General features: G+C 66.5%; 118 protein-coding genes, 3 tRNA genes and 2 other RNA genes (2 of these 123 cut by a window edge). 40 read left to right on the forward strand and 83 right to left on the reverse strand.

The window, feature by feature from the left end; all coding sequences use genetic code 11:
• Together L8G49_RS01505 and L8G49_RS01510 are read left to right on the forward strand one after the other, a co-directional pair.
• Window positions 1–561: the final stretch of an AMP nucleosidase gene (locus L8G49_RS01505; protein WP_242137209.1), read on the forward strand. 897 nt of this gene lie to the left of the window's left edge; 561 of the gene's 1,458 nt are visible here — the last part of the coding sequence; its start codon lies beyond the left edge, outside the window; it ends in the stop codon at window positions 559–561.
• Between the two features lie 60 nt (window positions 562–621).
• Window positions 622–1,074, forward strand: coding sequence for a hypothetical protein (locus tag L8G49_RS01510; protein ID WP_242182021.1), 453 nt, complete (start codon window positions 622–624; stop codon window positions 1,072–1,074).
• 160 nt (window positions 1,075–1,234) lie between these two features.
• Here the strand turns inward: L8G49_RS01510 and L8G49_RS01515 are convergent, their stop codons facing one another.
• From L8G49_RS01515 to L8G49_RS01575, 13 genes are all read right to left on the reverse strand, one after another.
• Window positions 1,235–3,070 carry a M2 family metallopeptidase gene (locus tag L8G49_RS01515; RefSeq protein WP_242182023.1) on the reverse strand — a complete coding sequence of 612 codons (1,836 nt, stop codon included), beginning with the start codon at window positions 3,068–3,070 and terminating at the stop codon, window positions 1,235–1,237.
• A 54-nt stretch (window positions 3,071–3,124) separates the two neighbouring features.
• Window positions 3,125–3,886 (reverse strand): alpha/beta fold hydrolase, encoded by a 762-nt coding sequence (locus tag L8G49_RS01520; RefSeq protein ID WP_242182025.1) that lies wholly within the window; start codon window positions 3,884–3,886, stop codon window positions 3,125–3,127.
• Window positions 3,867–4,313, reverse strand: a complete 447-nt coding sequence (locus L8G49_RS01525) for a GFA family protein (protein WP_242137213.1) — start codon at window positions 4,311–4,313, stop codon at window positions 3,867–3,869. Before L8G49_RS01525 ends, L8G49_RS01520 begins: the two co-directional genes overlap by 20 nt.
• Window positions 4,310–4,720 carry a type II toxin-antitoxin system VapC family toxin gene (locus tag L8G49_RS01530; protein WP_242182027.1) on the reverse strand — a complete coding sequence of 137 codons (411 nt, stop codon included), beginning with the start codon at window positions 4,718–4,720 and terminating at the stop codon, window positions 4,310–4,312. The genes L8G49_RS01525 and L8G49_RS01530 overlap by 4 nt, the downstream gene beginning before the upstream one ends.
• The gene (locus L8G49_RS01535) at window positions 4,717–4,962 is read right to left on the reverse strand and encodes a hypothetical protein (protein ID WP_242137215.1); all 246 of its coding nucleotides are present in this window, start codon (window positions 4,960–4,962) and stop codon (window positions 4,717–4,719) included. Before L8G49_RS01535 ends, L8G49_RS01530 begins: the two co-directional genes overlap by 4 nt.
• A gap of 41 nt (window positions 4,963–5,003) precedes the next feature.
• Window positions 5,004–6,032, reverse strand: coding sequence for an aspartate-semialdehyde dehydrogenase (locus L8G49_RS01540; RefSeq protein ID WP_242182030.1), 1,029 nt, complete (start codon window positions 6,030–6,032; stop codon window positions 5,004–5,006).
• A 61-nt stretch (window positions 6,033–6,093) separates the two neighbouring features.
• Entirely contained in the window at window positions 6,094–6,810 is a 717-nt protein-coding gene (locus L8G49_RS01545; protein WP_242182032.1) for an MgtC/SapB family protein, read from the reverse strand.
• 150 nt (window positions 6,811–6,960) lie between these two features.
• Window positions 6,961–9,195 carry a DPP IV N-terminal domain-containing protein gene (locus tag L8G49_RS01550; RefSeq protein WP_242182034.1) on the reverse strand — a complete coding sequence of 745 codons (2,235 nt, stop codon included), beginning with the start codon at window positions 9,193–9,195 and terminating at the stop codon, window positions 6,961–6,963.
• A 93-nt stretch (window positions 9,196–9,288) separates the two neighbouring features.
• A complete protein-coding gene (locus L8G49_RS01555) occupies window positions 9,289–10,644 on the reverse strand; it encodes a DUF418 domain-containing protein (RefSeq protein ID WP_242182036.1) in 1,356 nt (451 codons plus the stop codon).
• Between the two features lie 166 nt (window positions 10,645–10,810).
• Entirely contained in the window at window positions 10,811–11,203 is a 393-nt protein-coding gene (rplS, locus tag L8G49_RS01560; protein ID WP_010164172.1) for a 50S ribosomal protein L19, read from the reverse strand.
• Window position 11,204: 1 nt separating this feature from the next.
• A complete protein-coding gene (gene trmD / locus L8G49_RS01565) occupies window positions 11,205–11,936 on the reverse strand; it encodes a tRNA (guanosine(37)-N1)-methyltransferase TrmD (RefSeq protein WP_242182038.1) in 732 nt (243 codons plus the stop codon).
• Window positions 11,933–12,307 carry a type II toxin-antitoxin system VapC family toxin gene (locus tag L8G49_RS01570; protein ID WP_242182040.1) on the reverse strand — a complete coding sequence of 125 codons (375 nt, stop codon included), beginning with the start codon at window positions 12,305–12,307 and terminating at the stop codon, window positions 11,933–11,935. The genes trmD and L8G49_RS01570 overlap by 4 nt, the downstream gene beginning before the upstream one ends.
• Window positions 12,304–12,576 (reverse strand): AbrB/MazE/SpoVT family DNA-binding domain-containing protein, encoded by a 273-nt coding sequence (locus tag L8G49_RS01575; RefSeq protein WP_242182042.1) that lies wholly within the window; start codon window positions 12,574–12,576, stop codon window positions 12,304–12,306. Before L8G49_RS01575 ends, L8G49_RS01570 begins: the two co-directional genes overlap by 4 nt.
• A gap of 82 nt (window positions 12,577–12,658) precedes the next feature.
• Between L8G49_RS01575 and L8G49_RS01580 the strand changes: the two genes are divergently transcribed.
• A complete protein-coding gene (locus L8G49_RS01580; protein ID WP_242182044.1) occupies window positions 12,659–13,564 on the forward strand; it encodes an NAD(P)/FAD-dependent oxidoreductase in 906 nt (301 codons plus the stop codon).
• 203 nt (window positions 13,565–13,767) lie between these two features.
• On the opposite strand, the gene rimM is transcribed toward L8G49_RS01580, so the two are convergent.
• The 3 genes from rimM to ffh all read right to left on the reverse strand — a co-directional run bounded on the left by rimM (window position 13,768) and on the right by ffh (window position 16,267).
• Window positions 13,768–14,244, reverse strand: coding sequence for a ribosome maturation factor RimM (rimM, locus tag L8G49_RS01585; RefSeq protein WP_242182046.1), 477 nt, complete (start codon window positions 14,242–14,244; stop codon window positions 13,768–13,770).
• Window positions 14,244–14,711, reverse strand: coding sequence for a 30S ribosomal protein S16 (gene rpsP, locus L8G49_RS01590; RefSeq protein WP_242137224.1), 468 nt, complete (start codon window positions 14,709–14,711; stop codon window positions 14,244–14,246). The genes rimM and rpsP overlap by 1 nt, the downstream gene beginning before the upstream one ends.
• 62 nt (window positions 14,712–14,773) lie before the next feature.
• Window positions 14,774–16,267, reverse strand: coding sequence for a signal recognition particle protein (gene ffh, locus L8G49_RS01595; protein WP_242182048.1), 1,494 nt, complete (start codon window positions 16,265–16,267; stop codon window positions 14,774–14,776).
• Window positions 16,268–16,490: 223 nt separating this feature from the next.
• Between ffh and L8G49_RS01600 the strand changes: the two genes are divergently transcribed.
• Genes L8G49_RS01600 through L8G49_RS01615 form a run of 4 tightly spaced genes read left to right on the forward strand, consistent with a single transcriptional unit; the run spans window position 16,491 to window position 21,141 of the window.
• Window positions 16,491–18,137: a bifunctional diguanylate cyclase/phosphodiesterase gene (locus L8G49_RS01600; protein ID WP_242137226.1), complete on the forward strand. Its 1,647-nt coding sequence runs from the start codon at window positions 16,491–16,493 to the stop codon at window positions 18,135–18,137.
• 57 nt (window positions 18,138–18,194) lie between these two features.
• The gene (gene mtaB / locus L8G49_RS01605) at window positions 18,195–19,592 is read left to right on the forward strand and encodes a tRNA (N(6)-L-threonylcarbamoyladenosine(37)-C(2))-methylthiotransferase MtaB (protein WP_242182050.1); all 1,398 of its coding nucleotides are present in this window, start codon (window positions 18,195–18,197) and stop codon (window positions 19,590–19,592) included.
• A complete protein-coding gene (ftsY, locus tag L8G49_RS01610) occupies window positions 19,589–20,518 on the forward strand; it encodes a signal recognition particle-docking protein FtsY (protein WP_242182052.1) in 930 nt (309 codons plus the stop codon). The genes mtaB and ftsY overlap by 4 nt, the downstream gene beginning before the upstream one ends.
• The gene (locus L8G49_RS01615; RefSeq protein ID WP_242137229.1) at window positions 20,515–21,141 is read left to right on the forward strand and encodes an inner membrane-spanning protein YciB; all 627 of its coding nucleotides are present in this window, start codon (window positions 20,515–20,517) and stop codon (window positions 21,139–21,141) included. Before ftsY ends, L8G49_RS01615 begins: the two co-directional genes overlap by 4 nt.
• A gap of 455 nt (window positions 21,142–21,596) precedes the next feature.
• Here L8G49_RS01615 and L8G49_RS01620 read toward each other — a convergent pair whose 3' ends face one another.
• Together L8G49_RS01620 and pspF are read right to left on the reverse strand one after the other, a co-directional pair.
• Window positions 21,597–22,208 carry a superoxide dismutase gene (locus L8G49_RS01620; protein WP_242182054.1) on the reverse strand — a complete coding sequence of 204 codons (612 nt, stop codon included), beginning with the start codon at window positions 22,206–22,208 and terminating at the stop codon, window positions 21,597–21,599.
• A 73-nt stretch (window positions 22,209–22,281) separates the two neighbouring features.
• A complete protein-coding gene (gene pspF / locus L8G49_RS01625) occupies window positions 22,282–23,346 on the reverse strand; it encodes a phage shock protein operon transcriptional activator (protein WP_242182056.1) in 1,065 nt (354 codons plus the stop codon).
• Between the two features lie 157 nt (window positions 23,347–23,503).
• Between pspF and L8G49_RS01630 the strand changes: the two genes are divergently transcribed.
• The 9 genes from L8G49_RS01630 to L8G49_RS01670 all read left to right on the forward strand — a co-directional run bounded on the left by L8G49_RS01630 (window position 23,504) and on the right by L8G49_RS01670 (window position 26,938).
• Window positions 23,504–23,653 (forward strand): DUF677 domain-containing protein, encoded by a 150-nt coding sequence (locus L8G49_RS01630; protein WP_242137232.1) that lies wholly within the window; start codon window positions 23,504–23,506, stop codon window positions 23,651–23,653.
• 36 nt (window positions 23,654–23,689) lie between these two features.
• Entirely contained in the window at window positions 23,690–24,358 is a 669-nt protein-coding gene (pspA, locus tag L8G49_RS01635) for a phage shock protein PspA (protein ID WP_242182058.1), read from the forward strand.
• Window positions 24,358–24,663 (forward strand): envelope stress response membrane protein PspB, encoded by a 306-nt coding sequence (gene pspB, locus L8G49_RS01640; protein ID WP_242137234.1) that lies wholly within the window; start codon window positions 24,358–24,360, stop codon window positions 24,661–24,663. Before pspA ends, pspB begins: the two co-directional genes overlap by 1 nt.
• Before the next feature lies 1 nt (window position 24,664).
• Window positions 24,665–25,042 carry an envelope stress response membrane protein PspC gene (gene pspC / locus L8G49_RS01645; protein ID WP_242137235.1) on the forward strand — a complete coding sequence of 126 codons (378 nt, stop codon included), beginning with the start codon at window positions 24,665–24,667 and terminating at the stop codon, window positions 25,040–25,042.
• Between the two features lie 60 nt (window positions 25,043–25,102).
• A complete protein-coding gene (locus L8G49_RS01650; protein WP_242137236.1) occupies window positions 25,103–25,399 on the forward strand; it encodes a hypothetical protein in 297 nt (98 codons plus the stop codon).
• Window positions 25,400–25,416: 17 nt separating this feature from the next.
• Complete coding sequence (locus L8G49_RS01655; RefSeq protein ID WP_242137237.1) at window positions 25,417–25,689, forward strand: hypothetical protein; 273 nt, start codon at window positions 25,417–25,419, stop codon at window positions 25,687–25,689.
• A 179-nt stretch (window positions 25,690–25,868) separates the two neighbouring features.
• Window positions 25,869–26,123, forward strand: a complete 255-nt coding sequence (locus L8G49_RS01660; protein ID WP_242137238.1) for a hypothetical protein — start codon at window positions 25,869–25,871, stop codon at window positions 26,121–26,123.
• Between the two features lie 23 nt (window positions 26,124–26,146).
• A complete protein-coding gene (locus tag L8G49_RS01665) occupies window positions 26,147–26,389 on the forward strand; it encodes a hypothetical protein (protein ID WP_242137239.1) in 243 nt (80 codons plus the stop codon).
• A 138-nt stretch (window positions 26,390–26,527) separates the two neighbouring features.
• Entirely contained in the window at window positions 26,528–26,938 is a 411-nt protein-coding gene (locus tag L8G49_RS01670) for a SufE family protein (protein ID WP_242182060.1), read from the forward strand.
• A gap of 38 nt (window positions 26,939–26,976) precedes the next feature.
• Here L8G49_RS01670 and L8G49_RS01675 read toward each other — a convergent pair whose 3' ends face one another.
• A complete protein-coding gene (locus tag L8G49_RS01675; protein ID WP_242137241.1) occupies window positions 26,977–27,747 on the reverse strand; it encodes a hypothetical protein in 771 nt (256 codons plus the stop codon).
• 268 nt (window positions 27,748–28,015) lie between these two features.
• On the opposite strand from L8G49_RS01675, the gene L8G49_RS01680 reads away from it, so the two are divergent.
• Complete coding sequence (locus L8G49_RS01680; RefSeq protein WP_242182062.1) at window positions 28,016–28,336, forward strand: multidrug efflux SMR transporter; 321 nt, start codon at window positions 28,016–28,018, stop codon at window positions 28,334–28,336.
• A gap of 45 nt (window positions 28,337–28,381) precedes the next feature.
• Here the strand turns inward: L8G49_RS01680 and L8G49_RS01685 are convergent, their stop codons facing one another.
• From L8G49_RS01685 to L8G49_RS01740, 12 genes are all read right to left on the reverse strand, one after another.
• Complete coding sequence (locus tag L8G49_RS01685) at window positions 28,382–28,708, reverse strand: hypothetical protein (RefSeq protein WP_242137243.1); 327 nt, start codon at window positions 28,706–28,708, stop codon at window positions 28,382–28,384.
• Complete coding sequence (locus tag L8G49_RS01690; RefSeq protein WP_242137244.1) at window positions 28,705–29,250, reverse strand: J domain-containing protein; 546 nt, start codon at window positions 29,248–29,250, stop codon at window positions 28,705–28,707. Before L8G49_RS01690 ends, L8G49_RS01685 begins: the two co-directional genes overlap by 4 nt.
• Before the next feature lie 84 nt (window positions 29,251–29,334).
• An RNA gene (gene rnpB, locus L8G49_RS01695) (RNase P RNA component class A) lies at window positions 29,335–29,742 on the reverse strand.
• A 39-nt stretch (window positions 29,743–29,781) separates the two neighbouring features.
• Window positions 29,782–30,474 (reverse strand): N-acetylmuramoyl-L-alanine amidase, encoded by a 693-nt coding sequence (locus L8G49_RS01700; protein WP_242137245.1) that lies wholly within the window; start codon window positions 30,472–30,474, stop codon window positions 29,782–29,784.
• 64 nt (window positions 30,475–30,538) lie between these two features.
• Window positions 30,539–31,333 carry a protein-glutamate O-methyltransferase CheR gene (locus L8G49_RS01705; protein WP_242182811.1) on the reverse strand — a complete coding sequence of 265 codons (795 nt, stop codon included), beginning with the start codon at window positions 31,331–31,333 and terminating at the stop codon, window positions 30,539–30,541.
• 65 nt (window positions 31,334–31,398) lie between these two features.
• A complete protein-coding gene (gene cheB, locus L8G49_RS01710) occupies window positions 31,399–32,448 on the reverse strand; it encodes a chemotaxis-specific protein-glutamate methyltransferase CheB (protein ID WP_242182064.1) in 1,050 nt (349 codons plus the stop codon).
• Between the two features lie 119 nt (window positions 32,449–32,567).
• Complete coding sequence (locus L8G49_RS01715; protein ID WP_010164213.1) at window positions 32,568–32,933, reverse strand: response regulator; 366 nt, start codon at window positions 32,931–32,933, stop codon at window positions 32,568–32,570.
• 87 nt (window positions 32,934–33,020) lie between these two features.
• On the reverse strand, window positions 33,021–33,449 hold the full coding sequence (locus L8G49_RS01720; RefSeq protein ID WP_242137247.1) for a chemotaxis protein CheW: 429 nt from the start codon (window positions 33,447–33,449) through the stop codon (window positions 33,021–33,023).
• Complete coding sequence (locus tag L8G49_RS01725) at window positions 33,449–35,740, reverse strand: chemotaxis protein CheA (protein WP_242182066.1); 2,292 nt, start codon at window positions 35,738–35,740, stop codon at window positions 33,449–33,451. The genes L8G49_RS01720 and L8G49_RS01725 overlap by 1 nt, the downstream gene beginning before the upstream one ends.
• A 56-nt stretch (window positions 35,741–35,796) precedes the next feature.
• A complete protein-coding gene (locus L8G49_RS01730) occupies window positions 35,797–36,441 on the reverse strand; it encodes a histidine phosphotransferase family protein (RefSeq protein ID WP_242182068.1) in 645 nt (214 codons plus the stop codon).
• Between the two features lie 100 nt (window positions 36,442–36,541).
• On the reverse strand, window positions 36,542–37,246 hold the full coding sequence (locus tag L8G49_RS01735; RefSeq protein ID WP_242182070.1) for a hypothetical protein: 705 nt from the start codon (window positions 37,244–37,246) through the stop codon (window positions 36,542–36,544).
• Entirely contained in the window at window positions 37,243–37,650 is a 408-nt protein-coding gene (locus L8G49_RS01740) for a M67 family metallopeptidase (protein ID WP_277923005.1), read from the reverse strand. Before L8G49_RS01740 ends, L8G49_RS01735 begins: the two co-directional genes overlap by 4 nt.
• 16 nt (window positions 37,651–37,666) lie before the next feature.
• Between L8G49_RS01740 and L8G49_RS01745 the strand changes: the two genes are divergently transcribed.
• The 3 genes from L8G49_RS01745 (at window position 37,667) to mtgA (ending at window position 40,401) form a co-directional block, all read left to right on the forward strand.
• The gene (locus L8G49_RS01745; RefSeq protein WP_242182074.1) at window positions 37,667–38,614 is read left to right on the forward strand and encodes an RluA family pseudouridine synthase; all 948 of its coding nucleotides are present in this window, start codon (window positions 37,667–37,669) and stop codon (window positions 38,612–38,614) included.
• A gap of 55 nt (window positions 38,615–38,669) precedes the next feature.
• Complete coding sequence (gene rpoH, locus L8G49_RS01750) at window positions 38,670–39,575, forward strand: RNA polymerase sigma factor RpoH (RefSeq protein WP_131529175.1); 906 nt, start codon at window positions 38,670–38,672, stop codon at window positions 39,573–39,575.
• Between the two features lie 157 nt (window positions 39,576–39,732).
• Window positions 39,733–40,401, forward strand: a complete 669-nt coding sequence (gene mtgA, locus L8G49_RS01755; protein WP_347272030.1) for a monofunctional biosynthetic peptidoglycan transglycosylase — start codon at window positions 39,733–39,735, stop codon at window positions 40,399–40,401.
• 53 nt (window positions 40,402–40,454) lie between these two features.
• On the opposite strand, the gene L8G49_RS01760 is transcribed toward mtgA, so the two are convergent.
• The 8 genes from L8G49_RS01760 to L8G49_RS01795 all read right to left on the reverse strand — a co-directional run bounded on the left by L8G49_RS01760 (window position 40,455) and on the right by L8G49_RS01795 (window position 45,744).
• Entirely contained in the window at window positions 40,455–40,694 is a 240-nt protein-coding gene (locus L8G49_RS01760; protein ID WP_242182076.1) for a hypothetical protein, read from the reverse strand.
• 71 nt (window positions 40,695–40,765) lie between these two features.
• The gene (locus tag L8G49_RS01765) at window positions 40,766–41,089 is read right to left on the reverse strand and encodes a YbaB/EbfC family nucleoid-associated protein (protein ID WP_010164225.1); all 324 of its coding nucleotides are present in this window, start codon (window positions 41,087–41,089) and stop codon (window positions 40,766–40,768) included.
• Window positions 41,086–42,753: a DNA polymerase III subunit gamma/tau gene (locus L8G49_RS01770; protein WP_242182078.1), complete on the reverse strand. Its 1,668-nt coding sequence runs from the start codon at window positions 42,751–42,753 to the stop codon at window positions 41,086–41,088. Before L8G49_RS01770 ends, L8G49_RS01765 begins: the two co-directional genes overlap by 4 nt.
• Window positions 42,754–42,829: 76 nt before the next feature.
• Window positions 42,830–42,927: signal recognition particle sRNA small type (gene ffs, locus L8G49_RS01775), an RNA gene on the reverse strand.
• A gap of 38 nt (window positions 42,928–42,965) precedes the next feature.
• Complete coding sequence (locus L8G49_RS01780) at window positions 42,966–43,184, reverse strand: hypothetical protein (protein ID WP_242137256.1); 219 nt, start codon at window positions 43,182–43,184, stop codon at window positions 42,966–42,968.
• Between the two features lie 45 nt (window positions 43,185–43,229).
• On the reverse strand, window positions 43,230–43,562 hold the full coding sequence (locus L8G49_RS01785) for a 2Fe-2S iron-sulfur cluster-binding protein (RefSeq protein WP_242182080.1): 333 nt from the start codon (window positions 43,560–43,562) through the stop codon (window positions 43,230–43,232).
• The gene (locus tag L8G49_RS01790; protein ID WP_242182082.1) at window positions 43,559–44,647 is read right to left on the reverse strand and encodes a cysteine desulfurase family protein; all 1,089 of its coding nucleotides are present in this window, start codon (window positions 44,645–44,647) and stop codon (window positions 43,559–43,561) included. Before L8G49_RS01790 ends, L8G49_RS01785 begins: the two co-directional genes overlap by 4 nt.
• Complete coding sequence (locus L8G49_RS01795) at window positions 44,644–45,744, reverse strand: aminotransferase class V-fold PLP-dependent enzyme (protein WP_242182084.1); 1,101 nt, start codon at window positions 45,742–45,744, stop codon at window positions 44,644–44,646. The genes L8G49_RS01790 and L8G49_RS01795 overlap by 4 nt, the downstream gene beginning before the upstream one ends.
• Window positions 45,745–45,867: 123 nt before the next feature.
• Between L8G49_RS01795 and L8G49_RS01800 the strand changes: the two genes are divergently transcribed.
• A complete protein-coding gene (locus L8G49_RS01800) occupies window positions 45,868–46,524 on the forward strand; it encodes an alpha/beta hydrolase (protein WP_131529191.1) in 657 nt (218 codons plus the stop codon).
• Window positions 46,525–46,778: 254 nt separating this feature from the next.
• Here L8G49_RS01800 and L8G49_RS01805 read toward each other — a convergent pair whose 3' ends face one another.
• The 9 genes from L8G49_RS01805 to smpB form a co-directional block, all read right to left on the reverse strand.
• The gene (locus L8G49_RS01805; protein WP_242137261.1) at window positions 46,779–47,411 is read right to left on the reverse strand and encodes a glutathione S-transferase; all 633 of its coding nucleotides are present in this window, start codon (window positions 47,409–47,411) and stop codon (window positions 46,779–46,781) included.
• 237 nt (window positions 47,412–47,648) lie between these two features.
• On the reverse strand, window positions 47,649–48,749 hold the full coding sequence (recA, locus tag L8G49_RS01810) for a recombinase RecA (protein WP_277923006.1): 1,101 nt from the start codon (window positions 48,747–48,749) through the stop codon (window positions 47,649–47,651).
• 179 nt (window positions 48,750–48,928) lie between these two features.
• Window positions 48,929–49,939: an SDR family oxidoreductase gene (locus tag L8G49_RS01815; RefSeq protein WP_277923007.1), complete on the reverse strand. Its 1,011-nt coding sequence runs from the start codon at window positions 49,937–49,939 to the stop codon at window positions 48,929–48,931.
• Window positions 49,940–50,064: 125 nt separating this feature from the next.
• Window positions 50,065–50,418: a response regulator gene (locus tag L8G49_RS01820; RefSeq protein WP_242182086.1), complete on the reverse strand. Its 354-nt coding sequence runs from the start codon at window positions 50,416–50,418 to the stop codon at window positions 50,065–50,067.
• A 38-nt stretch (window positions 50,419–50,456) separates the two neighbouring features.
• Window positions 50,457–52,880: a response regulator gene (locus L8G49_RS01825; protein ID WP_242182087.1), complete on the reverse strand. Its 2,424-nt coding sequence runs from the start codon at window positions 52,878–52,880 to the stop codon at window positions 50,457–50,459.
• Between the two features lie 127 nt (window positions 52,881–53,007).
• Window positions 53,008–55,062, reverse strand: a complete 2,055-nt coding sequence (locus L8G49_RS01830; RefSeq protein WP_242182088.1) for a M13 family metallopeptidase — start codon at window positions 55,060–55,062, stop codon at window positions 53,008–53,010.
• A gap of 32 nt (window positions 55,063–55,094) precedes the next feature.
• Complete coding sequence (locus L8G49_RS01835; protein WP_242137265.1) at window positions 55,095–57,152, reverse strand: M13-type metalloendopeptidase; 2,058 nt, start codon at window positions 57,150–57,152, stop codon at window positions 55,095–55,097.
• A gap of 60 nt (window positions 57,153–57,212) precedes the next feature.
• Window positions 57,213–57,797, reverse strand: a complete 585-nt coding sequence (locus L8G49_RS01840) for a DUF2062 domain-containing protein (protein ID WP_242182089.1) — start codon at window positions 57,795–57,797, stop codon at window positions 57,213–57,215.
• Window positions 57,790–58,272, reverse strand: coding sequence for an SsrA-binding protein SmpB (gene smpB, locus L8G49_RS01845; RefSeq protein WP_242182091.1), 483 nt, complete (start codon window positions 58,270–58,272; stop codon window positions 57,790–57,792). The genes L8G49_RS01840 and smpB overlap by 8 nt, the downstream gene beginning before the upstream one ends.
• Before the next feature lie 170 nt (window positions 58,273–58,442).
• Between smpB and L8G49_RS01850 the strand changes: the two genes are divergently transcribed.
• Window positions 58,443–58,844, forward strand: a complete 402-nt coding sequence (locus tag L8G49_RS01850; RefSeq protein WP_242137267.1) for a thioesterase family protein — start codon at window positions 58,443–58,445, stop codon at window positions 58,842–58,844.
• Between the two features lie 151 nt (window positions 58,845–58,995).
• On the opposite strand, the gene dapA is transcribed toward L8G49_RS01850, so the two are convergent.
• The gene (gene dapA, locus L8G49_RS01855) at window positions 58,996–59,877 is read right to left on the reverse strand and encodes a 4-hydroxy-tetrahydrodipicolinate synthase (RefSeq protein ID WP_242182092.1); all 882 of its coding nucleotides are present in this window, start codon (window positions 59,875–59,877) and stop codon (window positions 58,996–58,998) included.
• A gap of 87 nt (window positions 59,878–59,964) precedes the next feature.
• On the opposite strand from dapA, the gene L8G49_RS01860 reads away from it, so the two are divergent.
• From L8G49_RS01860 to L8G49_RS01875, 4 genes are all read left to right on the forward strand, one after another.
• Window positions 59,965–61,956, forward strand: coding sequence for a lytic transglycosylase domain-containing protein (locus tag L8G49_RS01860; RefSeq protein ID WP_242182094.1), 1,992 nt, complete (start codon window positions 59,965–59,967; stop codon window positions 61,954–61,956).
• A 7-nt stretch (window positions 61,957–61,963) separates the two neighbouring features.
• On the forward strand, window positions 61,964–62,467 hold the full coding sequence (gene greB / locus L8G49_RS01865; protein ID WP_242137270.1) for a transcription elongation factor GreB: 504 nt from the start codon (window positions 61,964–61,966) through the stop codon (window positions 62,465–62,467).
• Between the two features lie 236 nt (window positions 62,468–62,703).
• Window positions 62,704–62,979, forward strand: coding sequence for an acylphosphatase (locus L8G49_RS01870; protein ID WP_242137271.1), 276 nt, complete (start codon window positions 62,704–62,706; stop codon window positions 62,977–62,979).
• A 34-nt stretch (window positions 62,980–63,013) separates the two neighbouring features.
• Window positions 63,014–63,583 carry a Uma2 family endonuclease gene (locus tag L8G49_RS01875; RefSeq protein ID WP_242182096.1) on the forward strand — a complete coding sequence of 190 codons (570 nt, stop codon included), beginning with the start codon at window positions 63,014–63,016 and terminating at the stop codon, window positions 63,581–63,583.
• A 171-nt stretch (window positions 63,584–63,754) separates the two neighbouring features.
• On the opposite strand, the gene ettA is transcribed toward L8G49_RS01875, so the two are convergent.
• A complete protein-coding gene (ettA, locus tag L8G49_RS01880) occupies window positions 63,755–65,434 on the reverse strand; it encodes an energy-dependent translational throttle protein EttA (RefSeq protein ID WP_242182098.1) in 1,680 nt (559 codons plus the stop codon).
• A 135-nt stretch (window positions 65,435–65,569) separates the two neighbouring features.
• On the opposite strand from ettA, the gene L8G49_RS01885 reads away from it, so the two are divergent.
• Together L8G49_RS01885 and L8G49_RS01890 are read left to right on the forward strand one after the other, a co-directional pair.
• Complete coding sequence (locus L8G49_RS01885; RefSeq protein WP_242182100.1) at window positions 65,570–66,976, forward strand: M20/M25/M40 family metallo-hydrolase; 1,407 nt, start codon at window positions 65,570–65,572, stop codon at window positions 66,974–66,976.
• 151 nt (window positions 66,977–67,127) lie between these two features.
• Window positions 67,128–67,394, forward strand: coding sequence for a hypothetical protein (locus L8G49_RS01890; protein WP_242137274.1), 267 nt, complete (start codon window positions 67,128–67,130; stop codon window positions 67,392–67,394).
• A 125-nt stretch (window positions 67,395–67,519) separates the two neighbouring features.
• Here L8G49_RS01890 and L8G49_RS01895 read toward each other — a convergent pair whose 3' ends face one another.
• Window positions 67,520–68,269: a hypothetical protein gene (locus L8G49_RS01895; protein WP_242182102.1), complete on the reverse strand. Its 750-nt coding sequence runs from the start codon at window positions 68,267–68,269 to the stop codon at window positions 67,520–67,522.
• Here L8G49_RS01895 and L8G49_RS01900 point away from each other — a divergent pair.
• Window positions 68,268–69,014: an HAD-IIB family hydrolase gene (locus L8G49_RS01900; protein WP_242182104.1), complete on the forward strand. Its 747-nt coding sequence runs from the start codon at window positions 68,268–68,270 to the stop codon at window positions 69,012–69,014. The two genes, L8G49_RS01895 and L8G49_RS01900, sit on opposite strands and share 2 nt — an antisense overlap.
• A 139-nt stretch (window positions 69,015–69,153) precedes the next feature.
• On the opposite strand, the gene L8G49_RS01905 is transcribed toward L8G49_RS01900, so the two are convergent.
• From L8G49_RS01905 to L8G49_RS01970, 14 genes are all read right to left on the reverse strand, one after another.
• Window positions 69,154–70,206, reverse strand: a complete 1,053-nt coding sequence (locus L8G49_RS01905) for a Glu/Leu/Phe/Val dehydrogenase dimerization domain-containing protein (RefSeq protein WP_242182106.1) — start codon at window positions 70,204–70,206, stop codon at window positions 69,154–69,156.
• Window positions 70,207–70,232: 26 nt separating this feature from the next.
• Window positions 70,233–70,309, reverse strand: a tRNA-His gene (locus L8G49_RS01910).
• A gap of 54 nt (window positions 70,310–70,363) precedes the next feature.
• Window positions 70,364–71,101 carry a type II secretion system protein N gene (gene gspN, locus L8G49_RS01915; protein WP_242182108.1) on the reverse strand — a complete coding sequence of 246 codons (738 nt, stop codon included), beginning with the start codon at window positions 71,099–71,101 and terminating at the stop codon, window positions 70,364–70,366.
• Window positions 71,098–71,574: a type II secretion system protein GspM gene (gene gspM / locus L8G49_RS01920; RefSeq protein ID WP_242182109.1), complete on the reverse strand. Its 477-nt coding sequence runs from the start codon at window positions 71,572–71,574 to the stop codon at window positions 71,098–71,100. Before gspM ends, gspN begins: the two co-directional genes overlap by 4 nt.
• Window positions 71,571–72,668, reverse strand: coding sequence for a type II secretion system protein GspL (gene gspL / locus L8G49_RS01925; protein WP_242182111.1), 1,098 nt, complete (start codon window positions 72,666–72,668; stop codon window positions 71,571–71,573). The genes gspM and gspL overlap by 4 nt, the downstream gene beginning before the upstream one ends.
• Window positions 72,665–73,663: a type II secretion system minor pseudopilin GspK gene (gene gspK, locus L8G49_RS01930; RefSeq protein ID WP_242137281.1), complete on the reverse strand. Its 999-nt coding sequence runs from the start codon at window positions 73,661–73,663 to the stop codon at window positions 72,665–72,667. The genes gspL and gspK overlap by 4 nt, the downstream gene beginning before the upstream one ends.
• The gene (gene gspJ / locus L8G49_RS01935; protein WP_347272031.1) at window positions 73,647–74,546 is read right to left on the reverse strand and encodes a type II secretion system minor pseudopilin GspJ; all 900 of its coding nucleotides are present in this window, start codon (window positions 74,544–74,546) and stop codon (window positions 73,647–73,649) included. Before gspJ ends, gspK begins: the two co-directional genes overlap by 17 nt.
• An 83-nt stretch (window positions 74,547–74,629) precedes the next feature.
• Window positions 74,630–75,013: a type II secretion system minor pseudopilin GspI gene (gspI, locus tag L8G49_RS01940; protein ID WP_242182113.1), complete on the reverse strand. Its 384-nt coding sequence runs from the start codon at window positions 75,011–75,013 to the stop codon at window positions 74,630–74,632.
• A complete protein-coding gene (locus L8G49_RS01945; RefSeq protein WP_242137283.1) occupies window positions 75,006–75,479 on the reverse strand; it encodes a GspH/FimT family pseudopilin in 474 nt (157 codons plus the stop codon). The genes gspI and L8G49_RS01945 overlap by 8 nt, the downstream gene beginning before the upstream one ends.
• Window positions 75,454–75,912 (reverse strand): type II secretion system major pseudopilin GspG, encoded by a 459-nt coding sequence (gene gspG / locus L8G49_RS01950; protein WP_277923009.1) that lies wholly within the window; start codon window positions 75,910–75,912, stop codon window positions 75,454–75,456. The genes L8G49_RS01945 and gspG overlap by 26 nt, the downstream gene beginning before the upstream one ends.
• A gap of 8 nt (window positions 75,913–75,920) precedes the next feature.
• Window positions 75,921–77,156 carry a type II secretion system inner membrane protein GspF gene (gene gspF / locus L8G49_RS01955; RefSeq protein WP_242182114.1) on the reverse strand — a complete coding sequence of 412 codons (1,236 nt, stop codon included), beginning with the start codon at window positions 77,154–77,156 and terminating at the stop codon, window positions 75,921–75,923.
• 122 nt (window positions 77,157–77,278) lie between these two features.
• On the reverse strand, window positions 77,279–78,793 hold the full coding sequence (locus tag L8G49_RS01960; protein ID WP_242182116.1) for an ATPase, T2SS/T4P/T4SS family: 1,515 nt from the start codon (window positions 78,791–78,793) through the stop codon (window positions 77,279–77,281).
• Window positions 78,794–78,921: 128 nt separating this feature from the next.
• Window positions 78,922–81,168 (reverse strand): type II secretion system secretin GspD, encoded by a 2,247-nt coding sequence (gspD, locus tag L8G49_RS01965; protein WP_242137286.1) that lies wholly within the window; start codon window positions 81,166–81,168, stop codon window positions 78,922–78,924.
• Complete coding sequence (locus L8G49_RS01970; RefSeq protein WP_242182119.1) at window positions 81,165–82,040, reverse strand: type II secretion system protein N; 876 nt, start codon at window positions 82,038–82,040, stop codon at window positions 81,165–81,167. The genes gspD and L8G49_RS01970 overlap by 4 nt, the downstream gene beginning before the upstream one ends.
• 126 nt (window positions 82,041–82,166) lie before the next feature.
• Here L8G49_RS01970 and L8G49_RS01975 point away from each other — a divergent pair, with 126 nt between their 5' ends.
• Window positions 82,167–82,823 carry a 2OG-Fe(II) oxygenase gene (locus L8G49_RS01975; RefSeq protein ID WP_242182121.1) on the forward strand — a complete coding sequence of 219 codons (657 nt, stop codon included), beginning with the start codon at window positions 82,167–82,169 and terminating at the stop codon, window positions 82,821–82,823.
• Window positions 82,824–82,936: 113 nt separating this feature from the next.
• On the opposite strand, the gene L8G49_RS01980 is transcribed toward L8G49_RS01975, so the two are convergent.
• The 3 genes from L8G49_RS01980 to lon all read right to left on the reverse strand — a co-directional run bounded on the left by L8G49_RS01980 (window position 82,937) and on the right by lon (window position 85,990).
• Window positions 82,937–83,011: transfer RNA gene (locus L8G49_RS01980), tRNA-Val, on the reverse strand.
• A 125-nt stretch (window positions 83,012–83,136) separates the two neighbouring features.
• The gene (locus L8G49_RS01985) at window positions 83,137–83,409 is read right to left on the reverse strand and encodes an HU family DNA-binding protein (RefSeq protein WP_010164287.1); all 273 of its coding nucleotides are present in this window, start codon (window positions 83,407–83,409) and stop codon (window positions 83,137–83,139) included.
• 151 nt (window positions 83,410–83,560) lie between these two features.
• Window positions 83,561–85,990, reverse strand: coding sequence for an endopeptidase La (gene lon / locus L8G49_RS01990; protein ID WP_242182123.1), 2,430 nt, complete (start codon window positions 85,988–85,990; stop codon window positions 83,561–83,563).
• A 320-nt stretch (window positions 85,991–86,310) separates the two neighbouring features.
• On the opposite strand from lon, the gene L8G49_RS01995 reads away from it, so the two are divergent.
• On the forward strand, window positions 86,311–88,263 hold the full coding sequence (locus L8G49_RS01995) for a beta-N-acetylglucosaminidase domain-containing protein (protein WP_242182125.1): 1,953 nt from the start codon (window positions 86,311–86,313) through the stop codon (window positions 88,261–88,263).
• A gap of 86 nt (window positions 88,264–88,349) precedes the next feature.
• On the opposite strand, the gene L8G49_RS02000 is transcribed toward L8G49_RS01995, so the two are convergent.
• Window positions 88,350–89,396 carry a lactonase family protein gene (locus tag L8G49_RS02000; RefSeq protein WP_242182127.1) on the reverse strand — a complete coding sequence of 349 codons (1,047 nt, stop codon included), beginning with the start codon at window positions 89,394–89,396 and terminating at the stop codon, window positions 88,350–88,352.
• A gap of 177 nt (window positions 89,397–89,573) precedes the next feature.
• Window positions 89,574–90,176: a PEPxxWA-CTERM sorting domain-containing protein gene (locus L8G49_RS02005; RefSeq protein ID WP_242182129.1), complete on the reverse strand. Its 603-nt coding sequence runs from the start codon at window positions 90,174–90,176 to the stop codon at window positions 89,574–89,576.
• Window positions 90,177–90,536: 360 nt separating this feature from the next.
• Here L8G49_RS02005 and L8G49_RS02010 point away from each other — a divergent pair, with 360 nt between their 5' ends.
• Both L8G49_RS02010 and L8G49_RS02015 read left to right on the forward strand, forming a co-directional pair.
• On the forward strand, window positions 90,537–92,273 hold the full coding sequence (locus L8G49_RS02010) for a M1 family metallopeptidase (protein WP_242182132.1): 1,737 nt from the start codon (window positions 90,537–90,539) through the stop codon (window positions 92,271–92,273).
• Between the two features lie 27 nt (window positions 92,274–92,300).
• Entirely contained in the window at window positions 92,301–92,900 is a 600-nt protein-coding gene (locus L8G49_RS02015; protein WP_242182134.1) for an isoprenylcysteine carboxylmethyltransferase family protein, read from the forward strand.
• Window positions 92,901–92,958: 58 nt separating this feature from the next.
• On the opposite strand, the gene L8G49_RS02020 is transcribed toward L8G49_RS02015, so the two are convergent.
• The 5 genes from L8G49_RS02020 to L8G49_RS02040 all read right to left on the reverse strand — a co-directional run bounded on the left by L8G49_RS02020 (window position 92,959) and on the right by L8G49_RS02040 (window position 98,129).
• The gene (locus tag L8G49_RS02020; RefSeq protein ID WP_242182136.1) at window positions 92,959–93,615 is read right to left on the reverse strand and encodes a DUF4893 domain-containing protein; all 657 of its coding nucleotides are present in this window, start codon (window positions 93,613–93,615) and stop codon (window positions 92,959–92,961) included.
• 168 nt (window positions 93,616–93,783) lie between these two features.
• Complete coding sequence (gene clpX, locus L8G49_RS02025) at window positions 93,784–95,052, reverse strand: ATP-dependent Clp protease ATP-binding subunit ClpX (protein WP_242137296.1); 1,269 nt, start codon at window positions 95,050–95,052, stop codon at window positions 93,784–93,786.
• 164 nt (window positions 95,053–95,216) lie between these two features.
• A complete protein-coding gene (locus tag L8G49_RS02030) occupies window positions 95,217–95,918 on the reverse strand; it encodes an ATP-dependent Clp protease proteolytic subunit (protein ID WP_277923010.1) in 702 nt (233 codons plus the stop codon).
• Between the two features lie 430 nt (window positions 95,919–96,348).
• Entirely contained in the window at window positions 96,349–97,983 is a 1,635-nt protein-coding gene (gene tig / locus L8G49_RS02035) for a trigger factor (protein WP_242182137.1), read from the reverse strand.
• Between the two features lie 61 nt (window positions 97,984–98,044).
• Window positions 98,045–98,129: transfer RNA gene (locus L8G49_RS02040), tRNA-Leu, on the reverse strand.
• Window positions 98,130–98,276: 147 nt separating this feature from the next.
• Between L8G49_RS02040 and L8G49_RS02045 the strand changes: the two genes are divergently transcribed.
• The gene (locus L8G49_RS02045) at window positions 98,277–98,486 is read left to right on the forward strand and encodes a hypothetical protein (protein ID WP_242182139.1); all 210 of its coding nucleotides are present in this window, start codon (window positions 98,277–98,279) and stop codon (window positions 98,484–98,486) included.
• Entirely contained in the window at window positions 98,483–98,704 is a 222-nt protein-coding gene (locus L8G49_RS02050) for a hypothetical protein (protein WP_242182141.1), read from the forward strand. The genes L8G49_RS02045 and L8G49_RS02050 overlap by 4 nt, the downstream gene beginning before the upstream one ends.
• A gap of 59 nt (window positions 98,705–98,763) precedes the next feature.
• Here L8G49_RS02050 and L8G49_RS02055 read toward each other — a convergent pair whose 3' ends face one another.
• The 5 genes from L8G49_RS02055 to gatC form a co-directional block, all read right to left on the reverse strand.
• Window positions 98,764–99,096: a hypothetical protein gene (locus L8G49_RS02055; protein WP_242182143.1), complete on the reverse strand. Its 333-nt coding sequence runs from the start codon at window positions 99,094–99,096 to the stop codon at window positions 98,764–98,766.
• A 146-nt stretch (window positions 99,097–99,242) separates the two neighbouring features.
• Window positions 99,243–100,718 (reverse strand): Asp-tRNA(Asn)/Glu-tRNA(Gln) amidotransferase subunit GatB, encoded by a 1,476-nt coding sequence (gatB, locus tag L8G49_RS02060; RefSeq protein WP_242137301.1) that lies wholly within the window; start codon window positions 100,716–100,718, stop codon window positions 99,243–99,245.
• Window positions 100,719–100,784: 66 nt separating this feature from the next.
• A complete protein-coding gene (locus L8G49_RS02065) occupies window positions 100,785–101,378 on the reverse strand; it encodes a serine acetyltransferase (RefSeq protein ID WP_242182844.1) in 594 nt (197 codons plus the stop codon).
• Complete coding sequence (gene gatA, locus L8G49_RS02070; protein WP_242182145.1) at window positions 101,317–102,801, reverse strand: Asp-tRNA(Asn)/Glu-tRNA(Gln) amidotransferase subunit GatA; 1,485 nt, start codon at window positions 102,799–102,801, stop codon at window positions 101,317–101,319. Before gatA ends, L8G49_RS02065 begins: the two co-directional genes overlap by 62 nt.
• Window positions 102,802–102,907: 106 nt before the next feature.
• Entirely contained in the window at window positions 102,908–103,210 is a 303-nt protein-coding gene (gene gatC / locus L8G49_RS02075; protein WP_242182147.1) for an Asp-tRNA(Asn)/Glu-tRNA(Gln) amidotransferase subunit GatC, read from the reverse strand.
• A gap of 198 nt (window positions 103,211–103,408) precedes the next feature.
• Between gatC and L8G49_RS02080 the strand changes: the two genes are divergently transcribed.
• Both L8G49_RS02080 and ruvX read left to right on the forward strand, forming a co-directional pair.
• On the forward strand, window positions 103,409–104,548 hold the full coding sequence (locus tag L8G49_RS02080) for a DUF3089 domain-containing protein (protein WP_242182149.1): 1,140 nt from the start codon (window positions 103,409–103,411) through the stop codon (window positions 104,546–104,548).
• Window positions 104,549–104,559: 11 nt separating this feature from the next.
• Window positions 104,560–105,024, forward strand: coding sequence for a Holliday junction resolvase RuvX (gene ruvX / locus L8G49_RS02085; protein ID WP_242182151.1), 465 nt, complete (start codon window positions 104,560–104,562; stop codon window positions 105,022–105,024).
• A gap of 29 nt (window positions 105,025–105,053) precedes the next feature.
• Here the strand turns inward: ruvX and L8G49_RS02090 are convergent, their stop codons facing one another.
• A complete protein-coding gene (locus L8G49_RS02090; RefSeq protein ID WP_242182153.1) occupies window positions 105,054–105,716 on the reverse strand; it encodes a PEPxxWA-CTERM sorting domain-containing protein in 663 nt (220 codons plus the stop codon).
• A gap of 261 nt (window positions 105,717–105,977) precedes the next feature.
• Between L8G49_RS02090 and L8G49_RS02095 the strand changes: the two genes are divergently transcribed.
• Both L8G49_RS02095 and L8G49_RS02100 read left to right on the forward strand, forming a co-directional pair.
• Entirely contained in the window at window positions 105,978–106,964 is a 987-nt protein-coding gene (locus tag L8G49_RS02095; RefSeq protein ID WP_242182155.1) for an aspartate carbamoyltransferase catalytic subunit, read from the forward strand.
• Entirely contained in the window at window positions 106,961–108,196 is a 1,236-nt protein-coding gene (locus L8G49_RS02100; protein WP_242182157.1) for an amidohydrolase family protein, read from the forward strand. The genes L8G49_RS02095 and L8G49_RS02100 overlap by 4 nt, the downstream gene beginning before the upstream one ends.
• Window positions 108,197–108,204: 8 nt before the next feature.
• Here L8G49_RS02100 and L8G49_RS02105 read toward each other — a convergent pair whose 3' ends face one another.
• On the reverse strand, window positions 108,205–108,417 hold the full coding sequence (locus tag L8G49_RS02105; RefSeq protein WP_242137309.1) for a hypothetical protein: 213 nt from the start codon (window positions 108,415–108,417) through the stop codon (window positions 108,205–108,207).
• A gap of 195 nt (window positions 108,418–108,612) precedes the next feature.
• On the opposite strand from L8G49_RS02105, the gene L8G49_RS02110 reads away from it, so the two are divergent.
• Window positions 108,613–109,683, forward strand: a complete 1,071-nt coding sequence (locus L8G49_RS02110) for a PA0069 family radical SAM protein (RefSeq protein ID WP_242182159.1) — start codon at window positions 108,613–108,615, stop codon at window positions 109,681–109,683.
• A gap of 3 nt (window positions 109,684–109,686) precedes the next feature.
• Here L8G49_RS02110 and L8G49_RS02115 read toward each other — a convergent pair whose 3' ends face one another.
• A protein-coding gene (locus tag L8G49_RS02115; protein WP_242182161.1) for an SPOR domain-containing protein crosses the window boundary here: on the reverse strand, window positions 109,687–109,962 show its 3' end. The gene runs 1,044 nt beyond the window's last position; the window shows 276 of its 1,320 coding nt (coding positions 1,045–1,320); the start codon falls outside the window, past its right edge — the gene reads right to left on this strand; the stop codon is at window positions 109,687–109,689.

Below are 109,962 nucleotides of genomic sequence, written 5' to 3' on the forward strand. Positions count from 1 at the left end.
GCGTGGCTGATGATCGGCCATTGCGGCGGGCTGCGCCCGAGCCAGCGGATCGGCGACTATGTCCTCGCGCACGCCTATCTGCGCGACGATCATATTCTCGACGACGTGCTCCCGCCCGAAATCCCGGTCCCGGCGATCGCCGAAGTCCAGTTGGCATTGGCGCGCGCGGCGGAGACGGTCTCGGGCCAGACCGGCGACGAGCTCAAGCGCCGCCTGCGCACCGGCACGATCGTGACGACCGACGACCGCAACTGGGAGCTGCAATATTCGCGCTCCGCCTTGCGCTTTTCGCTGTCGCGCGCGGTCGGGATCGACATGGAATCCGCGACGATCGCGGCGCAGGGCTATCGCTTCCGCGTGCCCTATGGCACCTTGCTGTGCGTGTCGGACAAGCCGCTTCACGGTGAGTTGAAGCTGCCGGGTCAGGCCAACCGCTTCTACGAACGCGCGATCAGCGAGCATATGCGGATCGGGATCGAAGCGTGCGAGGAGTTACGGCGCGAAGGCAACAAGCTTCACTCGCGCAAGCTGCGCGCGTTCAACGAGCCGCCGTTCCGCTAGGCGACGGACACCGCGCCCCGCTGACGCGTTCGGACGACGTAACGATTCAAGGAACATACGATGGCCCAGCCACCGAAGAAGCCGACCGACGACGAAACCGACGCGACGACGCCGGTCAAGCCCCCCAAACCCGCCAAGCCGGCAAAGCCTGCGGGCGCGAAGGGCAGCGGGCCCAAGCCGCCCGCCCCGCGCAAGCCGGCCAAGCCGCGCACCGCCGCGAGCCGTCCGGTGACCGGCGGAAAGGGCGCGCTCAAGCCAAAGCCGGTGGCGAACGATACGGACACCAAGGTTCCGGCCCCCGCCGCCAAGCCGCGCTGGACCACCGCCAAGATCGTCGGCGGCGTCGCGGCAGTCGGCGCGGCAGCAGCAGCCTTGTTCGCGCTCCGCGGCAGCACGCCCGCGGCGCCGAAACCCAAGCCGAAGCCGGTAAAGGGCGCGCATCAGGCCGACGGCAGCGATTCGAGCAAGTCGTTCGAGGCGGGCATCGCCGACGAGGGCACGATCCCGAACTGAGTGCGCGCCTCCCCCTTTATGCACTTCCCCGGCGAAGGCCGGGGCCCAGTAGCGAGACCGAAGATGGCGGGCGCTTGTGCTCGAATACCTCGGACATCTCGACTGGTCCCCGGCCTCCGCCGGGGAAGCGCGCTTTAAAACAACCGAGCGCCGCTACCCCTCACCAGCCCGACGGCTTCCCCTTGTTCTGCTTGTCGAGCCACGCCTTCAGCGGCGCAAAATACGCGACCATCGCCTGCCCCGACATCTCACGGCTGCCGGTGAACGTCTCGAGCGCATCCGGCCACGGCTTCGACTGCCCCATCGCCAGCATCGCGTTCAGCTTATCGCCCACCGCCTTGTTGTCGTAGAACGAGCAGCGATGCAGCGGCCCCTTCCTGCCCGATTGCTTGCATGCCGCCTGATAGAATTGGAACTGGAGCAAGCGCGCGAGGAAGTAGCGTGTGTACGGCACGCTCGCGGGCACGTGATATTTCGCCCCCGGATCGAACCGCGTCTCGTCACGCGCGACCGGCGGGACGACGCCCTGATATTTGAGCCGCAGGTCGTCCCAGCCCTTTTCATACTGGGTCGCGGGGATCGCGCCCGAGAACACGCCCCAGCGATATTTGTCGATCAGCAACCCGAACGGCAGGAACGCGACCTTGTCCATCGCCTGGCGGAGCAGCAGCCCGATATCCTTGTCCGCGCTCGGCACCCTCGACTGATCGAGCAGCCCGATCCGCACCAGATAATCGGGCGTGATCGACAAAGCGACGAAATCGCCGATCGCTTCATGGAAGCCGTCATTCGCGCCATTCTTGTAGAGGAATGGCTGCGCATTATAGGCGCGCTGATAGTAATTATGCCCCATTTCGTGATGGATCGTGACGAAGTCGTCGCCATTCACCTTGGTGCACATCTTGATGCGCAGGTCGTTCATGCTGTCGACGTCCCACGCCGACGCGTGGCAGATCACCTCGCGGTCGGCGGGCTTGACGATCTGCGAGCGCGCCCAGAACGTGTCCGGCAGCGGCTTGAACCCGAGCGAGGAATAGAACCTCTCGCCAGTCTTGAACATCTTGACCGGGTCATAGCCCTTGGCCTTGAGCAGATCGCCCGTATCGTACCCGACATCACCGGCACCCGCAGGCGCGACGACGTCATAGATGTTACCCCATTCCTGCGCCCACATGTTGCCGAGCAGATCGGCGCGGATCGGGCCGGTCTTCGCCTGCACCGCATCGCCGTATTTTTCGTTGAGTTTAGAACGCACATAGGTGTGGAGCGCGACATACAACGGCTCGACCTGCTTCCACAATTTGTCGGTCAGCGCGGCGAACTGGTCGGGCGCCATGTCGTAGCCCGAGCGCCACAAGGCGCCGACATCGGCATAGCCGAGCTCCTTGGCGCCCTGATTGGCGATGACGACCTGACGCGCATAGTCCTTGCGCATCTGCGCGCCGACGTTGTCATGCCAGCTGACCCACATTTCCTTGGACTTGGCGGGATCGCGGACCGATCCCATGGCCGCCTCGATATCGCTGCCGTTGATCGGCTTGCCGTCGAGCGTGCCCTTGCCCTTGCCATATTCGGACGACATGCGCGTCACGATCGTCGCCAGCTCGGTCGCGGCGCCCGGCGTGGTCGGCGCGGGCAGCGTCAGCCCGTTGCGAAGCAGGTCAATCTTGCGCTTGGTATCGTAGGACAGCCCCGGAATCCTGGCGTATTTCGCGGCTTCGAGCGCATATCTGACCGACATTTCGGTGCCTTCTGCGCCGAACTTGGCGGCAATCGCGTCGGTATCGTCGGTAATGAACGTCTCGTTGATCCAGGCGACCTGCTGCGCAGGGGTCGAGAAAGCCTCGAGCGCCTTCTCCGCGCGCGCTACAAAGGCATCGGCGGCGACCGGGGTGACGGTTTCACCGGTTGCCACAGTGGGAGCGCCCTCGCCCGCAAACGCAGGCGTAGCACCCAAGGCCAGAACGATAGACAGTGCCGCGAGACTGGTGCGCACGATGTGACTCCCCCGATAGTTCGCTCAGCAGATTGTGCCGCACGGGCACATTAATCAAGCAACCAGAAAATCGGCGATCGTGCGGCCAAGCTCGGGCTTCAGCACCGCGCTCATGTGATTGCCCGGAATGCTCGCATAGCGCCCGTCGGGCAGCGCCGCGGCGAGTGCCTCGCCAGAGCCATTGTCGTGATCATCCACCCCGTTGACGACGAGCACCGGCGGCCGGATCGTCGCCAGCGCCTCAGGCGGCGTATCGACGAACGTGTCGAGCACCCGCAGCAACGCGCGCGGATCGCCCTTGGTGGTCTTGAGAAACGCCTCGGTCAGCCATTCGCTCGTGCCCTGCTTGAAGCTGCCGAGGTTGGTCAGGACGTTATGGAAATAGCCGCCGCGCCCCTGCGTATGGACGATCCCGTCGAGCCCCATCCCCGACACCGCCACCCGCCGCGGCGTCGCGCCGTTGACGAGCATCCGCATCACCGTCCGCCCGCCGAGCGAATAGCCCGCAAGATCGTAATCGGTGAGGCCGAGGTGCGCGACCAACGCAAGCCCGTCGCGCATCAGCACGTCGGGGGGATAGGAGGCCGCGTCGTGCGGCTTCGCGCTCGATCCATGCCCGCGCAAGTCGGGCATGATCACCCGGAAACCCGCGGCGGCGATCTTCTCGGCGTGGCCGTATTTGATCCAGTTGGTCGTCGCGTCGGAGAAATAGCCGTGGATCAGGACGACGGCGCGCCCCTCCCCCAATTCGCGCCACGCCAGCCGCGCACCGTCGACGCTTTCGAAAAACTGCGGTTCAATCGGGGAGTTTGCCAAGTGCCTTGATCCATCGATCTGCGGTCGACGGATTGTCCGCGACCCGCGTTGTCGGGAGATCCTTAGTGTCCAGCCATGCCGCGTGCCAAGTCTCGGGGGAGAAATGATGTCTCGGGACGAACCGCCCGGGCTCGTCGAAACTGCCGACCGTCAGGTCCATGGTCTCGCCCGGTTCGAGGAACTCGAACGTCAGCGGCGTGCCGCACGCGCTGCAGAAACCGCGCTGGGCGATGGGGGAGCTCCGGTAGCGATCGGGTTCGCGCTCCCAGGTGACGTTGGCGATCTTGACGTTCTTGAACGCGATCGACACCCCGCCGGTCGCGCGCTGGCACATCCGGCAATGGCAGAGATACGCGTCGTCGTTCTCGATCGCGACGCTGTAGCGAATGCGCCCGCATTGGCAGCCGCCGGTCATGGCCTCGGTCATGGCTTTGCTCCAAGCAGCAACACGGATCCCTTCAGCGCGTGATCCGCAACCTTACCGACGAACACCGCATCCGCCGTCAGCAATCGATCCCCCAACGCCTCGGCCGCTGCGAGATAGAGACAATCGTAGAACCCGTGCCGTAGCGCGATCGAAAGATCGAACGCGCGGCCCATGAACGGGGTGTCGTCGAACAGGGTCAGCAGGGTCGTCAAGCGCGCGAAGCGCTCGTCCGCTCCCTCCGCCGAGAGTTCGCCACGCCGAATGCACTTCGTCATCGCGTGACCCGTTTCGGAAAGGATCAACGTCGGTGCTAATAGAGATGCGCCAGAACCGATCCAGCGAATCGCCTGATCGCTGTCCGATTCTTCGACGAGCCATTTGAACGCGACACTCGCGTCGACGATCACTCGTCCCGTCCCTCGCGGATCAAGTCGACGCCAGGCGTCTGCGGCACGCCCGGAACTCGCGCGCGCCGACTCCAGTCTTGCATCTCGCGAACGATCTCGAGCTTTTCCGCGACGGTCAGCTGTGCCGCCTGATCGATTGCCGCCCGCGCGACGGCCTCGACCGAGGTTTTGCGCTCCCGCGCCAAAGTTTCCAGCCGCCTGATCGTGGCATCATCAATCTGGCGAATGAGGAGCTGTGCCATGCGCCGATGATAGCACGAAGCTATCATCGGCTCAAAGACCCTCAGTCCCCCTTGTTCAGATACCGCCGCCCGAGCAGCTCCGCGATCTGTACCGCGTTCAGCGCCGCACCCTTGCGGAGGTTATCCGACACGCACCACAGCGACAGCCCGTTCTCGACGGTCGAATCTTCGCGCACGCGGCTGATGAAGGTCGCATATTCGCCGACGCATTCGACCGGCGTGACGTATCCGCCGTCCTCGCGCTTGTCGACGAGCATCACGCCGGGTGCTTCGCGCAGGATCTTCTGCGCCTGTTCCGCCGAGATCTCATTCTCGAACTCGATGTTGATCGCTTCCGAATGGCCGACGAACACCGGCACGCGGACGCAAGTCGCGGTGACCTTGATCTTCGGATCGAGGATCTTCTTGGTCTCGACCACCATCTTCCACTCTTCCTTGGTCGACCCGTCGTCGAGGAAGCTGTCGATATGCGGAATCACGTTGAACGCGATCTGCTTGGTGAACTTCTTGGCCTCGGCGGAATCGCCGACGAAGATGTTGCGCGACTGCTCGAACAGCTCGTCCATCCCCGCCTTGCCCGCGCCCGACACCGACTGATAGGTCGCGACGACGACGCGCTTGATCTTGGCGAAATCATGCAGCGGCTTGAGGGCGACGACCATCTGCGCGGTCGAGCAGTTCGGGTTCGCAATGATGTTGCGCTTCGTATAGCCCGCGATCGCATCCGGGTTCACTTCCGGCACGATCAGCGGCACGTCCGGGTCCATCCGGTACAGCGACGAATTGTCGATCACCGTGCAGCCGGCGGCGGCAAAGCGCGGCGCGTGGAGCTTGGTCCCTTCCGAGCCGATCGCGAACAGCGCCATGTCCCAGCCGGTCGGATCGAAATGCTCGATATTCTGGACCTTAAGCTTCCTGCCCGTCTCGCCGAAATCGACTTCGTCGCCCTGGCTGCGAGACGATGCGACGACCGCGATGTCGTCGAGCGGGAATTCGCGCTCCGCAAGAATGTTGAGCATCTCGCGCCCGACGTTGCCCGTCGCGCCCGCGACCACGATCCTGTAACCCATGTAATCCTCCAGTTCGGAACGCGCCCGTAGCGTTGTTACGCCGGCACGTCCAATCGCTTTGCTAATCGTGCGTACGCGCCTGCCAGGTCGCATGCGTAATGCCGTGGACCTTTGCCAGATGGTCGGTCAGCGCGTCGAGTTCGCTCACCGCTATATTGGTACTGACGAGCTTCGCCACAATCTCGACCCGGTCCTCGCCGCGGTTGATCACGTCGAGCTCGGCGACCGGCAGCTGCGCGGCTTCCAGATGCTCGGCTAGCAGGTCCCCCATCGGCCCTGCCTCGGCGGCGTCGGTACTGATCGTCACGGTGTAGGTCGCCTCGACGTTGCGGCCTTCCAGCGGGATGCGATTGATCGCGTCGACCAGCGGGCGCAGCATCGTGTTGGCGAGGATGACGAAGCCGGTGAGCAGCACCGCCTCGGCGATCATGTCGCTTCCCGCGATCGCGCCGACCGCCGCCGAGCACCAGAGCGTTGCGGCGGTGTTGAGGCCGCGGACGTTCATCCCCTCTTTCATGATCACGCCCGCGCCGAGGAAACCGATCCCCGACACGACATAAGCGATGATCCGGATCGACTCGATGTCGCCGCCGAGCCGCTGGCCGAGATCGACGAACGCGGACGAACCAAGCGCGACCAATGCGTTGGTGCGCAGGCCTGCGGTGCGCTGACGATACTGCCGCTCCGCGCCGATCAGCGTGCCGAGCACGAACGCGACGAGATAGCTGACGACCGTGTCGAGGAACGGCCAGAGGTGGAAAGTGGTGAGGAACCGCATGATGATGGCCGCCCTAGCCGAGTTGTCTCGCTACGGCTTCCCCGGCGAAGGCCGAGGCCCAGGAGCGAAGGTGGAGGTAACGGAGCGCAGCCGCTCGCATTCTCTCGTGCCTCTCCTAGGCCCCGGCCTTCGCCGGGGAAGCGGGTTGGGTCACTTCGTCGGCTTGTCCTTCACGTTCCGATCGAGGAACGTCAGGATCGTCCCCCACAGATGCTCGCTGATCCCCGGCCCGCCGACGCGGTGGGTATAGCCCGGGTAGAACATCATCTCGAACGGCGTCGCGGTCGCCTGCATCCGCGCGGCGAAGGCGGTCGAGTTGGTGAACACGACATTGTCGTCCGCCATCCCATGGATCAGCAACAACGGATCCTTGATCGCAGGCGCCTTCCCCAAAGCATCCGAAGCAATATACGCCTGCTTGTCCGCGACCGGCGAGCCCATGTAGCGCTCGGTATAATGGGTGTCATATTGCTCCCATTGCGTCACCGGCGCGCCCGATACGCCCGCCGCATAGACCCCCGGGTTCGCCTCGAGCATCTTGAGCGTCATGTAACCGCCGTACGACCAGCCATAGATCGCCACCTTGGATGGATCGACGAACGGCTGGCTCTTGATGAACTTCGCCCCCGCAAGCTGGTCGGCGACCTCGACCGTCCCCATCGCGCGGTAGATGTGATCCTCGAACGCCTTGCCGCGATTGTACGAGCCGCGATTGTCGATCTGGAAATAGATATAGCCGTGCTGCACGAGGTACTGCGGCAACGCCCCGCCCCATCCGCGCGTGACCTGCTGCCCGGTGCCGGGGCCGCCATAATGCTGGAAGAAGACGGGGTATTTCTTGCCCGGCTCGAGCGGCGGGGTGATCATCTCATAATAGAGATCGGTCCCGTCCTCGGCCTTGATCGTGCCGAACTTGGTCTGCTGATGCGCCGCCAGATAGGGGTAATAAGGATGCCCCGGCACGACCGCATTCTCGTTGATCCACGACAGTCGCTTGCCGGCCGCATCCGCCAGATAGACCTGCGTCGGCTGGGTCGGGCTGGAGCGCGAGACGATCATCCGCGTCGCGGCTTCGTCCATCGTGCCGTTGTTCCACCAGCCCGCTTCGGTCAGCCGTGTGATCTGGTTTGGCTGCGCGATGTCGACCGAATAGAGATGCTGCTCGAGCACGCCATCCTTGTTGCCGGTGAAGAACAACCGCCCCTTGGCTTCGTCCACCCCGAGCAGGGATTGTACGATCCAGTCGCCCTTGGTCAGCGCAGTCCATTTTCCGCTCGCGAAGCGGTAGAGGTGGCCGAAGCCGGTCCGCTCCGAACGCCAGATGAGACTCCCGTCCTTCATCGGGCGATAGGCGTCGGACAGGTTGAGCCAGCTGCGCGTACCCGACTTCTCGGTGAACAGCACGGTCGCCTTGCCGGTCGCCGGATCGACCTTGAGCATGTCGAGCGTCTTCTGGTCGCGGCTTTCGCGCTGGACGAGCAATGCGCTGCCATCGGGCGTCCAGTCGACGCGGGCGAGATAGATGTCGGGGTTCTGGCCGAGATCGACCCTGACCTTCCCCGACCCGTCCGCCTTCATCACATACAGCGCAACCGCCACGTTGGGCGTTCCCGCAGCGGGATAGCGCTGGTCATACACCTTGGTCCCGTTCGCGCCGATCGCGGCGCGCGTGACCACGCCTACCGGAGCCTCGTCAAACCGCTCGACCGCGATGTGGCTGTCCTGCGGAGACCACCAGTATCCGGTGCGGCGGTCCATTTCCTCTTGCGCCACGAACTCCGCCTCGCCCCAATGCACCGTCCCGCCGCCATCGCTGCTGACGGCGCGCGCATCGCCGCCGCCGAGCGGCTGGACGAACAAATTCTGCCCGCGCACGAAGCTGACGAACCCGCCCTTTGGGCTGATGATCGGGTTGAGCGCGCCATCGCCCGGCGCGTTGGTCAGCCGCCGCGTGGCGCCGTCGAGGCCCGCCAGATACAGGTCGCCGTCGATCGGCACGAGGATTGTCTTGCAATCGGGGGCCCAATCGTACGCGACAATCCCCTTCGAACCCGCAATCCGCGCGCGCTCGCGCTGCATCTTCTCGGCTTCGGACAGTTCCGCGCCCGAGCCGACCTTCTTCGAATCGACCAGCATCCGCTCCTGCCCGGTTCGGGTGTCGCGCGCCCACAGGTCGAACCGCTCCTTCTCGTCGGCACGCGGGCGCAGCGACGTCAGCAACGTCCCATCGGGCGAGAGCTTGACGCCGCGCGGCTGGACGCCCGACAGATCGGGGCTGCCGAACACGGCTTTCAGCGTCAATTGGGTGGGGGCAGGATCAGCAGCCATCGCAGGTACCGCCACACAGGCGAGCATCACGCCCGCAAAAGCCCAAGTCGCCCGCATCCCGCATCTCCGCTCTCTCGATTGCCCGGCCCGACGATCGCGGGCGTTGCGGGCTTATCGCGACGCCGGCGGCTTGCGTAAAGGCCCTTGGCGTCAGGCGATTGCGCCGGCCCCTGTCCGGACATGGCGCCATTGCAACGCGCGTCGCTCGATCAGCGAACGCCACGCCCATTCGACCGGGGCGATCCGGAACCAGCGCATCCACAGGTTCGCGCCGATCAGCAGCACGCCGTTGACCAAGATCGCAGTCAGCATAAGGCCCGCCCAACTCATCCTGCCGTACCAAGCGAGCATGAACGGAGGGTACAGCACCCACAGACAGATCAGAGTCTGCGCGACATAAATCGACAAGGCCGTCCGCCCCGCTGCGGTGAATGGCCGCAACAGCGTCGCCCCCAGCGCGGTGGTGACGAGCAGATTGACCAACCCGACATGCCCCAGCGTCATCGCCAGCCGTGCGACTTCGCTAGTCGCCATGCTGATCTGCGGCGCGGCGGTAAAACGCGTGCCCTCATACGCTTCGAGCAGGCGCAACGGGACCCCGATCGCATAGGCCGCACCCGTCATCACCCCGTAGAATCGCACCGATCGCAAACCCTGCAGAACGCCGAGCCGAAACAGCCCCGCGCCGATCAGCATCGTCGCAGCAGCCTCCCATACGAACAGAAGTTCGAACCCCTGTTCCTCCATATACCTGAAAGTACCCCCTTGCTGCGCCGCCCAGGTCGCGAACGTCCCCGTACGCGCCTTGTCCTCGGCGACGATCCGGGCTCTGCTATCGCGCTTCAGCGTCGCGCGTTGCGTCCGCTGCTCCGCCTGGTCGGCCAGCACCGCCTGGTCTTCGCGCGTCAGCGGCGCGTGCGCATGCCGGTGTTGCTCGACGCGCTCCCGCGCGGACGCGTTGGTCCGGTCGACGCTGTAACTCATGCCGCCGCCGATCAGGAAGAACATGGCCATGCTCGCTCCCAGAAACAGCAGCGCGCGCGGGCGCAACTCGCGAAACAGGAACGCAACGAGAGCGGCGAGCCCATAGGTGTGCAGGATATCGCCGGGCCACAGCAGCACGAAGACGTGCACCAGGCCGAACAGGAACAGGATGACGTTGCGCGTGAAGTATCGCCGCAGCACCACCGATTCGTCGGCCTGCCGCGCAAGCCGCTCGGTCAGGATCACCATTCCCGCGCCGAACAGCATCTCCAGCATCCCGCGCGCCGTCCCCATCGCGAGCACTTCGCGGATCCACCAGACGATCTGATCCGGCATCGACCAGCCGAGATGCCGAATATCGTCGAACGACGCAGTCATCGACTGGCCCATGTCGTTGATGTTCATGAACAGGATCCCGAGGATCGCGATCCCACGCAGCATGTCCAGCACCGCGATCCGGGGCGCACCGTCCGGTTCGACGGAGATCGCGAGGGGGTCGACGGGACGGGGAAGCTGCGACATCGATGATCCCTCGGGTGGTTCGCCGCTCTTACCCGGAGGGCGTCGTGGTTGCACGATCAAGCGTGGGCATGCCGTCGCCCAACCTCGATGGCCATGCGATGCACACGAAAAAGGGCGCGGAGACGATCGTCCCCGCGCCCTGATTCTTCCACAAAACGCGCCGAGCTTATTCGGCTGCGGCAGTGCCCTTTGCAGGACGCGTGTCGCGACGCTCTGCGATACGCGCCGACTTGCCGGTGCGGCCACGCAGATAGTACAGCTTCGCACGACGCACCGCGCCCTTGCGGACGACGACGATGCTGTCGATGTTCGGCGAATACAGCGGGAAGACGCGCTCCACGCCCTCACCGAACGAAATCTTCCGTACGGTGAAGTTGCTGCCCATGCCCTTGTTCGAACGCGCGATGCACACGCCTTCGTAGTTCTGGACGCGGGTGCGCTCGCCTTCGACAACCTTCACGCCGACCTTGAGCGTATCGCCAGGGCGGAATTCGGGGATCTGCTTGGTTTCGAGAAACTTTGCAATGTTCTCGGCTTCGATCGTCTGGATGAGATTCATCTCATGCGTCCTTCGTCTGTCGTCGCGCGCCAGAGGGCGGTTGGACCCGAGCACCCTCATGGCGCTCCCACAGATCCGGCCGCCGTAGCCGTGTATCGGTCTCGGCCATGTGCTTGCGCCATGCCGAAATCCTCGCATGATCCCCCGATCGCAACACTTCGGGGATCGTGCGCCCTTCCCATTCAAATGGTCGGGTGTACTGCGGATATTCGAGAAGGCCGCTTTCGAAGCTCTCGTCATCACCGCTAGAAGCCGCGCCCATTACGCCGGGAAGCAGCCGAATGCAAGCGTCGAGCAGGACGAGCGCGCCCATCTCGCCGCCCGACAGGACATAATCGCCGATCGACACTTCCTCGATCGCGCGGGCTTCGAAGATGCGTTCGTCGAACCCCTCGAACCGCCCGCACAGCACGGTAACGCCGAGCCCCTGCGCGAGGTCACGGACGCGCGCCTGCGTGAGCGGGCGGCCGCGCGGGGTCATCGCCAGGATCGGCGCGCCGGTCGCGACACTGTCGATCGCTGCGGCAAGGACGTCGGCCTTGAGCACCATGCCCGCGCCGCCACCTGCCGGGGTCTCGTCGACGGTGCGATGCTTATCGCTCGCGAAGTCGCGGATGTTGCGCGCGTCGAGCGACCATTTCCCCTCCCCCAGCGCGCGGCCCGCGAGCGAGACACCGAGCGGGCCGGGGAACATCTCGGGGTAGAGCGTGAGGACGGTGGCGGCGAAAGTCATAGCGTCCAATTCTCTACGCGCAGATTGGGGATGTCGGCAAAGTCGCGTTCGTTGTTGGTCACGAGGGTCAGATCGAGCGCGAGCGCATGGGCGGCGATCAGGCGATCGAAACTGCCGCGCCGGAAAGGCAATTCGGCATAGTGACGCGCCGCCGCGGTGTCGAACGGGACTGGCGGGACGTCGCGTATGAAGGCTTCCAGGACCTTTAGGGGCGGCATCTTTCCGTTCCGGCTACCAAAGGCAATCTCGGCGAACGTAACGGAGGAAACCGCCAGATCGCCTTCGACACAATCAAGCACGCGGGCGCGAAGACGGTCCGCCTTCGTTGCTAGCAACAGAATGCAAATATTCGTGTCGAGGAGATAGATCACACCGCCGATGGCCAGTCAGGGTCGTCCCACGGTCGCGGGCTGTGGTCGAACTCGCGATCTTCCGGCGCAACGGGCGACAACCAGGGCAACGCCCCCATCCAGCCATCCCCGGAGATCTTTCGCTGCCTGTTCGCAGGCTCGAAGGTGAACGTGCCGCGATCTTCTCGGACGATCATTTCTGTTCCTTCGATCGCACCAAGCCCCTTCGGCAGCCGCACCGCTAATGAATTCCCCGATTTGAATACCTTGGCGCGATATTCCTGTGTCATGCCGATCTCCGTATATACCAAATGTATATACAGTCCGACAGATCGTCAAGGAACGATGCGACCGTGCAGACGTATCGCAAACATGGACGACTGCATCATCATCGGCGCCGGCCCCGCAGGCCTGACCGCCGCGATCTATCTCACGCGGTTTCACTTGCGGATCCGGCTGTTCGACTGCGGCAGCAGTCGCGCGGCGCTGATCCCGCGGACGCACAACCACGCGGGCTATCCCGGTGGTGTGAAGGGGACCGAGCTGTTGCGGTTGATGCTCGACCAGGCCGAGGAATTCGGTGCGGTGCGCGAGGCGGCCGAGGTGACCGAAATCCGCCCGACCGGCAACGACTTCGAGGTCCGCGTCGGCGACCGCGTCTTCCCGACGCGCTCGGTGTTGCTCGCAACCGGCGTCGTCAACATCCGCCCGGAGATGGACCGTGCGGTCCACGACGAAGCGCTGGCGCGCGGGCTGATCCGCTATTGCCCGATCTGCGATGGCTATGAAGTCACCGACAAGCGTGTCGGGGTGATCGGCACCGGCGACCACGGGATGAAGGAAGCGCTGTTCCTGCGCGGCTATACCCGCGACGTGACGCTAATCGCGCCGGGCGCACGGCACGAGCTCGACGATGCCTGCCAAGCGAAGCTGCAAGAGGCGGGGATCGTCCATGTCGACGGCCCCTGCTCGCCGATGCGGATCGAGGGGGAGCAGATGGTCGTGACGACGCCCGGCGGCGATCTGGCGTTCGACAGCGTCTATCCGGCACTTGGCTCCACCATCCGTTCGAAGCTCGCGGTCGCTGCGGGGGCGCGTGCGACGGGCGAAGGGTGCCTCGAGGTCGACGACCATCAACGCACCTCGATCCCGGGGCTGTTCGCGGCGGGGGATGTGGTGAAGGGGCTTGACCAGATCAGCCACGCGATGGGCGAAGCGGGCGTCGCCGCGACGACGATCCGTAATCTGCTGAATGAACGGCGGCCGATGCGGCGGTGATGGTGGAACGGCGGTGTGGCGGCGGGACGCTGAGGTGGCCCCCGGCCCCATCCGTCATTCCCGCGAAGGCGGGAATCCATTAGCACCGTCCCTCGCAAGTCATCACGGTCAGCCAGTATGGATCCCCGCCTACGCGGGGATGACGGTGATCTTAAGGAATGACGGCTACTTGAGAAATGACGGCGATTGGACGAATTACCCGCTCAGACGATAAACGCCCCGTCCACGACCACGCGCTCCGCGTTCCATTCGGGAACCGCGTCTACGTTCATCGGGATCATGAAGCGTTTCTTGTCGGGCCGCTCGATCTCGAGCACGTCGCCAGCACCAAAATCGTCGATTGCGACGACATGGCCGAGCGCCTCACCCTCCAGCGAAACCGCCGGCAGGCCGAGCAGGTCGGCGTGATAATATTCGCCCTCTTCCAGAGGCGGTAACGCAGAACGCGGCACGGTCAGTTCGGTCCCGCGCATCGCCTCGGCGGCGTTGCGGTCGGTGACTTCGGCGATCCGCGCGATCGCGCCATTGCTGCCGGGGCGCACCGACTTGAGGGTCAGTGCGCCACCGTTGAACGTCTTGTACTGCCCAAGATCCTCGGTGAAGACCTTGAGACGCACCTCCCCCGTCACCCCATGCGCGCCGATCACGACCGCGAGCGTGACGGGGGAGTCGCCGGACATCAGCCTTCTGCCGGTGCCGAGGCGCTCTCGCCTTCGTTGACGGCATCGTCGGTCGCTTCGGCGGCAGGCGCAGGCGCTGCGGCTGCTTCAGCGGCGGCTGCCGCTGCTGCTGCCTTTGCCTCTTCGGCGTCAGCGAGCTTCTTCTCACGCTCTTCCGCGCGCTCGACGGCCTTCTCGCCGGGCTTGCCCTTGTTCGGGTTGGTGCGCGCGGCGCGCTCACGGATGCCAGCCACGTCGAGGAAGCGTGCGACACGATCGGTCGGCTGCGCGCCGACGCTCAGCCAATGCTTCGCGCGGTCCGCGTCGAGCACGATGCGCTTCTCGTCGTCCTTGGCGAGGAGCGGGTTGTAGGTGCCCAGCTTCTCGATGAACTTGCCGTCGCGCGGGCTGCGCGCATCGGCAACGACGATGCGGTAATACGGACGCTTCTTGGAGCCGCCACGCGACAGACGAATGCTGATTGCCATTGTAGATTACTTCCTTCTTCTTCGGTCTTTAGTTTTGCCAGCGGCTTTTGGCCGCATGGCGATCACTTCTTCTTGAGCAAATTCTCGAAGCCCGGGGGGAGCTTCGTCTGGCCGCCGCCGAGGCCGGGAAGACCCCCGCCACCGCCGCTAAACATCTTGGACGGGTCGATCCCGCCGAGGCCACCAGCGCCGCCGTCTCCGCCGCCGCCCATGCCGCCACCACCACCAAACAGCTTGGCCATGCCCTTGAGGCCGCCCATCTTTTTGATCTTCTTCATGGCGGTCGCCATTTCCTGATGCATCTTCAGGAGCTTGTTGACCTCCTGCACGGTCGTGCCGGAGCCCTTGGCGACGCGGATCTTGCGCTTGGCGTTGAGCAGTTCGGGCTTGCGGCGCTCCTTGGGGGTCATCGACGTGATCATCGCGTCGAAGCGGACGAGGATCTTCTCGTCCATCGCGCCCGAGGCCATCGCCTGCTTGGCCTTGGCCATGCCGGGGATCATCCCCGCCAGCGCGCCGAGGCCACCCATGCGGCGCATCTGCCCGAGCTGCGCGCGCAGATCGTCAAGGTCGAACTCGCCCTTGGCGAGCTTGGCCGCCATCTTCTCGGCGTCCTCGACCTGGATCGCTTCCGCCGCGCGCTCAACGAGGCCGACCACGTCGCCCATGCCGAGGATCCGGCCCGCGACACGCTTGGGATCGAACGCCTCGAGCGCGTCGAGCTTCTCGCCCATGCCGGCGAACTTGATCGGCTTGCCGGTGACCGCGCGCATCGACAGCGCCGCACCACCGCGCGCATCGCCGTCCATCCGCGTCAGCACGATACCGGTCAGGGGCACCTGATCCGAGAAGTTCTGCGCGACGTTGACCGCATCCTGCCCGGTCAGCGAGTCGACGACGAGCAGGATCTCAGTCGGCTTGGTCACCTCGGCGACCGCACGCATCTCGTCCATCAACGCCTGGTCGACGTGGAGACGACCCGCGGTATCGAGCATCAGCACGTCGAAGCCCTGCAGCTTCGCCGCCTGCACCGCGCGCCGCGCGATATCGACCGGCTGCTGCCCCGCGACGATCGGCAGGGTCGAAACCTCTGCCTGCGTGCCGAGCACCGCGAGCTGCTCCTGCGCGTTCGGGCGGTTGACGTCGAGCGACGCCATCAGCACCTTCTTGCCCTGCCGCTTGGCGAGGCGCAGCGCGATCTTGGCGGTCGTGGTCGTCTTGCCCGACCCTTGCAGGCCGACCATCATGATGATCGCGGGCGGCGCGACGTCGAGTTCCAGATCCGACGCTTCCGCGCCCAGCATCTCGACCAGCGCGTCGTTGACGATCTTGACGACTTGCTGCCCCGGCGTGACCGAGCGCAGCACGTTCTGCCCAACCGCCTGCTCGGTCGCGCGATCGACGAAATCGCGCGCCACCGGCAGCGCGACGTCGGCCTCGAGCAACGCGACTCGAACCTCGCGCATCGCCGCACGCACGTCGGCCTCGGTCAGCGCACCGCGCCCCCGCAACCGATCGAACACACCGCCAAGACGGTCGCTCAGGCTCTCGAACATCCGAAAAAACCCTTCCAATTCAGCGCATTCACCGCGTAACGCAAAGAGCGCCGGCGGACGAAACCTCGTCGGCCGGCGTAGTCCCGCAGGACAGCCTTCACGCTTCACGGTGGAGCGATCGGTTTGTCCCTTACCGCAAGGCGTTCGTCGCTGCAACCCGGCGGGTTTAACGTCTCGTACATGGATGGCGTGAGATGGGCGTCCCGACGGGAGGCTGGCCTAAATGACGATACGCGACACAGATACCCGCAAGACCGAGGCACAGGACAGCCGCCCCGAACCCGCTCCCCGCAGCGACCTGGTCGGCAATGCGATCACCGTCGCTGCGATCCTGCTGTTCGTCGGGCTCGGCAGCGCGGCCCTGTCGAGCACGGTCCAGCAGCTGGTCGGAAGTCCCGTCCATACCGATCAGGCGCTGGTCATCGCATTGCTGCTCAACATCGCGTTGATACTGATCGGGTGGCGCCGCCACAGCCATCTGGCAAACGAAGTGTCCGTCCGGACGGCGGCCGAGGAACGCGCGCAGCATCTCGCCGCGCGGGATCCGTTGACCGGCTTCCTCAACCGCCGCAGCCTTGCCGAAGCGGGTGCCGCGATGGCCAGCCAGACCACGAGCCGGCGCAAGGCGATGGCATTGCTGCTGCTCGATCTCGACCATTTCAAGATCGTCAACGATCTGCACGGCCATGCGACCGGCGATGCACTGCTGATGGCGGTCGCACGCGAAATTGCCGACGCCATGCCGCCGCAGGCGCTGACCGCGCGGTTGGGCGGGGACGAGTTCGCCTGCGCCTTCACCTTCGATCCGCTTGATCCGATGGCGGTGGAACAGGTGGCCGAGACGCTCGTCGCCAGGCTTGCCAAGCCGTTCCAGGCCGACGGCATCCATCTGCACATATCGGCATCGGTCGGCATCGCGCGTTCGGACAACGCGACCGCAGGCTTCGACACGCTGATGCGATCGGCCGATACCGCCATGTACGCCGCCAAGAATGCGGGGCGGAACCGGTTCGCCTGGTTCGACAAGACGATGGAGCGCGAACGGAAGGCGCGCAGCGATCTCGAGGCCGAACTGCGCCTCGCAATTCCGCGGGGGGAAATCGTGCCGTATTTCGAACAGCAGATCGATCTGCTCACCGGGCGCCTGTGCGGCTTCGAAGTGCTCGCCCGCTGGGAACACCCCGTGCGCGGGCTGCTCGGACCGGATGCTTTCGTGCCCATTGCCGAACAGACCGGGCTGATCAGCGACCTGTCGCTCGCGATCATGCGGCAGGCGTTCCAGGCGGCGCGCGACTGGGACGCGGGGCTGACGCTGGCCGTCAACATCTCCCCGTTGCAACTGCGTGACGCGTGGATGGCGCAGAAGATCATCAAGGTCCTGACCGAAACCGGCTTCCCCGCCAACCGGCTCGAAATCGAGATTACCGAAGCGACCCTGCTCGACAATCTGACGCTGACGCAATCGATCGTCGGGAGCCTCAAGAATCAGGGGGTGCGGCTGGCGCTCGACGATTTCGGCACCGGCTTCTCCGCTTTGTCGCACCTGCGGGCGCTGCCCTTCGACCAGATCAAGATCGACCGCAGCCTCGTCCTGTCGATCGAGCAAAGCGCCGAGAGCACTGCCCTCGTCACCGCGATCTCGCGGTTGTGCGACAGCCTCAATCTGCAGATCATCGCGGAGGGGATCGCCGATGCCCGGATCGAGGAACGCCTGCGCGCGGTCGGTTGCGCCAAGGGTCAGGGGTTCCTGTACGGACAGCCGCTGAGCGTTGCCAACACACGCCGCCTGCTGGCGGAACGTCGCCTGCTGCAGATGCCCGTGCCCGGGATCATGGCCGTCTCCGATGCGGAGCGGCGTCGCAGCGCCTGATTTCGCGCGACCAGCAGATACATGGACTTCGTACCCCACCACCCCTAGATCGCGGCCATGCCTTCCCCGCGGATCATCAGCCTCGGCTGCCGTCTCAATATCGCCGAGAGCGAAGCGATTCGCGCGCTCGCGGGCGACGGGGATACGGTCGTGGTCAACAGCTGCGCGGTCACCAATGGCGCGGTTGCCGAAACCCGCAAGGCGATCCGCCGCGCCCGCGCCGATCGCCCCGATGCGCAGATCGTCGTCACCGGATGCGCCGCGCAGATCGATCCAGCGAGCTTCGCGGCGATGCCCGAGGTGGACCGTGTGCTCGGAAACGTGGAGAAACGGTCCCCAGCCGCCTGGACCGCGAACGACGCCGTCATGGTCGGCGACATCCTGTCCGCACGCGAGACCGCGCCGCAATTGTCTGCGGTGTTCGCAACCCACGCGCGTGCCTTCGTCGAGGTGCAGAATGGGTGCGACCATCGGTGTACTTTCTGTGTCATCCCCTATGGCCGCGGCAACAGCCGATCGGTCCCGGCGGGCGCGGTGATCGATCACGTCGCAGGCCTCGTCGACGGCGGGCACCGCGAGGTCGTGCTGACCGGCGTCGATCTGACGAGCTACGGCCCCGACCTTCCCGGTGCGCCGAGCCTAGGTCTGCTGGTCGAACGGATCCTGCTGCATGTCCCTGCGCTCGAACGGTTGCGGCTGTCATCGCTCGACGGGGTCGAGATCGACGACCGGCTTTTCGCGTTGCTGACACAGGAAGCGCGGGTGATGCCGCATGTCCATCTGTCGCTCCAGGCGGGGAACGACCTGATCCTCAAGCGGATGAAGCGCCGCCATGCGCGCGCCGACAGCGTCGCTTTGGTCGAACGGCTGAAGACTGCACGCCCTGAGATCGCGATCGGCGCGGACCTGATCGCGGGTTTCCCGACCGAGGACGAGGCGATGTTCGCGGATACGCGCGCGCTGATCGACGATTGCGACATCGTCCACGCGCATATCTTCCCTTATTCCGAGCGCGACGGCACCCCCGCCGCGCGAATGCCCGCGGTGCCCGTGCCCGAGCGGAAGCGGCGTGCTGCGGTGCTGCGTGAGGCGGCGGCGGTGCGCAAGGCGGCGTGGCTGGACGGGCTGATCGGCACGACTCAGGACGTGCTGGTCGAACGGCCGGGCGATCGCGGGCATATCGGCAGCTTTGCCGAGGCGCGGTTCGAGACGCTTGCGGTCGGATCTGTTCAGCGCGTCCGGATCACCGGGAGCGACGGAAACACGCTTTTTGCTTCCCCCATTTCCGCTTCCCCGGCGAAGGCCGGGGCCCAGTCGCGAGACGCCGGTAACGAAGCGCCATCCTCTCCAACCTCTGACATCGCTCCTGGGCCCCGGCCTTCGCCGGGGAAGCAACAACAGCAGCAGCAACAGCAAAAACAGCAGCAAGCATTTTCACAAGAGACCCTCGCATGACCCCAAGCTGGCACGACAAACTCCTCGGCGGGTTCAAGCGCACCTCCGACCGGCTGATCGGCAACCTCGCCGGGCTCGGCACCGGCCCGCTCGACACCGCGACGCTCGACGAGATCGAGGAAGCGCTGATCGCCTCCGACCTCGGCCCCGAGACCGCCGCGCGGATCCGCCGTCGCCTGTCGACCGGCGTGTTCGAGCGCGACATGGAGGAGCTCGGCATCCGCCTCGTCGTCGCCGAGGAAATCGAGAAGTCGCTCGATACCGTCGCGGTCCCGCTCGAGATCACCGGCTTCCCGCGCCCGCACGTCATCCTTGTCATCGGCGTCAACGGCTCGGGCAAGACGACGACGATCGCCAAGCTCGCGCATCTGCTCAAGGAGCAGGATTACGGCGTGATGCTCGCCGCGGGCGACACGTTCCGCGCCGCCGCCATCGGGCAGCTCGCCACCTGGGCCGAGCGCGCGGGCGTGCCGCTCATCAGCGGCAAGGAAGGCGGCGACGCCGCGGGGATCGTGTACGAAGCGGTCAAGCAGGCGACCGCCACCGGCATCGACGTGCTGATCGTCGACACCGCCGGCCGCCTCCAGAACAAGCGCGAACTCATGGACGAACTGTCCAAGATCCGTCGCGTGCTCGGCCGCCTCAACGCCGAGTCGCCGCATGACGTGCTGCTCGTGCTCGATGCGACGACCGGCCAGAACGCGCTCAACCAGATCGAGGTGTTCAAGGAATCGGCGGGCGTCACGGGCCTCGTCATGACCAAGCTCGACGGCACCGCGCGCGGCGGCGTGCTGGTCGCGGCAGCGGAGAAATACGGCCTGCCGATCCATGCGATCGGCGTCGGCGAAGGCATAGGGGATCTGCGCCCGTTCGACGCGAACGAGGTTGCGCGGATCATCGCCGGCGTGGAAGGGGTCCGCAAATGACCTCCACCCAAGCCCTTCCGCCCAAACCGCCGCTCTCCGCGGGCCAGCGCCTCGCGGTCGACATCGGTCCGATCGCGATCTTCTTCCTCGTCAATTTCCTTGCGCCGGGCTTCGATACCGCAAAGCTCATCGCGGGGACCGCGGCGTTCATGATCGCGAGCGTCGCGGCGATGATCTACTCGCTGGTCAAATCCGGTCGCATCTCCCCGATGCTGTGGATGACCGGCACACTGGTGCTCGTGTTCGGCGGGTTGACGCTGTATTTCCACGACAAGAATTTCATTCAGATCAAGCCGACGATCATCTACGTCATGCTGTCGGCAATCCTGGTGTTCGGGTTGGTCACGGGCCGGCCACTGCTGAGCCTGTTTCTCGATTCGGCCTATCCCGGGTTGAACGAAACCGGATGGCGCAAGCTGACGATCAACTGGGCGGCGTTCTTTGCGTTCCTCGCCGTGCTGAACGAGGTGGTGCGGCACGAGTTCAGCTACAGCTTCTGGCTCGGGTTCAAGCTGTGGGGGGTGATTCCGCTGACACTGATCTTCGCCTTCGCCAACGTGCCGATGCTGATGAAGCATGGCTTCCAGATGGGCGAAGAACCGCCGGTCCCCCCGGTCGAGTGATTCGCGATACCGGTTTTCTTCTAAATACTTCCCCGGCGAAGGCCGGGGCCCAGTAGCGAAGGTGAACGAAACGAAGGGCAGTCGCGCGCTATCTCCGATCTCACTACTGGGCCCCGGCCTTCGCCGGGGAAGTGAATCGGCTAAAAATAATAAGAAGGAAATCGCGGGGGAGAGCATTACCTGCTCGATCCCCCGGCAATCGTGTCGCCGTTGCCGGTCTTTCCGGCGGCGTTCCTCGTCCCGCGTTTCTGTTTTATGTCCGGCGCTACGACAGCACCCGAACCATAGCAGGCCAGCAAACAAAAAAAAGGGCCGGTCTTTCGACCGGCCTTGAAAGTTTTAGGAGAGGATGCCTGAAAGGCACGCTCTTTGTGCAGTGCAGCGCGATTTAGATCAACTGCAATGTGAGCGTTAACGCGTGCGTTTTATGCAACTGCGTTTTCACCCATGCAGGATCAGGCGCTCGCGCCGTCGAAACGCTTGCCGGCTTCGTCCCAGTTCACGACGTCCCACCAGGCCTTCAGATAGCCCGGACGGTCGTTCATGTACGTCAGGTAGTAGGCGTGCTCCCACACGTCGTTGCCGAGGATCGGGGTACCCTTGTCCTTGGCATCGTCCATCAACGGATTGTCCTGGTTGGGCGTCGAGACGACCTTGAGCGCGCCGCTCGAATCCTTGATCACCCACGCCCAGCCCGAACCGAACTGGCCCGCACCCTTGGTGTTGAAATCTTCCTTAAGCTTGTCGAGCCCGCCATAGGTCTCGATCGCCTCGGCGAGCGCGCCCGATGGCTTGGTCGTGCCGGCCGGTGCCATGATCTTCCAGAAGAAGTCGTGGTTCCAGAACCCGCCGCCATTGTTGCGGACGAGCGGCGGCAGCGTCGAGATCATCCCGAGGATATCCTCGATCGACTTGCCCTCGAGCTTGGGATCGGCCGCGACGCCTTCGTTGAGCTTGTTGGTATAGGCAGCGTGATGCTTGTCGTGGTGGAACGTCATCGTCTCCTTCGAGATCGTCGGCTCCAGCGCGTCATAGGCATACGGCAGCGGGGGAAGTTCGAAAGCCATGGCTCTTCTCCTTTGGTAATGACGGGGTCGCTCACCCTAACGTCGCTTGGCCGAAATGGGTCCGGCCCGCTCGTTACGCAACCGATTCGGAAGAAGCGCCCGAAATCAGTCCGTGGCGCTTCAGTGCGTGGCGCAACTGATCGTAGCTGAGCCCCAGCGCTTCCGCGGTCGCGCGCTGGTTGAAGCGGTTCTCCGCCAAGGCGGTCTGCAGCATCTCGCATTCGAACCGCGCCAGCCGCGCCTTGTAATCCATCGGCTTGCCGTCATCACAAGGGACCATCGGTGAAGGCGGCGCTGCGGTAGCCGGTGCGGTGGACGCGGTCGGCACCGGATCGTTCGGTAGCGTCGCCATCGGCGTCGCCGGCCGATACGGCGACTGGAACGGATCGAACTGGATCGCATCGATCGGGGCATCGAGATCCCACCGGTACACCGCGCGCTCGACCACGTTGCGCAATTCGCGGACGTTGCCCGGCCATGCATAGGCGATCAGTTGCGCCTCTGCCGCCTTGGTGAAACCGAGCCAGTCGTCGCGGTGCAGTTCCGCCGCCATGCGCCGACCGAAATGCTCGGCAAGCACCATCACGTCGTCCCGGCGCGCGCGCAGCGGCGGGAGCGTTACCACTTCGAAACTCAATCGATCGAGCAGATCCGCGCGAAACTGATGACACGCGACCTTGTCGGGCAGATGCTCGTTGGTCGCAGCCACGATCCGCACGTCGACCCGCATCGGCCGCGACGACCCGATCCGCGTGACCTCGCCATATTCGACCGCGCGCAGCAGCCGGTCCTGCGCTGCCATCGACAGCGTGCCGAGTTCGTCGAGGAACAGCGTTCCGCGATGCGCCTCCTCGAACCGCCCTGCCCGCGCCTTGGTCGCGCCGGTGAACGCGCCCGCTTCATGCCCGAACAGTTCGGCCTCGATCAGCGTCTCGGGCAAGGCCGCGCAATTCATGATGACCAGCGGCTGGTCCCATCGCGGCGACAGGCGGTGGAGGCGCTCGGCGACAAGTTCCTTGCCCGTCCCGCGCTCGCCGATCACCAGTACCGGACGGTCGAGCGCGGCTGCGCGGCTTGCGAGTTCGAGCGCATCGAGAAATGCCCCCGATTGTCCGATGACCTGGCTGACTCGCTCCATTCCCAAGGCTTGGCGTAAAGTCCCAAGCCTTGGCAAGCGCCTTCTCGTTCATCTGGGAGAAAGCCTCGCAATTCCGCCATTCCGGCAGTTGGCACACTCCCTGCAATGCTTCTGACATCGCCCCACGGGGCACCAGACACGAACAGGGAGAAGCACAATGGACAGCCAGTATAAGAACCGCACCTCGATCCCGCAGCTGCTCGTCGCCCTCGTCGCCACCGTCCTCGTCGGATCGGTCGCGCTGGCTGGCACGGTCGGCCCGGCGATGGCCACCGTTTCCACGGTCAGCGCCCCGTATCAGGCCTGACCGCGAAAAATCCGAAATTTCCCAAGGAGTATCATAATGGGCATCTTCAGCCGAACCCGCGACATCATCGCCGCCAATTTCACCGATCTGCTCGACAAGGCCGAAGACCCTTCGAAGATGATCCGCATGATCATCCTGGAGATGGAGGAAACGCTGGTCGAAGTCCGCGCCTCCGCCGCCCGCACGATCGCGGACCAGAAGGAAATGCGCCGGCACATCAACAAGCTGGGCAGCCTGCAGGAAAGCTGGACCGAAAAGGCCGAGCTCGCGCTGTCGAAGGGCCGCGAGGATCTCGCCAAGGCCGCGCTGGTCGAAAAGCAGAAGGCCGCCGACATGGCCGCCCAGCTCGACGGCGAAATCACGGTGCTCGATGAATCGCTCCGCGCATCGGAGGAGGACATCGCCAAGCTGACCGGCAAGCTCCGCGAGGCGCGCACGCGCCAGAATTTGATCGCGACTCGCTTCGAAAGCGCGCAGAATCGCTTCAAGCTGCGCGAGATGTACAATGGTCCGCGGATGCAGGACGCGTTCAGCCGCTTCGAGGTCATGGAACGCCGCGTCGATATGGCCGAGGGCCGCGCCGACGTCGCCGGAATGGGCGCCCCGCCCAAGACGCTCGAGGAAGAGATTGCCGAGCTCAAGTCGAGCGAGAAGGTGGAAGCCGAACTCGCCGCGATGAAGGCTCGCTTCGGAAGGGACGGCTGATGGAAGACATCCTTGTCCCGATCGTCGTCATTCCAGCGATCTTCATTGGCATGCCCTGGATCATCCTACACTATATTACCAAATGGAAGCAGGCGCCAAAGATCACCAATGAGGACGAGAAGCTGCTCGACGAGCTTTACTCGCTCGCTCGCCGGCTGGAAGACCGACTGGGGACGGTCGAACGGATCATCGCCGCCGATCATCCCGAATGGCGCGTGAGCATGCCGCTCGCGGAGCCAGCCGCCCCATCCTTTCCCAACCCGTCTCACCCAACCCCGTCCTACGACATCACCCGGAGGAACTGAAATGTCCGCCAGCCGCACTAAATATTACCTCGACAAGCAGAACGGCAAATGGCTCGGCGTCTGCGCCGGGATCGCCGACTACACCGGGATCGACGTTACCTGGGTCCGGGTCGGCACCGCGCTGTTGACCCTCGCCACCAGCGGTTGGGTGCTGGTCGCCTATATCGTCATCGCCTGCGTCGCCGAGAAGAAGCCGCTCGGCCTGTACGACAGCGCCGATGACGAGCGCTTCTGGCAGGGTGTCCGCACCAATCCGACGCGCTCGACCGCCGAGGTCCGCTCCAAGTTCCGCGACATCGACCGCCGGCTTGCCGACATCGAGGTCATGTACACCAGCCGCAACAGCCGCCTCGCCGACGAGATCGACAGCCTGCGCTGAACCGCACGGACGCGACCGTACCGCGATTGGCATCACTTGGGGCAAACAGGGGAAAATATCATGAGCCATTCATTGGGATTGTTGATCCCGCTCGCCGCGATCACCGTCGGTCCGCTGGGGTGGACCATCAGCAACTACATGCGCGCCAAGCATGGCTATCCGCTCGAGGGCAAGGACGGTCGTCTGGTCGGACGCGAAGGCGACCTCAGCACCATCCGCCAGGTCGACCTGCTGAAGGCCGAGAACGACAAGCTGCACGGCCAGGTCAGTCGTCTGGAGGAGCGCCTCGCGGTCCTCGAACGGATCGCGACCGACCCGGCCGAGCGGGTCTCGCGCGAAATCGACGCACTGCGCTGAACCGGAAAGGACCGAGCATGACCCCCGACGTCGTCTTTCTCATTCCGATCCTGGGCATTTGCGTCGGCATGGTCGCCGTCGTCGGTGGCGTCATCGTCCGCCCCTGGCTTGCCTATAAGGAGCGGCGGCTCGTGATCGAGGCGACGATGGTCGCCGAGAAGGCCGCGCAATATGCCGCCCACACCGAACGGCTCGAACAGCGGGTCCAGGTCCTGGAACGCATCATCACCGACCGCGGCGTGGACCTCTCGCTCGAGATCGAGCGGTTGCGCGACACCAACCTGAACTGACCCATCAACCCTTTCTTCCCCAGAGGTTATCATGATCATCTTTCTCGGAGTGCTCGCCGTCGTAACGGCGGGATGTTGCTGGGCGACCGAAAGCATCGATCGCCCCCGCCGCCGCGCAGCCCGCGCGGCACGTCAGGCCACCCAGGGCTGACCGCCCGACTATCACAAGGGAGAGTGTTATGAACGGTGGAGAAATGATGGTCGTGCTGATCGTGCTGGTCGCGGTCGTCGGCAAGATCGTCCAGGCCCGCTACAGGGCGGCCGACCGGATCGAGGGCCAGCCGACGCAAGACAGCGCCGACACACAGCGCCAGCGCGAGGAAATCCGCGCGCTCAAGGAGCGGATCGCAGTGCTCGAACGGCTCGCGACCGACAAAGAAGACAGCAGCGCCCGCCTCGATCGCGAGATCGAGAAGCTGCGCGACCGTCCATGACCATCCTGGCAGGAGCAGGGATCATGACTGACCCGAATGTCACCATCACGCTCGCCGCCACCGCGCTTATGGGGCTTGCGATGCTCACCTACGCGCTGCTGACCGGCTGGCGTGGCTGGCTCTCGTTCAAGCTGGAACAGCTGCATGCGGTGGGCGAGGCGAATGGCGGCCCCGCGTTGCCCAATGCCAGCGCCCGGATCGAGATCGCCGACCTCAAGGAGCGGATCCGCAAGCTGGAGGCGATCGCCGCCGGGGTGGATCTGTAAGCGCGGGCAGACCGGCTCGCCCGTTCCCGGGCGCAGGCTCCCGCACCCCTCCCATAAGGGGCCGGCAGCGGCCGTGCAGCGCGAAACTCTCGCAAACCAAGGGTGACGAACGCCGCCCACCCCGCCTATAGCGCCTGCATGCAAAGCCTCGCCGACATCGAAACCGAATACAGCTTCCTGGAGGCGGACGACCGCTACCGCCTCCTGATCGACCTCGGCCGCGAGCTCGAGCCGATGCCCGACCCCCTCAAGACCGATGCGACGCTGGTGCGCGGGTGTTCGGCATCGGTGTGGGTCTATCCGATGGCGCGCGACGACGGCACGCTGCACTTTCTCGCGGATTCGAACGCGGCGATCACCAAGGGGATCATCGCGCTGGTGCTTCTGGCGGTGCAGGATCAACCGGCCGCGGCGATCCTAGCGACCGACATTCCGCAGCAGCTGGCACCGTTCGATCTCAGCAAGCAGCTCAGTTCCAACCGCACCCAGGGCATCCCCAACATGATCGCGCTGATCCGGGAAACAGCGGCACGCTACGCGACCGGCTGAACGACCGCCCATTGCCGCGCGGGATCGAGGCCCGGCGTTCAATGCGCGTCGGCATAGGCCGCGCTCAACCCATATTGCGCCTCGACGGCGGGGTCGAGCCAGCGCTCGATATGCGCAACGTCCTCCGGGCACAGATCGGCATAACGTTGCGGGGCATATCGAAAATGCCCCTGCCCCTTGTAGCTCGAAACGGGCGCGAAGTGCGCGGCCGGCGCGATGCCGGTGGCGGCGGCGATCGATTGGACCAACTGCTCGGGTGCCCGCACGAACGCATCATAGCTGACCAGCGCGACGTTGTGCGCGCGCGCCGGTAGCGCCGCCCAGTGCCGCAACTTCGCGGTGCGTTTGGCGATGCAATTGGCAAAACGCGCGCCCGTCTCGGGGTCGCGCTCGTGCAACATCTCGGTTCCCAGCAGCGGATGGCCGGGCTCGATATGGTCGACATGCTCGTCCCAGCAACTGTACCATTCGCTCCGGACGAACGCGTCGAACGGCTTGGCCTTCAGCGTGGGGTGGGCATGCCACGGCTGGCGATGCAGGCTGCGCGCCCAGTCGAACGCATCACGCGCGACCACGAGGGTCAGCGTGTCCTTGGGAAACAGCGTCTGCGGCGGGACGAACCAATGCTTGTGCCCGAATTCGTCGGTCACCCGCGCGCCGGGCAGGTTGGTTGCCAGGGTCTGCGCTACGACGTTGGTTCCGCTGCAGCGCTGCCCGAAGATCTGGATTCGCGTGATCGGCGCGTCGCCACGGAGCACGACGCCAAGCCCGCCGTCGAACCGATGCCAGTTGTGAGAAATGGTGGTCATGTCGTGTGCCGTGCTGGAGAAGGCGCGCCCGCTCGAACCCGCCGCTTCAGCCGCATTCGAAGGTCGCGGTGCGCGCGCTACACAAGGATTCGCACGACGCCAATCGGTTTGAGCGCGACAGCGGTCGAATGGATGGTTTCAGGGCGCATGGTCGCCAACGGTGGACAAATCACCCCACGGCCTCTATCCGGCCGCCCATCGCGCGCGCCTCTTTCGGGTTTCCGGCAGCCGCTTTCCCGTCAGAGCCCGTTACACAAGGAGATCGCGCATGGCGTGGGTCATCCTCGGCATCGCCGTGGTTACTGAAATCATGTGGGCACTCAGCCTGAAATGGGCCGCAACGCAGGGTGGCGTGCTGGCCGCCGCCGTCCCCATCACGCTCAGTTTCGTCAATATGGGGTTGCTCGCACTTGCGATGCGCGGCCTGCCTGCCGGCACTGCCTATGCCGTCTGGACCGGGCTCGGTGCGGTCGGAGTCACCATCTTCGGTGTCATCCTGTTCGGCGAAAAGCTGAACGTGCCGCAGATGGGGTTCATCGCGCTGATCATCGTCGGCGTCGTGGGGACCAAGTTGTTCGCGACCAGCTGAACGCCATCCCGTCGCCCCGGCCTGTGCCGCGGTGGCGGGAACGGGTCAGCCGTCTTGCCCGTCCGGCGCGGGCCGTGGCCCCAGCCCGAGGTCGCGTACGACCTGGGCGATCGGCGCACCATCGGTCACCAGCGCCCAGTCGCCCGGTGCATGCCCGGTCACCACCGTCACCGCGCCGCGCGGACAGATCCCGAGGCATTTCACCTCGATGATCCCCAGCGCCCCCTTGCGGCCCTTGCGAACCCCCAGGGCCTCGCGCAACGCCTTGGCCAGTGGCGTCTTCCCTTTCGACCCGAACCCGCCGTCGAGCTTCTTCGAACATTTCTTGCAGACCAGCACCGTATCGGCCCAGTCCGAGCGAACGGTCTTCAAGCGTCCGGCTTCCACGTCCGCTGGTCTTCCGCCGCCTTGAGCACGTCGTACGCAGCCTGGATGGCGAGAAAGCGCGCCGCGGCCTCCTTGTCTCCCGGACGAACATCGGGATGATTCGATTTGGCGAGCCGGCGCCACGCGATGCGAACCGTCTCGAAATCGGCGTCGACCTCGAGCTCGAGCACCTCGAGCGCGCGGATCTCGTCGCGCGAACGGCTGCCGTCGCCGGGCCCTGCCCATTGATGATGGCGCGACTCGGTATAGCCCTCGGCGGTCTGCGTCTCGGCGCGTTCGCGCTCTGCGGCTTCCTCGGCGCTCAGGCCCTCGAAGTAATTCCACCCACGGTTATATTCGCCGGCATGCTCCTGGCAGAAGTACCAGCGCTCGGGGCTGTTGGGGGATTTGGGCGCCGGACAATCGCCCTTCTGGGTGCAACCGTGGCGGTCGCACAGACGGATCGTCGCGGCTTCCGTGCTGGCTTCGCCGTAAGCGCGCCAGCGGGGAAAGCCCCAGTCAACCGATCGGGAGGAGGAACGCGCCATAGCGCGCCATCTAAGCATCGAAGCGCGTTAGCGCCATGACGCTTTTGTGAAACCGCTGTGAATTAAAGCGATCAGTGTCAGAAACACGCCAGAGGGTCTGTAAGCCGGGTTCTGTCCACCCCACCGTTATGACGGGGTTAGGCGACCATTCCTCTAGGACGACGCTTGCGCGCCGCCTCAAGCAATCAACCCGGGCGACTGGCTGAAACGAAGCCCCGGGACCGAAGTCCCTTGCCGCCCCTATTCGATCTTGCTCCCGGTGGGGTTTGCCATGCCGCCCCTGTTACCAGGCGCGCGGTGCGCTCTTGCCGCACCCTTTCACCCTTGCCTGTTCCCCTTGCCGATTCGCATCGAAAGGGGACATCGGCGGTCTGCTCTCTGTGGCACTGTCCCTGGGGTCACCCCCGCCGGGCGTTACCCGGCACCGTCGTTTCGCGGAGCCCGGACTTTCCTCGCGTATCCGAAGATACCCGCGGCCGCCCGACCCTCTGGCTGCGACGCCCCTAGCGCGAATTACCGCAACGGCAAAGCCTATCCGTCGTCCCCGGTCGGTTTGGGCAGCAGCAGCGCGAGCAGGATGCTACGGCACTCCCCGTCGATCACGCCGTCGATGAGTTCGGGTCGGAAGCGGCGCTGGAACGCGACCACCGCGGCGAGCTTGTCGGTCACGTCGTAACCGAAGCGCTCGAGCGCCACGAGGAACCCGGCATCGGTCCACATCGGGTCCATCAACCCCTTGGTCGGGCGCGGCAGTGCAAGCCGGACCTTGGCGAGCCGGCTCCACGGGAACAGTTCACCCGGGTCCTGCTTGCGAGTCGGCGCAATGTCCGAATGGCCGACGACGTTGCCGCGCGTAATGCGGTGGCGCTCGGTAATGTCGGCGACGAGCCGCACGACCGCGTCGATCTGCTCTTCCATGAAGGGGCGGTAGCCGAATTCATGTCCGGGATTGACGATCTCGATCCCGATGCTGGCGCTGTTGACGTCCTCGATGCCCCGCCAGCGCGACTTGCCCGCATGCCAGGCACGCTGGTCCTCGGCGACCATCCGCAGGATCTGCCCGTCCTCGGCGACGAGATAATGGGCCGAGACCTTGGCTTCGGGATCGCGCAGCCGATCGATCGCGGCCTGCGCCGTCTGCATGCCGGTATAGTGCAGCACGATGATCGACACGGGTAACGATCGCGCGTCGAAATTCGGCGAAGGTGTATCGATGATGTTCATGGGCCTGTCCCCTCCGCGAGCCGGTTGCCAGCTTAAGCACGGTCCGGGCTGCGGCGAAACCCCGTCAGACGCCCGCTGGCACCGCTTCATAGAGTCCGCGATACCGGGGACTTGGCCGGAACGCCTCGGTCTGGCCGATGACCGTCTCGCCCGCGCCCAGGACGAGCAGGCCGCCCGGTCGGATCACGGTCGCAAACCGGTCGAGCACGCGGCGGCGCAAGTCCGGTGGCAGGTAGAGCAGCACATTGCGACACAGGATCACGTCGAACCGCCCGACGGGCAACGGGTCCGCCACCAGGTTGATCCGCCGGAACGCGATCCGTCGAACGAGCTCGGGCTTGGCGACCCAGTCCTCGGCCTGCTGGTCGAACCAGCGCATCATGCGGCGGATCGGCAGCCCGCGCTGGATCTCGAAATGGGTGTAGCGCCCTGCCCGTGCGCGGGTCAGCGCCGCCTCGGACACGTCGGTCGCGACGATATCGGGGGGCATGGTTTCCCCCAGCGCCTCCTGTTCCGCGAACAGCATCGCCAGCGACAGCGGCTCCTGCCCGACCGAACAGCCCGCCGACCAGATCCGCACGCGGCGCTGGCCTTGCTCGGCGCGCAATGTCGCCACCGCCTCCGCCACCATCTCGATCACCGCGGCATCACGGAAGAACGAGCTTTCCTGGTTGAGCAGCGCATCGACCGCCTGATCGGCGATCTCGGGCGAGCGCCGAACCGCCTCGACCAGATCGTCGAGGGTTGCCAGCTTGAGATCGCGCAGAAGCGGCTTCAACGCGGTCTCGATCCGCCATTCGCGGTTCGCCGCCAGCTGCTGGCCGGTGCGCGATTCGAGCAGGGTATTGAGCGCGACCATCACGCCCTTGCTGTGGGATTCGAGGAGAGGCATTCGACTGTTGGTACTTTCTGGAACGCTGGACATCAGGCCGGACGACGACGCTTGGCGATCAGCTTTCCGATCTCGACCGGGGTCAACACGGCCGCCGCATGGCCCGACTTGGCGATCGCCCCGGGCATCCCCCAGACGACCGAACTCGCCCGATCCTGGACGACGATGCTGCCCCCGCGCGCGACGATGGTGCAGGCGCCCTCGGACCCGTCGCGCCCCATGCCGCTGAGCACGATCCCGAGCGCCCGGTTCCCGTACACTTCGGCGACGCTGTCGAACATCGGGTCGACCGAAGGCATGCAGCCGTTCTTCACGCTTTCGGTACTCAGGCGGATCGCCCCGCCGTCCGGCGTCCGTGCGACCCGCATGTGCGCATCCCCGGGGGCGACGATGATGCGGCCCGGACGGATCCGCAGGTGGTCGCTCGCGACGTCGCACGGCCGCCCGGCAATGGTCGCGAGTTGCGCGGCGAAATAGGGCATGAACGACGCGGGCAGATGCTGGGTGACCAGGATCGGCACCGGGAAGGACGCCGGCACTTCGCGCAGCACCTGGCTCAGCGCATGGATACCGCCGGTGGACGCCCCGATCGCGACGACGTCGAACCCCTTGCCCGCGCTCGTCGGCGTGGCGTCTGGCGTCGTCGTCGCGGGATGGTCGGCCAGTTGGTCTTCGGCGGCGAGCAGGCGGTCGAGCTTTTCGACCAATGCCCCCGAGAAGCGCCCGGCGAAATCGCCGATGTCCGGTTTGACCAGCGTGTCCGCCGCCCCCTGCGCCAGCGCCTCGATCGTCGCCGCCGCACCGTCGCTGGCGATGGAGGAAACGACCAGCACCTTGGCCCCGCGCCCGGCCGCGATCAGGTCAGGAAGCGCAACCAGCCCGCTGACCCCCGGCATCTCGATGTCGAGCACGATGACGTCCACCCGCCGCTCGCGCAGAAAGGCAAGCGCGGCCGCCGCGTGCGGCACGGCCCCGGCCACCCCGAACCGCCCGCCCTGTTCGATCGCGCGCGCGATCATGGCGCGCGCGACGACGGAATCATCGACGATCAGGACGCTTGGAGAGGGATCGCCTTCGGACATGCTGAAACTCGCAATGACGCAAGGAAAGGAGGCATCGCGAGGGACGACGCCGGAAAATCGTGCAGGAGCATGCAGGGGCGATTGCGGGTGCGCTGAACTCGGCACCCTTCGCCCGCCCGTCAGGCCATGCCCACGATCTGTAATTTGCTTTCCAGCGTCTCGCGATCGAACGGCTTCATCACATATTCGTCCGCGCCCGCCTCGATCGCGGCGCGGATGTGCGCCATGCCGTTTTCGGTCGTGCAGAACACCACCTTGGGCCGGGTCGGGATCGAACTGTCGCGGAGTGCGCGAAGAAAATCCATGCCGCTCATGACCGGCATGTTCCAGTCGAGCAGGATGACGTCGGGTGCGGACGCGAGGCAGGCGGTAAGCGCCTCGCGCCCGTCTCCAGCTTCGCTCACCTGGAAATCGAGCGTCTCCAGGATATGGCGCGCGACCTTGCGGATCACTTTCGAATCGTCGACGACGAGGCAGGTCTTCATGCGGTCACCCTGTTGTGCAATGCGCTTGACCGGGTTTTGCCCGAAATGCGTAAGCGTCACGTTAATATTGGTTTTTCGAAAGATCGCTCACGCCGCGACGAGGCTGACCGCAGGGATCAGCGCGTCCAGCGCGATCGCCAGGATCGGCTCGTTGTCGCGCTCGACGATCCCGCGGGCGACGCCGGGCCATCCCTTGTCGAGGACGATCCCGGGAGACATGGGCGCCAGGTCGAAGGCTGCGACGTCCTCCAGCGCGTCGACGAGCACGGCATAATGGTGCCCTTCGACGATGGTGATGACGGCGCGCATCGCGCTGCCGTCCCCCGGCGGAAGCCCCAACGCCGCGCGCGTCTCGATCACCGTGACCACGCGGCTGCGCAGGGCGGCAAGCCCGCGCACGTGGCGTTCGGCGCGCGGGACGGGAATGATCGCCCCGATATCTACGACCGACTCGACTTGCGACGATTCGATCGCGACCGTGCGCCCGGCAATCTGCGCGATCAGGAACAACGGCATCAGCGGCCTCCGGCAGATTTGGCAAGCGCGGCCAGCAAGCCGGGCCGGTCGTAGCGGAAGATGCTGCCGTCGACACCGTCGCTCTCGGCATCCCGCCGCAACCGCACCACGGGCGCACCCCCGCTCGTGGCCGGACACTCCCGATCCATCGTCACCACCACCCCAGCCTGCTCGCCGGGCAGCAACGACGTCGTCGCACGGTACCCCGCCGCCTCGAGCACGGGCTTGAGGAATGTCGTCAGCCACGCCGCGTCGGTGCCCTGCAACAGGCACAAGGGTGCGTCGGCGGCGGCCCCGGGATCGGCATGGGTCGAGAACAGCCAGAAGAGATCGATCACTTCGATCTGGTCGCCATCGATCGCGACGACGCCGGCGATCGGACCGCTGACCGGAGCGGCGACCACCGTCTCCGGCAGCTCGACGATATCCAGCGCCTCGGCGATCGCATAGCCGAGCTCGACCGTGCCGTCGCGCAGGCGAAGCACCGACACGTTTGCCCGCCCCTCCCACGGCCCCAGCGCCACGAGCGGAATGATCGCGCCCTCGACCGACAACCGCAGCCGGCCGGCCGCATGCCGGATCGCGCTGGACGGCACCGGCTCGACCCGGTCGATGACCGACAGCGGCACGATCCGGCGGACGCCATCGAGGTCGTCGAACAGCAACGCCTGCACGCCCGGCGTCGCGACCACCACATCCTCTTCGGCCAGGATCTCGCGTGCAAAGACGAGACCGGCGAGCTGCGCGATACCGGCGCAGTCGAGCATCAGCATCGGCAGGCCGCTGTCAGGCAGCGTCTGCCCGGCGTAGACGTTGGTCGCCATCACCGCCGGCGCGGCCGGTTTGATCACCAGTTCCTCATGATCGAGCACCGTATCGACCGCGAGGGCGTAGGACCCGCCCGAAACGCCGACAATCACCAGCATCACTGGCTCGGATGCACCGAACCCGAGCAGGTCGCCCAGATCGACCAGCGGCATCCGCCGGTCGCGCACCGTCGCCATCGCGGTATCGCCGAGACGGTCGATGCGGATCGATTCGGCACCGACCCGCACGATCTCCTCGATCGTCTGCCGCGAGATGGCGAACCGCTGGTCGCGCACGCCAACGCCGATCGTCGACATGATCGACAGCGTCAGTGGAACGTGGATCGAAATGCGCAGGCCCCGGCCCGGCGAATTCGAAAGTTCGATCCGGCCACCGATCTGTTCGACGTTGGCGCGGACGACATCCATGCCGACGCCGCGCCCGGAAATCGCCGTGACTTCGTCCTTGGTCGACAGCCCGGGCGCGAACACCAGTTCCAGTCGCGCCTGCTCGCTCATCGCGCGGACTTCGGCGTCGCTGTACAGTCCCGAAGCAACGACCTTGGTTGCGAGCCGCGCGGTATCGATCCCGCGGCCATCGTCCGCGATCTCGATCACGATCTGGTTGCCGGACTGGCGCGCGGCGACGTTGAGCCATCCGGTCTCGCGCTTGCCCTGTGCCCGCCGATCGGCCGGACCTTCGATCCCATGGTCGATCGAATTACGGATCAGGTGGACGAGCGGATCGCGCATCATCTCGATCATTTCGCGGTCGAGTTCGACGTCGCTCCCCTCCATGTGCAGCGTCACCGACTTGCCGAGTTCGGCCGCGGTGTCGCGGACCATGCGCGGCAGGGCGGAGAACAGCGCCTCGATCTTCTGCATGCGCGTGCGCGTCACGGTATCGCGCATCTCGGCGACGGTCAGCGACAGCCGTTCCAGCGCGGCCTCGATCGTCGGATCGACCTCCTCATGCCGGAGCCGCCGCGCGAGCTCATTTCGCGCGAGCACCATGTCCGACATGCCGCTCATCATGCGGTCGAGCAGATCGACGTTCAGTCGCACGCTGCGCGTCGGCGCGCGCATCACCGGGGCGGCGCTGCTGGCAATCGCTTCGGATCCGGTGTCGAGCGCCGCGATCAACAGGTCTTCGCCCGTGTCGTCGAGCGCATGGCCGGCATCGATCGCCTCGACGATCTCGCCGACGCGGTCGACGATCGCGAGCACGGCGTTGACCAGCCGGGTGTCTGGCGTGCGCTCGCCCGCGCGCACCGCTGCGAGCACATCCTCGGCGGCATGGCTCAGTCGGGCGAGCCGCGGCAGGTCCAGGAAGCCGCAGCTTCCCTTCACCGTATGCACGAACCGGAAGATGGCATCGAGCCGCTCGCGGTCATCGGGCGCGGATTCCCACGCGACGATCTCCCCCGAGAGCGCTTCCAGCGTCTCGCGCGTTTCGGCAATGAATTCCTGTAGCAGATCGTCCATGGGCCCCCGCCTTTGCGGCAGCCGACTGCATGGGACCCCAATGGTTAAAGGGTCATTTAAGCCGCTTTAAATGCAGCCCCGAACAACAATACGGCATCGTCCGGCGCGGAGACCTGGACGACTCCGCCGCCCTCGGCGACCAACGCATGGACGAGATAGGCCGCCGCCGCGCGCGGCGTGACGACCGCGTCGCCGCTGGTGCCGGTCAACGCCGCCCGCATCTCGGAATCGAGCACGATCCGCAAACCCTCCGCGCGTACCACGATCTCGACCTGCCCATTATGGTTCTCGGCCCCGACATCGAGCTGTCCGCCGCGCACGAGCGCGTCGCCGGCGATCAGCGCCAGGTTGAGCAACACCTTGATTGCCGGCTTGGGAAGGGTCGCATCCTCGACCAGCCAGCCGAGTTTTACCTTATGTCCCTCGCCGAACAGCCCCTCGATCGCTGCGCGCGCCTCGCGCGAGTCGACCGATTCGCCAAAGCCGCCCGCCGCACCGAATGCGAGACGAAAGAACTTCAGCTTGTTCGCGGAGGCCTTGGCGCTGTCCGCTAGCAGTTCGAGACAGCGTGCCCGCATCTCGGGATCATGCTCGTCCGCGAGCAATTCCAGGCCGTTGTTCAGCGCGCCCACGGGGCTCAGCAGATCATGGCACAGGCGCGAACACAGCAGGCTAGCAAAATCGGTCGGGCTAATGGTCAACGCTTGGGCTCCAGCTTTGCGCTTCTTTGGCGCAGCACGCTACGCGCTGCAAGCCGCACGTCGGGCCGCTTAACCAAATGTCGGGCGCGAGTCGCCCCCTTCATGCGCCGCCGCACAGATGTTGCGAATCGAACAGCCGCCAGTGCGCCCCGGTCCGCAGGTTGGTGACCGCATAGGACCGCCCCCGATCATCCCCCGGCGGGCAATGCCGCGGCAGCGCGACGAGGCAGACCCGCGCGCGGTCGCCGAGGCGCGAACGCGCGATCGCGCGTTCGAGGTCGTACGAAACCTGATGGACACCGTTGGCGAAGGTGATGCTCGTGCCGCTGTCGTCCGGACGCGTGCCGTCGCCGAGCCGTGGACCGATCTGATCGATCGTGGTGGTTTCGCACTGGCCGACCCGCGCGACGTTGCGCCGACGCCAGCGGTCGACGCTTTCGCGCTGTTGCCACAAGGCTGTCGAGCGATCGTCATAGGCCTTGGAGACGCAGGCGGTGTCGCGGCAGGCATCGCGCCGGACCAGCCACGCGCGCTGATCGCGCAGGATCGCCGTACGGGTGGCCGTTGGCGCGTGGCGCACCAGTCCGGCGTAAGCCGCCGCCATATAAGTGTCCTGCTGGACGAGTTTCGGGTCGTTGCAGATCGCCCGCTCGACGCGCGTCGCGGCCCGCGGGCAGGTCAGCCCGTTGGCGGTCACGCGCTCGGTCTGCTCGCCGATGGCGACCGATGCGATACTGCCCGTCAGGCCGACCGCCAGCCTGGCCCACAGCAGGCTGAGAAGCCCCGCGCGGATCTTGCGGTTCATGCCAGTGTCTCCCTGATCGTGACCGGGACGAATCCGGTAGCCCCCGCCCGCTCGGTCGCGCGCCATGCCGCGATCCGTCCGCCCGCGACGATCACCCAGATCTTGCCGTCCGCGGCTGCGCGGGCGGCATCGGTTACCGACGGGGTCGTGCTGCCGTTCGGATGCGAGTGCCAATATCCGATCAGGCGCGCGCCCCCGGCCCGTTCGGCCCGCAGCGCCGCAAACAGCGCGACCGGATCGATCTCGAACGTGCGGGCCGGGTCTGCCGCGACATTGGCGCAGGACGTGACCCGTACAACGGTGGTTTCGTCGCCGAACAATAGCCCGCAAACCTCCACGGCCGGGGTCGCCTGCGCGGTGGTTAGCAATCTCGCTTGCAGAGTGCTTGAAATTTCCACCGCCATTCCCAGATTCTAGAGGATGAACCGGGGGGTTTCCACCATTGAGACGCGCATCGCCGATGAAGCCGGACTCCGGCTCGACCGTGCGCTGGCGGATGCGCTCCCGACGATCTCGCGCGAACGGCTGAAAGCCTTGATCTCGACGGGACAGGTCACCGACGAGACCGGCACGCTCCGGCGCGACCCCGCGAGCAAGGCGGTTCCGGGCGGCCTGTACCGCATCGTCGTTCCCGACCCGACGCCGGCGCATAACGCGGCACAGGATATCGCGCTGACCGTGGTGTTCGAGGACGAGCATCTGATCGTGATCGACAAGCAGGCCGGGCTGGTGGTCCATCCCGCTGCCGGAAACCTGGACGGGACGCTCGTCAACGCGCTGCTCCACCATTGCGGCGGCAGCCTGTCGGGGATCGGCGGGGTGGCACGCCCCGGGATCGTCCACCGGATCGACAAGGATACATCGGGCCTGATGGTCGCCGCCAAGACCGATCGCGCGCACGTCGGCCTCGCCAAGCAGTTCGCGGCGCACTCGATCGATCGGCGGTACAAGGCGATCGTCTCGGGCCGCCCCGCCCCGCCTGCCGGGTCGGTCGACGCTCCACTCGCGCGGAGCCCGCAGAATCGCAAGAAGATCGCCATCGTCCAGGGCGGCAAGCGCGCGGTGACTCATTACAGCACGCTCGAACGGTTACGCGAGGCGGCGCTGGTCGAGTGCCGGCTCGAAACTGGGCGGACGCATCAGGTCCGCGTGCACATGGCTTCGCTCGGGCATCCCTTGCTAGGCGACCCGGTTTACGGTAGAACAAAGCAGGCTCACAAACGCGATCTGGAAACCTTGGGTTTCCGCCGACAGGCGTTGCACGCCGCCCGTTTGGGGTTCATTCATCCGATTAAATGTAACGTTCTGGCGTTTGACAGCGAAATGCCTGCCGACATGCAGGAACTGTTCGATACATTGCTAGTATAGGCTACGGCCGCCGCGCCCGGCGCGATCCCGGCCTTACGAAAAGGGAGATACGACCATGGCAGCCCGCAGCAACGTCCCCGCGACGATTCCCGCCCTTGGCGGCGAAGCGAGCCTCAACCGCTATCTGTCCGAGATCAAGAAATTCCCGATCCTCGCGCCCGAGCAGGAATACATGCTCGCCAAACGCTTCGAGGAACATGGCGACACCGATGCCGCCGCGCAGCTCGTCACCTCGCACCTTCGCCTCGTGGCGAAGATCGCAATGGGCTATCGCGGCTATGGCCTTCCGGTCAGCGAGCTGATCTCCGAAGGCAATATCGGCCTGATGCAGGGCGTGAAGAAGTTCGAGGCCGATCGGGGCTTCCGGCTCGCGACCTATGCGATGTGGTGGATCCGCGCCTCGATCCAGGAATTCATCCTGCGCTCGTGGAGCCTCGTCAAGATGGGCACCACCGCCGCGCAGAAGAAGCTGTTCTTCAACCTGCGCCGGATGAAGTCCAAGCTCGACGCGTTCGAGGATGGTGATCTGTCGCCGGAGCATCTCGCGAAGATCGCCAAGGACCTCGGTGTCACCGAGGCCGAGGTGACCAGCATGAACCGGCGCATGGCGATGGGCGGCGATACGTCGCTCAACGTACCGATGCGCGAGGACGGCGAAGGCCAGTGGCAGGACTGGCTGCAGGATGACTCCCCCCTGCAGGATACGGTGGTCGCCGAGGCGCAGGAGGCCGACGTTCGGCATGACATGCTGACTGCGGCCATGGACGACCTCAACGAGCGCGAGAAGTTCATTCTTACCGAGCGCCGCCTGACCGACGAGCCCAAGACGCTCGAGGAACTGAGCCAGGTCTATGGCGTCTCCCGTGAGCGCGTCCGCCAGATCGAGGTGCGCGCCTTCGAAAAACTGCAAAAGGCGATGATGCGGATCGCGGGCGACAAGCGGATGCTGGTCGCCGCCTGATCGGCGGATCGGATCGGCGCGCTGGACAGTGCCGATCCGATCCTCCTAGAGCGGCGTCATGGCACGCCGAAAGACCAGCTCATCGTCCAATACGCGTGGTGGCAACCGCCGTGCCCCGTCCCGCCGGTCAGGTCGCTCCAATGGGGGTGCCCGCCGCGTGCTGGGATGGATCGTCAAGGGCGTGCTCGCCCTCGTCGTGCTGTCGCTGGTGATGGTCGGCGTGTACCGCTTCGTGCCGCCCCCGATCACCTTGACCATGATCGGGGATGCGGTGGCCGGGCATGGCATCGACAAATCCTGGATGCCGCTCTCGCGGATCGACCCGAACATGGCGCGCGCCGCGATCGCCGGCGAGGATTCGCGGTTCTGCAAGCACAACGGCTTCGACATGCGCGCGATCGAGACCGCTTATGCGCGCAATGCCCGCGGCGGACGCATTCGCGGCGGGTCGACGATCAGCCAGCAGACGGCGAAGAACGTCTTCCTGATCCAGGGCGGCGGTTACGTGCGCAAGGCGCTCGAAGCCTATTTCACGGTGTTGATCGAGACGATCTGGGGCAAGCGCCGGATCATGGAAGTGTATCTCAACGTCGCCGAAACCGGGATCGGCACGTACGGTGTCAACGCCGGCGCGCAACGCTATTTCGGCCATGACGCATCACATCTGACGCCGAGCGAGGCAGGTCGGATGGCAGCGGTCTTCCCCCAGCCCAAGAAGCGCGCGGCGATCGCGCCAAGCGGGTTCACCCGCCGTCATGGCAACGCCATCACCCGGCGGGTGGGCGTCGTCCGCAACGACGGGCTGGATTCCTGCTTGCGGGGATAACGTACCGAGAACGCTAGTTTCTAAGTCCCTGGCCGGGGAAGAAACGACCATACTCAGTTCCCGTCGGTCGCCTTCTGGGCGCTATCGCCGACTTTCTTCGCACTATCGCCGACGTCCTTGGCCGCGCCGGAAATCGCATCGGTCCGGATGTTGTCATTCTGGCTGCGGTTGAACAGATAGAATGCCCCGACGACGACCGCGATCAGCAGGACGATCCCGATCAAAATCCCCGCCCCGCTCCCGCGGCGTTCGATGACGGTCGTGTGCGGGGTCTCTGTCACATTGTCGCTCATGCCAATCCTCCTGTTTTGCACCTGGAGAAAGAACACAAGCAACGTCAGTTAGTTCCGGAGCCGAACCGACCTCAGAACGGCAGCTTGAAGCCGGGCGGCAGCGGAATGCCGCTGGTCATCTTGGCCATTTCCGCGCCCGATGCCGCATCCGCCTTCGCCTTGGCGTCGTTGAACGCCGCGACGACGAGGTCCTCGACCATCTGCTTCTCGCTCGGCTGGAGCAGCGATTCGTCGATGGTGATCCCGATGATCCGGCCCTTGGCCGAGGCCTGAACCTTGACCAGCCCGCCGCCAGCAGCACCCTCGACCTCGATCTTGTCGAGCCCGTCCTGCGCCTTGGCCAGCTCGTTCTGGACGTTCTGCGCCATCGCCATGATGTCTTCGATACTGTTCATGCACTCATGCTCCGTTGCGCCGCCAACAGGCGGTCGATTTCGGTTTCGGGTAAGCTCGCGTCGGGGAACGCTTCAAGCGCCGCGGCGATCACCGGGGTCGCAAGAATTTCCGCCTTGAACGCCTCGCGCCTTGCGGCTTCCGCCTCGCGGATCGTCGGCGCACCCACGGTCGGCGCGGTGGTGATCCGCCACATCCGCCCGGTAATCTGCTTGAGCGACGCGCCAAGCTCGCCGATCAGGTCGCTCGGCAAGGGCCGCGACGAACTCAGCACCAGCTCGACATCGACGATGCTGATCATGCTGGCGTGATGCACGAGCCGCGACGCGAGCGCGAGCTGGCCCGCCGATTCGAGCAACGTGACGATCGCCTCGATGGACTGCGGCATGGCGGCGGCGACGGGTTCGCTCGGCGCAGGCGCGGGCGCGATGGGCGCGGCAACGACTGGCGGCGCACCGTTCTGGATCATCCGCGCCAGCTCGCCCGGATCGGGGAGCGTCGATGCGTGGACCAGACGCAACAGCGCCATCTCGCACGCCTCGATCGGCAGCGCGGCACGCCCGACCTCCTCATGCCCCTTGAGCAGGAGCTGCCACAAGCGGTGCAGCGCGGCGAACGACAACGACGCGCCCCATTCCTCCAATGCCGTCCGTTCCTCGGTCGCCTGCCCCGCCTCGGCGGCCGCCCCAAGCTTGACGAGCGTCGTCGCATGGACCGTCTCGAGCAACCCGCGCAGCACGCCCAGCGGATCGACTCCGAGGTCATATTGCCGCCGCAACGCCGCCAACGCGCCGAGCGCATCGCCCGCAAGCAGCAACGCCATCATGTCGCGAATTGCACCGCGATCGGACAGGCCCAGCATGTCGCGCACCGCGGCCGCGTTGACCTGCCCACCCTCCATGTCGGCATGCGCGATCGCCTGGTCGAGGATCGACAGGCCGTCGCGCGCCGAACCTTCCGCCGCGCGCGCGATCAGCCCGAGCGCCTCGGGTTCCGCCGAAACGCCCTCGGCCTCGACCACCCGCGCGAAATGGTCCGCGAGCTTTTCCGCCGGGATGCGGCGCAGGTCGAACCGCTGGCAGCGCGACAGCACCGTCACCGGCACCTTGTTGACCTCGGTCGTCGCGAGCACGAACTTCACGCCTTCGGCCGGCTCCTCCAGTGTCTTCAGCAGCGCGTTGAACGCGTTCTTCGACAGCATGTGGACTTCGTCGATGATGTAGATCTTGTAGCGCGCGACGAACGCGGTCATTCGCGACGCGTCGATCACCGCGCGCATGTCGTCGACGCCGGTGTGGCTCGCGGCGTCCATCTCGATCACGTCGATGTGCCGCCCCTCGGCGATCCCGACGCACGGTTCGCACACGCCGCACGGGTCGATCGTCGGGCCGCCCGTTCCGTCCGGGCCGATGCAGTTGAGCGCCTTCGCCAGCAACCGCGCGGTCGACGTCTTGCCGACCCCACGGACGCCCGTCAGCAGGAACGCATGCGCAAGCCGCTGGCGGCGGATCGCATTGCCAAGCGTCGTCACCATCGCATCCTGCCCGATCAACTCGGCAAAGGTCTGCGGGCGATATTTGCGTGCGAGGACGCGATACGCGTCCTTGGCAACGGGCTGCGGCGGTGCGGCCAGGTCGAAGCCGGGAGGGTCGATGGAGTCGGACATTGCCGTCTATCTAGAGCGGCAGCGCGCGCGATGTAAGGGTAAGGTTTGCGGCGGAGCGAGCACTCTACGCCATGGCAGCGGTGGGAGCCGGAACGACCCGCAGCGAAATCGTTGTGGCTGCTGCCTTCCGGCCCTGACCAAGTTGGCGACGACTACGTCCGCCCGACTCCCGCGCTGCCTATGGCGGGGTCGGGCGGAAGGATCAAGAGGCCTTAGCGGCGGACCGTCCGGCAGATGCGCACGCGGCGATGATCGCGACGCTCCATCCGGCAGACCTGGCGCGACCGGTAGGCGGGGCGATGACGGTCGACGTGCACGGTCCGGGTGACGACACGGTCGCGGCGATCATGCCGATCCTGGGCGCTGGCACCGGTCGGCGCGAGGGCGCTGGCAGCGATCAGGCCGGCAGACAGCAAAGCGATGAATTTCATGGGTATCTCCTTCGTGCGTACTCAAGTGGCACGGGAGCGTAATGATCAGCGGCGTTGCATGTTCCGTGATTCGGCCGGAATGGCCACAGTTATTTGATCCATGTTGTCTTCCAAGCGGATCTGGCACGCCAATCGACTTGTACGTGTCGCCCCCGTCGCCAAATCAAGCATGTCCTCTTCTTCCGCACTCGCCGGCGGCAGATCGTCGAAATTGGCCGCCGAAACGATGACATGGCAGGTCGAGCAGGCCATCTGACCTTCGCATGTTCCTTCCAGCGGCTGTCCGTCCGCCTGGGCAACCTCCAGCAGACTATCACCAGCATGCGCCATCACCTCGCGTATTGCGCCATCGCGCCCGACGAAACGCACCCGGATCATGCCGCGATCCTCTGCCCATCCGCTGCGGCGACGATCCGACCGATCGCGTCCACCAGCTCGGATACGCGCGTATAGCGCCCGAACCCGATCCGGATACTGGTTCGCGCCGCCCCGTCGCTCAGCCCGATCGCGCGCAGGACATGGCTCGATCTTCCCGACCCGCTCGCGCAGGCGGAGCCCGCCGAAAAGGCGACATCGCGCAGGTCCGACATCAACCGCGCGACGTCCAGTCCATCGCGCCGGATGTTGAGGTTGCCGTGATAGCGCCGGTCGAGCGCGCCGTTGAGGTGCCACCCCGACAGCCGCTCGGTCGCGCTGCGCCACAGGGCCTCGACCGTCGCCGCGTCGGTGTCGCGCATCTCGAACATCAGTCGCGCCGCCGCCCCGAACCCCGCGCACAGCGCGGGCGACAGCGTCCCCGACCGGCCAAGCGCCTCCTGCCCGCCGCCATATAGCAGCGGCGCCAGCCGGACGCCGTCGCGGACCCACAGCGCACCGATCCCCTTGGGGCCGTAGATCTTGTGCGCCGAAACGGCGACGAGATCGCACGGCGAGGGAATGGACACGCGGCCATAGCCCTGCACCGCATCGCACAGGAAGAGCGCGCCCGCGGCGTGCGCCAGCTCGGCGAGCGCGGCAATCGGCTGGATCACGCCGATCTCGTTATTGACCAGCATGGCGGCGACGAGCCCGGTGCCCGGCACGATCGCCGCACGGGCGGCCTCGAGATCCACCAGCCCGTCCGCGCCGACCGGCAGCACGGTCACGGACCGCCCCTGCGCCACCATCGCAGCGACCGTGTCGAGCACCGCGGCATGTTCGGTAGCGAGCGTGACGATCGGCCCTGACGTCCCCTGGATCGCCCAGTTGAGCGCCTCGGTCGCGCCACTGGTAAAGGCGACCTGCCCGCCCCCGCCGAATGCTGCCGCAACCGCGGCGCGCGCCACTTCGACCGCAGCCTTGGCCTTGCGGCCCGGGGCGTGGGGCGAATGGGGGTTGGCATGCTGGTCGCGCAGCCACGGTAGCATCGCTTCCAATGCTTCGGGCGCAAGCGGCGTCGTGGCCTGATAATCGAGGTAAGTCATGCCGCCCCCGCAAGATCGATCCCACCGACCGAACGCACGATCCTGCGCCATTCCGCGATGAAGCGATCGACGTCGGCTGCCCGCGTTCCACGCCCGAAGCTGACCCGGATCACCTCGCGCGCGGCGTCCACGGTCCAGCCCATCGCCGCGAGAACGTGGCTCGGCTTCATGCTCCCCGACGAACAGGCGCTTCCCGCCGACACCGCGATCCCCGCCATGTCGAAGCGGATGAGCTGCGTGGCGGCGGCAAGCCCGGGCATGCGGTAGGAACCGATCGCGGGATGCCGCTCTGCCCCTCGAGCAACGATCTCGCCGCCCGACCGGAGGACCGCATCCTCGAGCCGCGCGCGCAACGGGGCCAGCGCCGCCACAGGCTCGGGCTCCGCCAGCGCGGCGGCATAGCCGATCGCGCCCGGGACGTTCTCGGTCCCGCCCCGATAGCCGCGCTCCTGACCCCCCGTCGGGGCGAGCGTGGCGAAATCCCGCACCAGCAGCGCGCCGACCCCCGGCGGACCGCCGCGCTTGTGCGCGGAGAGCGCGACGAAATCGGCATGCTCGGCGACATGGGGGTCCGCACCGGCGGGCATTTGCGCGGCGTCGACCAGCAGCAACCCGCCCGCTGCATGGACTTGCTCGGCGATGGCCGCGACCGGCTGGCGCACTCCGGTCTCGCTATTGGCCCATTGCACCGCGACCAGCGCGGCGTTGCCGTCGCCGTCGCCGTCGAGCAACACGGCGAGCGCAGCCGGATCGACGCGTCCCAGCGAGTCGACCGGAATGGTCTGCGCATCGGGGGCGGCGCGAATCACCGCATCATGTTCGACCGCCGTCACCAGCCGGCGCAGCGGCGTCGCGCGTCCCAGCGCGATCGCCAGCGCCTCGCTCGCCCCGCTGGTCAGCAACGTCTCGCCAGGCCAGCCATAAGCGGTCGCGATGCCGCGCCGTGCCGCCTCCAACGCCGCGCGCGCCGCCCGGCCCTCGGCATGCGGCGACGACGGGTTCGCCCAGAGCGACATCGCGCGCGCCACCGCGTCCGCCGCGTTCGGCAGGATCGGTGTGGTCGCGGCATGGTCGAGGTACAGGCGTTCGGGCGTCATCGGCATGGCAATCGGCGGTTCGCGGCAATCATTGCGCAGACGTGCGCCATCATTGTATAGCGCACAACTCCTTGCGTGACCCTTCGGGGCGTGCTCCCCAGATATTCCTTGTCAGCAGGTCCGATGCCAGAAGTCATTTTCCCCGGCCCCGACGGTCGTCTCGAAGGCCGTTTCGCTCCCGCATCGCGCCCACGGGCGCCGGTCGCGATGATCCTCCATCCGCATCCGCAGGCGGGCGGCACGATGAACAACCATATCGTGATGGAGCTCTACAAGACCTTCCAGCGCCGCGGGTTCGCGACGTTGCGCTTCAACTTCCGCGGTGTCGGCAAGAGCCAGGGGACGTTCGACAACGGCGTCGGCGAACTGTCCGACGCGGCGAGCGCGCTCGACTGGGTGCAGAGTTTCCATCCCGAGGCGCAGACCACCTGGATCGCGGGCGTCAGCTTCGGCGCGTGGATCGGGATGCAGCTGCTGATGCGCCGCCCGGAGATCCGCGGCTTCATCTCGGTCGCGCCGCCCGCGAACATGTACGACTTCACGTTCCTGGCGCCATGCCCGGCAAGCGGCATCATCATCCAGGGCGAGGCCGACGAGGTCGCGACCCCGGCCGCGACCCAGAAGCTGGTCGACAAGCTGCGGACGCAGAAGCACATCACGATCCATCACGACACGATCCCCAAGGCCAACCATTTCTTCGAGCATGAAATGCCGCAGCTGATGGGGTCGGTGGACAAGTATCTCGACATGCGTCTGGACCCGAACTCGCCGATCCGCTGATCAGGAAGGGCGGGGGCAGGTTCCTGCTAAGTGCGGGAGGGAATCACGCACTCCCCCCCGGCGCAGGCCGGACCCAAGCGCGAGTCCAACGCAAGGGGGCGTTGGCGCTTCGTTACCCCGGGCATCGCGATTGGGCCCCGGCCTTCGCCGGGGAGGCGCCCGTCGGGGGTATCCGCGCCCCTTCGAATCCGTCACCCCGGGCCCATCCTTCGACGAACCCGGGATGTCGGCGCGGTCAGTCCTTGCTCCCAAAATCATGCGTAGGCGTAGGGACCGCCTTTTTCGAGCGCGACCTGATACGCCGGGCGCGCATGGATCTTGTCGAGCCACGCGATCGTCGCCGGGCGCGACTCGTCGAGCCCAGCCCGGCTGCGCGCGGCCTCGAGCGGGAAGCTCATCATGATGTCGGCGCCACTGATCTGATCGCCGGCGAACCAGGGACGGCTGGCAAGCTCGCTTTCGACATAGTCGAGATGAACGTCGATCATCGGCTGAATCCGCTTGGCAGCGGTCTTGCCGATCACCGGAATGCGGTTGAGCACGAGCAGCAGCAACAGCGGCGGCATCATCGATCCTTCCGCATAATGCAGATACTGGCGATAGCGCAGCGTGTCGTCGCGGTGCGCGGGCGGACCCATCCGGCCGTCGGCGCGCTCGACGATATAATCGACGATCGCGCCGGTCTCGATGATCACGCGCCCCGCATCGGTGTCCTGGAGGACCGGCGACTTGCCGAGCGGGTGAATCTTCTTGAGCTCCGGCGGCGCAAGCATCGTCGTCTTGTCGCGCTCGTAGCGGACGATCTCATAGGGCAGCGACAGTTCCTCGAGCAGCCACAGGATCCGCTGTGACCGGGAATTTTCGAGGTGATGGACGATCAGCGTCATGAGCTTCTCCGGAGAAGGGCGGTCGGGTGCTTGCGCAAACGCGGAGCGTCGCAGGAAAGTCTCACCATCCTAGCTCGCCCGACCAGCGCCGGCCATCCATAACCATGAAAGGCCCGCCATCGCGGGCGGGCCTTCCCAGGGTGTTCGACGGCATGACCAGCCGCCCCGTAGAAGAGGACGTACGGCGTGCACGCCGCGTCCCCTGCCCCGCCCGCCAACCGACGGCCGGAGCGAACATCACATCTCGTCGTCGCCGTCGACATCGTCGGGCTCGGGGCCCGCCATCATTTCCTCGGCGACCTTGTCGGTCCGCGTGCGGATCGCCTTCTCCAGACGATCGCTCATCTCGACATTGTTCTTGAGGAAGGTCTTGGCGTTCTCGCGACCCTGCCCGATGCGGACGCTGTCGTAGGAGAACCAGGCGCCTGACTTCTCGACCAGCCCGGCCTTCACGCCGAGATCGAGGATCTCGCCGATCTTCGACACGCCCTGCCCGTACATGATGTCGAACTCGACCTGCTTGAACGGCGGCGCGACCTTGTTCTTGACGACCTTGACCCGCGTCGTGTTGCCGATGATCTCCTCGCGGTCCTTGATCTGCCCGGTACGACGGATGTCGAGACGGACCGACGCGTAGAATTTCAGCGCGTTGCCGCCGGTGGTCGTCTCAGGGTTGCCGTACATCACGCCGATCTTCATGCGCAGCTGGTTGATGAAGATCACCATGCAGCGCGACCGGCTGATCGACCCCGTCAGCTTCCGCAGCGACTGCGACATCAGACGCGCCTGCAGGCCGACGTGGCTGTCGCCCATCTCGCCCTCGATTTCGGCGCGCGGCACGAGTGCCGCAACCGAATCGACCACCAGCACGTCGATTGCGTTCGAGCGCACCAGCGTATCGACGATCTCGAGCGCCTGCTCGCCGGTGTCGGGCTGCGACACGATCAGCTCGTCGATGTTGACGCCGAGCTTCTTGGCATAGACCGGGTCGAGCGCATGCTCGGCATCGACGAACGCCGCCGTGCCGCCGCCCTTCTGCGCCTCGGCGATCACGTGGAGCGCAAGCGTCGTCTTGCCCGAGCTTTCCGGCCCGTAAATCTCGATCACGCGCCCGCGCGGCAGACCGCCGACACCCAGCGCGATGTCGAGACCGAGCGAGCCGGTCGAGATCACTTCGACCTGCATCGTCTGCTTCGAGCCGAGCTTCATCGCCGAGCCCTTGCCGAACGCGCGATCGATCTGTGCCAGCGCTGCCTCGAGCGCCTTGGCGCGCTCTCCGCTCGCCTTATCCGTGGATGCCGCCATTTTGCTGTCGATCACTTTCAACGAAACCGCCATTGGAGCCTCCCGCTAGACCGAACGCCCAGCGCGTTCAATGCATGGTGGCTATGTACTTTGTTTGTTCGTGCGGAACAAGAGGCGAACGGAATAATTCGGGAGGGCCGCTACGTCGTCAATCCGGCGGCGCTCCCCGACCGTCACCCCGGCCTATGCCGGGGTGACGGCAACTCAACGTGTTACGGCAGGCCGTTACCCCCCGCTGCGCCATAGACGTGGCCCGTGGTGTAGCTCGACCCGTTCTCGGCGAGCAGCACGTAGATTCCCGCCAGCTCGCCCGGTTGGCCCGGACGCGCCGCGGGCGTGTCGCCGCCGAAATTCTCGAGCTTCTCCATGGTCGCGCCGCCCGACACCTGCAGCGGAGTCCAGATCGGCCCCGGCGCCACGCCGTTGACGCGAATGCCCTTGGGCGCCAGCTGCTTGCTCAGGCTGCGGACATAGTTGGTGGTCGCGGCCTTGGTCATCGCATAGTCGTACAGATCCTTGGTCGGATCGGTCGCCTGCTCCGAGGTCGTGCCGATGATTACCGAACCCGGCTGAAGATGCGGCAACGCCGCCTTGATAATCCAGAACGGCGCGTAGATGTTGGTCTTCATCGTCCAGTCGAACTGTTCGGTCGAAATGTCGAGGATCGACGCATGCGACTGCTGCCGCCCGGCGTTGCTGACGATGATGTCGAGCCCGCCCAGCTCGCGGATCGCCGTATCGACCAGCTTCTTGCAGAAGGCCTCGCTGCGCAGGTCGCCCGGAATCGCCACGCCCTTGCGGCCCGCCGCGCGGATCAGATCGATCACTTCGCGCGCATCCGCCTCCTCGTCCGGCAGATAGTTGATCGCGACGTCGGCGCCCTCGCGCGCATAGGCGATTGCCGCCGCCCGGCCCATGCCGGAGTCGCCGCCCGTGATCAGAGCCTTGCGTCCGGCCAGTCGGCCGGAGCCACGATAGCTCGTCTCGCCATGGTCGGGCCGTGGGTTCATCTTGCCGGCAAGGCCGGGCCACGGCTGGCTCTGGCGCTGGAACGGCGGCTTCGGCCCGGCGCTGCGCGGGTCCTTGAGACCGGCCGGGGGCGTTCCCTGCGCGGGCGTCTGCGGCTTGCCGAGCGCTGGGGCGGCAGCCGCGGCGGCGGCAATGCCGACCGCGGCACCGCCCACGATTGCGCGGCGCGAAATTCCGTCTTCCTGATTGGCCATGGTTCGTCTCCGTTCAGCGAGGTGATCGCTGGGGAAACTCGCGTTGACCAAAGCGGTTCAGCATCCGCCGCGCTTTGTTACCGTAATCTCGATCAGTATGCACCGCCCGGCAGGCCACGCGAGGATCAGCTGAGCGCGTCGAGCGCCTTGGCCACGCCGTCCATCGTGAACGGCTTCGGCAGGGTCGGCCGGTCCGCCCAGCTTTCCCCGACGCTGTCATGGGACCCGCCGGTCGCGAAAACGAACGGAATGTTGCGGGCGGCAAGCGCTTCGGCGATCGGGAAACTCTTCTCACCGCCGCGCAGGTTGACATCGAGGATCGCGGCGTCGATGCCGCCTGCGTCGACCAGGGCCAGCGCCGAGCCGACGTTATCCGCGCTTCCCGCCAGGGACTTGCCGAGGACATCGAGAAAGTCCTCGATCATCATCGCGATCAGGGGCTCGTCCTCGACGACGAGAATGGATTGTGGAGCACTCATCTCGCCGCCTCTACTCCAGCACGACGACCCGCGCTATCTCATTTTGTTCCTAACACCACGCGCGTCGCTTCTGCAAGTTCCTGCACCGAAAACGGTTTTGCCAAAAACGACACATTGTCGAGATTGATCGACTTGCGCAGCGTCTCCTCGGCATAGCCCGACATGAACAGGATCGGCAGATCCGGATAGCGCGCGCGGGCATGGCGGACCATCGTCGGGCCATCCATCAGCGGCATCATCACGTCGGAGATCAACAGGTCGGGGCGCGGATTGGCCTCCAGCAGTTCGAGCGCGGCCTCCCCGTTTTCGGCGGTCAGCACGGTATAGCCCTGTCGGCTGAGCGCGCGCTCGGCGACCGCCCGCACCATGTCCTCGTCCTCGACCAGCAGGATCGTCCCCGTGCCCCACAGGTCGACCGGCTTTTCGCGCGGCGCGGGGCGCGGCGGGGTCGGTTCGTTGAGCGCGCCCTCGGTATAGACCGGCAGATACATGGTGAAGACCGCCCCCTGCGCGCTGCGCCCGGACGCGTCTCCACTCGGGTCCTTCCGATTTTCCGCGAAGATGTAGCCGCCCGACTGCTTCACGATCCCGTAGACCGTCGACAGGCCGAGACCGGTACCCTTGCCCACCTCCTTGGTGGTGAAGAACGGCTCGAAGATCTTGGGCAGGATTTCGGCCGGGATGCCGCCGCCCGTGTCGCCGATCTCGAGCACCGAATAATCGGCCGGGGGCAGGATGTCGGAGGCCAGCTTGCGCACGTCGGCGGCGGTGACGGCATAGGTCTGGATCGACAACGTTCCCGCGCCGCGCGGATCATGCGTGATCATCGCATCGCGGGCGTTGACCGCCAGGTTGACCACGACCTGTTCGAGCTGCCCCGGATCGGCCCGCACGGGGCTCAGGTTGCGGCCGTGCTTGACCGTCAGCGTCACCGTTTCGCCGAGCAGCCGCTTGAGCAGGTTGGACACTTCGGAAATGACGTCGGGAAGCTGCAAGACCTGCGGACGCAAGGTCTGTTGCCGCGAGAAGGCGAGCAGCTGGCGCGTCAGGCTCGCCGCACGGTTGGAATTGGCGCGGATCTGCTGGATGTCGTCATAATCGCTGTCGCCGGGCGAATGGCGCATCAGCATCAAATCGCAATGGCCGATGATCGCGGTCAGGATATTGTTGAAATCGTGTGCGACACCGCCGGCGAGCTGTCCCACCGCCTGCATCTTGGTGGCCTGCGCGACCTCGCGCTTGAGCCGGGTCTCCTCGCTATTGTCCTTGAGACTGAGCAGCACCGCCGCCTCGCCCAGCCCGCGCGCACCGGCGATCGACAGGGCGACCGGTTCGTCGGGATGGTCCTTGAGCCGGACCGCGAGGTCGGTCGAATGCGTCGCGCCGCCGGCGAAGCGCCGGATCGCGTCCGCGACCACGCCCTTGTCCTCGCGCACCAGCAGGTCGCCGGGATAGAGCGGCGGGCTCGTCGGATCGACCGCGGCGGCGCGGGCGAACGCGTCGTTCATCTGCAGAAAACGCCCGTCGGCACCGATCAGCGCGACACCGAACGGCATCAGCGCGACGAGGCTCTTGATATGCGCGCTCGCGCTTTCGCCGATCGCGGGCTGGCCGCCGTCCTCCTCGTCGATCAGCGCGACGAGCATCGGTGCGTCCTCGCCGTCCAGGAACGGGATCTGGAGCACGCGCAGGGGGTTGCGGGTCATCCCCTCGCGCTCGAACCGCGCCATCCCTTGCGCGTCGGTGATCAGGAACCGCGCGAAATCGCGGCCGAGGATCGGGCTGTCGCCCTCCCCCATGGCGCGCGCGCGCAACACGCGGTTGGCGGCGCGGATCCGGCCGTCGGGATTGATCAACGCGGCCATGATTCCGGCGCCACCAAGACGGTCACCGGTCGGCCCCGCGATGAGCGCCTCCATCGTCCGCGCGAGGTCGAGCCCTTCGCTCCCGCGGAACCGCCATACGAGCAGGTTGCCGTCCTCGCCCGCGCGCGCCACGTCGGCGGTAAGCGACGTACCCTGCGCGATCAGTCGCCCCGCGGTCGCCGCGCCGTCGCGCCACGCGGCACGCCCGGCGGCACTCAGCCGTTCGACCCCGCTCGCGTCGAACGGCAATCCCGGTGGAGTCGGGAAGCCCGCGAACACCGCCTCGTAGCGATCGTTCGCGCACACCAGCCGCCCCGCCCGGTCCGTCACCGCGATCGCATCGGCGCTGCTTTCGGCCAGCGCGCGCGCGACGCTCCAATCGGGTTCGAGCGTGACGTTGGCCGTCGCCGGGAACAAGCGCCGGAACGCCACGAGCGCGCCGCCGAGCACGACCGCCGTCGCGAGAAACGTCGCGGCAAGCGGGACGCTGCCGAGCACGCCCAGAACGATCAGCGCCGCCACGATACCGCAGCCACCCGCGATCAGCAGGGCGGACCGGGCCGGCCGGTCGGAGGTCTGGGTCGGTACGCTTGCCATAAGACCTCGTGTCGAAGCCTCGGGACGAAGCGTCAAGAGTGTAGCGCGGCGGCTCGACCGATGACCGGCCGGGGCTGTCGCCCCGCCCTTCCGCAAACGCATCGCAAGGGCGGGGATACCACGCCTCTTACCAGATGCGCACGCGCTGTTGCGGGGTCAGGTACAATTTCTGTCCCGCCTTCGGATCGAACGCCGCATACCAGGGATCGAGGTTGCGCACGACCCAGGCACGCTGTTCGGACGGACTGTGCGGATCGGTGACGAGTCGCTGCTTCAGGTTCGCCTCGCGGTAGTTGCGCCGCCACACCTGCGCCCAACCGAGATAGAAGCGCTGGTCGCCGGTGAACCCGCCGAGCGTCGGGGCCGTGCGATTGCCCAGCGCGTGATGATAGGCGTCATAAGCGACCGTCAGCCCCGCGAGATCCGCGACATTCTCGCCGAGCGTCAGCGCGCCCTTCACGTGGACGCCGGGGAGCGGCTCGTAGGCGTCATATTCCTTGACCAGCGCATCGGTGCGGCCCTTGAACGCAGCGACGTCGCCCGGCGTCCACCAGTCGGTCAGCTCGCCCCTGGCATTGTACTTGGCGCCCTGGTCGTCGAAATGGTGACTGAGCTCGTGACCGATCACTGCGCCGATCCCGCCGTAATTGACCGCGTCATCGGCGTTGGGATCGAAGAATGGCGGTTGCAGGATGGCAGCCGGGAAGACGATCTCGACCATGCCAAAATTGGCATAGGCGTTTACTTCCATCGGGGTCATGCCCCACTCCCACCGCTGCAGCGGCTTGCCCAGGTGCGATACGTTATACGCTTGCTGCCACTGGTTGGCGCGCCATGCGTTGCCATAGGCGTCGCCGGCGGTGATCTGCAGCCCGGAATAATCCTTCCACTGCGAGGGGTAGCCGATCTTCGGGGTGAAGGCGGCAAGCTTCGCATGCGCCTTTACCTTGGTTTCGGCGGCCATCCAGTCGAGCTTGTCGATCCGCCGGTCCATCGCCGCGATCACGTTCTTGACGAGCTTGTCCGCCGCCGCCTTGGTTTCGGGCGGGAAGTATTTGGCCACGTAGAGTTTGCTGACCTCGTCATCGAGCGCCCCGATCGTGAAGTGGACCGAGCGCTTCCACCGCGCCTCCTGCTCGGGCGTGCCCGACAGGACCGTGCCGTTGAAGGCGAACTGCTCGTCGTCCAGCGCCTTGGGCAGGACGTCGGCATAGCTGTCGAGCGACCGCACGATCAGCTGATCCTGCAACACCCCGATCGGCGCCGCGGCGACTAGGCTGGCGATCCCCGCCACGGCGGTCGGCTGCGCGACGATGACGGTCGGGACGTTCGCGCCGATCCCGCGAAAATAGGTCGGGAACGCAAAGCCCGGCGCGGTCTTGGTCAGATCGGCGACGGTCATCTTGTTATAGGTCTTGGTCGCATCGCGGCTGTCGATGCGGGTCCAGCTGACCTTGGCGATCTCGGTCTCGAACGCGACCAGCGCGGCGGCGCGCGCTGCCGCATTCGGCTCGCCCGCGAGCGTCAGCATCTTGGCGATATGCGCCTGATACGCCGCCTTCTTGTCCGCGAAGCTCGCCTCGAGATAATAATCGCGGTCGGGCATGCCGAGCCCGGACTGCGAGACCGACAGCGCATAGATCTCGGGGTGCTTGTCGTCCTGCCCGACATAGGCGCCGAACGGACCGCCGATCCCCGCTTTGGTCGCCTCCGCGAGCAACGCCGGATAGGCGGCGCGGGATTTCATCGCCTTGATCTTGCCGAGCCACGGCTGGATCGGCGCAAGGCCCTTCGCGTCGATCGCGGGACGATCGAGGTAGGTCGCATAGGCCACGCCGATCTTCGAACGGGGGTCGCGCGCAACGCCCTCGAGGATCGTCCGCGTGCGCGACTCGGACAGGTCCGCGATCAGGTTGAACGCCCCGTAATTCGACTTGTCCGACGGGATCTGCGTCGTTCGCGCCCAGGTTCCGTTCGCGAACGTGTAAAAATTGTCGCCCGGCGCGACCGACCGGTCCATTCCCGCCGCGTCGAAGCCGAAGCTGCCGAACTGCGGCTTGCCCGCGGCGGCGGCGGGTGCCGTCGCCGGGTCGGCGGGTGCTGTCTGAGCGGCACCGCCCGTTGCAAGGGCGACCGCCACCGCCCCGGCCGAAGCCAGGGCGAGACCGTATATAACCTTCATCTCCACTCTCCGAACAGACTCGTTTCCGTGTATTACCAGACCCGTACGCGGTCAGCCGGCGCAAGGTACATCGTGTCGCCGGGCTTCGCGCCGAACGCCTTGTACCAGGCATCGACGTTGCGCACTTCGGCGGTGCGGAACGGACCCGGCGAGTGCGGATCGCTCAGCAATTGCGAGCGCAGCGCCGGCTCGCGGAACTTGATCCGCCAGACCTGCGCATAGCCGAGGTAGAAGCGCTGGTCGCCGGTCAGACCGCCGATCACGGGTGCGGGCTTGCCGTTGAGCGAGCGATGATAGGCGTCGTACGCCACCGCAAGCCCGGCAAGATCAGCCATGTTCTCGCCGAGCGTCAAGCCACCCTGAATGTGCTGGCCCGGGATCGGCTCATATGCGTCATATTGCTTGACCAGCTTGTCGGTCAGCGCGGTGAAGCGCTTGACGTCCTCGGGCGTCCACCATTCGGTGAGCTTGCCGGTCGCGTCGAACTTGCGCCCCTGGTCGTCGAAATGGTGGCTGAGCTCATGCCCGATCACCACGCCGATCCCGCCGTAATTCACCGCCGGATCCGCCTTCGCATCGAAGAACGGCGGCTGGAGGATCGCCGCGGGGAAGACGATCTCGTTCATCACCGGATTGGCGTAGGCGTTGATCGTCATCGGGGTCATGCCCCATTCGGTGCGGTCGATCGGCCCGCCCAGCTTGCTGAGGTCGCGCTGATATTCGAACGCGTTGGCGGCGGCGACGTTGGCAACCAGATCGCCCCGGTTGACCTGGAACGCGCTATAGTCGCGCCACTTGCTCGGATAGCCGATCTTGGGGGTAAAGGACGCCAGCTTCTGGTGCGCCTTGACCTTGGTTTCGGGCGCCATCCATTCGAGCTTGTCGAGCCGCTGGCCCATCGCCGCGATGATGTTCCGGACGAGCTGGTCCGCCGCGCTCTTCGATTCCGGGGGGAAATATTGCGCGACATACTGCTGGCCGACATCCTCGCCAAGCGCGTTGCTGACGGTCGCGACGCCGCGCTTCCAGCGGGGCTGTTGCTGCGGCGCGCCCGACAGGACCGTGCCGTAGAAAGCGAAGTTGGTCCGGTCGAAGGTCTTCGACAGATACGGCGCATAGGACCGCAGCAGCTTGAGCGTCAGATAATCCTTGAGCAGCGGCAGCGGGGTCTGCTGGAACAGCTGCGCCCCGGCGGCAATGGCGCTCGGCTGGCCGACGATATAGGCGGGCTGCTGCGCGACGCCGAGCGCGGTCTGATACTCGGTCCACGGGAAGCCGGGTGCCTTGGCGGCGAAGTCCGCCGCCGTCCATTTGTTATACCCCTTGTCGGCGTCGCGCGACTCGATCCGGGTCCAGTGCCCGGTCGCGATCCGCGTCTCGAAGGCGACGACCGCGGCGGCGCGCGCCTCGGCATCGGGCTCGCCGACCAGCGTCAGCATCTTGGCGAGATAGGCCTGATAGGCGGCCTTGGTCTCGACCAGCTTGGCGTCGGTCTTGAGGTAATAATCGCGGTCCGGAAGACCGAGGCCGGCCTGCGCCATCTCGACGACATATTGCGTCGGCATCTTGGCATCGATCCCGACGCCGACGCCGAACATCCCGCCGACGCCGCGCCGCTGCAGCTTCGCCATCTCGACCGCCAGCGCGGTCTTGTCGTTGACCGCCTTGATCTCGGCGATCCACGGCTGGATCGGCTTGGCGCCCTTCGCCTCGATCCCGGCCTCGTCCATGTAGCTCGCGTACATGTCGCCGCTCTTGTTGCCGGGCGTCTTCATCGCGGTCTCGAGGATGCCGCGGGTCCGCTCGGTCGACAGATCCTGAAGCACGTTGAACATGCCGAACGCCGCGCGATCCTCCGGGATCGCGGTATTGCGCGCCCAGGTGCCGCCCGCATATTCGGCGAAATTGTCACCCGGCTTCACGGTCTTGTCCATGCCGGCGAGATCCAGGCCGAAATCACCATAGGTCGGCTTGCCCGCGACGGCGGCCGTGGTTGCGGGGGCGGGCGTGGGCGCTGCGCTCTGCGCATAAGCGGCGCCGGCCAGCGCGGCCGAGGTTAGCAACGATACCGCAAAGATCGAACGACGCATGGCAGACCCTTAATAAAGCATGACGAAAGCCTGCGTGTTGTATCTAACCGATACGCCTAGTCAAACGGGTTCCTGCATTTGCCGTTGCAAAGTTCTGCGGCGCCATTTCCGGCCGATTCGGACCCGCCAGACCAGCCCTGCGCCGACATAGCCGACCGCCGCGAGAACCGCCGAGATGACCATCAGGCCGACGATCGTCGCCGGGCCGACTTGCGCAACCAGGGTGTGGAACCACCCCGCATGTGCCGCGACATTGCTCGCGATCGGCTGCCCCGGGACCGCGCGGTCCCAGTGCAACACCCAGCAACCGACGTGATAGGCGCTGAAATACAGCGGCACGCTGGTCAGCGGGTTGTGCAGCAAGGTGGTCGCGACCGCGACCGGGACATTGGCCCGCACCGGCAATGCCGACAGCGCTGCGACGGGTGCGTGAACGAACGGAAACAGAATGCCGCTCACCACGCCAAGTGCCACGCCGCGCGGAACCGACCGCCGGGTGAACCGCCACAGCACGGGATGCAGGATGCGATGGGCGACCGGCCGCAAAAACCGGTTGCGCTCGATCCCCTCCCGAGTCGGGATATGATGCCGTGCGTACGTCCACGCCCGCGCCCAGATCCCGCGAGAGGCGGCGGCGTCAGCCACGGTCGCGCATCAGCCGACCCTGCTCGCGCTTCCAGTCGCGTTCCTTGATCGAATCGCGCTTGTCGTGCGCCTTCTTGCCCTTCGCGAGCGCGAGCTCGATCTTGGCGCGCCCGGTCGAATTGAAATAGATCATCAGCGGGATCAGCGTCATCCCGTCGCGATTCACCGCGCCGTGCATCTTGTTGATCTCGCGGGCGTGGAGCAGCAGTTTTCGCGGGCGCTTGGGCTCGTGGTTGAAGCGGTTGCCGTGGCTGAACTCGGGGATGTTCGAATTGATTAGCCACACCGCGCCGTCCTTCGCCTCGGCATAGCTCTCGACGATCGACCCCTGCCCGGTGCGGAGCGATTTGACCTCGGTCCCGGTCAAGGCAATCCCTGCCTCGAACACGCTTTCGATGGAGTAATCGTACCGTGCGCGCCGGTTCTCGGCGACGATCTTGGTCTTCTCGAATGTAACAGGTTTGGGACGCGCCATAGGCTGGGCGATGTAGGGCCTCGTTCCCGGGAGCGAAAGCCCCATGGCCGTTGCCAACGGATCAATTCGCGGCTGGGATCGAACTGCCCGGCCCATCGTTGCTGACATAATTGTTAACGACCGCGGTCCTAGGCTCTCGCAACGGCGCCCGATCTCGGATAGGATGTGTCATGGTCCAGTTCGCTACCCATAATTTCCCGATCGACATCGATGCGGCGGACATCGACTTCATGGGGCACGTCAACAACGCGTCCTATCTGAAGTGGGTACAGGCGGCGGTGATCAGCCATTGGCAGCGCTTTGCGCCAGCCGAGGCGCTGGCCTCGCACGCGTGGGTCGCGCTCAAGCACGAGATTACCTATCGCAAGCCGACCTTCCTCGACGACGAGGTGATCGCGACGGTTCTGCTCGAAAAGGTCCAGGGCGCGCGCGCCTTCTACGAGACGATCATCAAGCGTGGCGAAGAGGTCCTCGCCGAGGTCAAATCGAGCTGGTGCTGCCTCGATATCGAGACGAAGCGCCCTGCGCGGCTTGGCCAGAGCGTGATCGACCGGTTCTTCGCCAAGGACTAAGGGTCCCGCCGCGTCAGGACGTACCCCCCGGGGAAGGCCGGGGCCCAATCGCGGAACCGTCGATTGAGAACGTTGCGCACCATGACGCAGGGTCTCGCTACTGGGCCCCGGCCTTCGCCGGGGTGGCGGCAGTTCGCAGACCTTGCGGAGCTTAGCCCAAACCCGCCGCCGCCAGTCCCGCATCGACCGCGCGCTGGCTCGCCTCGCCCGGCCACGTCATCGGCAACCGCAACGCCTTGGGAAACGACGGCCGCACCCGGTTGAGCGCATATTTCACCGGCCCCGGCGACGCATCGGTGAACAACGAAACGTGCAGCGCGAACAGACGGTCGTGGAGCGCCAGCGCCACGCCATAATCCCCCGCCGCGCACGCCGCCTGAAAGTCCGCGCACAATCGCGGCGCGACGTTCGCGGTCACCGAGATGCACCCGACGCCGCCCGTCGCGTTGAACGCCAGCGCCATGTCGTCATTCCCCGACAACTGAACGAACCCCTCCGGGCACACCGCGCGCTGCGCCGACACGCGCTGGATCACCCCCGTCGCATCCTTGATGCCGATCACGCTCGGGAACGCCAGCGCGATCCGCCCGACGGTCTCCACCGCGATATCGGTCACGGTCCGCCCGGGGACGTTGTACAACACGATCGGCAGATCGCTGCTGTTCGCCACCGCCTCGAAATGCCGGAAGATCCCCTCCTGATTGGGCCGGTTGTAATAGGGCGGGACCATCAGCGCGGCATCCGCGCCCGCCGCCTTGGCGGCCGCGATGTTGTGGATCGCGACGCGCGTGTCGTTCGACCCTGCCCCGGCCAGCACGGGCACCCGTCCGCGCGCCTGATCGACGCAGATGGCGACGATGTGGAAATGCTCGTCCGCGGTCAGCGTGGCGGCCTCGCCGGTCGTACCGCACGGCACCAGCCCGGCAGACCCTTCCGCGATCTGCCATTCGACCAGATCGCGATAGGCGGACTCGTCAAAGGCGCCGTCAGCGGCGAACGGCGTGACGAGCGCCGGGATCGATCCCGAAAACATGCTGTTATGCTCCTGCGCGCCGGTCTTTCCGTCGCATTTCCTGTTTTTCGACGGGACAAATACGGACAGGAGGCATACTCTGTCCACATGATTGCAACGCTGTTCAAATCGGGTTTCCTGTTGGCCAGTGTGTCGAGCCTGGCGATGCCCGCCGACGCGGTCCAGGAACAGCTTGGCTGGGGTCGCGCGACCCAGATCCTCACCGGGACCAATGCCTCCAGCGTCGCGATCGCGGCCACCATCTCCGAATGGAAGATGCTGCAGACGACGGGCTATGGCTTCGATCGCTATGCCGCCTTCCTGATCGCGCATCCCGGCTGGCCGAACGAGATGGCGCTGCGCCGCTCGGCCGAGCGCGCGCTCGAGATGCCCGGCTGGTCGCCCGCCACCGCGGTTGCCTATTTCCGGCGCTTCCCGCCGCTCACCGGGACCAGCCGCTTGCGCTACGCCGAGGCGCTTGCGGCGACTGGCGCGCGCGCCGAGGCCAACGCCGCCGCGCGCGCCGCGTGGATATCGGGCGCCATCTCGCCGGTCGACGAAGCGAAGGTGCAGGCCTTCTACCCCGGCGCGCTGAGCCAGGCGGACCAGGACACGCGGATGGACATGCTGTTGTGGCAGGGCTCGACGCTCGCCGCGCAGCGTCAGGTCGTGTTGACCAGTCCGGCGCGGCGGGCGGTGTTCGAGGCACGGCTCGCGTTCCGCACCAACGCCCCCGACGCCGCTGACCGCGCCGTCCTGACGCAGGCGATGGGCGCGACCGATCCGGGCTGGCTCGCCGACCGCGCAAGCTGGTACCGCCTCAACGGCGCATCGAACAGCGCACGCGGGACGCTCGCACAGCGCGCCCCGCTCGCGGTCGTCCCGGGCAGCGCCGAGCAGTGGTTCGAGGCCCTGCTGACCAACGCGCGCGCCGCCGCCAACGACGGGCAGACCGCGGTCGCCTATGACATCGCGCGGCGGGTCGACGACGCCTATCCCGCGGGCACCGATGTCAGCGCGCGACCCTATGGCGAGCGCGACGATTACACGAGCCTTGTCTGGCTCGCCGGCCAGGCCGCGATGAAGCAGATGAACCGCCCCGCCGATGCGACCGGGCTGTTCCTGCGCTACGCCAATGCCTCCAAGACCCCGACGACCCAGTCGAAGGGCTATTACTGGGCGGGCCGCGCGGCAGAGGCGGCGGGGAACCGCGCCGAGGCGAACGGCTATTACGCCCGCGCTGCGGGGTTCCGCGACATGTTCTACGGCCAGCTTGCGATCGAGCGGCTCGGCCAGACGCTGACCGCGCCCGCCGCCCCCGTGCAGCGTCCCGTCGACACCGCGACCCGCAGCGCCTTCTACGCGCGCGAGACGGTCCGCGCGGCGCAATATCTGGGCACGACCGGCGCGTGGCTCGACCAGACCGCGTTCGTCCGCCAGATCGCGCTCGACGCCAAGACCGACAGCGACCACGTCCTTGCCGCCGAGGTCTCGCGGACGCTCGGTCGCCCCGATCTCGGGGTGATGGTCGGCCGCAGCGCGTTGCAGAACGGCCTCAGCGATTACACCACGGTCGGCTTCCCCAACGTCCGCGTCCCGGTCGCGAGCCAGGACGACTGGACGATGATCCACGCCATCGCCCGGCAGGAAAGCCAGTTCGACCGCGCGGCGATCAGCCACGCCGGCGCGCGCGGGCTGATGCAGCTGATGCCGGGCACCGCGCGCGAGACCGCGACCAAGCTCGGGCTTGCGTATGACGCCTCGGCGTTGATGACCGACACCGATTACAACATCATGGTCGGGTCGAGCTATTTCCGGAAGATCTTCGGCACCTTCGGCAGCTATCCGCTCGCGGTCGCGGCGTATAATGCGGGCCCGGGCAACGTGAACAAATGGCTCCGCGCGAACGGCGACCCCCGCATGGCGGGCGGCCCGGACATGATCGACTGGATCGAGGCGATCCCGATCTACGAGACCAAGAATTACGTCCAGCGCGTGCTCGAGAATGCGGTGGTGTACGACCTGATGAACCCGAGCCGGTCGCGGTCGTCCGGGCCGAACCGGATCAGCTGGTACCTGGGCAAGCGCACCCAGGGCTGACGCTGCGATGGATCGCCCGAACTACATCACGCCCGCGGGCTACGCCGTGCTGAGCGCGGAATATCAGCAGCTGCTCGGCGAGGAGCGCCCCAAGCTGGTCGACGTTATTTCCTGGGCGGCGGGCAATGGCGATCGTTCGGAAAACGGCGACTATATCTACGGTCGCAAGCGGCTCCGCGAGATCGACCGACGGCTCGGCTTCCTCGCACGCCGGATGAAGGCCGCCAAGGTGGTGGATCCCGCCGCGCAGCCCGACCACGGGAAGGTCTGGTTCGGCGCGACCGTCACCATCGCGGACGAGGACGACGAACACCGCGTGCTGACGCTGGTCGGTGACGACGAGACCGATGCCGCCGCGGGCAAGATCGGCTGGAACGCCCCGATCGCGCGCGCGCTGCGCGGCGCGGCGGTCGGCGACGTCCGCCGCGTGACCCTGCCGGCAGGCGAGCGGGAGTATGAGGTGATGGCGATCGAATACCCTCCGGTGAATAGGTTGTTTTCCGATAGCTGACCTGCATCGTCACCCCCGGCGAAGGCCAGGGCTGTCAGGTTGTCGTGCCGCCGGGCGCCCGTTGCGCGACGGCCCCGGCCTTCGCCGGGGTGACGGGAAACTGGCCGGAGCAACCTGTACCGACACGGCGGCGCTGGCGTGCGACGAATAGCCGCGCGCACCAGATGTGCGCCAGCCATGGTCGCGCTACACACCACCCGACGGCGCGCAGTCTCGCGCCGATCCAGCAGTGAGTGATGACGATGCAGCGCGTGTTCGTAAGTGGAAAGGTCCAGCGGACCGGCTATCGGGATTGGGTCGTCCGGCGCGCGCAGGAGCTGGGCGTCATCGGCTGGGTCCGCAACCGCACCGACGGTCGTGTCGAACTGCTCGCCGCGGGGGATGAAGCTGCGGTCGCGCGGCTGATCGAGCTGTGCCGCCAGGGTCCGGACACCGCCCGCGTCGACCACGTCGAGGCGCAGCCCGACAACGAGCGCGCGCCCAAGGGGTTCACCAAGCGGTTCACCGTCTGATTGCTCGGCTCCGCGCACATGCTATGATGATGGCATGACCGCGCAGGATGCCCTCGCCCGCCCCTTCACCCCGAAGCTGACGGTCGACGATTACCTGTTGCTCGACCGGTCGGGTGCGTTCGATGCCTATGCAAAGACGGAGCTGATCGACGGCGCGGTGGTGGCGGTGAATGCGCAGTTCAGCGAGCATTTTACGGTCAAGACCAAGGTGCTGCTTGCACTTGCGGAGGCGTGTAAGAGGCTGGGCAGCGGGCTGCAGGCATGGTCCGAGGGGTCGATCACCATGCCGCCGCACTCCGTTCCGGAGCCTGACGTTTTCGTGACGACGGTCGAACCGGTCCGCGGGCCGGTCGCCCTCGAGACGGTCGCGCTGATCGTCGAGGTTGCTTCCACCTCGCTGAGCGACGATCTGGGCGTAATGCTGCGGATCTATGCGCAGGCGGGGGTGCCCGAATATTGGGTGGCCGACGTGAAGGCGCGGGTCATTCACCAGATGTGGGCGCCCTCCGGCGGGGCTTATGCCGAGCGGCGGGTCGTTGCGTTCGGGGATCGGGTTCAGTCAGGGACGATCGACGGCCTCGGCGTAGATACCGCCGCGCTGTGAGCCGGTTGGTCGCATCCGTCCGACCATAGCCAGCTGTCTTTTCCCAAGAGTTACTTCCCCGGCGAAGGCCGGGGCCCAGTCGCGAAACGCGGAGTGTCTAGCGCTTGCGCCTCGTCACCTCGACCATCGCGACTGGGCCCCGGCCTTCGCCGGGGAAGCATATTAGTCAGCTCAGCGCGTGAGCTTCTTATACGCCAGCCGCGTCGGACGATCCGCCGCATCGCCCAGACGACGCCGCTTGTCTTCCTCATACGATTCGAAGTTCCCCTCGAACCACTCGACGTGGCTGTCGCCCTCGAACGCGAGGATGTGCGTCGCGAGACGATCGAGGAAGAAGCGGTCATGGCTTATCACCACCGCGCACCCCGCGAACGACTCCAGCGCTTCCTCAAGCGCACGCAGCGTCTCGACGTCGAGATCGTTGGTCGGCTCATCGAGCAGGAGGACGTTGCCACCCTCCTTGAGCATCTTGGCGAGATGGACGCGGTTGCGCTCACCGCCCGACAGCTGGCCGACCTTCTTCTGCTGGTCCTGGCCCTTGAAGTTGAACGCGCCGACATAGGCCCGCGTGCCCAGCTCCTGCTTGCCGAAGCGGAAGATCTCGAGCTTGTCCGAGATTTCCTCCCAGACGTTGTTGTTGGGGTCGAGGTCGTCGCGCGACTGGTCGACATAGCCGAGCTTGACCGTCTGCCCGACCTCGATCGAGCCGACGTCCGGAGTTTCCTGCCCGGTGATCAGCTTGAACAAGGTCGACTTGCCCGCGCCGTTCGGCCCGATCACGCCGACGATCCCGCCCGGCGGCAGCACGAAGTCGAGGTTCTCGAACAACAGCTTGTCGCCGTACGACTTGGTCAGGCCCTTCGCCTCGATCACCTTGCCGCCGAGCCGTTCGGGCAGCTGGATCAGGATCTGCGCCTTCCCGATCGAACGGTTCTCCTGCTTCTCCATCAGCTCGTCGAACGCGCGGATACGCGCCTTGGACTTGGTCTGGCGCGCCTTGGGGGTCTGCCGCATCCACGCCAGCTCGTCCGAGATCGCCTTGGCCTTGCCCTGCTCCTCGCGCTCTTCCTGCTCGAGCCGCTTGACCTTCTTTTCCAGATAGCCGGAATAGTTGGACTCGTAGGTGTAATAGCGCCCGCGATCGAGCTCGAGTACCCAGTTGACGACGTTATCGAGGAAGTAGCGATCGTGCGTCACGAGGATGACGTTGCCGGTATATTCCTTGAGGTAATTCTCGAGCCACGCGACGCTTTCGGCGTCGAGGTGGTTGGTCGGCTCGTCGAGCAGCAGGATGCCCGGCTTCTCGAGCAACAGCTTGCAAAGAGCGACGCGACGCTTCTCACCACCCGACAGGTTGGTGACCGCGCTGTCACCCGGCGGGCAACGGAGTGCCTCCATCGCCTGCTCGAGCTGGCTGTCGAGCGCCCAGCCGTCGGCGGCGTCGATCTTGGTCTGGAGATCGCCCATCTCGTCCATCAGCGCGTCGAAATCGGTGTCGTCCTGCGGATCGCCCATTTCGGCCGAGATCGCGTTGAATCGCTCGACCATCAGCGCGACGGGACCTGCGCCCATCTTGACGTTTTCCATGACGGTCTTGGTCGGGTCGAGCTGCGGCTCCTGCGGCAGATAGCCGACCTTGATCCCGTCCGCGGCCCACGCCTCGCCGGTGAAGTCCGGGTCGATCCCGCCCATGATCTTCATCAGCGTCGACTTGCCCGAGCCGTTCGGCCCGATGATCGCGATCTTCGCGTCGGGCAGGAACTGCAGGTGGATGTTGTTGAGCACCGGCTTGGGCGCACCGGGGAAGGTCTTGGTCAGGCCCTTCATCACATAGCTGTACTGCACGGCCATAGCCGATGATGCTCCGTTCACATGAGGCTGGAAATATGACCTTCATGTAGCGAGCATGGCGCGGATTGGCAACGTGGCCGGCGGTGGATACGGTGGCGCGACCGCCGCTACGGCCCGAAGGAGCGTCCCGCCATAATGACCATCCGATCGTTGATCCTCGCCTCGACCCTGCTTGGTTCGCTTGCCGCTCCCGCCTTCGCCCAGCGCACCCTGCCGAGCCCGGTCGCGCCGGACGCCGCCGTCGCCGCGATCCGCGAAACGGCGCTGCAGGACGACGTCGCCTATGACATCGTCTCCGGCCTGACGACCGAGATCGGTCCGCGCCCGGACGGTTCCCCCGCTGAGGAACGCGCGCGGCAATGGGCGGTGATCAAGCTCAAGGCGCTCGGTTTCCAGAACGTGCGGATCGAACGCTATGAGCTCAAGAACGTGTGGGTTCGCGGTACCGAGACCGCCGAGGTCATCGCCCCCTTCCCGCAGCCGCTGCGGCTGACCGCGCTCGGCAATTCGGGCGCGACTCCCGCCAAGGGACTGACGCTGCCGGTCGTCTATTTCCCGAGCTTCAACGATCTGCTGCTCGCACCCGCCGGCAGTCTGAAGGGCAAGATCGCTTTCGTCTCCAACAGCATGCAGCCAACGCAGGACGGTTCCAGCTACGGCAGCCAAGGTGGCGCGCGTTTCCTCGGCCCCAACGTCGCCGCGACAAAGGGTGCCGCCGCGATCGTGATCCGCTCGATCGGCACCGATCATGGCCGCGGGCCGCATGCGGGGACGACCAACTTCGCGCCCGGCGTCACGCCGATCCCGGCCGCCGCGCTGTCGGTCGCCGATGCGGAGAACCTCGAACGCATGTTCAAGACCGGCAAACCCGTCTCGCTCCATCTCGTTCTGACGCCGACCGTCGTTCCCAGCCGCACCTCGGGCAACGTCGTCGCTGAAGTCCCCGGTTCGGATCCCTCGGCGGGGATCGTCCTAATCGGCGGGCATCTCGACAGCTGGGATCTCGGCACCGGCGCGATCGACGATGGCGCGGGTGTCGCGATCACCGCCGCGGCGGCCAAGCACATCATGACCGCGGGCACCCCGCGCCGCACGATCCGCGTCGTCTGGTTCGGCGACGAGGAAACCGGCGGCTTCGGCGGCGCGGCCTATGCCAAGGCGCATGCGACCGAGCAGCACACGATCGCGTCCGAATCCGATTTCGGCGCGGACCGGGTGTGGCGTTTCGAAACCAATCTGCCCGAGTCCGCCAAGCCGGTCGCGGATCGCCTCGCGGTTGCGCTCGCGCCGATCGGCGTGGTGCGCGGCGCGGACAAGGCGCACGGCGGGACCGACGTCGAGGCGACGCTCGCGCTCGGCGGCGGCGGGATCGATCTCAACCAGTCGGGCTTGCGCTACTTTGATTACCATCACACGCCCGAGGACACGCTCGACCTGATCGATCCCGCGCAGCTGCGCCAGAACGTCGCGGCGTGGGCGACGATGCTGGCGGTGGTGGCAAACGCACCCGAAGCGATAGGGCCGATTGGTGCCAAAAACTGACATCGGCTCGTCGCAAATATGGCTGAAAGGTGGCAGGATGGTATCGAAAACACCGATTGTTGATTGACGCACCGCAGCGACTCGTTATGCCACCGGTCTTCGCGGAGGCACCTGCCGCCACGAAATGCCTTATTTGCTTGGGAGCAATTGCATGAAGAAGACCGCCCTTGTTCTCGTCGCCGCCGGCCTGGTTTCGCTCGCCGCGTGCAACAAGAACCCAGAAGCTGCTGCGATCGAGAACAATGCCGACATGGTCGCTGACGCGGTCGACAACAACGCTTCGATGATCGACGACATGGCGTCGAACACCTCGAACGCAACGGCTTCGGCAGTGTTGGACAACAAGGCCGACTCGATGCACGACCAGGCTGACAACATCCGCGCCGACGGCGATGCCAAGGCTGACAACGTCCAGTAAGGACGTTGGCGCCGGGTTGACGCTCGGACGCTTGAAGAAGGGCGCTACCGCATCGCGGTGGCGCCCTTTTTTTGTCTGGCGCGATTCGTAGGCGCGCGGCACGACCATGGGCCGTCGCCGGCGTCCTACCCGGGCGGCATCTGCGCGATCATCGCATCCAGCGCCGCCAGCCGCAGCGCGATCCCTTCCCGATACGGCGTGCCCCGGGGCGACAACGCGAGCGCGCGCAGCCAGTACGCCCTCCCCTTGCGGAAATCACCCGACTGGACATAGGCAAGCCCGGCGAAGAACGGCGGTGCGGGGTGCTCCGGCGCGAGCCGCATCGCCTGCTCGAACGCGAGCCGCGCCGCCGGCGATACCGCGCCCCCGTCATGCTGCGAAATGGCGGTGCCGAGCCCGGTCCAGAGCGTGAGGCTGCGTGGATAGCGGTTCGCGCCCATCAGCACCACGCGCGCGCCGCTCTCGCGGCTGCCGCTGCGCATCAGCGCGTCCGACGCGATGAGATACGCCCCGTCCCCGGTAAAGCGGCCGAGCATCTGGTCGCGCATCTCGGTCATGTCGGGGAAGACCGCGACCGCATCGCGATCCGCCTGCACCGGATGCCCCGCCAGCCCGGCATGTTCCTGCGCGGCATAGCCCGCCGCACCGATCATCAGCGCGGCGCCGACCATCGTCCACAGGGATCGCGCAACCCCGGCGACCCATAACCCTACAGCGGCCGCCGCCCCCAGCCCCACGAGCATCACCCAGCCACTCACGGTCGCAATTCCATCCCGTTGGTCATAGGCATGACCATGCGCGCGAACCGCGCAGCGGGCAACCGCAAGCAATTCTCGCGCGTTCTCCCCTCCCGTCTCCAGCCAGGATCCTGTCATGAAGAAACTCATCGCGTTCGACCTCGACGGCACGCTTGCCGAGAGCAAGCAGCGGATCGGCGAGCCGATGGAGGCGCTGCTCGGGCAGTTGCTGGAGGTTGCGCGCGTCGCGGTCATCTCCGGGGGGGACTGGCCGCAGTTCGAGACGCAGGTCGTGGCGGCGCTACCCCAGGGCACGAAGCGCGACCGCCTGTTCATCATGCCGACCACCGGGACCAAGCTGTATCGCTTCGAGGGCGAGGCATGGACCCCGATCTACGCCGAGATCTTCGCCCCGGAAGAACGCGACCATATCCTGAACGCGCTGGACACCGCGACGCAGGAGGCGGGCTTCGGCGACGAGAAGATCTGGGGTGCGCGTGTCGAGGATCGTGGCAGCCAGATCACCTTCTCCGGCCTCGGACAGGAAGCGCCGCTCGATGCCAAGAAGGCGTGGGACCCGGATTTCGCCAAGCGCAAGGCGATGCAGGCGATCCTGCGCAAGGCATTGCCCGACCTGTCGGTCAATATCGGCGGATCGACTTCGCTCGACATCACGCACAAGGACATCGACAAGGCCTATGCGATGCGCAAGCTGGCCGAGGCTTCGGGCATCGCAACCGAGGACATGCTGTTCCTGGGGGATGCGATCTATCCCGGCGGCAACGACGACGCCGTACGCGCAGCGGGAATGGACACGATCGCGGTCCGCGATGTCGAGGATACGATGACCGCGGTGCGCGCGATCATCGCGTGTTTGAAGTGAACCTCAACTTCTAAACTACTTCCCCGGCGAAGGCCGGGGCCCAGTAGCAAAGGTCGATGTAACCGAGCGCATCGCCCGGAAAACAACGGCTTCGCTACTGGGCCCCGGCCTTCGCCGGGGAAGCAAATCAGAACAAGGGTTACCCGCGCCCGATCAGCTTCCGCGCCATCGCATCCGCGACATCCGACGCCGGTGCGCCCGACCGATCGCTCTCGTCCCAGATCGCGACGAGGCGCTCCGGGATCCGCGTGATGCGCTTCTCGACTTCGGCCTGATCGCCCTGCCCGAGATATTCGAGCCCGACATTGATGATCCCGCCGGCATTGATCACGTAATCCGGGGCGTAGAGGATGCCACGCTCCTGAAGGGTCGCGCCCTCGGCGTGCGTTGCCAGCTGGTTGTTCGCGCCACCCGCGATGATCTTGGTCTGCAGCGCGTCGATCGACTGCGGCGTCAGGATCGCGCCCAAGGCGTTCGGGCTGACGATGTCCGCCTTGGTCGACAGGATCGCGTCCGCCGCGACCGTCTCGCCACCGAGCTCCTCCGCCAGCGCATTCGCGCGGTCGGCGTTGACGTCGGCAAGTGTCAGCTTCGCGCCGTCCTTCGCGAGCAACCGGGCGAGCCCGCCACCGACGCTGCCGACACCCTGGATCGCCACGTGCACGCCGCGCATGTCGTCCGCGCCGAGCCCGCGCTTGGCGGCCGCCTTGACGCCGAGATACACGCCCATCGCGGTGTACGGCCCGGGATCGCCCCCCGCGCTGCCGGCCGCGACGGGCAGGCCCGAGACATGCTTGGTCATCGTCGCGATCGTCTTCATCCGCGCTTCGGACATGCCGACGTCTTCCGCCGTCACGTAGCGCCCGCCGAGCGATTCGACCGCGCGGCCGAACGCCTCGAGCTGTGCCTGCGTGATGACGTCACCCGGGTTCGCCGCGAGGACCACGCCCTTGCCGCCGCCCATCGGCAGGTCGGCCATCGCGTTCTTGAAGCTCATCCCGCGCGACAGCCGCAGCGCATCGGTGATCGCGCGGTCATGGTCGGCGTAATGCCAGAACCGGACTCCGCCCGCTGCCGGCCCGAGCGCGGTCGAGTGGACCGCGATGACCGCGCGTAGGCCGCTCGCCGGATCGGTGAAGAGATGGACGCCTTCGTGGTCGTCGAAATCGGGGAAGCCCCAGCCGGTGGTCAAAGCGAATTCCTGGCTGCTAGAAAGAATGGGGCGACCGACGGGACTTGAACCCGCAACATCCGGCATCACAAGCCGACGCTCTAACCAATTGAACTACGATCGCCGCAGAGTGGGCGCTCCTAGCGGGAGCGGGACCCCACCGTCAAGAATGCTCTTGTCATAATTTACCGTCCACCGTCAGCATATGCCCTTTCGTGGTGGGTCGGAAGCCGGCGAGCTCGAGTTTCTGCGCTGCGGTCGGATCCGTCGGGTGGACCAGCAGCACGGCGACGAACCGCCCATTCTGCCACAGGCGCAGGTCGACATGCTCGGTCCCGGCCTGGCTCGCCAGCGGGAGCAGCAGTGCGCCCGCGTCGCAGCGCGCATTGCCCGAAAGCCCCTGCCCCAGCGCGACGCCGCCGAGGTCGCCGCTCAGGACGGCCTTCACCCGGCCCTCCGCCTTGTCGCAATTGCCGTCGCGGAAGCGCACGCTGACCGCGTCGAGATCGAGCCCCATGACCGGCACTGGCGCGAAGATGTCGCCCGCCGGCAGGCTCGCGGTCATGTCGTCGATCCCGGCTGCGTGGCGCGACACGGTCACGGCGCCACGAATCATGCGGGTCGCCACGGGTGCGTCGGCAGCGGGCTGGCCGGCAATGCCGATTCGCGCGCGACCGAGCGCCAGCGGCCAGGGCGACAGCGATGCGCCGAGATCCCCGAGTGCGATCGATCCGACCTGCGCCTCGCGGACGTTGCCGAACCAGACGCTGCCGGTCGCTTCCCGCGCGGCGATTCGCGTCGAGTCGAGATCGAACCACCCGAGCACCAGTCGCAACGGCAACAGCACGATCAGCGCAACTACGAACACGGCGCCGAACAGCGCGGCCGGGCCGGTCCTGAGCCGAAACCGCGTCATTGCCCGCGCGCCCGGAGCGTCATCTGGACCGCCACGGTGCGATCGCCATTGTCGGTGGTGGCAAGCTGTTCGACCAGCACGCCCGCCGCCTCGAGATCCGCCACCCACGCGGTCAGCGCCCCCGGCCGCGCGGATGCGATCGCGATCGCGACCCGGTCCCCGCCCTGCGGCGTCACGGCGGCGAGCGCGAAGCCCGCGTCGTTCGCGCGGGTGCGGATCAGCGTTTCGAGCGGTCCATCGAGCGGGGCGATTCGCTCGGCCTGCGCCGCCTTGACCGCATCGACCCGCACCTGTGTCTCGCCCAGCGCGATCACGTCGGTGGCGTGCCGTCCACGCTCCGATTCGAGGGCATCATTGAGCGGGACGATCAGCAGATATGCGATGGCGAGCACCGCGATCACCCCGCCCGCGAGCACGAGCCGTTGCTCGCGTTGCGTGCGGGCGCGGTACCAGAGGAGCAGGCGTTCGGTCATTTCGGCTTCACCAGCAATTCCCCGGACAGGCGGCCGCCGGTGGACACGAGTTGGCCCTGGGTCGACGCCTCGAACCCGGCCGCATCGATCCGGCGGCGCAGGTCGAGGATCTGGCCCTCGTTCTGCAACCCGACGGTCACGCGTAGTGCGCCGAGCGAATCGAACGCCAGCGTGCGCAGCTCGGTCCCCGGCGTCGCCTGCACCGCCGCGAACACCGCTGCGGTGGTCCGCGTAAACCCCTGCCCGCCGCCGCGCAGCCGCTCGAGCCGCGCATCGAGCTGGCGGTCGGCATCGCTCACCGCTTCGCCGCGCGCGAGCCCGGTACGCGCGAGCAGGTCGTTGCGCCGCTCCAGCTCGTCCGCCGCGGTCGAATATTTGATCAGCAGCACGAGCGTGATCAGTACGGTCACGCCGAGGATCGCCGCGCTCAGCCACCCGAGTCGCCGGACGAGCGCCCAGTCGATCCCAATCCGGGTCCGCCGCGCGAACATGCCCTGCCGAAGGTCCAGCGCGGGTGCCGCCACCGCCGCGCAGATCGCCGCCTCGACCACGTCGCGCGGCAGTACCTCGGGGGCGATGCCGCCAGTCACCAGTTCGGTCAGCCGCGCCTCGTCGGCAAAGCCGCTGGTCGCGCCGCGCACGACGCCTGCCCCGCCGAGATCAGCGCGGACATAGCCCGTCTCGGGCCGCGGGAGCAGCATCGGCGCGGGCAGCATCGCGTCGGGATCGACCCCGTTCGCCGCAAGCGTGTCGAGCCAGCCCTGCATCTGCCCGGCGGCCACCACGCCGATCGGGCGTTCGAGCGCATTCCCCTCGCGCCCGACCGCGACATGCAGGGCACCGACCGGCGCGGCGCTCGCATCGGCCGCGAGCAGGCGCGCCGCGGTCACCGATTGCGCGACCGAGCGGTCGGGGAGGTCGGCCCAGTGCAACGTCACCGCATCGGCGGGTACCACTGCGACATGCGCGCGCTCGTCGTCCGCGACGAGATCGGGGAAGCCCTCGCCACGCTCCGCCACCACATCGCCCGCGATCCGGAGCCAGCGCCAGGGCCGGTCATGCGCGGGCAGGAAGAGGACGAGCGTATCGGTCATGGTCGCTCGCCCCATTGCCGCGAGACGAGCCGCGCGGGAAGGGCCGACGCGTCGATCAGCCCCGATTGTTCGAGAACGGCCCCGCCCAGCGTCACATCGACCTTGAGCGTGAACCATTTGGTGGTGATGTCGGTCTGTCCGATCGCATCGCCCGGACCACCCGCTACCGCCGCCTGCGACCAGAAGCCCTGCGCGGTCGGGAACCCCTGTGGCGGGCGGCGCAGCAGGATCTGCCGTGCGCCCTCGACCGAAAGCGTATTGGGGAGCAGCATCGCCAGCAGCGGCGCCTGTTCGGGGAGGAGTGTGTTGACGTTGATCTTCGACACCTCGGCCCGGGGCAGCGTGCACAGCCAGGGGCGAAGCTTCTCGTAATCGGTCCGCGTCACGCCCGCGACCGCGCGCAGTTCGCTCGGGTCGCTCATCAGTGTGTTGGCGGTGCGATAGCCCTGCCGCCCGCCGCCGTAAGCCGTGTCCTCCGCGCCGCCGTCGAGCGGGGCGTTGTCGCTGTCGATCCAGTCGCTCGCGGCTGCCGCGATCGCATCGGGGGAACGGGCGCCCGGGTCGACCAGCCGGATCAGCCGCGCGAAGATCAGGCGTGCGGTCGTATAGGCGGCGTAATTTCCTGCTCCGGGCGCCGTCTGGACGACGAGGCTGTTGAGGTTGAAGCAATTGCCGCCGTCGGTCACGCGCGCGGTGGCGCTGCCGTTCGGGATCGGCAGCGCGAACGGCGTATCGCTCCAATTGCCTTGCAGCGTCACGCGGTTCTGGCTTTTCTGCAGCAGGTCGGTGACCTTGACCACTGCGAGCGTCTCCGCCGCGAGCGAATAGGCGCGCGCCTGGTCGAGCGCGACCGCATTCCCGCCGACCCGCGTCGCGAGCCGCAGTTTTTCGAGCGCGGTCCCCGCCAGCACCGCGATCACCGCGACGAGCAGCAGCACGGTCAGCAGCGCCGCGCCGCGTTCCCCCTTGCCGCCGGGTTCAGCTGGTCCGCGCATCGGCTCGCTTCCCATAGCCCGTGCCGACGAGGAACAGCTCGCGCGTCTCGATCCCGCCGGTGCGCAGGATGCGGAGCTCGACCGCATCGGGCAACGGCGTCTGCGGCGCGCCGGTCCAGCGATCGCTCCACGCGCCTTTGATGCGGTAGCGCAGCGCGACCTGCTTGACGCGGGGGACGATCGGCGTGGCGGGCAGCGGCTGCGCGCCGTCGAGCATCGGATAGGCGACGCGCGCGAGCGCGCCGTCGATCACCGCATATTCGACCTTCTGCACGTCCGCGCGCGGCATGCCGTCGAGGTTGCTCCATCCGCCGCGCACGAAGCGCAGCATGGGCACCGCGGTCGGGCCCGATCCGCCGACGAACGCCGGGGTGCCGTTGCCGTTTTCATCGCGCACCGGGCGATCAAGCGCCTGCGCGAAATCGGCGGTCATGATCGATTCGAGCTGGTTCATCGCGGAAACGTCGTCGAGCTTCGCCGCGGTCGCCCCCTGCGCGCGGACCGAGAAGGACAGCAACGCCACGCCCGCCGCCGAGAGCAGCCCGAAGATGAGGAGCGAGATCATCACCTCGATGAGGGTGAAGCCGGATTCCGCCGCCCCTGGCCCGGCTCCCCGATCCCCTTCTCCCTCCCCGGCGAAGGCGAGACCTCTGCGAAAGTCGCGTTGTTGCCCCTTCCCGTCACCCCGGCGCATGCCGGGGCCGCCATGTAAGGGGGCAAAACCGGTGATACCGCACCCAGCCGTCTCGCCGCGGCCGGATAACCACACGGCCCCGGCCTTCGCCGGGGTGACGGTAGCGGGATCGGGCGACTTTCGCAGATGTCTCGCGAAGGCCGGGGCCCAGTCGGAAAGGTCGAGGTAACTGCGTACATCCCCCGCCATGCCCGCCCCGCTCCTAGGCCCCGGCCTTCGCCGGGGAAGCGCAGTGGGAGGAAGCGCAACGGGGGCGTGCACGCGGAAAACGCTCACGACCGCGTCGCCCCGTCGCGCACCACCGTCAGATGCCCCGCCTTGCGCCCGCTCGGGTCCACCACCGTCACGTCGATCCGCAGGATCCGCGAGTCGCCGGTCGGCTGCACCACCCGGGTCCACACCCATGCCCGCCCGCCATTCTGCTCGATCCCGCTCGCCGCGCCGATCGTCGGCGCGCGGCCATCGGTCATCGCGGTATAGGCGACGTTGCGCGCGACGATCTGCGCCATCAGCGTCGTATCCAGCGTCGTCGTCCCCCGGATCGTGGCCCCTTCGAGCCGGATCAGCGCGAGCGCCGCGAGGCTGAACACCGCAAGCGCGACCATCATCTCGATCAGCGTAAAGCCGCGATCCCCGAGGCGGCGGCGGTCACGCACCGATCTTGACCCGCCCGTCATTGCCGATCCGCACCGTCAGGTTCTCCGTCGACCGGTGGAGCACCACGTCCATCGGCCGATCCGCGCTCCCGGTCGAATCGAACAGGATCCGGTCGCGTCCGCCGCTGGCGGGAACCGCCTCGGTCCCCTTGCTCCAGCGCGTCACGCGCAGCGGCTTCTCGCTCATCGCGACCCATGCGCCGTCACGCCGCGCGTCGAAGCCATAGCCGCCCGCCGACACCCACACGCTCACCGGCCGCGCGGTGACAACCGCCAGATCATGCGCCGCCCGCGCGCGCGCCGCGAATTGCGCCCCCTCGTCGCGCAGCCGGCCGCGCGGATCGGGGAGCGCGAGCACCACCACGGCGCTCGCCAGCCCGATGATCGTGATCACGATCATCAGCTCGATCAGGGTGAACCCCTGCGCGCCGCCGAAGCGGTTACTGCCAGCTACCGATATCGGCATTGACGCCTTCGCCGCCTTCCTTCTTGTCCGCGCCGAGCGTCCAGACGTCCGCCTCGCCGTGCTGGCCGGGGGCAGCGTAGAGATACGGCTTGCCCCACGGGTCGAGCGGGAGCTTCTTGATGTAGCCGCCCCGCTGATACTTGCTCGCGTCCGCATCGGCGGGTGCGCTGACCAGCGCCTGCAACCCGTCCGTGGTCGAGGGATAGGCGTCGTTCTGGAGCTTGTAGAGGTCGAGCGCGCCCTCGATCTGCGCGATGTCGGCCTTGGCCTTGGTAATCTTGCCCTTGTCGCCCAGCGGCAGGACATTGTACGTCACGATCGCGGCGAGCAGCCCGAGAATGACGATCACGACCATCAGCTCGATCAGCGTAAACCCCTGTTCCGACGCGCGAACGCGGCGGTTGAGGGCGGGGGTGGCAGGCATATCCGTCATAACAAACCTCATTGTCCGGCAAGCGTGTTGAGCTGCAGGATCGGCAACAGGATGGATAGCACGATCGTCGCGACCACGCCCCCCATCAGGACGATGATGATCGGTTCGAGCAGCGACAAGGCGGTCGTCGTGAACCGGTCGAATTCGCGTTCGAGATAATCCGCCGCGCGCTCGAGCATGTCGTCGAGCTGCCCAGCAGTCTCACCGCTCGCCGCGAGATAGGTCAGCAGCGGCGGAAACACCCCCGTCCGCCGCATCGCCGCCGACAGGCTCCCGCCGCCGCGGATCGCCTCGACGATCTCGTCCGATGCCGCCTTCAGCCGCAGGTTGCGGATCGTGCCGCCGGTGAGCGCAAGCCCCTCGAGCAGCGGCAACCGGCTCGCCACCATCGTCGCGAGCGTCCGCGCCATCCGCGCGGCGTGCAGATCGCGAAACAGCCGCCCGATCAGCGGCACGCGCAGGATCCACGTATCGAAGCGCAGCTTGACCGCCGGGTTCTTGAGCGCGCGCCAGAACCCGATCCCGCCGAGCACGATCGCGAGCAGCAACGCCCACCAGTAACTGACCATGAAGTTCGAGACGCCCATCACGATCCGCGTCAGCAGCGGGAGTTGCTGCCCGACCGTATCGAACTGCTCGACCACCTGCGGCACGACGAACACCATCAGCGCGGTGACGACCGCCATCGCGACCACGGCGAGGACCGATGGGTACGCGAGCGTGGTGATGATCTGGCCGTTGATTTCGGCTTGGCGTTCGAGCAGCACCGAAAGCCGTTCGAGGATGACGGGCAACGACCCCGACGTTTCGCCCGCCGACACCATCGCGCGGTAGAGTGCGGGGAAGCTCTTGCCCTCGCGCGCCATCGCTTCGTGGAGACGGCGGCCCTCGACCACCCCGGCGTGGACCGAATCCACGATCGCGCGGACATGCTCCTGCTCGGTCTGGCGCGAGATCGTGCGCAACGACTGTTCGAGCGGCGACACCCGGTTGAGCGTCGCGAGCTGCCGCGTGAACAGCGTCAGTTGCTTGGTGCTCATCTTGCGGCTGCCGAGCCGGAACTCGGAGAACAACGGCTTGCCGCGCGTGGCGGCGGCGGCGCGGCCCGAGCCGGGCTCGACCTTGACCACGTAGAGCTTGCGCCGGTCGAGCAGTACGCGCGCATCCTCGATCGACGGCGCGGCAACCTGCCCGCGCGCCTCGCGGCCCTTGGTATCGATCGCAAGGTAATCGAAGTCAGGCACGCGTCACTCCCCTCCCTGAAAGGGAGGGGTTGGGGGTGGGTTGGCTTGAAGAGCGGACGGCTTCAGCCACGAGCCGACCCACCCCCGGCCCCTCCCTTCCAGGGAGGGGTGAAAGAAGGACCTCACTCACCAGCCACCTCCGGCAACGTCATCGGCGCTTCCGCATCCGCCATGTCGCGCCGCGAGATCCGTACCGCCTCTTCAGGCGTGGTCATCCCGTCGCGCACCAGTGCCCGCGCCGCACTCCCAAGGTTAGGCGAATGCAGGAACGCATGCCGCGCGATGATCGATTCATCCCCGCCGTCATTGATCAGCCGCCGCACGGTGTCATCGATCCGGATCGCCTCATAAACGCCGATCCGCCCCTTGAACCCCGTCCCTTGGCAATGCTCACATCCGACCGCCTCATAGACGATCGCGCCCGAATCGAACCCGAGCAACGCCGAGACCGACCCCGTAGCCTGCACCGGCCGCCGGCAATGCTCGCACAACCGCCGCACCAGCCGCTGCGCGATCACCGCGCGCAGCGTGGAGGCGAGCAGGAACGGCTCGACCTTCATGTCGCGCATCCGCGTGATCGCGCCGACCGCGTCGTTGGTGTGGACCGTCGACAGCACGAGATGCCCGGTCAGCGACGCTTGCACCGCGATCTCGGCGGTCTCGCGGTCGCGGATTTCGCCGACCATCACGACATCGGGATCCTGCCGCAGGATCGCGCGCAGCCCCGCCGCGAAGGTCAGCCCGACCTTGGCGTTGACCTGTGTCTGCCCGACGCCGTCCATCGCATATTCGACCGGATCCTCGACCGTCAGGATGTTGCGACTGCCGTCGTTGAGCAGCCGCATCGAGGCATAGAGTGTCGTCGTCTTGCCCGAGCCGGTCGGCCCGGTGACGAGGATGATCCCGTTCGGCTCGGTGATCGCTTCCTTGAGCAACTGGTTGATCGCGGGCGTCATCCCGAGCACGTCAAGCGTGATCCCGGCATTCTCCTTGTCGAGGATACGCAGCACGACCCGCTCACCCGCGCGGCTCGGCAGCGTTGAGACACGCACATCGAGCAGCTTGCCGCCCAGCGTCAGACCGATGCGCCCATCCTGCGGCACGCGCCGCTCGGCAATGTCGAGTCGGGCCATCACCTTGATGCGGCTGACGACGACGGGGGCGACATGCGGCGGCATTCTGAGCGTCTCGCGCAGCACGCCGTCGATCCGCATCCGCACGACAAGGCCGGTCTCATAGGGTTCGACGTGAATGTCCGACACGCCGTTGCGTGCGGCATCCGCGATGATGCCGTTGATCAACCGGATCGCGGGCGCATCGTCGGCGGTGTCGAGTAGGTCGTCCGCAGTCGGCAGGTCGCTCGCGAGCACGTCGAGTTCGTCGCCGAGGCCGAGCGTTCCGGCTGCCATCGCGGCGGCCTGGCCGTCCATCGCATAGGCTTCGGAGAGCAGGCGGTCGAATTCGGTCGGGGTGACGAAGCCGACGTCGAACGGGCGCGCGAGGTGGCGGCGGAGTTCGAGCAGCACCTTGGGGTCCGCGCCTTCGCGCATCGCGACCGCGAAGTGGCTGTCGGTGCCGGGGGCGAGGACGACGCCGAACCGGCGTGCGAAGGCGTAGGGGATGGTGACGTCGGGCATAATAAGCCCCTCCCCTTCAGGGGAGGGGTTGGGGGTGGGGGGTGTCTCACCGGGCCGAAGCTCTGCTGGACTGCCCCACCCCAACCCCTCCCCTGAAGGGGAGGGGCTTAGAGGAACTGTGCCACCCATCACTTGTCCCGCCTGCGAATGATCGTCGTCGTATTCCGCTGTACCGGCACCGCGATCCGCGGGTCGTCGATGTTGCCCAGCACCGGCGCGCTCGGGATCGGCGGGGCCGCCCCAAGATAGTCGCGCACCAGCTGGTCGATCGACGGCTCCGCCTGCGAATCCTGCAACCCCTGCTGGAGCCGGAGGTACCCATAGCGTTGCTCGGTCAGCCTACGGCTGTCCTCCGCCGTGCGCAGGATCGTCGGGCGGATGAAGATCATCAAATTGGTCTTGGTCCGCGATTTCGCCTTCGAGCGGAACAGGTTGCCGAGCCCCGGAATGTCGCCGAGCAGCGGGATCTTCTCGATCGTCCGCCGCTCGTTATCGTCGAGCAACCCGCTGATCACCGCGATGTCGCCATCGTCGACGGTGCGGACCGTCTCGACCTCGCGCTTATTGAGGATGAGGTCGCTGTTGCTGCTCGACACCGGCCCCGCGATCGAGCTCACTTCCAGCCGCAGGTTGAGCTTGACCGTCCCGCTCGAATTGACCTGCGGGCGGACCGTCAGCTCGATCCCGACATTCTCGCGCTGCGTCGTCTGGAACGCATTGTCGAAATTGGTCGACAGCGCCTTGCCCGTGGTGATCGGAATTTCCTGCCCGACCAGGCTGTGCGCCTCCTGATTGTCGAGCATCACGAGATGCGGGACCTGCAGCAGGTTCGACGTCGTGTCGCTCTTCACCGCGTTGATGATCGACGCGAAGATCGTGTCGCCGATCTTGCCGGTGAACCCGCCGAACCCGCCGCTCGCGCCCAGGATCGAGGACAGCGCGGATTGCGCGAGCGTGTCGCTGGTCGTGCTGTTGGTGCTGGTGGTGACGGTCGATCCGTTGATCGTCGTGGTGGTCGTGTTGAGCTGCCGCGCCGCGACCGCGCCCGCGATCGTCAAGAGGCTCGGCGCGGTATTCTGGAAGCTCGACGCCGCGAAGACGCCGCCCTTCAGGTTGGCGATCGCGAACTGCGCGCCGAGCTGGCTCGCGACCTGATCCGATACTTCGGCGACGATCGCCTCGACCAACACCTGCTCGCGCCGCGTGTCGAGCTGCCGCACGACTTCGGACAGCTGGCGTTGCACCTCGGCCGGGGCAGCGATGACGATCGCGTTCGCACCGACGAAGCGCGTGACGACTGCGGCGGTGCGCCCGCCCTGCGCGGTGATCGCGGCCTGGCTGGGAGTATTGCCCGACCCGCCCGTATCCTGCTGGACCGCGGGGGTATTTGCCTGCCGCTGGACCGAATTGTTGCCGTTGCTGCCGGTCTGCGTGTTGTTGCCGAAGTTCGACTGCGACAGCTGCTGGTTGGTGATCGGCGACGGCGTCTGCCCGACGAGCTGCTGCAACACCGGCAGCAACTGCTCGGCATCGGCGTTCTCGAGGAACAGCACCTTGATTTCGGTGCCGTTCTTGGCGCGCCGGTCGAGATCTTCCGCGACCCCTGCGAGCCGGGCGACCGTGGTCGCGTCGCCGCTGATCGCGACCGAGTTGGAGCTTTGCACCGCGACGACACTGGTGCCGTTGGCGCTCGGCGCGCTCGCCCCGGGCGCGCCGCTGCCGGCGCCGCCCCCGCTGCTGCCGCCCCCGCCCTGCCCCGCCAGCGATTGCAGCGCGGCCGCGATCTCCCGCGCGCCCGCGTTCTTGAGCGCGACGATCCGCGTCGTCGCGGTGTTGGTATCGATCCGCCGCAACACTTCGCGTACGCGCCGCACGTTGTCGGCGAAATCGACGATCACCAGGCTGTTGCCACCCCGGTTCGCCGTCACCGTGCCCTGCGGCGAGACAAGCCCGCGCACCGTATCCACCGCCGACTGCGCGTCGACCGAGCGCAGCCGCACGATCTCGGTGACGAAGCTGTTGCTCGCCGCCCCGCGCGAGCCGACCCGGCTCGGCTGCGACGCCGCGCTGTCGAGCGGCTGGATCCGGAAGCTGCCGTTGGTGGTCGGCACCGCGACCAGTCCGTTGGCACGCAGCGTGGACAGGAAAATCTCGAAATATTGCGACTTGCTGACCGGGTGATCCGTAACGACGGTCACCTTCCCCTGGACGCGGGCATCGATGATGAAGGTCCGCCCGGTCACGCGGGCGGCATCCGCGATGAACGCGCGAATGTCGGCATCGCGCACGTTCATCGTCTGTTGCGCGCTCGCCGCACCAGCGCTTGCGAGCGCCAGCGCCGAGGCCAGGACGGGTCGGAGAATCAGTCTGTTCATTGACCCGCAATCGTAAGGCTAAGGGGAACGACCTGTCCGCCGCGCTCGACCGACAGGGAAATGGTGCCGCCACGGGCAAGCTGCGGGCCGAGCCGATCGATATCGCCCTGCCCGCTGACCGGACGGCCGCCGACTTGCGTCACTATGTCGCCGTCGCGCAACCCCGCCGCACGGAACGCCGCGCCCGAGCCTTGCGACCGGACCGTCAGCCCACTGACCTTGCCCCCGTCGATCCGCGGAATGAAGCCGATGTCGCTGCGCAATTGGGCGGCAGTGATGCCCTGCGCGCCCGGCTGCGAGGACGGGGGTGGTGGCGGAGCTGCGCCACGCTGTGGCACCGTGCCGCCCCCCATCAGCGGCACGCCCGGCGGGGCGATCGCCGGCGCCGGGGCCTGCTCGGCCTGGGTCAGGAACAGATCCTCCGATCGGCCGCCCCGCTCGATCGCGACATGGTCGAACGCCACCGACTTGAGCGTCACGCCCGGGGAGATTTCCTGGCCCACGCCGATGCTCTGCTGCACGCCGTCGGGCCCGGCGATGATCGCCGATCCACCGCCCTGCGCCTCGTCGATTCGCGTGCCGTACAGCGTGAGCTGCAAGGTCGTCACCGCCGATGGTGCTGCCGCGTCCCCACCACTGGTGCGGAAGAACGGATCGAACCCGCGCAGGATCGCCTGGGCCGATCCAGGGATGGTTCCCTGCTCCGGGCGCCAGACGCCGACCGGGCCGACCGGCGTGACCACCGCATAGACCAGACGCGCCGACTGGACCGCGAGCACGGCGATCAAGGCGAGCTCCAGCCCGGTATAGACTGTCGTAACGGGAAGGCGTCGCAGAATCGCCCGCGCCCGCGCATCCAAAACCAACCGCATGCGGACATCTTCCCCGATCAAGGCCCTGCTAGGCGGCGAGTGTTACAGACCGGCGTCATCGCTGTGAACCTCATATGGCATGGACGCAGGCTGGAAAACACCCGACGAATTTGGCAGGAACGCCGCATGACAGATGCGCGCAACTACGGATCGGGGATGCCCGCGGACGCAATGGTTGCGCATTTGGTAACCCAGGCCGGCATCCAGCGGGTGCCCAGCCCGAAGCTGACGCTGTTCATCCGGCGCGGCTTCCTCGATGCGGCGACCTGCGCTGCACTGTGCACCGCGGTGGATGCGACGCGGCGACCGTCGACCCTGTCCGATACCAATGGCGACGCAAGTTTCCGGACGAGCGAGACCGGCGACCTCGATCCGCTCGACCCGCTGACGATCGATCTCAACGCCCGAATCGCCACGCTGACCGGGCTCGACCCCGTCTACGGAGAGCCGATTCAGGGGCAGCGCTATGCCGTCGGCCAGGAATTTAAGGCGCATACCGACTATTTCGAACCCGATGGCGTGGACTATCCGCGATACTGCGGGATCGCCGGCAACCGCACCTGGACCGTGATGATCTATCTCAACGAACCCGAAGCAGGCGGCGCGACGCGGTTCAAGGCGATCGACAAGATCGTCCAGCCCGAAACCGGCAAGCTGCTCGCATGGAACAACCGTCGCGCGGACGGGACGCTGAACCCCGCGACGCTGCACCATGGGATGAAGGTCCGCGCGGGGACCAAATATGTCATTACCAAATGGTTTCGCGAGCGGCCCTGGCGCTGACCCGGCGCCGCCCCGGCCCGGTCCGACCCGGCCCGGATGGAACTCTCGCGCTTGACCACGACACGATACGAAGGAACCCGCAACACCCGTTGGGTATCGCGGGTTCCTGGAAGTGGTGGGCGCGGCAGGGATTGAACCTGCGACCCCACCCGTGTGAAGGGTGTGCTCTACCACTGAGCTACGCGCCCGCTGCCGGCATCGCGCAGCGCGATCGGCAAAACGGAAGGGGGCGGCTCGACGCCGCCCCGTTGCTGCGTCTTTAATCCCGGCGGCGCGCGCTTTGCAAGCGTTGCTGCGGGAAAAAGACGGGAACTTAGTTGACCGAGTCCTTCAGGCCCTTGCCGGCCTTGAACTTCGGCTGCGATGAAGCCTTGATCGTCATCGGTTCGCCGGTCCGCGGGTTGCGACCGGTGGATGCCTTGCGCTTGCTGACCGAGAACGTCCCGAACCCGACCAGCCGTACCTCGTCCCCCGCCTTGAGCGCTGCCGACACGGCATCGAACACGGCTTCGACGGCCTTGCTTGCATCCCCTTTGGTCAGCCCCGACGTGTCGGCCACCGTTGCGATCAATTCTTGTTTGTTCATCGCCACCAAACCCCCGTTACAAAAAGAAAATTGATTCCCAGCCACAAAGCCGGTGGCGCAGTAAGGCGGGTATGGGGGGGGCTGTCAAAACAAAAAGCAAGAAACGCGGATGGCCGGCATCGCAAACCGGCCATTCAGGACAGCGAAGGAATCAATGATGCACTTCGCCGCCAACCGCTGCAACCCCAGCCGGAGGCTGTGCCGCGAGATCATCCGCTTCGCTCCATTCGATTGCCTCGAGCGGACCGGTCAACGCCAAACGCAAGACTTCATCGACGTGGGACACCGGAATGATCTTCAGACCATTCAGGATATTGGCAGGTATCTCTGCCAAGTCCTTTTCATTCTCTTGCGGGATCAGCACCGTGGTGATGCCGCCGCGCAGCGCCGCCAGCAGCTTCTCCTTCAGACCCCCGATCGGCAGCACCCGGCCACGCAGGGTCACTTCGCCGGTCATCGCGATGTCACGACGGACCGGCACGCCGGTCAGCGTCGAGACGATCGCGGTGACGATCCCGATGCCAGCCGAAGGACCATCCTTGGGTACCGCGCCCTCGGGCAGATGGATGTGGACGTCCTTGCGCGCGAACACGCTCGGCTTGATCCCGTAGGACGGCGAGCGCGCCTTGATGAAGCTGAACGCGGTCTCGATCGACTCCTTCATCACGTCGCCGAGCTTGCCCGTGATCTTGGCGACCCCGCGACCGGGTACCGTCACGCTTTCGATCGTCAGCAACTCGCCGCCGACCTCGGTCCACGCGAGGCCAGTGACCGCGCCGATCTGGTTTTCCTCTTCGCCGAGGCCATGGCGATACTTCTTCACGCCCGCGAAGTCGGCGAGGTTGTCCGCCGTGATCGTGATCGCGGTGTCCTTGTTCTCCAGGATCCGGCGCAATGCCTTGCGCGCGAGCTTGGCGATCTCCCGCTCCAGCGTGCGCACGCCCGCCTCGCGCGTGTAATATTGGATCAGCGCGCGCAGGCCCTCGGTGGTCAGCGTGAACTCGCCCGCCTTCAGGCCGTGGGCCTCGATCTGCTTGGCGATCAGGTGCCGCTCGGCGATCTCGACCTTCTCGTCCTCGGTATAGCCCTCCAGCCGGATGATCTCCATGCGGTCGAGCAACGCCTGGGGCAGGTTGAGCGAGTTGGCCGTCGTCACGAACATGATGTCCGACAGGTCGACGTCGATCTCGAGATAGTGGTCCTGGAACTTGGCATTCTGTTCGGGATCGAGCACCTCGAGCAGCGCCGATGCCGGATCGCCTCGGAAATCCTGGCCGAGCTTGTCGATCTCGTCGAGCAGGAACAGCGGGTTGCTGGTGCCGGCCTTCTTGAGGTTGGTGACGATCTTGCCCGGCAGCGAGCCGATGTAGGTGCGGCGATGCCCGCGGATCTCGGCTTCATCCCGCACGCCGCCCAGCGACTGGCGGATGAACTCGCGGCCGGTCGCCTTGGCGATCGACTTGCCGAGCGAGGTCTTGCCGACGCCCGGAGGGCCGACGAGGCACAGGATCGGCCCCTTCAGCTTGTTGGTGCGCGCCTGCACCGCGAGATATTCGATGATCCGGTCCTTGACCTTCTCGAGCGCATAATGGTCCTCGTCGAGCACCGCCTGCGCCGCCGAAATGTCCTTGCGGATCTTCGACTTCTTTCCCCACGGCAGGCCGAGCAGCACGTCGAGGTAATTGCGCACCACCGTGGCTTCCGCCGACATCGGCGCCATCGTCTTGAGCTTCTTGAGCTCCGCCGTCGCCTTGGTCCGCGCTTCCTTCGACAGCTTGAGCGTCGCGATCTTCTGGGTCAGCTCGGCGATCTCGTCGCCCTCGCCTTCCTCGCCCTCGTTGCCGAGCTCGCGCTGGATCGCCTTCAACTGCTCGTTGAGGTAATATTCGCGCTGAGTCTTCTCCATCTGGCGCTTGACCCGCGACTTGATCTTCTTCTCGACCTGCAGGACGCCGAGCTCGCCCTCCATGAAGGCGAACACCATCTCGAGCCGCTTCGCCGGGTCACGCTCGACCAGCAGCGCCTGCTTGTCCGAAACCTTGACCTGGATGTTCGCGGCGACCGCATCGGCGAGCTTGCTCGCGTCCTCGATCTCGCCGAGCTGCACCGCGGTCTCGGCGGGCAGCTTGCGGTTGAGCTTGGCATAATTCTCGAACTGGTCGACGACCGAGCGCATCAGTGCCGACACCTCGGTGTTCGCCACGACCGGCTCCTCCGGTTCGTCGTCGGCTTCGAGCATGTCGACCGTTGCCGACAGGAAGCCTTCGACCTCGGTCAGCTCGGACAGCGACGCGCGCCGCTTGCCCTCGACCAGCACGCGCACCGTTCCATCGGGCAGCTTGAGCAGCTGCAGCACGGTGGCGGTGACGCCGATGTCGTACAGATCATCCCGCGCGGGATCGTCCTGCGCCGGGTCGAGCTGCGCAACGAGGAAAATTTCCTTGTCGCCGGCCATCGCCGCTTCGAGCGCCGCTACCGACTTGTCCCGTCCGACGAACAGCGGAACGATCATGCTCGGGAATACGACGATGTCCCGCAGCGGCAGGACGGGATAGGAATGCGAGGCAGAGGCTTGCGTCATGGATACTCCGGGTCGCGCCAATCAAAGCGCGTTCTTCCTTTATATGGGGCTAATACCGCCGCCATCAATCGTCACGCGTTTTTGAGCGGCGCGCGAGCGTGGCACGCCATGCCGTTGCCGTCCGGCCGGGGCCGTTCCGCCCGCCCTCGCCCTGATGCCCGCGCGATGGGCCACGGCGGCCGAAGGCACGAAGGTAGGAATTGGATCTAGTTTGGGTCCATCCTCCGCGCAACGCGGGGCAAAGCTTCGCCGGGGGTTGCCGCCGCACGCGCGGCACCTTAGTCCTCAACGTAATACCACAATAATACCGAAGGACATGGATGATGCGACGTGCCGGCGAGTTCCGCACCGTTCCTGCGCTGTTGGCGGCCCTCGCCGGATGGACCTGCGCCCTCCCCTTCGCCGCTTCGGCCGAACCGGCGACGCTCCCCGCAATCTTCCCCGCCCCGGTGTCGATCGCGCTCGGCACGGGCACCGTCACGCTCGGCACGTCCGTCGGGCTGGTCGTGGCCGACGGCACCGGCCCGGAGACGATCGCCGCCGTTCGACAGATCCTCGAATCGGCCGGCGTGGAAACGGTCGCGACCGCCAGGCGCGTCCCGGCGCGGCTCGACCGCACCTATGTCATCCTCGGCACGGGCAAGGCGGCGGTCGTGCGCGCGGCGCTTGGCCGCAGCAACACGGTGCTCGACGGCCATGACGAGGGCTATACGATCACCAGCGCGGCCGGAAATGGCGGCGGGATCATCACGCTGGCGGGGCACGACGCGGACGGACTGTTCCATGCGGTCCAGACCCTGCGCCAGTTGGTGCGCCGCCCGACCCTTCCCGCGCTGGTGATCCAGGATCACCCGGCGATGCCGATCCGCGGAACGATCGAGGGCTTCTACGGCAAGCCCTGGTCGATGGCGGATCGCACGCAGCATCTCGACTTCCTCGCGACCGTCAAGGCGAACACCTACGTCTACAGTCCGAAGGACGACCCGTTCGCGCGCGATCGCTGGCGCGAGGCCTATCCCGCCGCGACCCTCGCGTCGCTCGGCACGTTGGTGGCGACCGCGCGCCGCAACCATGTCGACTTCGTCTATGCCGTTTCGCCGGGGCCATCGGTCTGCTTCTCCGATCCCGCCGATGCGCAGGCGCTCGAGCGCAAGTTCGCCGCGCTGCGCGGAATCGGCGTCCACCGCTTCTACGTCGCGCTCGACGATATCGAATATACCAAATGGAATTGCGATCGCGACAAGGCCGCATTCGGGCCGTCCGGGGCGGACGCCGCCGGCGTCGCGCAGGCGAAACTGCTGAATGCGGTGCAGGCCAACCTCGTCGCGACCGACCCGGCCTCGCATCCGCTGATCATGGTGCCGACCGAATATTACGACGCCAAGGAAACCCCCTACAAGGCGGCGTTGCGCAAGCATCTCGACCCCCGGGTCGTCGTGCAATGGACCGGAACCGACGTCGTCCCGCCCGCCATCTCGATCCCCGATGCGCGCACCGCGACCAAGGCGTTCGGGCGCAAGACGCTTTTGTGGGACAATTATCCGGTCAACGATTATGCCCAGACGACCGGCCGCCTGCTGCTTGCGCCCTATGCGCGGCGCGAGGCCGGGCTGTCGGCAGAGCTGACCGGCATCCTGTCCAACCCGATGAACCAGGAGGCACCAAGCCGAGTCGCGGTGACGGGCGTGGTCGCGTTCGGCTGGAACGACACGGCCTACGACCCGGAGCGGACGTGGCAGTTCTCGGCGCGCGCCCTTGCCGGGGGCGATGCCCGGGCGGAAGCCGCGCTGCTGACCTTCTTCGATACGCAGCACATGGCACCGACCTTCGGCAGCCAGCCGTGGCAGCCGCAAGCGCCGCGTCTCAAGGCGGCGCTGGATGCGGTGCGCGATACGATCGCGAACGGCGACGCGTCGGCGCGCCGGGCGGCCATCACGGACCTCTCGCGTCAGGCCGACGCGCTGGCGGATGCGTCCGACGTCATCCGATCGGGAACGGTCGATCCCGCCTTTGCCGAACAGGCCCGACCGTGGCTGGATGCGCTGCAACGCTGGGGGCGCGCGCTGCAACTGACGGCGGCGGGGCTCGATGCCGCCGACCACGGCAATCGCGCTGCCGCGCGGTATTTCGCCGATGCCAGGCGGATCGCCGCGGAAGCCGCCGGCATCCAGACGATCCCGGGCGCGACACGGTTCGACGGCCCGATCAAGATCGCCGATGGCGTGCTCGACCGATTCGTCGCCGATGCACCCACGCTGATCGCGGTTCGCTGAAGACCCGCCGAAGCGGGGATCGTCCTCCGGTCCCCCGCCGGCGCTAGACCATGGCGTGCCGCGCGGGACGACCGGTTCCTCAGCCGCTACACCCGCAACACATAGCCGACCCCCGGGATCGGCAGCGATGTGCCGGTCGATCCCAACCGCCCGTCCGCATCGATCGCCAATGTCGTCACCGTCTGCGCTTTCTCGTGCGCGACGACCAGCAGTCGATGATCCTCCAGCAACAGGAAGAAGCGCGGCGATGCGCCGTTGGTGGGCGCATGGTCGAGCAGCGTGGGCATCCCGTCCCGGTCGAGGGCGAAGACCGCCACGCTGTCATGGCCACGGTTCGAAACGTACAGCCGGTCCCCCGCGGCATTGAGCGCGATATGCGCGAGGATCGATTCACCCTGCCACCCCGGCGGCAGGGTCGACAGCGTCGCCACCGCCGCAAGTGTCCCGTCGTCGGCGCATTCCAGCACGGTCAGCGTGTTGGCCAGCTCGTTCGCCAGATAAGCGCGGCGCGGCAGATGCGGATGCAACAGCAGATGCCGTGGCCCCGACCCCGGCGGGGCGGCATAGGCGGTCCGCGGCACGCCGACGGCACCGTCACCGTCGATGGCAAAGCGCAGCACTTCGTCCGTCCCCAGATCGGTCTGGTAGAGCCGGCGTCCATCCGGACTGAACCCGACCCAATGCGCATGGGGGGCCTCCTGCCGGTGCGGATCGGGGCCCGAACCGGCGTTGGCGCGCACCTGCACGTCTCCGGCGGGAAGACCGGTTTGCGGATCGAGACGGACCAGCGACATGCTGCCGCTCGCGTAATTGGCGACCGCCAGACGGGTCTCGGTGCGATCCAGCGCGATGTGACACGGCGCCGCCCCGCCGATCTCCAGCGATGCGAGTCGCGCCCACCCTTGCGCCCCGTGCCGCAGCACGCCGACCCGTCCGATCGCGTCTTCGTCCACGACGTAATGGAGGTCGTGCCGATGGGAATAGATGCTGAACGCGCTGTTGGGCGCCTGGTCGAAGGCGGCGCCGGGGACCAGCCGTCCGTCCGCGAACAGGGCGACCGATTGCAGCCCGCGCCCCCCGCCGCCCCGGTAGGTGCCCGCGGCAAGATGCAGGACGGGCTGGGGTTCGGTCATCGTCAATCCTGTACGCAGCGGCGCAAAGCGCGGGACCGCGCGAGTATACCGCATCATGCGCTGCGGCGACCCCGTTCGCGCAGGGATTGCGGGAACACGACAGCCAGACGCGGCGCAACCGACCGCACAAAGCCACCAGCCTTTCGGCCGGTGGCTTCGAACGCCGGTCAACTGGGATCAGGCGAAACGGACGCTCGTCTTGACCGCGCCGCGACGGCGGGCGGCGAAGCCGATCATCCCGAAGCCGGCAAGCATCATCGCCCAGGTGCTCGGCTCGGGAACCGCGCCGGGGGTGAAGGACAGCTTCGACAGCGCCTGTGTCCAGCTGCGGCTCGTACCTTCGCCGTTGCTCCACACGATCGAGCCGATATCCGAACTCGACAGCGTATAGGAGGTACCGTTGAGCGGACCGGATGCGAGCAGCACCGCGCTCGGGGAGTAAACGCGATAGTTGTTCGCGCCGTTATACCCCTGATTGCTGAAGACGAAGCTGACGTCCGATACGGGCGTCGCGAACGTGGCGATCAGGCTGTCGGCGGTCGGGTACTCGCCCGCTTTCGGCGAATTGCTCAAACCCGCGCCGTAATAGGCAATCGTCGGGGCGCCCGAAGCGAGGCCGCCCGCCAACGAGAAGGTGACGCCAGGATATTGCGTGGTGACGGCGGTGCCGGATGCCAGCGCCGTGAAGTCGATCGTGACGGTCGCCGCGTCAGCCGCAGTCGCCGCGGCCGACAGCGCAATCGCGATTGCCGTGCCGGAGAGGATGTTGGTGAACTTCATGATATGCCCCTGTTGTGTACGCCCCTCGATCGACAATACCGCGTCCCGACTGGATCGGTTGATCGAGACCCTCCTCTCAGCACGCATCGTGCCAATTGGCTTTGCCAATTATTTGTGATTGTTTTTCAGCAAGATGCGCAGTTTTCCCGTTAACCATGACGAGCCCGGTGTAACCACCACCGTCCTTTCATCCTTAACGGCCGCCCCCTGCCCAGGCCCTCGTCGACACCGGCCTCGGACGTGCTTGCCGGCGTACCGCAACGCCCGCGTGCGCTCCCCCGAATTTGTGCTTATGATCGCGCGAGCCTCAGCTTTTCGCCGGGTCTTTCGCGTGGTTTTTCCGGTGGAGTTCGTCCCAGCATGATCGTGTCCCGCGTTGCGGCCCTGCTCGCCTGTGTGTCGTTGACGGCCGCGACTCTTCCTAGAAAGGGCGAGCCGCCGATCACCGCGCAGACACAAAAGTCCGGTGGCCCGATCGACCCAGACCAGGCGAAACTGACCTTCGCCGCGGCCGACCTGTCGTTCGAGGTGTTGCCCGAGACCCAAACGCTGCGCGGGATCGCGACGCTCGATTTCGCCGCACGTGCGCCGCTCGACCGGCTGGTGGTCGATCTCGACCGTAACCTGCCCGTCGACTCGATCGCGATCGACGGGACCGCCTTGCCGCGGGACTCCTGGACCAATCCACAAGGGCAGTTGCGGATCACCTTGCCCCACGCCGTCCCGACCGGGCGCCACCTGACCGCGCGGATCGTCTATGGCGGGCAGCCGCACGTCGCGGTCAATGCGCCGTGGGATTCGGGGATGGTGTGGTCGACGACCCCCGACGGCGCGACCTGGTTCGCGACGACGGCAGAGGGAATCGGCTGCGACCTGTTCTGGCCCTGCCTCGATTTTCCGACCGGCAAGCCGGGCGTGGTCACGCTGCACATCACCGTGCCACAGGGGTTGAAGGCCCCTTCCAACGGCGTCCTGCTCGGCACCGACGCGCTCCCCGATGGGCGGACTCGGTGGAACTGGCGGATCAAGCGCCCGGCGACCTATGGCATCGCGCTCAACGTCGGCCCGTATGAGGAACTGTCGGGCGTCTACCGGAGCCGCTACGGCAACACGATCCCGCTCTTCTACTGGTATCTTCCCGGCGAGGAGGCGCAGGCACGCGCGCTGTTCGCCGAATTCGCGCCGACGCTCGATTTCTACGAAAGCCAGGTCGGCCCGTATCCGTTCGGCGACGAAAAGGTCGGCGTGGTCGAGACCCCGCACAAGGGCATGGAGCACCAGACGATCAACGCCTACGGCAACGCCTATGCCAAGGCGCCGGAGGGGTTCGACTGGCTGTTCCAGCATGAATTCGGCCACGAATGGTTCGGCAACCAGCTGACCGCCGCCGATTGGGACGATTACTGGCTGCACGAGGGCTATACCGAATACATGCAGCCCTTTTACGGCCGCTGGCGCGAAGGCGCGGCGCGCTATGCGGTGATGATGGACGATCAGCGCAACCGGATCGCCAACCTGCGCCCGATCGTCTCGGGCAAACCGCGCACCGAGGAACAGGTCTATGAGGTCGCCAAGGGCGGCCCGGGTCAGGACATCTATTACAAGGGCGCGTGGATGCTCCACACGCTGCGCGGGCTGATCGGCGATCGTGCGTTTCGCGACGTGACGCGCCTCGCGGTCTATGGGCGGCTCGATCCGCGGCCGGGCAATTTCGTTCCGCGCTACGGCACCACTGACGAATATGAGCGATTCGTGCAGCGCGTGACGGGAAAGGACTATGGCTGGTTCTTCGACGTCTATCTGCGCCAGGCGGCCCTTCCCGACCTGATCGAGACGCGCACGCCCGCGCGCCTGACGCTGCGGTGGGACGCGCCGGGCGGACGCCCGTTCCCGCTTCCGGTCGAAGTTCAGGTCGGGCAACGGATCGTCCGCCTGCCGATGACCGCGGGGCTCGGCAGCATCGCCGTCCCACGCGGTGCGCATGTCGTGGTGGATCCCGCCGCGCGCGTGCTGCGCCGCTCGATCGCGGTCGAGCAGTATCAGGCGTGGCGCGACGCGCAGGCGCACAAGAAGGCGGCCGCGCCCGCCAAGGATTGACCGCCCCTTCACCGACCGGAGATTGCCATGCCATTCGCCCCCGAACCCGTCGGCCTTCCCGGGCTTGCCGCCCTTTCGCTCGGCATGGCCGGATTCGTGGGCGTGCTCCTGCTTGCGCGCCTGCGGGGACGACGCGCACCGTCCGTCGCGGATAGCGGTCGCCGCAACGCGTCGATCGTGTGGATCGTCGTTCAGGGGGGCGGGATTGCCTGCGCCGGGGTGGGCCCCATCGTCGTGACGCGCGATCCGCTGTCGGCACCCGCGTTGCTGAGCGGTGCGATCGTCCTGATGCTGATGGTTGCGGCGTCCGCCCTGTTCGACTCCGCGTCGCGGACGATGGGGCGCAACTGGGCGCTGGTCGCACGGACGCGCGGCGACGGGACGCTCGTCGAGACTGGCCCCTTCGCGTACGTCCGCAACCCGATCTACGTCGCGTTGCTGCTCATCCTGCTCGCGCTGGCCATTGCCTGCGGGCATCTCGGCAGCCTCGTGATCGCGCTGCCGGTCTTCGCGCTCGGGACCGCGATGCGGATCCGGCACGAGGAAACCGTGCTGCGCGCCGCCTTCGGCGGAGCCTATGATCGCTACGCCGCACGGGTGAAGCGGTTCCTGCCCGGGGTCTTCTGACCCCGGTCGTCGCGATCGGCAAGGCCGACCGGGGCCGGGTGCCTGGTCGCGCGCGCGCCTAGCCTGCGACCGCGGGCACCGATCCAGGCACCTTCGGGGTCACCGGCACCAGTTCATAGACATCGAGCACCGCCCCGCCCCCGGCGCGCGTCATCGCCATGCGCCAGCGAAACCCGGACACGCGTTCGACCACGCCCGCCACGCTGAGCGCCGGGTTCGCGCCATAGGCAGGGGCCGCCCCGCCCCGCGCCGGCTGGAACGCACCCAGGAACACGCTGCGCGTGTCATTGTGGGCGAAAAGCCAGCCACGGGGCTGGCTTGCGCCGCTCTGCTTGTTGAATGCTACACCGGCAGCATTGGCGACGACCGTGCAGAAGTCGGGCTTGGACGTCGCAAAGCCCGCGCGCCCTCCGAACCGCAGTAGCCGGCAATAATAAAGGCCTGGCGGCAACTCGGGCTTGGGCAGCGCGATCGTCGGGTCGAGCAGCGGCCCTTCCGCCGCAAGCGCAGCGCGCGCGCGGCGTGGGACTGCAGCACGGGCCTTCGTCCAGGTGACGCCAAGCTGGTCGATCGCGGTCCGGTCGGTCGGCGTGACGCGCATGTGCCAATTGTCGGGCACGTCCGGTTGCGTGGCGACGGCAAGGTGCGTTTGCTGGGCGCAGCCGCCGAGCCCCAGTGCGGCGAAGAGCAGCATCGTGAAGATGCGCATGACCATCTACTCCGGGTTTCAAAACCGAACCTTGGCCGAAAGGCAGGTATATGCCGGGTAAGCCACAATGGTTAACGAATGGTGAATTTCCGCGCCCGCGACCGCCCGGCGACCATTATCAAAAAGGGCGCCGATCGCTCGACGCCCCTTTCGGTTCTGCAAGGGAGGCTGGCGTTACGCCGCGCCCGCCCCCGCCTTTTCCTTCTTGGCATAGACGCGGATCGGCTCCTTGCGGCCGTCGATCACGTCCTTGTCGATCATCACCTCGTCGACGCCGTCCATCCCGGGCAGGTCGAACATCGTATCGAGCAAGATGCCCTCGAGGATCGAGCGAAGCCCACGCGCGCCGGTCTTGCGGTCGATCGCCTTCTTGGCGACCTGCACCAGCGCATCGTCGGTGAAGCCGAGCTTGACCGTCTCCATGTCGAACAGCTTCTGATACTGTTTCACCAAAGCGTTCTTCGGCTCGGTCAGGATCGTCACCAGCGCGGGCACGTCGAGATCCTCGAGCGTCGCGATCACCGGCAGACGGCCGACGAACTCGGGGATGAGCCCGAACTTGAGCAGATCCTCGGGCTCGACCGCCTTGAGCGTCTCGCCGGTCCGGCGTTCCTCCGGCGAAGCGACATAAGCCCCGAAGCCGATCGACTTGCCCTGCAGGCGATCGCCGATGATCTTCTCGAGGCCGCTGAACGCGCCGCCGCAGATGAACAGGATGTTGGTCGTGTCGACCTGCAGGAACTCCTGCTGCGGATGCTTGCGGCCACCCTGCGGCGGAACGCTCGCGGTGGTGCCTTCCATCAGCTTGAGCAGCGCCTGCTGGACGCCCTCGCCCGACACGTCGCGCGTGATCGACGGGTTTTCGGCCTTGCGGCTGATCTTGTCGATCTCGTCGATGTAGACGATCCCGCGCTGCGCCCGCTCGACGTTATAGTCGGAGGCCTGGAGCAGCTTCAGGATGATGTTCTCGACGTCCTCGCCGACGTAACCGGCTTCGGTCAGCGTCGTCGCATCCGCCATCGTGAACGGCACGTCGAGGATGCGGGCGAGCGTCTGCGCGAGCAGCGTCTTGCCGCAGCCGGTCGGGCCGACGAGCAGGATGTTCGACTTGGCAAGCTCGACATCCGCGCCCTTCTGGCCGTGGTTGAGGCGCTTGTAGTGGTTGTGCACCGCCACCGACAGCACGCGCTTGGCGCGCTTCTGGCCGATCACGTAATCATCGAGCACGTCGCAGATTTCCTGCGGCGTCGGGACGCCGCCGTCCTTCTTGCTCACCAGCGCGGACTTCGTCTCCTCGCGGATGATGTCGTTGCACAGTTCGACGCATTCATCGCAGATGAAAACGGTAGGGCCCGCAATCAGCTTGCGGACTTCGTGCTGCGATTTGCCGCAGAACGAGCAATAAAGCGTGCTCTTGGAGTCGCCGCCGGTCATCTTTGGCATTTAGTCCATCCTTGGCAGCCCTTGGGGCGCACTAATGCGAGGGTCCATCCTAGACCGCCCTCGCGCGGTCCGACAATCACCAAAATCGTCTTGAGATAGGTGTGCCGGGCTAAACCTTGGACGCCCGGCACTGAATATACGGTGAATTTACGATCTTTACGAAATTATGCCGAGGTGAGCGCGGGCGGCGTGGTCGAGTCGTCGGGGAGTGCCGGACGCTTGTCGAACACCTGATCGACCAGACCGAACTCCTTGGCCTCATGCGCCTCGAGGAACGTGTCCCGGTCCATCGCACGCTCGATCTCCTCGATCGGCTTGCCGGTGTACTGCGCGTACAGCGCATTCATCCGGTTCTTGATCCGCTGGATTTCCTTCGCCTGGATCTGGATGTCGCTGGCCATGCCCTGCGCCCCGCCCGACGGCTGGTGGATCATGATGCGGGCGTTGGTCAGCGCGACACGCATGCCCGGCTCGCCCGCTGCGAGCAGGAAGCTGCCCATCGACGCGGCCTGACCCATGCAGACCGTGCCGACGCGCGGCCGGATGTACTGCATCGTGTCATGGATCGCCATGCCCGCCGTGACGACGCCGCCCGGCGAGTTGATGTACATGAAGATGTCCTTCTTCGGATTCTCCGATTCAAGGAACAGCAGCTGGGCGCTGATCACCGAGGCCATGTGATCCTCGACGCCGCCCGTGATGAAGATGATGCGTTCGCGCAGCAGCCGCGAGTAGATGTCGAAGCTGCGCTCGCCGCGATTGGATTGCTCGATGACGATCGGAACGAGCCCGCCCTGGGGCGAGACCGCCATCCCGGCGCCATTGAGGGGGGCCATGAAGTCACCGGTGTCGAACGGATTGCGCATGATGAGTCTTGAAATCCTTTATGCCCCGAAGAGACGCCATACATCGGCGTTGCCGGAAACGAGTTCAACCCCCGTTGGACTGCGGGGCGCGCGATCAGGGACGGCGACGGTCGGATGACACGGCCTTCCCGGTTCTGCCGTCGCCCCAACTCGGGGTGAGGCCCGATGCGAAAGTAAGCCACGGCGTAGCTGTTTTCCCGCGAAGGCGGGAATCCAGAGCCAAGCAGAACAACGGCTGACGGTGCTCGCAACCCCTGGACTCCCGCCTGCGCGGGAGAACGGCAACCCTTGCGACGAGCCAGGGGCAACAAAGCGCCTTACGCTGGCGCTTCCCGACCCGGTTGCAAGCCCGCGCTGGCCAAGTCCCCCAACGCAACAGGGGCGATCCGAAGACCGCCCCTGCCAATACCCTTACTCTTCAACCAGAAGCTTACGCCTCAGGCTCTTCCTTGACCGCTGCGGCCTTCTTCTTCGCGGGAGCCTTCTTGGCAGGCGCAGGTGCTTCCGCAGCAGCCTCGTCGCCAGCGGGCTCGTCAGCCTTCTTGGCGGGTGCCTTCTTGGTCGCAGCCTTCTTCACCGGCTCGGCGGGGGTCGGTGCCGCCGCATCGTCGGTTGCCGGAGCCGCCTCGCCCTCGACATCGTCACCCTCGGACGGCTTGGCCTTCTTGGCCGAAGCCTTCTTGGCGGCCTTGGGCTTGTGGTTGTCATGATCGTGGCTGTGCGTGCCGGTCGAGAAACCCTCGTCACTCTCGATCGCAGCCTCGAGCTCCTCGCGCGTCACTTCGCGATCGCTGATCTCGGACTTTTCGAACAGGTAATCGACGACCTTGTCCTCATACAGCGGCGCGCGGAGCTGTGCTGCTGCCATCGGCTCCTGCTGGACGTACTGGAGGAAACGCTGGCGATCCTCCGGGCCGTACTGCTGGGCTGCCTGCGCGATCAGGCGGTTCATTTCCTGCTGGCTGACTTCGACGCCATTCGCCTGGCCGATCTCGCTGAGCAAAAGGCCCAGGCGAACGCGACGCTCAGCGATCTTCTGATAGTCGTCGCGCTCGGACTCCATCTCGGCAAGTGCTGCCGCCGGATCTTCCTCATGCGTCGCTTCATGCTCGAGCTGCTGCCAGATCTGGCCGAACTCGGCCTCAACCATCGACGGCGGCACTTCGAAGTCATGCCCCTCTGCGAGCTGGTCGAGCAGCTTGCGCTTCATGTAGGTGCGCGTGAGCCCGTTGAGCTCCTGCTCGATCTGGCCCTTGAGCAGCTCGGTCAGCTGCTCGAGGCTCTGCAAGCCGAGCGAGGTCGCGAGCTCGTCGTCGATCTTGGTCTCGCCAGCGGTCTTCACCGACTTGATCGTCAGGTCGAACGTCGCGGCCTTGCCGGCCAGTTCCTTGGCCTGATAATCGGCCGGGAAATTGACGTTGATCTGGCGCTCGTCGCCAGCCTTGACGCCGACGACCTGCTCCTCGAAGCCCGGGATCAGACGCCCCGAACCGATTTCGACCGACATGTCCTCGCCAGTGCCGCCATCGAACGCGACGCCGTCGACCTTGCCGACGAAGTCCATCACGACGAGGTCACCCGTCTCGGCAGCGCGATCCTCGGCTTCTTCCCAGCGCTTTTGCTGGTCGGCGAACTTCTGGAGCTGCGCCTGGACGGCAGCCTCGTCGACCGGAACCGTCAGCCGCTCGAGCTTGAGGCCCTCGATCGCCGGGGTCGGCACGTCGGGAAGCACTTCGAGCTCGACCCTGATGCTGGCGTCCTGGCCAAGCTCATAGCCATCGTCGAGGCTGACCGAAGGCTGCAGCGCGGGGCGCAGCTTGTGCTCGGCGATCAGCTCCTGAATGCCCTGCTGGATCGAGCTGTTGAGCGCGTCCTGCATCAGCGCCGGGCCGTGCATCTTGCGGACCAGGTTGGTCGGCACCTTGCCGGGGCGGAAACCGGGCATCTTCACCGTCGGCGCAACGCGCTTCAGTTCGGCGTCAACGCGCGAATCGATGTCCTTCGCGGTGATCTTCAGCGTGTAGGCGCGCTTCAGGCCCTCGTTCAACGTCTCGACAGTCTGCATGTTCAGGTCTGGCCTTTTACAGGAAATTCGGTTGGCGGCCGCCCGTTTGCCACGGGCGGCCTGGTGCGGGCGAAGGGACTCGAACCCCCACATCTTGCGATGGCAGGACCTAAACCTGCTGCGTCTACCAGTTCCGCCACGCCCGCATAGGACACCGCCGGTGTGGGGGGCGTCTATAGCAGGCGCACGGGGTTGGGCAAGTCGCGGCGTTACCCTCCCGAAAAACAGTCCGGGAGATTACGGAGCAACCCCGGACGGAGCCATGCGTTAGAAGGGGGTAGAGGAGATTTGAGATGGCCACGACGCCCCCAACCGAACTGCCCCCGATGCCGGGCAACCCCGGCGGCATGCCGACCGAACCCGGTCAGCCGACGCCCATGCCGACCGAATTGCCGAGCCCGACGCCCGACACCGACATTCCGGATTCGATGCCGGGGAGCGATCCGGGCGTAGCGCCGGGCCAGCCGGTCGACGACAGCGGTCTCTCGGGGGATTTCGCATGAGCGATACCCCGCACGAGCCGAACAAGGGCCCGCTGGACGATCCCAAGGAAGACACCGACGATCGCAGCGATCTCCAGAAGATGGTCGAGGCGCGCAAGGACGCGGTCGAGCGCGGCGAAGGTGGCGACGAGCCGGACAATTTCACGTCCACCGGCATGTCCGACGGCGTCGGCGGTACGGGCGGCGTGACCAAGAACCAGGACGACGACGCGCAGTGAAATGACGATATTGGGCGTGCCGCAAGGTCAGCGGCACGCCCTGATTCACAACGCTATGTTCAAGACGCCGACTTCAGCCCGACGCACTGCTTCCATATACCGCCGACAGTACCGAACTTCTTGCGGTAATCGATACGGCTACCGGTGGCCTCCGGGTAAACCGAGAAGGCGAGCGAGACGCCGCCATATCCGTTCTTGATCAAGACGACCCGCGAGCCGTCCTCCTGTTCCAACGCCGCGGTGTTGTTCTTGTTGGCCAGACAGAATGCGACCTCCCGGACAGATTGCGGTGAATGGAATGTCTGGGTAACCGGGCCATTCAAGACCGTTTGCGTAGACGCACACCCCCCTAACGCCAGCGCAATCGCCGCCGCATGATAACGCGCTTTCATGATGCCCCCGTTTTATTGCGGCGACGCACGGTGTCGCCGAAACGGACATTCCTAGAGGCGCGGTTTCCTGTCAACGCGCCATTGATCAAGTATAGATGAAGCGCCCGCCAAGACCCATTCGGTAGCTCGACAGACGCAGCCTCGCGCTAAGCCAACATCTTCTTGAGCACGTCGTTGACGACACCGGGATTGGCCTTGCCACCCATTGCCTTCATCGTCTGGCCCACGAAGAAGCCGAACAACTTGTCCTTCCCGCCACGATAGTCGGCGACCTTGTCCGCGTTCGCCGCCATCACTTCGGCAATGACGCGTTCGATCTCGCCGGTGTCGCTGGTCTGCTTGAGCCCGCGCTCCTCGACGACGGCCCCCGCGCCCTGCCCGGTTTCGAGCATGATCTCGAACACCTGCTTGGCGAGGCTCCCCGACAGTGTTCCGTCCGCGACCAGCGCGAGCAGCTCGGCGGCCTGCGCCGGGCTGACCGGCGAGGTCGTGAAATCGGTGCCCGTTCGGTTGAGCGCGCCGAACAGCTCGGACGTCGTCCAGTTCGCCGCCGCGACCGGCTTGGTACCGGTTTCGAGCAACGCATCGAACCAGCGCGCCGCCTCGACCTCGGCAGTGAGCACGGCCGCCTGATACGGCGAGACACCGAGCGCCTCATAGCGCCGGCGCTTGGCGTCGGGCAATTCGGGCAGGGACGCCCGGCATTCCTCCAGGAAGGCGTCGTCCAACTCGAGCGGCAACAGATCGGGATCGGGGAAGTAGCGGTAATCGTGCGCGTCTTCCTTCGACCGCATCGAGCGGGTTTCGTTCCGGTCGGGGTCGTACAACCGCGTTTCCTGGACGATGCGGCCGCCCTCCTCGAGCACCTCGACCTGGCGACGCGCCTCCTGCTCGACCACCGCCATCACGAAGCGGACCGAATTGACGTTCTTGGTCTCGGTCCGCGTGCCGAGCGGATCGCCCGGCTTGCGCACGCTGACGTTGACGTCGGCGCGCATCGAGCCCTCCTCCATATTGCCGTCGCATGACCCGACATAGCGCAGGATCGAGCGCAGTTTGCGGAGGTAAGCGCCTGCTTCGGCGGGAGACGTCATGTCGGGCTTGGACACGATCTCCATCAGCGCGACGCCCGAGCGATTGAGATCGACGTAGGAGCGCGTCGGATGCTGATCGTGCATCAGCTTGCCCGCGTCCTGCTCGACATGGATCCGCTCGACGCCGATGCGCTTGCCGCTCTGGTCCGGGTTCTTGTCGTCGAGACTGATGTCGATCGCGCCCTCGCCCACCAGCGGATGGAAGAGCTGGCTGATCTGATAGCCCTGCGGCAGATCGGCGTAGAAATAGTTCTTTCGGTCGAACCGCGACCAGCGGTTGATCTGCGCGTCGATCGCCATGCCGGTGCGGACCGCCTGGCGAATGCACTCGCGGTTGGGCACCGGAAGCATCCCCGGCATCGCGGCGTCGACCAGCGACACCTGGCTGTTGGGCTCCGCCCCGAACGCGGTCGCCGCGCCCGAGAAAAGCTTCGCGTTGGAGGTCACCTGCGCATGGACCTCGAGGCCGACGACGACCTCCCACGCTCCGGTTTCGCCGTGAATCACATAGGTCTGATGTTCGCTCATGCGCGGTGGCTAGCACGCAGTGTATCGTTCTGCATTTGGAAAATCACGGACCATGTCGCCCCGGGGTTACCGGTTGAGGATTTTCCCCGGAATGCCGACGACGGTCGAGTCCGGCGGGACGTCCTGCAGCACGACGCTGTTCGCGCCGACGCGGCAATGCGCGCCGATCGTGATAGGCCCCAGGATCTTGGCGCCCGCGCCAATATCGACATGGCCACCGATGGACGGCACGCCAGTCCCCGCGTGCCCAATCGTCACTTGCTGAAACAACAGACAGTTAGGACCAATATCTGCGTCGGGATGCACGACGATCCCGTTGGGATGGGGCAGCAGCAGCCCCCCGCCGATCCGGCTGGTCAACGGGATGTCGGCCCCGCTGACCGCACTCCACCAGCGATGGCGCAGCACGGCGATCTTGCGCGCCATATGCGCGACCAGGCCACGGCGCGTGCGCCAGTGCTGGTAGCTGCGGATGCTCGCGAGCAGCGACTTGCCAGGCGACCACTCGCCCCGTGCGCGATGCTCGCGGGTCCAGTCCGGCTCCGTTGCCGACACCCGCGTCGCGAACGGCGTAGGTGTCGGCACGTCGATCACGCCATCACCACCAGCGTTCGGCCCGCGCGACGAAGCCGGCGCGTTGCTCGAGCGCAAGCCCCGCATTCAGCACGCCCTGTTCGTCGAGCGGCTTGCCGATGATCTGCAGCCCGAGCGGCAGGCCCTGCCCGTCGAGCCCGCCGGGCACGCTCATCGCCGGCAGCCCCGCCAGCGACGACGGCACGGTAAACACGTCGTTGAGGTACATGGCGAGCGGGTCGGCACTCTTTTCGCCGAGCGCGAACGCCGCGCTTGGCGCCGTCGGCGTCAGCAGCAGGTCGCACTGGGTCCAGGCCTGTTCGAAGTCGCGCGCGATCAGCGTGCGGATCTTCGAAGCCTGGGTGAAGTAGGCGTCGTAAAAGCCGGCCGACAGGACATAGGTCCCGATCATGATACGGCGCTTCACCTCGTCGCCGAAGCCATCGGCGCGGGTCGCGGCGTACATGTCCTGCAGGTTCGCCCCCTCGGGCAGGTCGCGCAGGCCGTAGCGCACGCCATCATAGCGCGCGAGGTTGGACGAGGCTTCGGCGGGGGCGATGATGTAATAGGCCGGCAGCGCATATTTGGTATGCGGAAGCGAGACCTCGACGATCTCCGCACCGGCGTCCTTCAGCCATTCGATCCCCTGCTGCCAAAGTGCCTCAATTTCGGGGGGCATGGTGTCGACGCGATATTCCTTCGGAATACCGACCCGCTTGCCTTTAAGATCGCTGGACAATCCGGCTTCCCATGCGGGAACGGGCAGATCGAGCGAGGTCGCGTCCTTGGCATCGAACCCGCTCATCGCCTCGAGCAGGATCGCGCAGTCGCGGACGTCGCGCGCCATCGGCCCGGCCTGGTCGAGCGACGAGGCGAAGGCGATCGTTCCCCAGCGCGAGCAGCGGCCATAGGTCGGCTTGATCCCCGCGATGCCCGTGAAAGCGGCGGGCTGGCGGATCGAGCCGCCGGTGTCGGTGCCGGTCGCCGCCGGGCACAGCCGCGCCGCGATCGCCGCGGACGACCCGCCCGACGAACCGCCCGGCGCGAGCGCGGCGTTCCCGCCATCGCTGCGCCGCCACGGCGAGATGACGTTGCCGAACGCGGACGTCTCGTTCGACGAACCCATCGCGAACTGGTCCATGTTGAGCTTGCCGAGCATCCCCGCGCCGGCGTTCCACAGATTGCCCGAGACGGTCGATTCGTACGGCGGGGTGAAGCCTTCGAGGATATGGCTCGCCGCGGTCGCGGGTACGCCCTTGGTGCAGAACAGATCCTTCATCCCGATCGGCACGCCGGCAAGCGGCTTGGGCGCCTCGCCCGCCGCGCGGGCGGCATCGGCGGCATCCGCGGCGGCGAGCGCATGCTCGGGGGTTTCGACGAGGAAGGCGTTGAGCACCTTGGCGGCGGCGACGTTGGCGATGAAGCCCTCCGCCACTTCGCGCGCGCTGAAGGTACCGGCGCGGACCCCATCACGGATGGCGGCGACACCGAGATCGGTAAGGTCGGTCATGCAGAAATTCCCGTCACCCCGAAGACCGGGGCGGTTACGTCGTGAAACACGCTGCGCACAAGAAACATGGCGGCCACGGCCTGCGCCGGTGCAGTGCGGCGCGGGCTCACTCGATCACCTTTGGCACGGTGAAGAACCCGTGCTCCGCCTGCGGCGCGTTCGCCAGCACGGCATCGCGGATCCCGCCCCCCGTCAGCGGATCGGCATTCACCACGTCCGCGCGCAGCCGCAGGTGGTTGGGAATCACCGCGGTCATCGGCGCGACCCCGGTCGTGTCGACCTCGCCCAATTGTTCGATCCAGCCCATGATGTTGTCGAGCTCGGGTGCGATCCGCGCGGCTTCCGCCTCGGTGATCGCGATCCGCGCGAGGCTGGCGATCTTCTTCACGGTGGGAATGTCGACTGCCATGCGGCCCCTTGGTCTGTCTTGAAGGTCGGTATCCGCGGCGGCTAGCATCGCACCCCGCGGCCATGCAAGCTATGCGCGCGTTCCGCCCCCCAGATCAACCTGCCGGATCAAGACGATTGCAACGCGCGCAGTCCCGGGCCACCCAATGCGCAATTGCACGGCGCGCGGTTTATGCTGCACTGCAAAATGGAGTCGTCAGTGGCACGGAAGTTCCTGTATGTCGTGGTTGCCCTTATCGTGTTAGCGATTGCCGGAGCGTTTGCGTACCGCTTCTGGGGCGCCGAGATGCTCCGCATGGCAATGGTGCCGAGCGCCGGGTTCGAGGCGCAGCCGGCCGAGCCGGCCGCCAGCTATCGCGACGCCCGCCTGTGGCTCGCGCGCCCCGACAAGCCCGGGAACCCGGCGCGCTGGACCCCGGCGGGCTACACGCCGGGTGCCAATCCCGAGGCGGCGGTGTTCTTCATCCATCCGACGTCGTTCCTCGACCGCTCGCGCTGGAATGCGCCGCTCGACAATGCCGAGGCCAATGCGCGCGCGGAATTGTTCCTGCGCGGCCAGGCAAGCGCATTCAACGCCGTGGGCGCGGTATGGGCACCGCGCTATCGCCAGGCGACGTTCGGCGCGTTCCTCACCACCCAGGCCAATGCCGCCAAGGCGCTCGACCTGGCGTACGGCGATGTCGCCGCCGCGTTCGACGCATTCCTGGCGCAGGCGGGGGACCGACCGATCATCCTCGCCGGGCATAGCCAGGGCTCGCTGCACCTGATCCGGCTGCTGCGCGAGAAGATCGCGGGCACGCCGGTCGCGCGACGGATCGTCGCCGCCTATGTCGTCGGCTGGCCGGTCTCGCGCACCGCGGACCTCCCCAAGCTCGGCCTGCCGGAATGCCGCACCGCCGACCAGGCCGGCTGCATCCTGTCCTGGCAAAGTTTTGCCGAGCCCGCCGACCCTTCGCTCGTGCTCGACACGTACAACGCCAGCCGGACGGTCGACGGGATCGCGCGACGCGGCACGCCGATGATCTGCACCAACCCGCTGACCGGCATGCCCGATGCGATCGCCCCCGCCGACGCCAATCTGGGCACGCTGTTCCCGTCCTCCGACCTGACGACCGCGACGATCGAGCCGAAGCGAGTCGCCGCGCGCTGCGATTCGCGCGGGCTGCTGCTGATCGGCAACCCGCCCGCGCTCGGCGGCTATGTCCTGCCCGGCAACAATTATCACGTCTATGACTACAGCCTGTTCTGGGCGAACGTCCGCGCCGACGCGGCACGGCGGCTGGCGGGGTTTGTCCGTGATCACGCCGCCGCGGCTGGGCATCACCGCCAGCCTGTGTAAACAGGCCGCCGATGATCACGACCGACCGCCTCGAATTCCGCGCCGCGCTCCCCGTGGGGGGGCGGCTGATCGGCCTCGACGTGGGCACCAAGACGATCGGCACCGCGCTGTGCGACGCCGGATGGAGCTTCGCCTCGCCCGCCGTGCTGATACGCCGGACCAAGTTCCAGAAGGACAAGCTTGCCCTCGCCGCGATGATCGCGGCGCAGCAGGTGAAGGGCATCGTGATCGGGCTGCCGCTCAACCTGACCGACGGCAGCGAAAGCCCGCGCAGCCAGTCGAGCCGCGCGTTCGCGCGCAACCTCGCCGATCTCGCGCTGCCGATCTTCCTGCAGGACGAACGCTGGTCGACCGTGGCGGTGACGCGCACGCTGATCGAACAGGACGCAAGCCGCGCCAAGCGTGCCGAACTGGTCGACAAGATGGCGGCGGCCTACATCCTGCAAGGCGCGATCGATGCGCTGGTGGCGGTGTGATCGCCAGAGCGACGATCTGACCGCCCGTTCTAGACGCGCCGAGCCGCCGCGAGGACCGTCCGGCGTTGACCCTGCCGCGCCGCCAGACCAACGCCCAGGAAGCCGACGAGCATCAGCGACCAGGTGGCCGGCTCGGGGACGGCGGCGACCGAAAGGGTCGCATTTTCCGGCGCGAAGTCCGTGATCTGGTTATTATTGCCCAACCCGATCCGCGGCCACAGATTGAAGCCATATTGGGTCGGGGAAAAGCCCGTGCTCGGCAACAGCGAGAGCGAGATCCTCGCGGTCAGGATGTTCCCGGCGATCGAGATGCTTGCCGGATCGAGCACGTTCGTGCCGATTACCCCCGTCCCGTCCTTCTGGATAACGATGGCCTGATTGAAAATGACGTTCGGTTCGCCGATCGCGGCGAAAGGCCGCGCGGTGCCCGTCCCGGTATTCACGCCGAAGACGTACAGGCCCGGGGTCTGCGGATTGATATCCCCCGCGAACGTCGCGCCTAGCGTGAAGAACTGAAGTACACTGTTGTAATTGACGGAAAATCCCGTGACGTCGAGATCAGCGAGCCGTGGCCCCGCCGTATAGGTCGGCAGAAAGTCCCCGGTTGGGTCGACCACCGACGCCGCCAGTGCCGGTGTTGCAAGAAGAATCGTGGAGGCAAGCAATCCGGCTGCGATATCTTTGATATGCATGACGTTTTCCTCAAAAAGACCGCGAATACATCCAGCGGCGAGGAGTTCTTTACCATATATTGCGGACAGACACGATCTGACACAGGCGCGAAGCCCCCATCGCCGTGCTCCCCAGGCGCCGTCCAACCCCGCCGCCGACAAACGCGTGCCCCGGTAAGCGCGTGTCAGGCCATCTGCCCACTTCGGCGTTCGCGACACCGCCGACGACACCCCCCATCCCGTCTTGCCACCACGCCCCCGCACCGCTACCCGACACCCTCGATGCAACGCTCCGATCACCGCCCCGCCTCGCTCATCCCGGGCCGCGCCGTGTTTCCGCACCGGCACCTTACCGGAATCGAGGGATTGCAGCCCCATGAGATCCTGTTCCTGCTCGACGAAGCCGACGGCTGGGTCGCCGCCAATCGCACGCGCGCGATCAGCGACAAGAGGCTCGGCGGGCTCACGCTGATCAACGCCTTCTTCGAGAACAGCACCCGCACCCTGTTGTCGTTCGAGATCGCGGGGAAGCGGCTCGGCGCGGACGTCGTCAACATGCATGCCGCGCAGTCGAGCGTGAAGAAGGGCGAGACGCTCATCGACACCGCGATGACGCTCAACGCGATGCGCGCGGACATGATCGTCATCCGCCACATGTCGTCGGGCGCGGTGCGGCTGATCGCGGGCAAGGTCGATTGCCCGGTGCTCAATGCCGGTGACGGCCAGCACGAACACCCGACCCAGGCGCTGCTGGATGCGCTTACGATCCGGCGGCGGCGCGGGACCATCGCGGGCCAGCGCGTGGTGATCTGCGGCGACCTGCTCCACAGCCGGGTTGCACGGTCCAATATCCTGTCGCTCACCGCGCTGGCCGCCGAAGTCCGCGTCTGTGCGCCGACGACGCTGATGCCCGCCGCGATCGAGCGGATGGGGGTCACGGCCTTTACCGATTTCGACGAAGCGCTCGACGGCGCGGACGTGGTGATGATGCTGCGGCTCCAGAACGAGCGGATGAACGGCGGGTTCGTCCCCTCCAACCGCGAATATCACCTGCGCTATGGCTTGACCGAACGGCGCCTGGCGCTCGCCAAGCCCGATGCGCTGGTCATGCACCCCGGCCCGATGAACCGGGGGGTCGAGATCGACTCGGTCGTCGCGGATCATGCGCGCTCGGCGATCACCGAGCAGGTCGAGATGGGGGTCGCGGTCCGCATGGCCTGCCTCGACGTGCTGACGCGGCGTTCGCGCGGCGTGGCGGGCTGGGCATGAGCCGCACGATCGCGCTTCTCGATGCGACCCTCGCCTGCCCCATGGCGGGCGTGTCGCGTGGCGGCCTGCTGATCGTCGACGACACGATCGCGGCAACCGGGCTGATCGACGTGCCGGCGGGTGCGGAGACGATCGATTGCGCCGGACTGGTGCTGGCGCCCGCGATCGTCGACCTGGGTGTCTTTGCGATCGACGTCCCGGCCTTTCATGCGGGCGGCATCGTCCGCGTCGGCCTGATGCCGGACCAGTCGCCGGTCCTCGATGATCCGGGCGTGGTCCAGCGCGCGGCGCTGATCGGGCGACCCGGGCTGTGGATCCACCCGATCGCCGCCGCGACACGCGGGCTGGCCGGGCACGATCTCGCCGAAATGGCGATCAACCGCGATGCGGGCGCGCGCGCGGTGGGTACGGGCGCGGGCTGGATCGCGGACTCGGGCGTGATGCGCAAGGTTCTGGCCTATGCCAACGATCTTGGCCTGGTGGTGATCGCGCATGCCGAGGACGGCGGCGTCACGGCAGGCGCGGTCGCGACCGCGGGCGAGACCGCGACCCGGATGGGCCTGGCATCGGCCCCTGCGGTCGCCGAGGCGCTGGCGATTGCACGCGACCTGATGCTCGCGGAGGAGACCGGGGCGGCCGTGCACCTGCGCACCGTCACGACCGCGGCCGGATTCGATCTGGTGCGCGCAGCCAAGCGGCGCGGCGTCCGGGTGACCTGCGGAATTACGCCGGCGCATCTGTTGCTGTCGGACATTGCGATGAGCGATTTCCGCACGTTCGCCCACATCTCCCCGCCGCTGCGGCAGGAGGACGACCGGCGCGCGGCGCTGGTGGCGCTGGGCGACGGGACGATCGACGTGCTGTGTTCGGCGCACGATCCGCATGGACCGGAGGAAAAGCGCCTGCCGTTCGGCGATTCCGCAGCGGGCATGGCGGGTGCGGAAACCCTGCTCGCGCTCGGCCTTGGCTTCGTGCGCGACGAGGTCATCACACTCGACCGGCTGTTTTCCTTGCTGGCGGCCAACCCGGCTAAGGTCCTTGGCGTCGCGACGGGAACCCTGACGGTGGGCGCGCCCGCGGATCTGTTGCTGTGCGATCCCCGGGCGCCCTGGCAGGTTGCGGGCGACCGGTTGCAGGCCAAGGCCGGCAACACCCCGTTCGACGGACTGCCGGTCGAAGGCAAGGTCAGGCGCCTGTTCAAGGGCGGTACGGCGCTCGCCCTCCCCGCCTGACCGGCGCCTCAGCGCATCGCGAAGTAGACGATCGCCACCCCAACCCAGGTCAGCAGCGAGACGGTACACGTCAGCACCATCGCGCGAATCGCCCTGAGCGGAATGTGACCGTTGTCATAGCGGACGGACGGGTCGGGATGTTGGCTGGACCCCAATTTGCGGATCAGCGAATAGCCTGGGGGACCGCGCCTGGAGAAACGCACTGTTGGACGAATGGGCATGATACGCGCCTAGGTTGTTAATTCATGTTAGTAACGCAGCTCATCGCATTCCGGGCGCAACTCGTCGACACTAAAACGTCGTTTTTTGAAATAATGTTTTCATACGTGGGCGTTCCTGCGAAATTTAAGAATTCCGGCAGTCTGGCATCGGCCAATCGTTCTTGCTTTGTTCGATGCACGTGGTACGGTCGTGGTATGCCAGCCCATCGCCCCCGCCGCGGCGCGACCCATAATCCGGAGAGCGCGCGTTTCGGTCTTGCCGTCCGGGAAGCCGACGGCGACTGGCTGGACGCCCGGACCGAGCAGGACGGCGCCCCGCCGCCGCTGCGGACGAGCGTCACGGTCGAGCGGGCACGGACGATCCTGACGCGCAATCAATCCCCCGACCTTGGGTTCGACCGTTCGGTCAACCCGTACCGCGGCTGCGAACATGGCTGCATCTACTGTTTCGCGCGCCCGAGCCATGCCTATCATGACCTGTCCCCCGGCCTGGATTTCGAAAGCCGCCTGTTCGCCAAGCCCGACGCGGCGGATTTGCTGCGTAAGGAATTGATGAAAAAGGGTTATCAGGCAGCACCCATCGCCTTCGGCACCAATACCGATCCCTATCAGCCGATCGAATCGGACTGGCGGATCACCCGCGCCTGCCTTGCGGTGCTCGACGAGACCAACCATCCCGTGACGATCACGACCAAGTCCGACCGCGTTGTAAGCGACCTTCACCGTCTTTCGGCGATGGCCGCCCGGCAGCTCGTATCGGTTGCGGTGTCGCTGACGTCGCTCGATCCCCGGATCGCCATGACCCTGGAACCCCGCGCGCCTGCTCCGCACCGCCGGCTCGCCGCGATCCGCGCGCTCAGTGAAGCCGGCGTGCCGACCTACGTCTCGATCGCCCCGGTGATCCCGGCGATTACCGACCATGAACTGGAGCATCTGCTCGAAGCCGCCGCCGCCGCCGGCGCCAGCGCGGCGTTCTTCATCCCGGTGCGCCTGCCGTGGGAGGTCGCGCCGCTGTTCAAGGCCTGGCTTGACGCGCACTTCCCGGATCGCGCCGGCAAGGTGATGGCGACGATCGCCTCGCTGCGTGACGGGCGCGAGAACGATCCCGGCTTCTTCACCCGGATGCGCGGCAGCGGGCCGTGGTCCGCCTTGCTGCAGACGCGATTCGCGATCGCCTGTCGAAAACATGGCCTCGATCAAAAGCGGATCGTCTTGCGCACCGATCTCTTCCGCGCGCCTGCCGGGCCGCAGGGCGAACTGTTCTGACGCTCAGCGCGCGGCGAGTTCCCGGCCGCGCGCCCATTGCGCGATCTGATCGCCAGCGCTCGCCCGAACGAAACAGGCGCCACCGCGCGCGCGATACCCACGGCACAGCGAGACCGCGTCCTCGCGCGCAAGCCCGCCGACCGAAAGCCGGTAGAAGGTCGCGCCGCCGGCGGTGACCCCCATCCCTTGCGGGACATGGCCGGACAGCGCCGCGAACCGATGCGCGGCCCGCATCCAGGCATCATGCGCAACCGCGGCCGTATCGTAGGCGCCGAGCTG

It is taken from the genome of Sphingomonas sp. CARO-RG-8B-R24-01, from assembly GCF_022662295.1.
GTDB lineage: Bacteria > Pseudomonadota > Alphaproteobacteria > Sphingomonadales > Sphingomonadaceae > Sphingomonas.

Coding starts and splice junctions, on each gene's coding strand:
- L8G49_RS01615 (WP_242137229.1), top strand. CDS start 20,515: ATGACCTCCACCCAAGCCCTTCCGCCCAAACCGCCGCTCTCCGCGGGC.
- L8G49_RS01690 (WP_242137244.1), bottom strand. CDS start 29,250: ATGGCGCGTTCCTCCTCCCGATCGGTTGACTGGGGCTTTCCCCGCTGG.
- trmD (WP_242182038.1), bottom strand. CDS start 11,936: ATGACTTTCGCCGCCACCGTCCTCACGCTCTACCCCGAGATGTTCCCC.
- L8G49_RS01945 (WP_242137283.1), bottom strand. CDS start 75,479: ATGCCGATATCGGTAGCTGGCAGTAACCGCTTCGGCGGCGCGCAGGGG.
- L8G49_RS01670 (WP_242182060.1), top strand. CDS start 26,528: ATGCAAAGCCTCGCCGACATCGAAACCGAATACAGCTTCCTGGAGGCG.
- dapA (WP_242182092.1), bottom strand. CDS start 59,877: ATGTTTTCGGGATCGATCCCGGCGCTCGTCACGCCGTTCGCCGCTGAC.
- gatB (WP_242137301.1), bottom strand. CDS start 100,718: ATGAGCGAACATCAGACCTATGTGATTCACGGCGAAACCGGAGCGTGG.
- gspD (WP_242137286.1), bottom strand. CDS start 81,168: ATGAACAGACTGATTCTCCGACCCGTCCTGGCCTCGGCGCTGGCGCTC.
- recA (WP_277923006.1), bottom strand. CDS start 48,749: ATGGCGGTTTCGTTGAAAGTGATCGACAGCAAAATGGCGGCATCCACG.
- L8G49_RS01870 (WP_242137271.1), top strand. CDS start 62,704: ATGACGATGCAGCGCGTGTTCGTAAGTGGAAAGGTCCAGCGGACCGGC.
- clpX (WP_242137296.1), bottom strand. CDS start 95,052: ATGCCAAAGATGACCGGCGGCGACTCCAAGAGCACGCTTTATTGCTCG.
- L8G49_RS01820 (WP_242182086.1), bottom strand. CDS start 50,418: ATGAGTGCTCCACAATCCATTCTCGTCGTCGAGGACGAGCCCCTGATC.
- L8G49_RS02055 (WP_242182143.1), bottom strand. CDS start 99,096: ATGAAAGCGCGTTATCATGCGGCGGCGATTGCGCTGGCGTTAGGGGGG.
- L8G49_RS01700 (WP_242137245.1), bottom strand. CDS start 30,474: ATGAACATCATCGATACACCTTCGCCGAATTTCGACGCGCGATCGTTA.
- L8G49_RS02100 (WP_242182157.1), top strand. CDS start 106,961: ATGAGCCGCACGATCGCGCTTCTCGATGCGACCCTCGCCTGCCCCATG.
- smpB (WP_242182091.1), bottom strand. CDS start 58,272: ATGGCGCGTCCCAAACCTGTTACATTCGAGAAGACCAAGATCGTCGCC.
- L8G49_RS01995 (WP_242182125.1), top strand. CDS start 86,311: ATGATGCGACGTGCCGGCGAGTTCCGCACCGTTCCTGCGCTGTTGGCG.
- L8G49_RS02010 (WP_242182132.1), top strand. CDS start 90,537: ATGATCGTGTCCCGCGTTGCGGCCCTGCTCGCCTGTGTGTCGTTGACG.
- L8G49_RS01510 (WP_242182021.1), top strand. CDS start 622: ATGGCCCAGCCACCGAAGAAGCCGACCGACGACGAAACCGACGCGACG.
- rplS (WP_010164172.1), bottom strand. CDS start 11,203: ATGAATCTCATCCAGACGATCGAAGCCGAGAACATTGCAAAGTTTCTC.
- gspL (WP_242182111.1), bottom strand. CDS start 72,668: ATGACCGATACGCTCGTCCTCTTCCTGCCCGCGCATGACCGGCCCTGG.
- L8G49_RS01600 (WP_242137226.1), top strand. CDS start 16,491: ATGACGATACGCGACACAGATACCCGCAAGACCGAGGCACAGGACAGC.
- tig (WP_242182137.1), bottom strand. CDS start 97,983: ATGCAGACTGTCGAGACGTTGAACGAGGGCCTGAAGCGCGCCTACACG.
- ffh (WP_242182048.1), bottom strand. CDS start 16,267: ATGTTCGAGAGCCTGAGCGACCGTCTTGGCGGTGTGTTCGATCGGTTG.
- L8G49_RS01800 (WP_131529191.1), top strand. CDS start 45,868: ATGCCAGAAGTCATTTTCCCCGGCCCCGACGGTCGTCTCGAAGGCCGT.
- L8G49_RS01660 (WP_242137238.1), top strand. CDS start 25,869: ATGAACGGTGGAGAAATGATGGTCGTGCTGATCGTGCTGGTCGCGGTC.
- rimM (WP_242182046.1), bottom strand. CDS start 14,244: ATGTCCGGCGACTCCCCCGTCACGCTCGCGGTCGTGATCGGCGCGCAT.
- L8G49_RS01890 (WP_242137274.1), top strand. CDS start 67,128: ATGAAGAAGACCGCCCTTGTTCTCGTCGCCGCCGGCCTGGTTTCGCTC.
- ftsY (WP_242182052.1), top strand. CDS start 19,589: ATGACCCCAAGCTGGCACGACAAACTCCTCGGCGGGTTCAAGCGCACC.
- L8G49_RS02005 (WP_242182129.1), bottom strand. CDS start 90,176: ATGAAGTTCACCAACATCCTCTCCGGCACGGCAATCGCGATTGCGCTG.
- pspF (WP_242182056.1), bottom strand. CDS start 23,346: ATGGAGCGAGTCAGCCAGGTCATCGGACAATCGGGGGCATTTCTCGAT.
- L8G49_RS01525 (WP_242137213.1), bottom strand. CDS start 4,313: ATGACCGAGGCCATGACCGGCGGCTGCCAATGCGGGCGCATTCGCTAC.
- L8G49_RS01885 (WP_242182100.1), top strand. CDS start 65,570: ATGACCATCCGATCGTTGATCCTCGCCTCGACCCTGCTTGGTTCGCTT.
- L8G49_RS01895 (WP_242182102.1), bottom strand. CDS start 68,269: ATGACAGGATCCTGGCTGGAGACGGGAGGGGAGAACGCGCGAGAATTG.
- L8G49_RS01900 (WP_242182104.1), top strand. CDS start 68,268: ATGAAGAAACTCATCGCGTTCGACCTCGACGGCACGCTTGCCGAGAGC.
- L8G49_RS01740 (WP_277923005.1), bottom strand. CDS start 37,650: ATGGCGGTGGAAATTTCAAGCACTCTGCAAGCGAGATTGCTAACCACC.
- L8G49_RS01785 (WP_242182080.1), bottom strand. CDS start 43,562: ATGATCCGGGTGCGTTTCGTCGGGCGCGATGGCGCAATACGCGAGGTG.
- rpoH (WP_131529175.1), top strand. CDS start 38,670: ATGGCAGCCCGCAGCAACGTCCCCGCGACGATTCCCGCCCTTGGCGGC.
- L8G49_RS01575 (WP_242182042.1), bottom strand. CDS start 12,576: ATGACACAGGAATATCGCGCCAAGGTATTCAAATCGGGGAATTCATTA.
- L8G49_RS01580 (WP_242182044.1), top strand. CDS start 12,659: ATGGACGACTGCATCATCATCGGCGCCGGCCCCGCAGGCCTGACCGCC.
- L8G49_RS02045 (WP_242182139.1), top strand. CDS start 98,277: ATGGCCACGACGCCCCCAACCGAACTGCCCCCGATGCCGGGCAACCCC.
- L8G49_RS02105 (WP_242137309.1), bottom strand. CDS start 108,417: ATGCCCATTCGTCCAACAGTGCGTTTCTCCAGGCGCGGTCCCCCAGGC.
- mtaB (WP_242182050.1), top strand. CDS start 18,195: ATGCCTTCCCCGCGGATCATCAGCCTCGGCTGCCGTCTCAATATCGCC.
- pspA (WP_242182058.1), top strand. CDS start 23,690: ATGGGCATCTTCAGCCGAACCCGCGACATCATCGCCGCCAATTTCACC.
- L8G49_RS01555 (WP_242182036.1), bottom strand. CDS start 10,644: ATGTCGCAGCTTCCCCGTCCCGTCGACCCCCTCGCGATCTCCGTCGAA.
- gspN (WP_242182108.1), bottom strand. CDS start 71,101: ATGACGCGGTTTCGGCTCAGGACCGGCCCGGCCGCGCTGTTCGGCGCC.
- L8G49_RS01770 (WP_242182078.1), bottom strand. CDS start 42,753: ATGTCCGACTCCATCGACCCTCCCGGCTTCGACCTGGCCGCACCGCCG.
- L8G49_RS02095 (WP_242182155.1), top strand. CDS start 105,978: ATGCAACGCTCCGATCACCGCCCCGCCTCGCTCATCCCGGGCCGCGCC.
- L8G49_RS02000 (WP_242182127.1), bottom strand. CDS start 89,396: ATGACCGAACCCCAGCCCGTCCTGCATCTTGCCGCGGGCACCTACCGG.
- L8G49_RS01765 (WP_010164225.1), bottom strand. CDS start 41,089: ATGAACAGTATCGAAGACATCATGGCGATGGCGCAGAACGTCCAGAAC.
- gatC (WP_242182147.1), bottom strand. CDS start 103,210: ATGGCAGTCGACATTCCCACCGTGAAGAAGATCGCCAGCCTCGCGCGG.
- L8G49_RS02015 (WP_242182134.1), top strand. CDS start 92,301: ATGCCATTCGCCCCCGAACCCGTCGGCCTTCCCGGGCTTGCCGCCCTT.
- L8G49_RS02020 (WP_242182136.1), bottom strand. CDS start 93,615: ATGGTCATGCGCATCTTCACGATGCTGCTCTTCGCCGCACTGGGGCTC.
- L8G49_RS01835 (WP_242137265.1), bottom strand. CDS start 57,152: ATGCGTCGTTCGATCTTTGCGGTATCGTTGCTAACCTCGGCCGCGCTG.
- L8G49_RS01975 (WP_242182121.1), top strand. CDS start 82,167: ATGACAGATGCGCGCAACTACGGATCGGGGATGCCCGCGGACGCAATG.
- L8G49_RS01665 (WP_242137239.1), top strand. CDS start 26,147: ATGACTGACCCGAATGTCACCATCACGCTCGCCGCCACCGCGCTTATG.
- L8G49_RS02110 (WP_242182159.1), top strand. CDS start 108,613: ATGCCAGCCCATCGCCCCCGCCGCGGCGCGACCCATAATCCGGAGAGC.
- L8G49_RS01825 (WP_242182087.1), bottom strand. CDS start 52,880: ATGGCAAGCGTACCGACCCAGACCTCCGACCGGCCGGCCCGGTCCGCC.
- L8G49_RS01985 (WP_010164287.1), bottom strand. CDS start 83,409: ATGAACAAACAAGAATTGATCGCAACGGTGGCCGACACGTCGGGGCTG.
- gspJ (WP_347272031.1), bottom strand. CDS start 74,546: ATGGCGGGGGATGTACGCAGTTACCTCGACCTTTCCGACTGGGCCCCG.
- L8G49_RS01535 (WP_242137215.1), bottom strand. CDS start 4,962: ATGGCACAGCTCCTCATTCGCCAGATTGATGATGCCACGATCAGGCGG.
- L8G49_RS01790 (WP_242182082.1), bottom strand. CDS start 44,647: ATGACTTACCTCGATTATCAGGCCACGACGCCGCTTGCGCCCGAAGCA.
- cheB (WP_242182064.1), bottom strand. CDS start 32,448: ATGTCCGAAGGCGATCCCTCTCCAAGCGTCCTGATCGTCGATGATTCC.
- L8G49_RS01960 (WP_242182116.1), bottom strand. CDS start 78,793: ATGCCCGACGTCACCATCCCCTACGCCTTCGCACGCCGGTTCGGCGTC.
- L8G49_RS01805 (WP_242137261.1), bottom strand. CDS start 47,411: ATGACGCTGATCGTCCATCACCTCGAAAATTCCCGGTCACAGCGGATC.
- ettA (WP_242182098.1), bottom strand. CDS start 65,434: ATGGCCGTGCAGTACAGCTATGTGATGAAGGGCCTGACCAAGACCTTC.
- L8G49_RS02050 (WP_242182141.1), top strand. CDS start 98,483: ATGAGCGATACCCCGCACGAGCCGAACAAGGGCCCGCTGGACGATCCC.
- greB (WP_242137270.1), top strand. CDS start 61,964: ATGGATCGCCCGAACTACATCACGCCCGCGGGCTACGCCGTGCTGAGC.
- L8G49_RS01705 (WP_242182811.1), bottom strand. CDS start 31,333: ATGGTCGCGCTCAATACCCTGCTCGAATCGCGCACCGGCCAGCAGCTG.
- L8G49_RS01540 (WP_242182030.1), bottom strand. CDS start 6,032: ATGGGTTACAGGATCGTGGTCGCGGGCGCGACGGGCAACGTCGGGCGC.
- L8G49_RS01970 (WP_242182119.1), bottom strand. CDS start 82,040: ATGCGGTTGGTTTTGGATGCGCGGGCGCGGGCGATTCTGCGACGCCTT.
- gspK (WP_242137281.1), bottom strand. CDS start 73,663: ATGCGCGGACCAGCTGAACCCGGCGGCAAGGGGGAACGCGGCGCGGCG.
- L8G49_RS01815 (WP_277923007.1), bottom strand. CDS start 49,939: ATGGCCAATCAGGAAGACGGAATTTCGCGCCGCGCAATCGTGGGCGGT.
- pspC (WP_242137235.1), top strand. CDS start 24,665: ATGTCCGCCAGCCGCACTAAATATTACCTCGACAAGCAGAACGGCAAA.
- L8G49_RS01725 (WP_242182066.1), bottom strand. CDS start 35,740: ATGGACGATCTGCTACAGGAATTCATTGCCGAAACGCGCGAGACGCTG.
- L8G49_RS01875 (WP_242182096.1), top strand. CDS start 63,014: ATGACCGCGCAGGATGCCCTCGCCCGCCCCTTCACCCCGAAGCTGACG.
- L8G49_RS01745 (WP_242182074.1), top strand. CDS start 37,667: ATGAACCGGGGGGTTTCCACCATTGAGACGCGCATCGCCGATGAAGCC.
- L8G49_RS02065 (WP_242182844.1), bottom strand. CDS start 101,378: ATGCGGGGCTTGCGCTCGAGCAACGCGCCGGCTTCGTCGCGCGGGCCG.
- gspM (WP_242182109.1), bottom strand. CDS start 71,574: ATGACCGAACGCCTGCTCCTCTGGTACCGCGCCCGCACGCAACGCGAG.
- L8G49_RS01780 (WP_242137256.1), bottom strand. CDS start 43,184: ATGAAATTCATCGCTTTGCTGTCTGCCGGCCTGATCGCTGCCAGCGCC.
- L8G49_RS01675 (WP_242137241.1), bottom strand. CDS start 27,747: ATGACCACCATTTCTCACAACTGGCATCGGTTCGACGGCGGGCTTGGC.
- L8G49_RS01545 (WP_242182032.1), bottom strand. CDS start 6,810: ATGCGGTTCCTCACCACTTTCCACCTCTGGCCGTTCCTCGACACGGTC.
- L8G49_RS01630 (WP_242137232.1), top strand. CDS start 23,504: ATGGACAGCCAGTATAAGAACCGCACCTCGATCCCGCAGCTGCTCGTC.
- L8G49_RS01760 (WP_242182076.1), bottom strand. CDS start 40,694: ATGAGCGACAATGTGACAGAGACCCCGCACACGACCGTCATCGAACGC.
- gspG (WP_277923009.1), bottom strand. CDS start 75,912: ATGACGGATATGCCTGCCACCCCCGCCCTCAACCGCCGCGTTCGCGCG.
- L8G49_RS01715 (WP_010164213.1), bottom strand. CDS start 32,933: ATGAAGACCTGCCTCGTCGTCGACGATTCGAAAGTGATCCGCAAGGTC.
- L8G49_RS01850 (WP_242137267.1), top strand. CDS start 58,443: ATGGTCCAGTTCGCTACCCATAATTTCCCGATCGACATCGATGCGGCG.
- L8G49_RS02030 (WP_277923010.1), bottom strand. CDS start 95,918: ATGCGCAATCCGTTCGACACCGGTGACTTCATGGCCCCCCTCAATGGC.
- L8G49_RS01830 (WP_242182088.1), bottom strand. CDS start 55,062: ATGAAGGTTATATACGGTCTCGCCCTGGCTTCGGCCGGGGCGGTGGCG.
- L8G49_RS01655 (WP_242137237.1), top strand. CDS start 25,417: ATGACCCCCGACGTCGTCTTTCTCATTCCGATCCTGGGCATTTGCGTC.
- L8G49_RS01720 (WP_242137247.1), bottom strand. CDS start 33,449: ATGCCGTTGTTCCTGATCGCGCAGATTGCCGGGCGCACGGTCGCGATC.
- L8G49_RS02090 (WP_242182153.1), bottom strand. CDS start 105,716: ATGCATATCAAAGATATCGCAGCCGGATTGCTTGCCTCCACGATTCTT.
- lon (WP_242182123.1), bottom strand. CDS start 85,990: ATGACGCAAGCCTCTGCCTCGCATTCCTATCCCGTCCTGCCGCTGCGG.
- L8G49_RS01620 (WP_242182054.1), bottom strand. CDS start 22,208: ATGGCTTTCGAACTTCCCCCGCTGCCGTATGCCTATGACGCGCTGGAG.
- L8G49_RS01550 (WP_242182034.1), bottom strand. CDS start 9,195: ATGCGGGCGACTTGGGCTTTTGCGGGCGTGATGCTCGCCTGTGTGGCG.
- L8G49_RS01735 (WP_242182070.1), bottom strand. CDS start 37,246: ATGAACCGCAAGATCCGCGCGGGGCTTCTCAGCCTGCTGTGGGCCAGG.
- pspB (WP_242137234.1), top strand. CDS start 24,358: ATGGAAGACATCCTTGTCCCGATCGTCGTCATTCCAGCGATCTTCATT.
- rpsP (WP_242137224.1), bottom strand. CDS start 14,711: ATGGCAATCAGCATTCGTCTGTCGCGTGGCGGCTCCAAGAAGCGTCCG.
- L8G49_RS01795 (WP_242182084.1), bottom strand. CDS start 45,744: ATGACGCCCGAACGCCTGTACCTCGACCATGCCGCGACCACACCGATC.
- ruvX (WP_242182151.1), top strand. CDS start 104,560: ATGATCACGACCGACCGCCTCGAATTCCGCGCCGCGCTCCCCGTGGGG.
- gatA (WP_242182145.1), bottom strand. CDS start 102,801: ATGACCGACCTTACCGATCTCGGTGTCGCCGCCATCCGTGATGGGGTC.
- L8G49_RS01650 (WP_242137236.1), top strand. CDS start 25,103: ATGAGCCATTCATTGGGATTGTTGATCCCGCTCGCCGCGATCACCGTC.
- L8G49_RS01860 (WP_242182094.1), top strand. CDS start 59,965: ATGATTGCAACGCTGTTCAAATCGGGTTTCCTGTTGGCCAGTGTGTCG.
- L8G49_RS01680 (WP_242182062.1), top strand. CDS start 28,016: ATGGCGTGGGTCATCCTCGGCATCGCCGTGGTTACTGAAATCATGTGG.